Source organism: Paraburkholderia hiiakae, assembly GCF_904848665.1.
Lineage (GTDB): Bacteria > Pseudomonadota > Gammaproteobacteria > Burkholderiales > Burkholderiaceae > Paraburkholderia > Paraburkholderia hiiakae.
In genome coordinates this window covers 57,672-173,014 of the sequence record NZ_CAJHCQ010000017.1, presented here as the reverse complement: position 1 = coordinate 173,014, position 115,343 = coordinate 57,672, and the positions used below count along the sequence as shown (strand labels likewise).

The window sequence follows — 115,343 nt, the reverse complement described above, 5'->3', positions numbered from 1 at the left end:
GAAGCTATGGGCCGCGCTGTTCAGCGCGGAGTCGCGCGTGGCGGTGTCGTTGCGTTCCTTGAGTGCGCTATAGCCGCGTACGAGCGCCGAGCGCGTGCGCGTGGTGTCCTTGTAGGCGTCGTTGACCAGAATGATCTGACGCGCGATATCGTGCAGGCGTTGGGCGCTGGAGTTCGACTCCCGGAGCGAGACCACGCCCGCGAAGCCGCCAATCAGGATCATCACGCCAAAGATCACCAGCACTGCAAGGAGGCTGGCTCGTACCGTCGTGTTGCGCATGTTGCTTCAATCCCCGGTTTCCATGGTGTTCTTCTTTACGGCTCAAACGCCGGAGTCTTGAGGGTGCGCCCGCCATGTTGTCCAACAACTTGGCCGCATCATCCCACAATCACGTGACTATCCTGAAATTCGAGTTTACCCTTAGGCCAACTCAAGAGGCGCACGGTCCGGTTGCTTCGGCTTCCTGGGCGTTGTACGATTGGCTCTGACAACCAGCGTTGATGTCAAACAACTTGCTGACAACTGGCTGAACAAGCCGAACAGGTCCGCGAACGGAACGCGCTTGACGCGAGTCAGGCGCGTTCTTGCGTAAGGAGATGCGGCGCGCATGAGGCGCGCCGTATGGAGACAGCAGATCCGGGCCCTTCGTTACCCACGCGGCCTGTGTCTCGCGCACGATAGAGGTCGATCCACATGTCGTTGAGCCGCACCGCCACGCAGTCCGATGTCGCCAGGCGCACCAAAGTGCGCTATCTGATTCTCTCGCTGATCTTCATCATCACCACGCTCAACTACGCGGACCGCGCCACGCTCTCGGTCACGGGTTCGGCCATGCGCACCGAGTTCGGTCTCGATGCCATCCACATGGGCTACATCTTCTCGGCGTTCAGCTGGGCCTATGTGCTCGCGCAGATCCCTGCGGGCTGGGTGCTCGACCGTTTCGGCGCGCGCCGCGTGTACGCGGGCAGCATCTTCCTGTGGTCGCTCTTTACGCTGCTGCAAAGTTCGATTGGCCTCTTCGGCAGCGCGGGCGCCGCCATCGCGGGCCTTTTCGCACTGCGCTTCGCGATGGGCGCGGCCGAAGCGCCCGCCTTCCCCGCCAACGCGAAAGTGGTGGCGAGCTGGTTCCCGGCGAAGGAGCGCGGCACGGCCTCGGCCATCTTCAATTCAGCGCAGTATTTCGCGGCGGTGGTGTTCACGCCGCTGATGGCGTGGCTCACGCACGCGTATGGCTGGCATCACGTGTATATCGTGATGGGTGTGGGCGGCCTCGTGCTCGCCTTTGCGTGGATCAAGTTCATGAAGAACCCGGCCGATCATCCGGGCGTGAACCAGCAAGAGCTCGAATACATCGAGGCGGGCGGCGGCATCGTGAACGGGCATCAACGCGCGGCACGTAAAGAACGCAAGGGCGCGAACTGGGCGGTCATCCGCCAGCTGCTCGGCAACCGCATGCTGCTGGGCATCTACCTCGCGCAGTACTGCATCAACGTGCTCACGTACTTCTTCCTCACGTGGTTCCCGATCTACCTCGTGCAGGCGCGCCACATGACTATCCTGCAGGCGGGGCTCATCGCTTCGCTGCCCGCCATCTGCGGCTTCCTGGGCGGCGTGCTGGGCGGCGTGGCTTCGGACGCGCTCATCCGCTCGGGCCGCTCGCTGACCGTGGCGCGCAAGGTGCCCATCGTCGGCGGCATGGTGCTCTCGTCGTGCATCATCGGCTGCAACTATGTGAACAGCGACTGGATCGTAGTCGCGCTCATGTCGCTCGCATTCTTCGGCAAGGGTCTGGGCGCGCTCGGCTGGGCCGTGATCGCCGATACCGCGCCGCGCGAAGCCATCGGCCTCTCGGGTTCGATCTTCAACATGTTCGGCAATGTTGCCGGCATCGTCACGCCGATCGTGATCGGCTATCTTGTGGCGGAAACCGGCTCGTTCAACGGCGCGCTCGCCTTCGTCGGTGTCAACGCGCTCATCACGGTGATCAGCTATCTCGTGATCGTGAAAGACATCAAGCGCGTGGAGTTGAAGGCCGCCTGAAGCGGCGGCACGTTACGACTTCTCGTGGCCGTGCGCCCGCCGCGCGAGCGTGCGGGCCGCGACAATGGCGGCCGCGAAGCCAGAAGCCGCGCCCACCAGCAAGGCCCAGCGCGGCCCCCAGTGGTCGGCGATCCATCCCACGATCGGCGCGCCGATGGGCGTGCCGCCCAGCGCCACGGCCAGGCGGATCGCCAGCACGCGCCCGCGCATGCCAGGCTCCGTGGAAAGCTGCATGAGGCTGTTGGTTTCGGTGGTGAACGTGAGCGCCGCAATGCCGATCATCACGAGCGCGCCGCCGAACCACCAGTAGCCGGGCGCAACGGACGCCAGCACGCATCCCACCCCGAACGCCGCCGCCGCGAACAACAGCGAGACGAAACGCGGATGGCTGCGCCCCGCGCCGAAGAAGGCGCCGCTCATGGTGCCCACCGCCATCATGGAAGAAAGGAGTCCGTAGCGTCCCGCGTCGGCGTGGAAGACGTTCACGGCCATGGTCGAGATGAAGATCGGGAAGTTCAGCCCGAAGGTGCCGATCAGGAACAGCATGACGAGGATAGCCCGCAGGTCGGGACGCGCCCACACGTAGCGGAATCCCGCGGCAATGCCGCCCTTCGCGGGCTGCTTGTGCTTCGCTGAACGCAACTCGTCCACGCGCAGACGCGTCAGCGAGATCAGCACGGCGACGAACGAAAGGCCGTTGAGCAGGAAGGCCCAGCCCACACCCACCGAAGCAATGACGAGCCCCGCCACCGCCGGCCCGATCATGCGTGCGGCGTTGAACGAGGTGGAATTGAGCGCAACGGCGTTGGATAGATCGGCGTCGCCGACCAGCTCCGAGACGAAGGTTTGCCGCACCGGCGAATCGAATGCCGTCGTGCAGCCGAACAGGAAAGCGAACACGTACACGTGCCAAAGGTGCACGAGCCCCGTTGCCGTGAGCACGCCCAGTGCAATGGCAAGCGCGCCGAGCAGCGCCTGCGTGACCATCAGCAGCTTGCGCTGGTCGAAGTGGTCGGCGGCGAACCCCGACCAGGGCATGAACAGCATTTGCGGTCCGAACTGCAAGCCCATCACGATGCCCACCGCGGCCGCGCTGTGATGCGTGAGGCCGGTAAGGACGAGCCAGTCTTGCGCCGTGCGCTGCATCCACGTGCCGACGTTCGAGACGAGCGCGCCCGCCGACCACACGCGATAGTTGTAGCTCTTGAGCGAACGAAAGAACCCCGAAGCTGGAGCGCCCATGTGACCGCCTCGCCTCAGTCGGCCACGAGCCGCTTGAGCAGTTCGACTGCGGCGGCTAGCTGCTGTTGCTCGGCGCCGGAAAGACGCGTCTCTATCCTGCGCGAGAGCCAGTCCTGGCGTGCGGCCCGCCCTTCCTTGAGCCACTCGCGAAAGGCATGGGTGAGCGACCAGAGCGTTTGGCGCCCGTCATTGGGGTCCGGCGCGCCGCTGATATGGCCCGCCGCCTCGAGCGGCGCGATGAGCGTGCCCATCGACTGCGGGCGCATGCCCTCCGCGCGCGCGAGACTCGACACCGTGGCCGGCCCCTCGCGTTCCAGCCGCAGCAGCACGGCCATCTGCGACGGCGTGAAGTCGCCGAGGATCGCCTGCTCGCGAAAACGGCGGCGCAGTTGCCCGACTAGCGCTCGCAGGTCGCCGGCTAGCGACGCGGCAAGGTCGGGAGGGGGACTTTTGGCGCGGTCGGTCATCCCCGCATTCTAGAATATATGAAGGTAAACTGCAAAGACAACCTTCATATCTCGACCAGGGACACCGACACGAATTGACGCGAAGGGTGCTCAGAACCCCTGCGCGGTGGCGCCCGTGGAGTGCACGACCAGCAGCACGACACCCAATATGCAAGCGCCAATCAACGCGGCCAGCCCAACGGCCACGAACGGGAGCCAACTGAAGTTGATATTCGCCAGGTCGGCTTCGTGCGACGCGCTCTTGCGCACGCCAAAGAAGCCCCACAGCACCATGCGCACCATATGAATGAGTTCCATCATCTGCTCCATCGGGTTCGACTACGTGCATTCATCTTCGAACTTCACAGGGGGCAAAAAAAGCAGCAGTTGCGAACAATCTGAGCGATGCAGTAGCAGCAGTCCCGACTGCAGATAAAGAAACGCCCCGGTACTCGCGCACCGGGGCGAAAGGCTTGCCACGCTACAGGCAAAAAGAGCCGCAAGCGCTGCGGGTTTAGGTGATGATCCAGGCACTCGCGCAGTAATCCCGGCGCATCCCGGGAGAACAGACCCGGACTGCGATGCGCACTGGCCGCGATCATCCGCCCTCCCAGGCAGGTCGTATAGAAGCAGCCGACGCATAATTGAGCGCAGCAGATCGGAATCCCGCTCCGGCACGCCGCAAGAAAAGCACGAGTCGACCCATGACAGCATTGGAAGAGCCAGAACGTATGACACGCTATGAACGCCTCGCGCAGAGCATGGCCGCCGAGATTCGCTCCGGCAACCTGAAGCCGGGCTCTCGCATGCCGTCACTGAGGCAGATCATCGCGCAGCACGGCGTGAGCCAGTCCACGGCGGCACGTGCCTACTACGTGCTCGAACAGTGGGGCCTCGTGCGCGCCGAAGAACGTTCGGGCTACTACGTCGCGCCGCTCTCGAAACCTGCCAAGGCCGATTCACGCGCAACGCCAGGCGAAACCGCCACCGTCGATATCAGCGAACTCGTGTTTTCGGTGCTCGACGCCGCCAAGCGCCCCGGCATCGTGCCGCTCGGCTCCGCGTTCCCTTCCCCGCTGCTCTTTCCACTGTCGCGGTTGGCGAAATCGCTCGGTCAGGCCGCGCGCAGCGTGAGCCCGTGGAGCACGGTGGTCGATCTGCCGCCGGGCAACGAGAACCTGCGGCGGCAAATTGCGCTGCGCTACATGCGCGTTGGCATCTCGCAGCCGGCCGAGGACATTATCATCACGAACGGCGCGCTGGAAGCGCTCAATCTTTGTCTGATGGCGGTCACGCAGCCTGGCGATATCGTCGCGGTGGAGTCGCCGGGCTTTTATGCGGCGCTTCAGGCGATCGAGCGTCTTGGCCTGCGCGCGGTCGAAATTCCCGTGGATACCGCCACTGGGCTCGACCTCGACGCGCTGGCGCAAGCGCTGGAGAAGCACCCCATCCGCGCCTGCTGGTTCATGACGAACTTCCAGAACCCCACGGGCGTCACGTTGTCGGCGGCGAAGAAAGAAGCGCTAGTCGAACTGCTCGCGAAACACGAGGTCCCGCTCATCGAAGACGATGTGTATGGCGAGCTGCACTACGCGCCGAACTATCCGCCGCCGGCGATTGCGTTCGACCGGCGCGGCCTCGTTATGCATTGCGGCTCGTTTTCGAAGAACCTGGCGCCAGGTTATCGCGTGGGCTGGGCGAGCGCCGGGCGCTTCGCCGAGCGCGTGCAACGTCTCAAGCTCATGACGACGATCTCGGCGAGTATTCCCGCGCAGGCCGGTATCGCCGACTATCTGGAGCACGGCGGTTACGAGCGTCATCTGAAGAAGATCCGGCTGGCTATGCAAACGCAACGCGATGCGATGATCGAGGCGATCCGCCGGTGGCTGCCTGAACGCACGCAGTACACCCGGCCCGAGGGCGGATATTTTCTGTGGCTCACTTTCCGCGAGCCCATCGACGCCATGGCGCTCCATCGTCTCGCTATCGAGCGCGGGATCAGCGTCGCCCCCGGCCCGCTCTTTTCCGCGTCGCATGCTTTCGAAAATTGCATCCGGCTCAATTACGGTCATCCGTGGTCGCAGCGCATCGACGAGGCGATCCGCACGCTCGGCGAACTGCTCGTTCATCCCGATGTGTGCTCTCGATCGTGATCAATCGATGCGCGCGGCGACAACCCATAGCAACCTTAACTGCCGAAGAACAGGTTGCAGAAACTCGCCGGGCCCACACAAGTGTTGGCGTCCCTTGCCGGCGTCATCGCCCGACGGTGCGGCGCCTGATAACTATTCGCTCGCGGCGTATCTGCCTGAGCCGATTGCTGGATATCCGCATGTGCGGGCGCGAGCGGTTCTGCGTGGACAGCGAAGCTAGCCGACAGCGAACATGCAAAAAGGACAGCAGTAAGCAGTTTCATTTCAATCTCTCTCTAGCCAAGGTGAGGGAGGCGACGCCTCCGGGGAAACAACGTGGCCAGATTAATCACTTGCAGTAGATAAGAGAATCCCGCAGTCTCGGGAATGAATCTTCCATTTAACGGAAGCATCGACGGGTCGGCTTGCGCAGAGCGCTTCGGACACTCACAGCAGGCAAACGCGACTCAGATCCACCGTGCGGCGATAGACGTTCCTGTTGAGCCACGGAACGAAGGTGTATTCGTCGTAGGCAGTACTGCCAACGAATATCCAGTTGTGCAATATGTGAGACATAGCGACCTCTCAGGCTCTGGACGACTGCGCATGCGTCTCGCAGCAAGCCATCACGACATCATCACGAGACCTTCGCTTCGCTTCATCGGTTGCGGCACGCGTATCACGTCATCGGCAGCCGCCTTCGCGGGCGCCCGGAAGAACTCGGTGCAGAAGTCGACGAACATCCTGAGCCGCGCCGGGATCAGTTCCCGGTGAGAATAGAACAGGCATATTTCAACGCCGCTATCCGCTGCCGTGCACTCCGGCAGGATGTGCACGAGATGCCCGATGTCGATATCTTCGCGAACCATGGCTTCAGGCAGCGTGGCAATGCCCGTTCCATTGAGCGCTGCCGCGCGCAGCACTACCTCGTTCCCTTCCATCGACGATATGGGCGACACGCTCACTTTCCGGCCGCCCTCACGCAGATCGATGAAGTCCGCGCTCTTCTTTCTCGTTTCGGGATCGATCAGCAGAAAGTGACTGGCGAGCTTTGAAGCGGATTCCGGTGCACCGTATTGCTCGAGATACGCGGGAGAAGCCACGAGAATGCGACGCGACCGGCAAAGCGTGCGGCGAATCACGGTGGACTGCTCGACGAGTTGAGGCGGAAGAATGGCGATATCGAAGCGGCCGTCGAACAGGTTTGTTGCATGGTCCTGAACGGAAACCACCAGACTCACGTGAGGCGCGATGGCGCGATACCGCCGCACCAGCCGCGAAAACGTTCCGCTCATCAGCATCGGGTGCACGACAAGTCGCAGCTTTCCACCATTGACCTCATGCTCCAGCGCGATTCGCCGGTTCGCTTCGTCGAGTTCTTCGAGCAAACGGCAACAGATCAGGTAGTACGATTGCGCGGCTTCTGTCAAAGAGACGGACCTCGTTGTTCTGAGCAAGACTCGGGTCTGAACGCATTCCTCGAGCTTGGCGATCGCTTTCGACACGGACCCAGTGGTCACATTCAACGATTCCGCGGCCTTGCTAAAGCTCTGATATCGCGCAGCGGCGACGAATGCACGCAACATGTAAAGCTGATCCATCTCGCACCTCACAAGTGTTTTGCCCTGGCCGACGATTCAAGCGTAAGCGCGTAAGCCGTGCGATGGTATCGTCCGATATGGTGTGATGCCTTATGCAGGCGCGTGCGCGTCTAATACATTCGGATGGCTTGAGCGAGTGACCTGGATAGCGGCGGAGCATGAATTCCGAACACTCAGCCGTGTTACTTCGTCAACAGTTCGCTAACCAGTGCGAGAAGTCGTGCGTCGTCCACGGGCTTCGAAAGGAAGCCGGCGGCGCCGTTGGTTTTCGCGCGCGCGAGCATAGCCTCGGTCGCGTACGCGGTAATGAAAATGACAGGAATTGGGCGCTTCCATAGCTTGATCGATTCGAGCAACGCAAACCCGTCCATGCCCGGCATCTGGATATCGGCAACGACGAGCTTCAGTTTCGATCGGCGCGTATCGTCCAGAAGATGATTGGCGGACGCGTACGCAATGACATTCCAGCTTGCCGAACGCAGCGAACTGGATAGCGCCATCCGGACGGATTCATCGTCGTCCACCATTGCGATCGTCGCCGACGAGCGCGCTGGTTTTATGTGGGGTCCGGTGGACATCGAAATGTTGCAGAAAGGTAGAATCTTTCTGCAAAATACAGGCCCGCTGAAGGGGTAGCAATCACACCTTCGGATGATTCTTGTGACAGTTCGTATGTGCAGAGCGAGATCCGCGCGCTGAGGAACGCGGCCGTCGCTCAGCGAAGGGTAAATGCCTACCTGGCGCTCTGATAAGCCGGTTGCACCTGCTGCAACTTCTTGATGAGTTCGGCCACGGATCGCGCATTGAGCTTGTGCATGGCTTGCGCCCGATGGATCTTGACTGTGACCTCGCTCAGGCACAGGAGGTCGGCAATCTGTTTGTTCAACAGGCCTTCCGACACGTGGCCGATCACTTCGCGCTCGCGCGCCGTCAGCGAATCGTACGCTTGGCGAATGCTCGCAACGAGCCTCGCCTGGCGCCTCAGTTCGCCATCGCGTTTCAGCGCTGCAGCGATCGTATCGAGCAAATCCTGATCCTTGAATGGCTTGGTCATGAAATCGAAAGCGCCGGCTTTCATTGCCTTGACGGTCATGCCGATATCGCCGTGTCCCGTTAGAAAGACGATGGGAAATCGAATGCTTTCTTTGAAGGCTTCCTGTTGAAGCGTAAGACCGCTTGCGCCTCGCAATCGAATGTCGAGAATGAGACAGCTCGGCACATCCGGCATTTTCTCGGCAAGAAATTCGTCAGCCGATTCGAACGCACGAACCTCGATGCCGACTGACATGAGCAGACTGGTTAGCGCGCCTCGAATAGACTCGTCGTCGTCAATCACGTACACCAGCGAGTCCGGTGGTTGTTCACTTCGCGTCCCAACGCTATCGTGGTTCATCGCTCGATCTTCGAAAAGTTCGTGATGGCGAAAAAGTGCCGATGCTCGTCATATAGTAAGCAATAGCAAGACTTATAGCTACCGCTTGCGGGTTGCCCTTTATTTGAACCAGGCGCCCACATAATTCATCTTCTTTAGTACGGCGCCTTCGGCGCACACGCCTCTCGAACTACACGAGTCATACCGGCGTATGAGGGACCACATGCCGGCAAGCTGTAGCTTCAGCCATACGGAGAATAGTCAGCCTGGCGCTGCACGCATAATCTTTTCCCAGCGGATCGTCGCGCAATCGGGATCATTGCTCAGGTTGGGTGCGCAAAATGAAAGTCGCTATCGTCGTGCTTGATGGTGTGCAGGCCCTGGATATTGCCGGCCTGCTCGACGTGTTCGCCGAAGCGAACCATTTCCTCGGCGAGACGCGCCAGTATCAGGTGCCCCTCATTGGAGAGCACGTGGGCGAGGTCGCATGTTCGAACGCAATGCAGCTCTGCGTGCCGTGGGGCTACGCGGACTTCCGTGCGAACGTCGATGTTCTGCTCGTGACGAGCGGCTCGCGCAACGCGAGCGTTCGCCCGAAACAGGATTTTCTGGACTGGCTGCGGCGACGCGCACTTGAGTCGAAGCGATACGGCTGCGTTTGCAACGGCGCGTGGCTGCTCGGGCGCGCAGGTATGCTCGATGGGAAAGAGGTCGCCACGCGCTGGACCGACGCGAGCCAGATGGCCAGCGAATTCCCGCGTGCCCGGATACGCCCCGACAAAAACCTGATCCGCGATGGACGTCTGATTTCATCTGCCGGCGCGACCGCCGGACTCGACCTTGGTCTCTCTCTCGTTGCCGAAGACTGGGGCCAGAATGTCGCCGAACACGTTGCAAGACGTCTTGGCGCCACTCTGCAGAGCGAGCCATACGACCGTGACCCCTACGTCGCGACGCTTGCCGACGAAAGTTCGATCATCGCAAAGGTACAACGTCATATCGGCGACCACCTTTCCGACGTGCTTTCGATAGAGCAACTCGCCGACGCTGTCTACGTGAGCCGGCGCACCTTATCGAGGATCTTTGCGAAGTATCTCCACACTACACCTTCCGCATTCGTCGACCAGGTCCGTGTCGGTGCTGCAAAAAGGCTACTGGAGGAACGCAACATGCCGATGAAAACGATTGCGTTCAACTGTGGCTTTCATAACGCTGCGCACATGCGCATGGTGTTTCAAAGACGCCTCAACGTCACCCCCCGGCAATACCGCCAACAGTCCCGCAATACCGAGGTCGCCACAGTCGCACTCTCCCCGCCCGCGTTTGCGAGCGGCCTTCACGCGAATCCTTCGTATGCCCCCATGGAGGCCACCGCGTGAGCGCGCGCCGCCTGCGCAGGCTCGCCGCGCCACTGCGATTTGTTCTTGCGACGCAAGACTCTTTGTCCATGGCGGGTGTTCGAATTCGCGCCAGATGCGCCTAGAGTGCTGCTTCATCGGATCCGTCGATTCGATCGGCCAGGTGGCCGGCTTACCCCTACTGCGAGAGACACAATGAGCACTTCCAAGGTCGTCATCGTTACCGGAGCATCGCAGGGCATTGGCGCTGAAACCGTCAAGGCCTTCCGCGCGCAAGGTCATCGCGTGGTCGCTACGGCCCGCTCCATCACACCGGCCGTTGAAGCGGACTATGTTGCCGTGGCTGGCGACATCGGCGACGCCGCCACGGCTCGCCGTGTGGTGAACGCCGCCATCGAGCACTTCGGTCGTGTCGATACGCTCGTCAACAACGCAGGCATTTTCATTGCGAAGCCGTTCACGAAGTACACTGCCGAAGACTACGCGGCGATCCTGAACGTCAACCTGAACGGCTTTTTCTACATCACGCAATACGCGATCGAAGCGATGCAGAAGCACGGCAGCGGCCACGTGGTAAGCATCACCACCACGCTTGCCGACAAGGCAAACAGCAAAGTGCCCTCCGTTCTCGCTTCGCTTACCAAGGGTGGCCTGAACGCGGCGACGAGGTCGCTCGCAATCGAATATGCGCGCGCGGGAATCCGTGCCAACGCGGTCTCGCCTGGCGTAATCAAGTCGCCGATGCACGCTCCCGAAACGCACGCCGCGCTCGGCGCGATGCATCCGGTCGGTCGCATGGGCGAAATGAGCGACATCGTCAACGCGATTCTCTATCTCGACTCGGCGCCGTTCGTGACTGGCGAGATCCTGCACGTGGACGGCGGCCAGAGCGCAGGTCAATAAGCGCTTGAGCGCCGCCCGCGCCCCCGACATGAACGATTCATCGGGGGCGCTGCGTGCGCAAGACATTCATTGCACGTTCGTCAGCGTCTTCGTAATGACGAGCCATCTGTCGCGCTGGCGCATGATCGAAAAATAATTGTAGTAGTTGAAACCAAGCATGCGCACGTGCAGTTTGGCCGTCGCGATGTTGTGCTGAACATCCAGCATCAGCAGCTCCGTCTCGACCGGCTCACCCAATTCAGCCGGCGATTTCCTGTTTGCAACCCCCGCAAGATACTCGTCGATCGTCTTGTAGTAGGGTTGGCCATTCACCTCCCCCGCTACAATCGCACGCGGATCGAACACCGTTCTCAACTGCTCCACATCGCCACGCCAGGTGGCGTCGAAATAGCGCTGGACGAGTTCGACGACTTCGTTGCTGTCGCTCATTGCTGCACACTCCTCATGGATTTCCGCCTCTGGCCGGAAATTGGAAGCGTGCTGCGCAATCGCTTGCGCAGCACGCTCTCGAACAGCCAGGAACAAACAGGAACGACCAGGACCCAACTCGCTCACGCGAGCGGGCCTTCGATCTCGTTGAGTCTTTCCTCGAGGGCGTTGACGCTCGCATAGCCCGAATGCACGGCGTACGTCCGGCCTTGTTCTTCAAGCAGCAACGTAGGGAACGACGCAACGCCGAGCGCTCGCGAACGTGCGAAATCGCGCTGCGTCTCTTCCTTCGTTTCTGCCGCCGCCCATGCCTGGTAGAACGCGTCGACGCTCACCTCAACCCCCGCTGCACGCAGCGCTGTTGCCGCGATATCGCTCAACACGTGACCATCGGTCGTATCGCGCCCTTGCGCATAGAAGCCATTCTGAAGCGCGCGGAACACCGAGAGCAACGCCTCACCACTGGCGAACCGGCGCGCCGCCACGACGGCGCGGCATACCGGCTCGGTATCGTAGACGAACCCCTCGCGCGCCATGAACGCCTCGCGGTTGAACGGCAAGCCGCTTAGCGATTCAACGCGCTGCCAATGCTGCAGCCGGAAACGCTTGCCGGCTGCATCGAGTACATCGGTCGCGCCAGCGCGAATACCACCGACCACGATTTCCAGTTTCAGATCGGGCACGCGCGCGACGAGCGCCGAAAGTTCCTTGCCAAAGCCATAGCACCACGAACACATCGGATCGCCAACATAGATCAGTTTCATTCTTGCTCGCTTAAATGAAGGGACAACGCTGGGGTCGCGGGGCCCCATGCCCTGCGTCGCTTCCAGCCATCCAAGCCACTATATGATTCCGCGCTGCCCCGATAAACGCAGTAGCCAGAACTTCTTTTGTTACATGGCGGAAAGAAGAAGCTATTGTCACGATCGGACTGGCGCTGCCGCACCCCTAGAACATGTCAGAAGCTGTTTGATGGCCCGCGCGCGTCCCGCTCGGCTCCTGCGCATTCCTCGACGGGATGAATGGTCCGGTGATCATCTCCGAATAGCTCATGCCGGGCCCGACCATTGGAAACACATCGGCATCCTGATCAATCATGACTTCGAGGAAGGCCGGACCGTCAAAGTCGATGAAAGCCCTGAGTTTTTCCTCGACTTCGCTCAGAACCTGGACGCGCTGCGCGAACTCAAACCCGTCGGCGCGCGCCGCCATGACGAAGTCCTTTCGATGAAGCGACTTGTCGCTCACGCACAGGCGCCCGTCGTAAAAGAGACGCTGCCACTGGCGGATCATCCCGTCGCCGACATTGTTGAGCAGCAACACTTTGACCGGCACGCCATACGTGGTCGCGGTCTCCAGGTCGCCGATGTTCATGCGCATACTGCCGTCACCGTCGATGTCGATCACGAGAGCATCCGGCCGCCCCATCTGGGCGCCGATCGCAGCGGGCAAGCCGAATCCCATCGTCCCCATGCTGCCCGACGTGAGAAAGCTGCGCGGCTCGACGAAGTCGAAGAACTGCGCGGCCCACATCTGGTGCTGGCCGACGCCTGTAGTGACGATAGCCCGGCCGCCAGTCATCTCACTCAACTTTTCCACCACGAACTGCGGCTGAATGAGCGGGCTATTGCGGTCGTAGTTCATGGTGTAGCGCTGCTTCAGTTCCCTGATGTGGTCGAGCCACGCCAACGGCGCTTGCACATGCGCCTCGTGTTTCATCAGCGACAGCAACGTGTCCTTCGCGTCGCCCACATGGGTCCAGTGCGCGCGCTTCACCTTGTTGATCTCCGCTTCGTCGATATCGATGTGCGCCACAAAGCGCGCTCGCGGCGCAAATGCGTGAGGGCGGCCGCCGGCGACCCGATCGTCGAATCGAGCACCCACGGCGATCAGGAAATCGCAATCTTCTACCGCGTAGTTCGCGCAGGCCGCGCCGTGCATGCCCAGCATGCCGAGCCCCAGTTCGTGCTTCACGGATATCGTGCCGAGCCCCATCAACGTATTCACCACGGGAATCCGATAGCGCTCTGCGAACTCACGCAGTTGCGCCGTGGCGCCGGCCGTGATGACGCCACCGCCCACATACAGCAGCGGGCGCTTGCTCTGCGCCAGCAGATCGAAGAATTCGTCGCGCTTGCTCTCTTCGAGACGCGCGCCCGTCGCCACCTTGCGAAGACGGTCGGAGTAACCGCGAAACGCCAACGTACCGTGCCCCTGCCAGGTGCCGGTCCAGTTCTGGATGTCTTTGGGCACATCCACGACAACGGGGCCGGGACGACCGGTGCGAGCCACTTCGAACGCAGTGCGCAGCGTTTGTTCGAGCTTGTCCGGATCGGTAACCAGGAACACCTGCTTGGCACACGCCGACATGATGTTGAACACCGGCGCTTCCTGGAAAGCATCGCTGCCGATGGCGGCACGCGGCACCTGTCCGCAGATGAGCACCACCGGCACCGAATCGCCATTACAGTCTGCGATCGGCGTCACCGCGTTGGTCGCGCCCGGGCCCGACGTCACCATGAACACGCCCACTTTTCCGCTCGCGCGCGCATATCCCGCGGCCATGAAGCCGGCGGTCTGCTCGTTGGCGGGTACGACGAGGTTGATCTGACGCTCGGGGTCGTCGGCATGCAGTTCGTTGAAACGAAATACTGCGTCATAGGTCGGCAGGATCGCGCCGCCGCTGTAGCCGAATACGGTATCGACACCCTGTTCGCTAAGTACGCGCAAGATGATATCGGCACCTGACATCGGTGCGCCGGGAAGCGGCACTTTTTGCGCGCTCTTCGAAGCAATTTCTGGGTTTTGGGTCATAGCTGGCTCGTACGGAAACGGGCGCTGATGCGATCAGCGGCCAAACACAACGGATCATTTCCCTTCCGACTCAAGAACAGCGTATGTCCCCTACCAGCTCGTGGACGACGGCTTCAGCGGGTTCTCCGTATGAAGCACAGCCCACCCGGCACTCTTTTGACGTGCGCCTGGAAAAACCGTGAGAAAGGGTGTTAAGGATTCTGACAACGATTGAAGCGAATTGCGTCAACAAGAAGGTTCTTTATGGGCCAGGATAAGTCTCATCCGGGCCACGCGATCCCTTCCTACCATTCGGCAATGCCCACGTCGTACTCCTCGTCGTAGAAAGCGACCAGAAACTCCTCAGGCATCAGCCACGAGTCGACGCTCACGGTTTGCGCCCCAACATCGACATCGACCTTCGCGTCGGCGTCCACGGACTTCATCGCATGCACGATCGTCGAAAGATCGTCCGTGCGGATTTCGGTTTTCATCGCGAACTTCACTTTTCACCTCTCTCATTTGATAAGCACTCTAAAGCACTATACGACCAACACTCGATGCATCCAACCCGGCTGACCTCAATTCACTCTTTACATCGCGTAACCACACCAGGCAGCATGGGGCGACCATCAGACTTCGTCGAGGACGTCCACCTCTTCGGTGAACGCCAGGACCGCTTGCCGCACGCCGGCGACACCCAGGCCACTCAATCGGAGCAGTTCGGAACGCTCGCCGTGCTGGACGAACTCGTCGGGCAGTCCGAGCCGTAGCATTCGAACAGCCCAGCCTTCCGCTGCGATCCGCTCGGCGCATGCGGCACCCGCTCCGCCAATCACGGTCCCCTCTTCGATTGTCACGATTACCTCGTGCTCGTTTGCAACCGTCATCAGCAGGTCTTCGTCGAGCGGCTTGACGAAGCGCATATCGACCACGGTCGCATCGATCTCCTTTGCGACCTCCATCGCGACCGCGAGCAATGGCCCAAACGCCAGAAACGCCACCCGCTCGCCGCCCTGCTTGCCCGACACCCGGCAAACCAGCCCTCTTCCGAGCGGCAACGTTTCTGTTGTCCGCTCAATGACTTCAGATCCGGTTGTCGCTCGCGGATAGCGCACCGCGCAGGGGCCCGGCCATGCCAGCCCCGTGTTCAGCATGCGATAGCATTCCTTTTCATCGGACGGGGTCATGATCACCATATTCGGGACGCAACGCAGGGCCGCAATGTCGAACGCACCCAGATGCGTGGCACCATCGCCCCCGGCAATCCCCGCGCGATCCAACGCGAACAGAACCGGCAGGTTTTGCAGGGCGACATCGTGGATCAACTGGTCATACCCGCGCTGAAGAAACGTCGAGTAGATCGCCACAACGGGCCGCATTCCCTCGACGGCAAGTCCGGCCGCCAGCGTGACCGCGTGCTGTTCCGCGATACCCACGTCGATATAGCGATCTGGATAACGACGCTCGAATTCGGTCAAACAGGAACCTTCGCTCATCGCGGGCGTGATGCCGAAGATTCGTTCATCCGTCGCCGCTGAGTCACACAGCCATTGGCCAAATACCTGGCTGTAGGTCAACTTGCCGCCTCTCTGCCGCACCAGACCCGTCTCGGGCCGGAACGGACTGGGTCCGTGGTAAGCAACGGGATCGAGTTCTGCAGGCCGATAACCGTTGCCTTTTTTCGTCACCACGTGAATGACGTGCGGGCGTGTGCGTGTCCTCGCGTCCCCCAACGCGGCGAGCAACGTCGGAATATCGTGACCATCGACGGGACCGACGTAATCCAGACCCAGTGTTTCGAATAGCGTGGAAACAGGGACCTTCGTTTCATGCCGCCAACGCCTGACCAGCGACTCGAGATGATCGTTCAGCCCCCCGACTGCCGGCGAAATCGACATGCGGTTGTCATTCAGAACAATCGTGAGCGGCAACGTCTCGCAGGACCCCGCGTGATTCAAGGCTTCAAACGCCATACCCGCAGACAGTGCACCGTCGCCGATGACCGCAACGACGCGAGTGTCTCGGCCGCGCAGCCCCAAGGCCATGCCGACTGCCGCCGATAGGGAAGTGCCAGCGTGTCCGACACCGAACGTGTCATACGGCGACTCGTCGCGAGTCGGAAAGCCGGCCATCCCGCCCACTTTCCTCACGCTTTGCATTCCTGATTTTCGACCAGTCAGTATCTTGTGCGGGTAGGACTGATGCCCCACGTCCCAGACCAGGCGGTCGTTCGGCGTATCGAACACATAGTGAAGCGCGACGGTCAACTCCACCACACCGAGACTCGATGCCAGATGACCACCGGTACTCGACACACTGTCGATCACGAATTCTCGAACCTCGTCGACCAGGCGCTCAAGCTCACTCTCCTTTAGATCGCGCAAATTGTTCGGGAAATCGATCATGTCAATCAAGTTCATGACGTTTCAATCCTTAATGTATTGAATTCAACCCGCTTTCAGGTCATCCGTGGTCCAGCCACCGCCGAGCGCGTGAATGAGATCGACGTTGGCATCCAGTTGCTGCGTACGCAGCGCGATTACGCTGCGTTGTGCTTCGAGCTCGGCGGATTGCGCCTCGACCACGTCCAGATAGCTCACCGCGCCGCGCTGATAGCGCGCGAGCGCCAGGTTGAGCGCGGTTTGGGCGGCATTGGCGGCATCCTGTTGCTGATTCGTCGCGGTGCCCAGGTCGTCGAGCAACGTGAGGTTGTCTTCCACCTGTCTGAACGACGTCAGCACCACGCTGCGGTAGCGTGCGCCGGCCTCCGCTGTGGCCTCCTTCGCGGAATCCAGCTGCGCCCGGCGCTTGCCGCCGTCCAGCAGATAGACCGCCAGAGACGGTCCGATCGCCCAATACGAACTGGAAAGGCTGAGCAGATTGCCGAGCACCGAACTCTGCACGCCACCTTGCGCGCTAAGCGTGAGCGTTGGGAAGTACGCCGCGCGGGCAACGCCGATTTTCGAATTTGCCGCCGCAATGCGCCGCTCGGCGGCGGCGACATCCGGCCGCCGTTGCAGCAGCGTCGACGGCACGCCGACCGGAATGACGGGCAGCGCGATGGAATCGGTACCCGGCGCGAGCTGGAACTCCGAGGGCGAAGCGCCGACCAGCACCGCCACCGCGTGCTCCAGCAATGCGCGTCTCGCCCTGATCTGCGTGAGTTCGGACTGGACAGACGACAACTGGTTGCTGGCACGCGCGACGTCGAGACCCGACACGATTCCCGCGCCATGCCGATTGCGGGTCAAGTCGAGCGCCTTCTGGTACGCCTCCTGGGTAGCCTCGATAAGCTGGATTTGCTGATCGAGGCCGCGCAGGTCGATGTAGCTTCGCGCCAGCTCGATTTCAAGGCTCAACTGCGTCGAAGCCAGATCCGCTTTCGACGCCTGGCCTTCGTCCTTGCTTGCGGCAACGGAATCGCGCACGCGTCCCCAGAGATCGACTTCGTAGTCGACTTCGACGCCCAGCGTGGCCGAGTTGTAATCGGTCGGCCCAGTCGGGCTGCGCAACGGCCGCGTGTCCGACTCGCGCTCGCGCTGAAGATTGCCAGCAGCGGACACCTGCGGATACATCTGCGACTTCACCTGCCGGATATACGCCTGGGACTGCTCATAGTGGAACAGCGCCGCGCTCAGATCGGGATTATTCGCGATCAGCCGTTGTTCGAGGTCGTCGAGTTCGGGCTCCTTGTACAGCTTCCACCATCCCGCACGGTCGAGCTGGTCAGCGGGGCTCGCCACGGTCCACGGTCCCTGCGTCTGGTACTGCGCCGCAACGGGCGCTTCGGGAGCCTCGTAGTGCGGCGCGAGCGAGCACGCAGCAAGCGCCACGGCACTCACCAGCGCGGCCAATTTCAGATACCTGGTCATGCTACTCACCTTTAGCCTTTGGCGCGCTCACCTGCACATGATCGCCTTCAACGAGTCCATCGGGCGGCGCGTCGACCACGCGGTCGCTTTGCGCCAATCCCGAGCCGATATCGACCGCGTTACCCAGGTCCTGCACGATCGAAACGGGTTTGAAGTGAACGGTGTCGTTGCGATCGACGGTGGCGAGCCGCAGTCCCCGGTTGTCGAATATCAGCGCGCTGGCCGGCACCCGCAATGCGTCGGCGCGTGCCGGCAGCGCAAAGTGCAGATTCACGAAGTCGCCCGGCAACAGCAAATGACCCGGGTTGTCGACCATCAACTGGACGAGCGACGTGCCCGATGCGGCGTTGACCGAGTCCGCCAGACCCACCACGGTGGCCGTGAAGGTCTTGCCGGGATACTCCGGCACGGTGAAGGTGCCCGTGCCGCCCGGCTTGACCGCCGGCACGTATTCCTGCGGCACGCGCACGTACACACGCAGCTTGTCAACACTCGATACGGAGAAGAGTTGCGGCTCCGCACCCCCGCCGGCATTGATCAACGCGCCGACATCGGTGTTACGCGCGGTGATCACACCGTCGAACGGGGCGACGATCCGCGCGAAGCTCCTGGTCGCGACGAGCCGGTCCAGATTTGCCTGCGCCGCCGCTACGCGGGCCTCTTTCGCCACATAGTCCTGCGTGCGGTCATCGACCTCCTGGCGCGAGACTGAATCGGAGTCCAAAAGACTTTGCCAGCGTGCCGCGGTCGTTTTCGCGAGCGCGGCGTCGGCTTGGGCGCTTGCGAGATCGGCCTTCGCCTGGATCAACTGCTGATCGAGTTCAGGCGTCTCGATCTCGGCGAGCGTTTGACCTGCCTTCACAGGCGTGCCGATATCGACACTCCATGATTTCAGGTATCCGCTCACCCGTGCATAGATGGGCGCGCTTTCGAAGGCCTCCAGCCTGCCAGGGAGATCCAGCGACCCGCCCGGCGCCTCCGGCGCGGGCACGACGACAGTCACGGACGGAACGGCTTGTGCCTCAGTCCAGTCCTTCAGCTGATGTTCGTGCTTCATGCGAAGCGAGACGCCTCCTGCCACGATGAGAACGGCGAGCGCACCGCCGACAAGACCTGTAAAAGAGAGCTGACGTTGCGCGCGTGCGGCGCGGGTTGTGGGTTCAGACGACATGGATCGAATCTCCGGGAATCTGCGCGGCCGTCGATGTGCGACCCCGACGCGAGTGGATCATGCAAAAAATAGCGGGCACGAGAAAAAGCGTTGCGGCAGTGGCGAACAGCAGTCCGCCAATCACCGCGCGGCCCAACGGCGCGTTTTGCTCTCCGCCCTCGCCAAGACTCAACGCCATCGGCGCCATGCCGATAATCATCGAGAGCGCCGTCATGAGGACCGGCCGGAAGCGGGTCGTGCCGGCTTCCAATGCGGCTTTGAACGCGTCGCCGTGCTCGGCCAGACGTTCGCGGCTGAAACTCACCACCAGAATGGAATTGGCCGTGGCCACCCCCATGCACATGATTGCGCCAGTCAGTGCGGGCACCGAGAGCGTGGTATCCGTTGCGAACAACATCCATACGATGCCGGCCAGTGCGCCAGGCAATGCCGCCACGATCACGAGCGGATCGGACCACGACTGGAAATTCACCACGATGAGCAGGTAAATCAGCACCACCGCGCCCAGAATCCCGAATGACAAGCCCCCGAAGGCGTTGTTCATCGTCTGCGCCTGGCCAAGCAGAACGACCTTCGCCCCCTTGGGCGCACCTTTGGCATTGGCCGAAACGATGTGGCGAATGTCGGCCGCAACCGCACCGAGATCGCGGCCCTGGGTCGTGGCGAACACCTCGACCATGGGCTGGACGTTGTAGTTGCTCACCACTTCGTTGCTCGCCGTGCGGTGAATACTCGCCACGCCGCCAAGGATTTGCCCGTCGTTCGCCTCAGCGCCGCCGCTCACGGGCAGATTCACCAGCGACGCGAGCGAATCCACGCTGTACTGCGGCGTCTGGAGAACGATCGAATACTCCACGCCATTGGCTGCATTGAGCCAGTACGTCGGGTTGATCTGGCTCGATCCCGCCATGTGCACCACGAGGCTATTGGTCACATCGCGTTCGGTCAGGCCCTGCAGCGACGCACGGTCGCGATCGACGTCGATATTGAATTGCGGATTGGCCTGCGATTGCTCGATGCGCGCGTCGACAACGCCGGGCACATGCCGGATCTGACGCAGCAGTGAATTTGCGTAGGCGAAGTCGGCCGGCAGATTGTTGCCTCGAATCTGCAAATCAATCGGTGCAGGCGAGCCGAAGTTCAGGATCTGGCTCACGATGTCCGCAGGCGGGAACGAGAACGTCACGCCGGGGAACGCGCGCGGCAACGATTCGCGCAACTTGCGCACGTAGGCAGCGGTGGGTCCGTGACCTTCGTTCAGCGTGATCTGAATGTCGCCGTCCTGCGGGCCAATCGTGCCCGTGTTGTTGTAGGCCGTATTGATGGAACTGGTGGAGAGTCCAATGTTGTCCACCACGGTGCCCAGTTCGGACGGCGGAATCGTCGCGCGAACCTGAGCTTCCACTTCGGCGAATATCTCGGAGGTTCTCTCCACACGCGTACCCACCGGCGCACGCACGTGCAACAGGATCTGGCCCGCGTCGACGTCCGGGAAGAAGTTGCGCCCAAGGAGCGGCAACAACGCGAACGACGCCACAACGAAAGCAAAGAAGCCGATCACGAACGCGCGGCGACGCACCAGCACCCATTCGAGCATCGCAACGTAGTTCGAGCGCACGCGCTCGAAGCGCTGCTCGAATCCGCGGTGAAAGCGCGCCCACACGCTGGAAGAGTCGCGATGTCCCTGTTCATGCGCGTGCGACTTCAGCATGTACTTCGCCATCGTCGGCACGAGCGTGCGCGACAGAATGAACGACGAAATCATCGCGAAGATCACCGACTCGGCCATCGGCACGAACAGGAACCTCGCCACGCCATTCAGGAAGAACATCGGCACGAACACGATGCAGATGCAGAGCAACGAGACGAACGCCGGCGTCACGATCTGCGCGGCGCCATCGAGAATCGCGCTTTCGACGTCCTTGCCTTGCTCCAGGTGCCAGTTGATGTTCTCGATGGTCACGGTCGCGTCGTCCACGAGAATGCCCACCGCTAACGCCAGGCCGCCGAGCGTCATGATATTGAGCGTCTCGCCGAGCACCGAAAGCGCTGAGATCGACCCGAGAATCGCAAGCGGAATGGAGGTCGCGATAATGATCGTCGAGCGCCAACTGCCCAGGAACAGCAGAATCATCACGCTCGTGAGCAACGCGGCAATCAAGCCCTCACGCGCAACGCCCTTGATTGCCGAACGCACGAAGATCGACTGATCGCCAATCGCATCGATCTGCAGCGCGTCGGGCAAGGAGGCCTTCGCGTCGGCAACCTTCTGGCGAATGCCGCCGATAATCGACAATGTCGAAGCCGAGCCGTTCTTGAACACCGTGAGCAGTACCGAACGCTTGCCTTCCACGTGAACGATATTGGGCTGCGGTGGGCTGCCGTCGGTCACGTCGGCGACGTCATGCATATGCACAACCGTACCGTTGGCGGACTTGACCGGCAGATTCGCAATGGCCGCGATCGTCGCCGGCGCATCGTTCAATTGCAGCGTGTACTCGTAGTTGCCGATCTTTTCGGTGCCAACCGGCGTCACGAGGTTCTGCGCCGTCAATGCATTGAGCACATCCTCGGCCGACAATGAGCGCGCCTCGAGTTCCGAGGGCTTGATGTTGATTTGTACCTGCCGGTCTTTGCCGCCAAACGGAAACGGGATAGCGGCGCCATTCACCGTCGCCAGAATCGGGCGCAACTGGTTCTTGCCGAGGTCGGCCAGATTCTGTTCCGAAAGCCCCTTGCCCGAAAGCGCGAGCTGAATGATCGGAACCGTCGAAGCGTTGTAATTGATGATGAACGGCGGCGTCGCCGAAGGCGGCAACTGCTTCAAAATCTGCTGCGAAATTGCCGTCACCTGCGCATTCGCCGTGGCGATATTGGTGCCCGGCTGAAAGAAGATCTTGACGATACCGTAGCCGGTGAGTGAAGTGCCTTCGATGTGTTGAACGCCATTCACGGTGGTCGTCAACACCCGCTCGTACGGAGCCATCACACGACCTTCCATCTGGTCGGGCGAAAGCCCCGTGTACTGCCATACCACGCTAATCACCGGGATATTGATCGAAGGAAAAATATCCGTAGGGGTACGAAACGCCGACAGAACGCCGACGATCAGGATAAACACGGCCAGAACGACGAAGGTATAAGGCCGTTTCAGCGCAATGCGCACGATGCCAATCATGATTATTCCATTATTCGAAGCTGGCATCGACCTGAAACGCGGCGGATTCCAGCAAGCAGATTCTCGATTCCTTGAATCAGTCTGCGTTTGATGGGACCTGGCCCGCGGTTGCACGAGGCGCACCGATCCAGTGGACGGCGAAAGCAACGATCCCGAGCGCGACACCGAACGCCACGATGCCCGACCAGCCAAAGCGGCTCATGAGCCAGCCACTGACCGTCGCACCGAACGCGCCGCCGAAAAAGGTGGCCGTCATATAGAGACTGTTGATTCGACCTTGGGCTTTCGGATCGACTGAGAAAGCGCGAGTCTGGTTAGAAACGAGACCCGACTGCACACCGATATCGAGCACGATCACGCCCACAATCAGCATCGTGAGCGACGTGGCAGCGCCGGAAAGAATCAGGTAGGCAAGTGTCGCGATGCCGATACTGGCGCCGATGACCTTGCGGAACCCCACCCGGTCGGTGGCATTGCCCCCCAGCGATGCGGCAAACGCGCCGGCCGCGCCGATGATGCCGAAGCCGCCCGCCCACGCACTGCCGAGATGCCACGGTCCGCTCTTGAGCAGCGCGGCAAGATTGACCCAGAAGGCGTTGAAACAGGCCCACAGCAACGACTGGATAATCATCGATTCACGAATCGGACGATTGTCGCGAACGAGCGGCCACAGCGAAGCGAGCAGGCGTCCATACGAAAGATTCGTGGAGGGCACACCCTTCGGCAGAAGCACAGCGGCGGCGATGAAGACCGGCACCATGAACGCGGCTTCCGCGCCGTACACCGCACGCCAGCCCCACGCCGCGCCGATCACGCCGGCGATCGTTCGGCCGACCAGAATGCCGACCATGATGCCGCTCACGACGGTGCCGACGTTACGCCCCCGCTCGCTCGGCAACGACATGACGGCCGCAAAGGGCACGAGTTGCTGCGGAACGCAACTCACGATGCCAAGCGCAAACGAAGCCGCGATCAGTGCCCAAATGCCGGGCGCAACCGCCGACGTCGCCGCAAAAACGAGTGCGAGCGCGATTTGGGTGAGCACGAGCTTGCGCCGGTCGAAGCGATCGCCAAGCGGCAACAGCAATGCGAGCCCGGTCGAAAAGCCGAGCAGCGCCGCGCCGGCGACGAGATCGACCGCGGTGATGTTGACCCGCAGGCCCGCTGCGATCAACGGCAGAATCGGCTGCGTGCAATAGATGTTGGTGATCACGGCTCCTGCGATGATCGCCATCATGACAATCTTGCCGCGCGATGCGACGGCGGGTGTAGCTGGACTTGCGGGTGAGTTGGGTGCACCGCTCACGAGAACCTCCTTATTCGTTGAATTTCTCCGGGGTTTGCAGCGAATTGCCGCGATCCAGATTGAGGTCGAACGTTACGCGCTTGCAATTACGAAGAGAATCCCTCACGATCAAGATTCATCCTTCCACTATTTGATAGGGTCCATGAATCGCCTCGAAGCCATGGCCATCCTCGTTTCGGTCGCCGACGCGGGCAGTCTCTCGGCTGCCGCACGGCGCCTCGACATGCCGCTCGCAACGGTCAGCCGCAAGGTTGGAGAACTGGAATCGCACCTGAAGACGCGTCTGTTTCACCGCACGACGCGAAAGCTTTCATTGACGGAAGCGGGCAGCGCCTACGTGGCCGCGTGCCGGCGCATCCTAGAAGACATCGGCGAAGCCGAGCGCGCCGCAACGGGGGAATACGCCGCGCCCAAAGGCGAGCTCGTGGTCACCGCGCCCGTTGCGTTTGGCCGCTTGCACGTGGTGCCGGTCGTGGCGGAGTTTCTCGCGCACTATCCGGAGATCGATATCGATCTCCAGCTCACGGATCGCGTGGTTCATCTGATGGATGAACACGCGGATGTCGCGGTCCGCATTGGCGAGTTGCCCGATAGCACGTTGGTCGCGACGCGAGTCGGCACGGTGCGCCGGGTCATTTGCGCAAGCCCCGCCTATCTCGCGAAGCACGGTGTGCCCGCTGAACCCGTGGACCTCTCCGGCCACCAGTGCATTACCTTCGAGGCACTCGCGTCGCTGCGCGCGTGGGCTTTCGGCTCCGGCAAGCCGGAGCAGTCCGTGCCGGTTCATTCGCGGCTTGCCGTGAATACGGCGGACGCCGCAATCGAAGCCGCGATCCTCGGCGTGGGGCTGATACGCGTGCTGTCCTACCAGGTTGCGCATGCCGTACGCACCAACGCGCTTCGCGTCGTGCTCGACGCGTTTGAAACGGCGCCGCTGCCCATCAATCTCGTGCACGCAGGCCAAGCCCCCCTGCCGCTCAAGCTGCGCGCTTTTCTCGACTTCGCGTCGCCGCGCCTGCGCGAGCGCACCGCGGGCGAACTCGCCAACGCCGTTTCGGCGTGATCGCCTGAACCACCGGCGCAAAGGCGCTGCGCGCTCGCACCGGAAGAGAATCCGTTAACATCGGGAATCTCTCTTCCAGTAATCGAGAAGACCATGGACCGTCTCGAAGGGATGTCCATCCTGGTCGCAGTCGTCGATGCAGGCAGTTTGTCAGCGGCGGCCCGGCAGCTCGGCCAGCCGCTGGCGACAGTCAGCCGCAAGGTCGGCGATCTCGAAGCGCACCTGAAGACCCGTCTGCTCCATCGCACCACGCGGCACCTGTCGCTGACCGAGGCCGGTGAGTCCTATGTCGCGTCGTGCCGGCGCATTCTCGAGGACATCGGCGAAATCGAACGCGCCGTGACCGGCGAATACGCGGCGCCGAAAGGCTCTCTCGTGGCCACGGCGCCCGTGGTGTTCGGACGGTTGCACGTCGTCCCTGTCATGGCCGCATTTCTCGCGGCCTATCCGGAGATCGACGCCCGCCTCGTGCTAACCGATCGCAACGTCAATTTTCTCGAAGACCATGTGGACGTCGCCGTGCGTATCGGCGAATTGCCGGACAGCAGCCTCGTGGCGATACGTCTTGGCGAAACGCGCCCGGTGGTGTGCGCGAGCCCCGCGTATCTGGCCGAGCGCGGCACGCCGCATAACCCGGCTGAGCTTGCCAGTCACGCATGCATTGGTTTCGAGGGAATCAATTCGTCGCGCGCGTGGACGTTTGCCGACGGAAAATCGGAACAGAACGTACCCATCCGCGCGCGGCTCGTGACGAACACGGCGGAATCGGCCATCGACGCCGCGACGCTCGGGACCGGTTTGACGCGGGTTCTGTCTTATCAGGTCGCGAGTGCCGTAGCAGATGGACGGTTACAGCTCGTTCTGGAAACCTTCGCGCTGGCACCCGTGCCGATCCATCTCGTCCATGCCGGCCAAACGCCGCTGCCGCTCAAGCTGCGCGCGTTTCTCGACTTCATGTCGCCGCGCCTCAAGGCGCGCATGTCCGCCGTTTGAATTCCCCGCGTTATTGAGCGCGAGTATCAACTGTTATTCATCGCAGGTGGTTTCTGGCAGCCTCGTTCGTGCGTAACCTTGGGTCGCAACAGAGCAAAGACACGGCGAAACGCAATGGACATGTCAGCAATCACCGCAATAAAGGCTTCCGCACCCGTCGAACATGCGCTTTCGGAGCAGCCCGCGTGGCGCCGCGTGTTTCGCGAAGACGCGCTCTCGGTCGGACTGATCCTGCCGCTCGAAACGCATCCGGACTCGGCCATTCCGACCATGCGCGATCATGTCGCCATGGCGCAGCGCGCCGAGGCGATGGGCGTAGCCGCGCTGTGGATGCGCGACATTCCGTTCTACGACCCTGCGTACGGCGATGCGGGCCAGATCTTCGAACCTCTGGTGTATATCGCCAGCCTCGCGGCAGTGACGAAGGAGATCGCGCTCGGCACGACAGGCATCGTCTTGCCGATGCGCGAGCCGCTTCTGCTGGCCAAGCAGGTGAATTCGCTCGACCAGTTGACGAACGGAAGGCTGCTGCTAGGGATGTCCTCGGGAGATAGGCCTTCCGAGTACCCCGTCTTCGGCATCGACTTCGATACGCGTGGCGAGCGGTTCCGCGACGCGTTTCAGACTTACCGGACGGTGAGCGAGCAGCCCTTTCCGGTGTTCTCCTCGCCACGCTTCGGCCAATCGGGCGGCTCGCTCGACATGCTGCCCAAGCCGCCTTACGGTCGCACGCCGGCCATTGCCGTTGGCCGGGCGCAGCAGAGCCTCGAATGGATTGCAGCGCACATGGACGGTTACCTCGGCTTCGTGCCTGGCCCCGCCGCGCTCGAAACATTCGTGGGCAGTTGGAAAGACCAGGTCGCTCAGTCGACGGGCAGCGAAACCTTCAAGCCCATCGCGTTTGGCGGCTTCCTGTATTTGCATCCGAGGCCCGACTACCCGTTCCGTTCAATCAAGGGGGGATTTGCGATCGGCAGCCGCTCGCTCAGGCATTTCCTCGAGCAGGCGCGCGAAGCGGGCGTGAGCCACGTCGCCTTGAATCCGAAAGTCACGCCGCGCCCGTATGGCGACGTGCTGGATGAATTGCACAGCGAAGTGCTGCCGTATTTTTGAAGTCCACGTCGCCGGCTCTGTGCGATGTCACGTATCCCGGAGGTTTTTTCATGCAAGACGCGAATATAAGTGAAGCGCTGAACGCGCACTGGCAAGCTTCGGCGGCTGGCAATCTCGAAGCCGAGCACGACATCTACGCCGACGACGCCATCTGTGACTATCCCCAATCGGGCGAACGCATTCTCGGGCGGCGCAATTTGCAGGCGCTTCGCGGGCATCATCCCGGCAAGCCGGCCGGTTTCAAAATCAGTCGAATGCAGGGCGAAGGCAATCTTTGGGTGACTGAATACACCATCGAATATCAGGGGCAATCCGCTTTCACCGTCAGCATTATGGAATTCCGTGACGGCAAGGTCATTCACGAGACCCAGTATTTTACGGACTCCTTCGAAGCGCCAGGTTGGCGCAGCCAATGGGTTCAGAAGATTGCGTCCAGTTAGCCAATGGGGAAACCGCACGCCGACGATGACAACGCCACCTGGCAACAGGCGCTTTCGGCGGTTCACGCCATGATCTCTGGACGCAAACGCAAGCTGACAAACGAGGAAGAAGCCGGCCATACCCCCGCCGGCTATCGTCGAGCGCGCGGCGTAGTCACGCCGCGCTTCGCTTATTTGGCCGCGGCCATTGCGAATTCCGCGCCCTTGTCGATGCTGTCTGGCCAACGCTGCGTCACGCTCTTGTAGCGCGTATAGAAGCGCACGGCTTCCTCGCCATAGGTATGATGATCGCCAAACAGCGAACGCTTCCAGCCGCCGAATGAATGCCACGCCGAAGGCACCGGACTCGGCACGTTAATGCCCACCATGCCGATTTGAATCTGCCGGGTAAACGTGCGTGCTGCAGCGCCATCGGCCGTGAACAGCGTGACGCAATTTCCAAATTCATGTGCGTTGACAAGAGCAATTGCGCTGGCGAGATCCGGCACGCGCACCACCGAAAGCACCGGCCCGAAAATTTCTTCCCGATAGATTTTCATCTCGGGCTTCACGTCGTCGAAGAGCGAGCCGCCGAGGAAGAATCCCTCTTCATGGCCGGACACGGTATGGCCGCGCCCATCGACAACGAGCTTCGCACCGGCTTCGACGCCGGCATCGATATAGCCCAGCACCTTGGTACGATGCGCGGCGCTGATGAGCGGCCCCATGTCCAGATCGGGCTCCAGGCCCGAACCGATGCGCAGTGTCCGCACGCGCGGCGCAAGACGCTCGATCAACTCGTCGGCAACGCTCCCCACCGCCACCGCCACCGAAGTCGCCATGCAGCGCTCGCCGGCCGAGCCATATGCCGAATTGATCAGCGCATCAACGGCTTGATCGAGATTCGCGTCGGGCATGACGACTAGGTGATTCTTCGCACTGCCAAGCGCCTGAACGCGCTTGCCACGTTTGGCGCCTTCCGCGTAGATATATTCGGCCACCGGCGTGGAGGCGACGACCGACATCGCCACCACGTCGGGATGCTGGATCAGCGCATCGACCGTGCCCTTGTCGCCGTTCACCACGTTGAAAACACCCTTGGGAAAGCCCGCCTCCACAAAGAGTTCCGCCAGCCGGATCGATGACGACGGCGTGCGCTCAGAAGGCTTGAGGATGAACGTGTTGCCAGTCGCGGCCGCCATGACGAACATCCAGCACGGCACCACCACCGGGAAATTGAACGGTGTGACGCCGGCGATCACGCCCAGCGGCTGACGCAAATTCCAGCTGTCGACGCCGCTGCTGCTTTGATCGGTGAAATCGCTCTTGAGCAGATTTGGAATACCGCATGCAAATTCGACGATTTCGATGCCGCGCATCACCTCGCCCCTGGCGTCCGAAAGCAGCTTGCCATGGTCGCGCGTAATGAGTTCGGCGACTTCGTCCAGGTGCGCCTCCAGCACTTCCTTGAACTTGAACATCAAACGCGCACGCTTGAGCGGCGGCGTTTCGCTCCAGGCCGCGAACGCGGTTTTCGCGGCAGCGACAGCGGCGGCAACCTCGGCGGTGTTCGCAACCGGCACGCGCGCCGAAATCCTGCCCTGCGCCGGATCGTATACGTCGTTGAAACGCCCGCTCACGCCCGCAGTACTTTGACCGTCGATGAAATGATTCAGTTGGCGCACCGCGCCCTGGTTTGCTTCGCTCATACGTCCTTCCTTTAGGGGTCTGGGCGCTGCCCGGGAACAAGGAAGGTCCGCATTGCAGCGCGCATCAAGTCAAGTGGCTGGGCATCTCCATGACTCCCCGCCAGGATCGGAAGTCATTGGCCGCCGACGAAAACAGTCTACGTTTTACGGCTCTCGTCTGATGCGCTAGCTGCGACGGTTTGGGGACATTCCCGGCTCGTTTCCGGCCATCGCGATGCGACCGGCGCGTCAAGCACTCACCGGCAGCGAAGCGTTGCCTTGTGCGGGAAGCGTGAAATGAAAACTGACGCCTGCGGATATATTTGGCGTTACCCATAACCGCCCTCCGTGGCTTTGCACGATCGAGCGGCAGATAGGCAGTCCCATACCGAGGCCTTCGGGTTTGGTCGTGAAAAACGCCTCGAAAACGCCCTCCAGGTTGCCGGCAGCGAGGCCCGGCCCGGAATCCTGGACGGTAATGCAAAGTTCGTTTTCATCGGCCCTTCCGGTTCGGATCAGAAGCATTCGCTCGCCGGCTTTCATTTCGCCCATTGCTTCGATGGCGTTGATGATCAGATTGAGCATCACCTGCTGCAATTGCACCCGGTCTCCTTGAATGCGTGGCAATCCCTCTGCGAGTTCCACCGTAAGTTCGACCCCGGACTTGCTGGCTTCGCCGCGCATGAGCGCGATCAGTTCGCGAATCATGTCGTTGACGTCGAGTCCGTCCGTGCGCAGCGGTTCTTTCTTGAAGTAGGCGCGGGTCCTGTCGACAATGCCATTGGCGCGCTCGCTGTCCGCGACGATCCGGGTGAGCGCGAGACGCGCTTCGTCGAAATTCGGCGGGCGGGCTGCGAGCCAGCGCAAGGCCGCACTCGCATAAGCCGCGATTGCGGTGATCGGCTGCTTCACTTCATGCGCGATCGACGCCGATAGCTGCCCCATCGTCGCCACGCGGTTCGAATGCGCCAGCACGTTCTGAAGTTCGCGGTAGCGTCGTTCGCTGTCGTGCACATCCTGCTGTGCGCGCTTCTGGTCGGTCAGGTCGAGTATGAAAGCAACGCCCTGCTCCTCGCGCTCGCCAAACGCCGCCGCGCCAACCATGACCGACACCCGGCTGCCATCTTTGCGAAAGTATTCCTTCTCGAAGGGCTTGGCGCTTCCCGTGGCTCTCAATTCGGCCCTCGCGCGTTCGTCGCGCTCATGCCATTCGGGCGGAGTGAGATCGGGCCAACGAATCTGGCCGGAGCGGAGATCTGCCGCGGTGTAACCCACGATGCGCAGAAATGCGTCGTTCGCTTCGGTGACATTCCCTTCGAAATCCCAAATGTGGATGCCGATGATATTGGAGTCCACGAGGCGCCGGACCTTTGCTTCGCGCTCCTGAAGATCGGCATATAGCCGCGTATTCTCCAGAGAAATGGCGGCCTGCGACGCGAGCAAGTCGAGCAGTGCGGAGCGGCGCGCGGTGAAGACATGCGAAGTCTCGGTGTTCTCCAGATACAGCAGGCCGCCGAGCTTTCCCTGCCTGACGAGCGGCAGGCAGAATACGGAGCGCGTTGCGCCGCTCGCCAGATACACATCTTCTGGAAAGAGACTGGATGCCAGCGCATCGTCGATGATGACGCGCTTGCCCGTGTGCATGACGTAACGCAGCAGCGCGGCGGCCGTGGCAGTGCCGGTATCCGGCAAGCGCTTCACTTCGATTCCATTGCCGTTGATACGCGCTTCCGCCTCTATGCGGTAGCCGTCTGGCTGCTCCGGCACGATCAGCAGCCCGCGGTCCGCGCCTGCGGTCTCCAGCGCTATCGTCATCAGGCGTTCGACCAGGCTCGTCAGTTCGATCTCGCTGGAAAGCGCGTGCGACGCCTTGAGCAGCGTGGCGGCGTCGAACTGGCGCCAATCGAAGCTGAGCGTCGACGTCAGCGTGCTCCCCTCCAGATCGGCGAGGCGCGGAAACTCGCTGTCGAGCTGGATGATCTTGCTTTGCGCGCCCCACGCGTCGAAGCACCGGCGCGCGTTGCGCAAATGGGCTTCGGCGCTCGTCGCAAGGCCAATGCGCAAACAGAAGCGGCCGGCAAGTTCGCTGGCAATGGCTTCGTGATGCGAAAAGCCATTCTCGCGAGCGGAGCGAATGGCCTCCTCGTACAGACGCATGGCGTCGATATCGCGGCCTTCCAGACGCGCGAGTTCCGCGCTGAGCAATGCAAAGCGGTTCTGATAGTTCTCCGGACAATGTGCGGCCCACATTTCGAACTTCCCGAGTGTCCCGGCAAGCATGCGTTCGTAGATTTGCCGCTGCTCGGAAGAGGCCTCGGGATAAAGCGCCGTCAAGGTGAGCATATGAAAGAAGTGAAAGGTCGGTTCGATCGCCAGCGCCATCACCGAACTCAGAACCGCCTGTGCCCGCTGCGCGCCCTCCAGCGCGTCGACATAGCGGCCATCGAGATACGCGAGAATGACCTTGACGATTCGATAGACGCCAATGGCACAACCGAAATTCGACTTGACGATTACCTCGAAACAAGCGGTTTCGTCGAATGTCTCGTCATTCAGATCGAACGGTTTGGCCGTCTTGCCCCGCAAACTGATCACGCACTGCCGCTCAACCCGAATCAATTCGTAGACCGCGTCGTTGTGGCTCTGCCGCATGAGTGCCGCGTACTTTTCGGCTATCGCCTGCACATCTTCGAGCGTGGCCCCGCTTTCCAGCGACTGCCAGACCGCATTGAACGCGACGTTGCCCGCAAAGACCAGGTCGCCCACTTCCATGCATTCGGCAGTCGCCCGTTCCAGCACCGGAAGATTCGCGGCAATGTGGCGGCGCCAGAAATTGACGTGGGCGCCATACAGGTGAAGCAGCTTGCCATTCAGGTGCCGATTACCGAATCTCTCGTTCAGCTTCAGTGACATCTCCGAAACCTCAACCGCTGTGGGAATATCGCCGATCAGTGAAACCAGCATGAGCGCGTAATTGCCGAACGCAAAACTGGAGTGATCGGTATTGCCGTGTTGCAAGGAGAGATTGACCGCCTTGAGCGTGATGAGCGGATAAAACGCGGGCCGCGCGGCAAAGGCACAGTTCATCGCCTGAAGGAGAAGATTGACGATCGCATGGATCGCGGGGTCCGTCGCCACCGGCGCGTCAACGAGTTCGCCGATGGACCGCCCCGCCCGGTTGACACGAACGTCCTGCAACGCGGTATGAAAAGCCGCCTGGATATCCTCATCGTTTTCAGGAAAACGGATATCAAAGCCGCGAAGCGCAAGCAGCGCGACCGCGAAGCTTTCGTCGTATCTTCCCGCAAGCTGATACAACTCGATGCGCAGGCTGTACACCTTTGCGCGATCGAGACTGGAGCGCGCCGTGGCGAGCATCATGTCCGCCAGGGCATCTGCTTTCGCAAAATCGCCCACCAGATATTCGCACTCGGAAAACGCGAGATAGAGCTCGAATGTGCTCTCGTAGCGCTGCGTCCACGCGTGCGGCGACAGCAGCGCCACGCCCTGCGCCAGATAGCCGCGCGCGGCCACGTACGCCGTCGAATTCATGGCGCGCCTGCCTGCGATGAAGTTCAACGCGACAGCCTGCTCACGCTCCGTTTCCTGCGCGATCAGCGCCGCGCCGCGATTGAGATGGTTGACGATGTCGAAAATCGCATCTTCGAGCGCGTCTGGCGGCGTGCGCGATACGAGCACACGCCCGATGCGCAGATGCGCGGCGGCGCGCTCGCTGGCAGGAATGAGCGCATACGCGGCCTCCTGCACGCGATCGTGCGCGAATTCATACACATTGGCCTCGCGAAACACTAACCCTGCTCGCACAGCTTCCCATAGGTCCGCGTGCATCCGCTCTTCGGAGCCGCCCTGAACCCAGGTCAGCGCAGCGACTTCGGCGACGTTACCCAGGCACGCCAGTTGGCCAAGTGCGTCACGCGCCGCGCTCGGCAACCGGCTCAATTTCGCCGCCATCAAATCGGCGACGTTTTCGGTGTAGCCCTTCGCGCGAATGCGCGGTAGTTCCCAGCCCCACTTCGCGGCTCGCGGGTCGAATGTGAGCAGGCCTTCATCGGCGAGCGCGGTGAGAAACTGGATCGTGAAGAAGGGATTGCCGCCGCTTTTCTCATGCGCGAGTTGAGCCAACGGTGCGGCGCGCGCGCTGTCACAGTGAAGCGATTCCGCCACGAGTTGCGTCACACTGTCTCGTGTGAGCGGCGCAAGCTCGATCTGCTGCACATTGCCTTCGGCGCGGGCAATCGACTCGAGCGTGCGCGCAAACGGGTGAGCCGCGTCGACCTCGTTGTCCCGATACGCGCCCACCAGCAGGACATGTTTCACTTCCGGATGCGTGGCGAGATGCGCGAGCAGATCGAGCGTCGCCGTATCCACCCATTGCAGATCGTCGATAAACAGTGCGAGCGGATGCTCGGGCCGCGCAAATACGCCGAGAAACCTTCGAAATACGATCTGGAAGCGATTTTGGGCGTCTTGAGGCGGTAGCGTCGGCGCGGCCGGCTGTTCGCCGATGATGAGCGCAAGCTCGGGAATCAGATTGACAATAAGCTGACCGTTGGGCCCGAGCGCCTCCATCAGCGCGCACCGCCACGGCTCGACTTCCGTTTCGCGCTTGCTCAGCAGGTTGCGCACGAGTGTCTGGAAGGCTTGTGCGAATGGCACGTACGGAATGCCGCGGCGGTACTGGTCGAACTTGCCGGAAGCGAATAGACCGCGCGGCGGGACCAACACCCTGTGCAACTCGTTCACGACCGACGACTTGCCGATGCCTGGATAGCCCGAGATCAGCACCAGTTCGACCGACCCGCTCTCCACCACGCGGTCGAACGCGGTAGTCAACGCTTCGATTTGAGCCTGGCGCCCGTACAGCTTTTCGGGAATCAGCAACTGGTCGGACGCGTCGTGCTGCCCTAGCGGGAAGGGTTCGATGCGATGGTGCGATTCCCACGCCGCGAGGCATGAGCGCAAATCGGCCTCCAGTCCCGCCGCAGTTTGATAGCGGTCCTCGGCGGCCTTCGCGAGCAGTTTCAGCACAATGCCCTCGAGCACCTGTGGAATCGCATCGCGGCGCGAGCGTGGCGGCGTGGGCTTGCGCGCGATATGGCAATGAATCCACTCCATCGCGTCCGTTGCCTTGAACGGCAGCGACCCGGTCAGCATCTCGTACAGCGTGACGCCGAACGAATAGAGATCGCTGCGTGTGTCGATCGAACGGTTCATGCGACCGGTCTGCTCCGGCGCCATATAGGCAAAGCTTCCGGCGACGATCTCGGGCGGTGCGGGCGGCTGATGTTCGTGCGGCAGTTGCGAAGCGATACCGAAGCCGGTGAGCCGCACGTTGCCGCTGCTGTCGACGAGCACATTCGCTGGCTTGATGTCTTTGTGAACGAGCCCGCATCGATGCACGTGGCCGACCACTTTCGCCAGATTGACCGCAATGCGCAGCAGGCGCGCGAGTTCGAATGGGCCAGCAAGCGAGCGACCGAGAGGCTCGCCGCCGTCGTCGTCGAGCACCAGCATGGGCGGCTCTCTGTGCCGGTAGAACGCGAGAGGCCGTGCCGCCCAGCTGGAATCGAGCAACGCGGCGAGTCCGTACTCTCGCTCGAGGCGCTTCACGCCCACGGAGTCCGCGCGCGTCGCGACCAGCGCGAGCACCGAGACGGGATCGCTGCGCTTGCGGGCGCGATACAGTGAAAAATCACCGTCGTCGCGCAGCGGCTCCAGCTCGTATCCGACGAGATCCACGACGCGCGCTCCTGTCATGATGCGATTTTCTTCCGCCAATGATTTTGCACGCGTGCTCGTCTTTGCGCCATTGCCAGCGCCGCAAAGTCATCGATTGTCCTGAACAATGATGATGGTGCGCTGAGCCTGCAATGCATCGACGTAAAGCAACATAGGCATCGTACCGGGTCGACACTCCGGTCGCGGGAAAACACTCTTCGAAGAAAAGCGTGCCTTCCGCTGTCAATGTCATCTTTCGATTCGAGCGCTCCAGCAAGCGCACATTCAACCGGGATTCAAGCCGCGCGATGCGCTTGCTCAACGATGGCGAGGAAACGCCCAACTGGCGTGAAGCCTCGGCAAGACTGCCAGTGAGCGCGACGTTGACGAATCCAATGACGCCGGGGAAGTTCCGCGCAATCCCCGGGCGGCGTCGTGAGGTCGATTCCCATACAGGGTCGTGTTCGGACATACGCGTCGTTTTTATCGTTTGAAACCCCTAGCCTGGCGGTTTGACAAGCGGGCATTCGTGCCAGGCACTACCCGCCATATGTCGACTCCCATCCCCCTCCCAGCGCTTTACAGAGCGTGATGAGATTCGTGGCAGCGGCGGCTCTGCTTTGTTCGAGATTGCTTTGTGCTTCGAGCAACTGCCTCTGCACATTCAACACGTCGAGATAGTCGAGCGCGCCGGCCTTGTACCGCTGCTGCGCAACCTGGAGCCCACGCTGGTTCATGGTCACGGCCTGGGTCAGCCGGTCGCGGCGACGCTGTTCGGCGTCGTAGGTGACCAGCGCGTCGTCCACTTCCTGCCACGCGCGCAGCACCGTCTCCTTATAGGCAATCGCGGCCTCCTGTTGTTGCGCCTCACGCAGCTGGAGCGTCCCCTTCAGGCGTCCGCCTTCGAAAATGGGAAACGTAATGGATGGGCCAGCGACAAATTGCCCCGACGCCCAGGTGCCCAGCGTCGAGAGTTGAAGACTCTGAAAGCCCGCACTTCCATTGAGCATGATGCGCGGATAGAAATCGGCCTTCGCCACGCCAATCGACGCCGTTGCCGCGTGCAATTGCGCCTCCGCCTTGCGGATATCCGGCCGGCGCTGCACGATTTCGGAAGGAAAGCCGATAGGGACCTGCGCGGGAAGCACGGGCACTTCCTGCGTTGCGGCGAGCGTCTGCCGCAGCGCGCCGGGCTCTTCGCCGAGCAGCAGGCCAATCGCATTGATCGTCGCTTCGGAGTGCGACTCAAGTGTGGGAATCAGGCTTTCGATATTCTCCACCTGAGCCGAAGCATTCGAGACATCGAGATCCGTCGTGACGCCTTCATGCGCGCGCACCTGCGTAAGCTTCAGTGAGTCGTTGGCGATGTCCAGGTTTTGCTTGGCGATTTGCAGGAGTTCCTGCGTTTCGCGCAGTTCGATATAGTCGCGGGCAAGCTCCGCGCGTGCGCTCAGCAAGACCGCGTTGCGTTCCTCATACGAGGCTTCGGTAAGCGCCGTCGCCTCTTCCACGCTGCGGCGCACGTGGCCCCAGATATCGACTTCCCATGAAGCGTCGAAGCCAAACTGGTAAAGGTTGTAGGCCGGCGAGCCCTTGGAGCCCGGCATCGCCGACACGCCGAGCGGTGCGTTGCCGGAGGCCGACAGCGGTTGACTTTGCGACGGCGTGACGCCAAGCAGCGAAAGAATGCCGTTTTCACTGCCGCGTTCGCGGTTATACGATGCGGCGGTGTCGAGCGTCGGATATTCGGCTGCGCCCGCCACGCGGCGCTCGGCCCGGCTCTGCAGCAAGCGCGCGGAGGCCGCCGCCACGTCCAGGTTCGCGTCGGCCAGTTGCTTTTCCAGGCCGTTCAATACCGGATCGTTGAAAAGCGTCCACCATTCCGGGCCAAATTGCGCTTCCACTGCTTTGCTCGGCGCTTGCGCCGCCTGCGTGCGGTTGAAGACCTCGGGTGTAGCCGACTTTGGCGGTTCGAAGTTGGGGCCGACCATGCAACCCGCTATTGCGACGCATGCGGGAACCGTGAGGAGGATCGCGCGAATGGGGTATTGGCTCGCGTTCATTTTCTTTCCGCTCCCTCGGCCGTCGCTTCTGAACCCCGGCCAACGGCCACTTCCGCTTCCACCGAAAGCCCGACGCTCAATGCCGCTGCAGCCGGTTGGCCGGGATCGATCGTGATCTTGACGGGCATGCGCTGCACGATCTTCGTAAAGTTGCCCGTCGCGTTGTCGGGCGCAATCGGCGCGAAACTCACACCGGTCGCTGGTGCCAGGCTATCGATGCGGCCACGAATCACTACGCCGGGAAGGCTGTCGACCGTCACGCGCACGCTTTCACCGGGCCGCATGTTTGTGATCTGGCTCTCCTGGAAGTTGGCGACCACATACGCCTCCGCAAGCGGCACGATTGCCAGCACCGGCGCGCCGGGCGTGACGAACGCGCCGACCCGCGCCGACCGGCGTCCCACTTTGCCGTCAACAGGTGCGACGATCTCCGTATAGGAAAGGTTGAGCCTTGCCTGTTCGAGCGCCGCTTCGGCGTGTTCCAGTGCGCCCGCGGCCTTGTCACGCTCGGTGCGCAGGACTTGCAGATTCTGATCGGTGGCCGTCAGCACCGCCTGATCGTGCGACTGCTGCGCAAGCTGCTCGGCGAGCGTGCTCGACGCTTGTTGTTGCTCCTGTGCGGCCCCCGCTCCCGCCACGGCAAGATTCTGGTAGCGCGCGGCGTTGGCCCGCGCAAAGCTGATAGACGCAGCGTCGGAGCGCAGCGTGGCGCGCGCCTGGTCGACCAGCGAGGGCTGGCGTGCGATCTGCGCGTCCAGGTTCGCAACCGCTGCCTTGGCTCCCACTACCTCCGCCTCCGCGCTCATCAACGCGGCGCGATAATCGCGGTCGTCGATGCGCACGAGCAGCTGGCCCGCTTTCACGTTCTCGTTATCGTTCGCCAATACTTCCGTGATCTGCCCCGGGATGCGGGGCGCGACGAGCGTGAAGTCCGCGGTGACGTAGGCGTCGTTCGTGGATTCCGAGCTGGGGCGGGACAACAGCTTAATGGCGGCCCACGCAACAATGACGACGACGACGATCACTGCTGCAATACGAAGCCATTTCCGCCTGGACGGTGCGGGGGTGGGTTGGGTCGATGACATGGAAAACGTACCTCAATTCGAAGCCGGTGGCGTCGTGCTCCACGGCGGATAGATGCGCACCGGCAGCACAGGAACAAGAAGAAGCAGAGCGAGCGCAATGCACGCCATCACGCGATAGAGATCGGCCGAAGTCAGAACGACGGCCTGTTCGTGAATACGGTGTGCGAGTTGCCCCAGCGCGAAGGATGTGTCGAGGCCTGCGCTTGCCACCAGCGCGTGGTTGCCCAACTGGTCGACGAGCATGCTGGAATGGAAATGTTCGCGCGCCGTTCCCACGCCCTCTATCAGACCCGTCGCAATCGCGGCGGCGAACGTCTTGACGGTATTGAACATTGCCGAAGCAAACGGGCCTTCCGTTGGCGGCAATCCTGTCGTGACCCCCATCAGGATCGACATGATCACCATGGGCTGCGCAATGATCTGCAGCGACTGCATCAGGTAGAAGTTGTCGCGAATCCACTCGGACGTCATGAAGCTTCCGATTGCAAACGTCGCGAACATCAGGGACAGACCTATCGCGATCACCCAGCGATGATCGGCGCGCCGCGTATTCAGCAAGGCGGCCGTCAAAGGGAGCGTAATCAGCAACGGCATGGCCAGAAGCATCGAGAGCGGCGTTGTCTGCAGCGGTCTGTACGTGTGAATCTGGGCGAGAAATTGTCCAGGGATTGCCGCCACGCCCACCAGCAGGATCACGGTGCCGAGCAGCGTCGAGATTCCATGCGTGAAATTTCTGCGCTTGAGTAACTGGAGCTTGAAAAACGGCACGGGCTGAAACCACTCGTTGACGAGGAACACCACGAGCAACAGCCCACCTGCGCAGAACATGAATCCGATGAACGCCGAATTGAACCAGTCGAGCCGATCGCCTTGCAAAAGCCCCATCACGAGCATGGCAAATGCGGGGTAGCCTGTGATGAACCCAATCCAGTTGAACGTGCGAAAGCGCTCGAGCTTGACCGGATCAGCGGGAAGCCCCTGCGCAATCGCGATACAGCACAGCACGCCGAGCGGAATGATTTGCCAGAACGCCATGCGCCAACTCACGAACTCGGTCCACAACGCGGCGAGCGGTGTGCCGAGCGCCGGCCCGAAAGTCGCCGTCATGGCATAGCCAGCGAGCCCGTACAGCTTGAATTTGGGCGGCAGATAACGCAGCGCCACGATGATCAGCATGGGGGGCAGACAGCCGCCCGAGATTCCCTGGAGGATACGCAAGACGTAGAGCGACGCCAGATTCGGCGCAAACGGGCAGAGCAATCCGAAGAACATCGTGGCGAGCACGGCGCCGATCGTGAACCGCTTGAGCGTAAAGGTGATGCCGAACCACGGAGCAAACACCATTGTGGCGACGTTGGCGGCTTCGAAGAGCGCGGTCAGCCAGGTCCCGTCGTCATGCCCGATGAGGAATGCGCCCTGGATATCGGCCATCGCCGCCGCCGTGACCTGCTCATTCAGGATAGCCATCAACGAAGCGAACAACATGCCGAGCAGGCCCACGATAATGCGCCCGGTAAACGCCACCGGTGCGGGAGCAGGCTGCGCGGGCGCCGCTGCTTCGCGCACAGGGCCCTGATCCGGCGAGCGCGGGGTCGTTGCCGCTTCCGTTCCAGTCGTCGAAGGGTTCGCAGTCGTCATGGCGATCAGTAACTTCTCTCTTTTTCGTTAGCTGTACTGTTTGATGCGGCTATTTCACTCTGGCGTGATTCAGTGCCCCGTTTCCTCGCGCGATGCAATGATCCCGCCATGGGCTCGCCGCGCATTGTTGCTGTTCACCGAGTGCTTTATTGTCAGAGATGAACCCAATTTCATAAAGTCTCGCCTGGCCTGATTTTGGGCCATCTAGTACGAGAATTTTGCCAGGTTGTCCGTTCATGCCTCTGCCGCGTAAGTGCGCTGCGTCAATGCCAGCCTCACTGATTACGCATGGGTCATTTCTGCTCGCTTTTGAGCCAATCCTGGATGCGAAGCGCTACCGGATGGCACACGATGCCTAGAATCGCGGCGTATGCGTTCAGGCCGAGGGTCAATCGCGGTAGACGCGATTGACGAAGGTTTGAAAACGAATCAGCAACGGTAGGCGCCGAAGGGCTTCTACTTTTTGTTTTCCGTTTGCAAGAGACCTGGATTGGGACGTCAAGATGGACAGATTACGCGAGATGGAGGTGTTTGTAGCCATCATCGAACGCGGCAGCTTTAGCGCCGCATCCGAAAAATTCGGCTTGTCACGAGCAGCCGTTTCGCGAGCGGTCAACTCGCTCGAAGCTCGCCTGGGCGCTCAATTGCTGGCGCGCACGACGCGCTCGGTCCGGCCCACTGACGCGGGTATGGCTTACGTCGAAGCCTGCCGCAAGCTGCTGGACGGTATCACCGACGCGGAATCGCATATCGCAGCAGACCCCGCGAACCCTGTGGGCACGCTCACGATTTCGGCGCCGGTCCAGTTGGGCCAGCGCTTCATCGCCCCGCTCGTCAACGCCTACACGCTGCGCTATCCCGACGTCAGCGTGAACGCCGTATACCTCGATCGTCCCACGCGCCTGCTCGAGGAAGGCGTGGATATCGCCATACGCATTGGTCATCTCGAAGATTCGTCCACATTCGCGGTGGGCCTGGGATCCGTGCGGCGTCAAACCTTCGCGTCCCCCGCTTATCTCGCCGAGCACGGAGAACCCATGCATCCGAGAGACCTGGCCGCCCACCATTGCGTTTCCTTTACGGGCGTTTCCCAACCGCACGAGTGGATGTTTTACGAGAATAATTCAAAGATCCCCGTACGGCTTCAGCCACGATTGATCGTCAATCTGGCGCCCGCCGCCGTTTCGGCGGCGCAAGACGGCGTGGGCATCACACAGCTGCTGTCCTATCAGGCCGCAGCCGAAGTGTCCTCCGGAAATCTGGTGCCAATCTTGAGGGCATATGAGCCCGAATCCACGCCGGTCAACCTGCTTCATGTCGAACGACGCGGCACGAGTGGAAAGATTCGGTCCTTCGTGGAGTTCGTGACTGAAACGCTGCGAAACAATGCACACCTTCAATGTCCGAGCGGCGTGACAACCGAGGGGGAGTGCATAGAGAGTCAAGGCAATCGCGAATCCGCGCGGGATTCCGGGACACACGCGCAATACCTGGCGCCACTCAATCATTCATCCGATGACTCAGCGGAGATACGAAGTTCGCGATAGGCACTCACGAGTGCGTCGAGGCTGAATGAGCGGTTCAGGCCGCTCGGGTTTGGCAAGACCCATGCGCGCGCACCGCCGAATCGACTGGATTGCAAGCCCCACTCGATATCTCGCTTGCCCGACATTTCCGCAAGCGCCATCTTGCCAAGAAAGGCGACGAATCTGGGCGCGTAGTGTTCAATCTTCAGTTCGAACTGCGCCGCAGCGGCTTGAATCTCCACTCTCGACAATTCGTCCGCGCGCGCCGTCGCGCGCGAGACTGCCGTAGTCAGACCAAAGCCATGCCGCAGCAACTCACGGTCGTTCTCAGGGCGAAACTCTTCCTTCGTAAAGCCAGCGCGATGGAGAACTCGCCAGAACCGATTCCCTCGGCCATCGAAGTGGTGCCCCACAGCTGCCGCGCGCATACCCGGATTGATTCCGCAAAAGAGTACCGACAACCCGGGCTCGATGATATCGGGAAGGCATTGCGCCGAACTGGCGCTCGCAAACGCCAACAGGGAATCGTTGCTACGCACTCGCCTCCCCGCGAAATCGCAAGCGATACTGTTTCGGCGTGACGTTCAGACGCCGCGAGAACGTCGTGCGCATATGCGTGGCGCTATGAAACCCGCATTTGAATGCGACCGTCTTGAGCGGCGCATCCGTGTCCTCCAGGAGTTTCCTCGCCGTGTCGACACGCACCTGCTCGACGAATACGGAGGGCGTGACCTTTGCGTTCTTCGCGAAGATGCGCGACAAGGTACGGCGGCTCACGGCAGCCGCGCTCGCAAGCGCCTCGATCGACAGCGTATCGGTGATATGTTCGCTCACGTAGCGATACACCTTGCTGAGTATCGGGTCTTCGTCCTTGCCAGCGCCAATATAAGGGCTGTACTGAGACTGGCCGCCTTCGCGCTGGATATACACCACGAGCCGCTTCGCAACGCGCACCGCCAGTTCGTGTCCCCAGTCTTCCGTAACCAGCGCCAGACACAAATCGATGCCCGCGGTCACGCCCGCCGACGTGAATAGCCGTCCGTCGCGAACGAAAATCCGGTCGGGCTGCACATTGGCGTGCGGAAATTCATTGGACAAGCGTCCGGCATCCGACCAGTGGGTCGTCACTTCCTTGCCATCGAGAAGTCCCGCATGAGCCAGCACGAATGCGCCGTTGCACACCGAACCAAAGCGGCTCGCGCTGCGCGCCTGGCTTTGCAGCCACGCCACAAACTCATTAGACGGATGGACGTCGGGCAACTGCGGGCCGCCGGCTACGAGGAGCAGGTCCCATTGAACGTCGCGATCGGCATAGCCAAGCGAGACCGCCAATTGCATGCCGTTCGAGCAGGTCACGGTGCCCGCCTCGCGTCCTACGAGCGTCACCTCATAGCGCTGATGCTCTGAGAGAAACGTGTTCGCCTCGGCAAACACGTCGAGTGGGCCTGCAACATCTAGCGCCTGCACACCATCGAATACAACAATGGCGACTTTCATGCCGTGACCTTCACTGGTGGTAGCGATGTTTGCGTCGTAGAACTGGCCAGCGCGAGATCGATGCATGCCAACTCAACGCGCCGTGTCCCAACGAGGAGCGTGGCGCAGCTTAACGCATCGTCGGTATTTGATGCAGCCTGCCCCCGGAAAAAGTATTTTGCTCCGGTGTAACAAATCTTCCGCCAAACCCGGAGCGTCGTGGGTTGTCGGCCAACGGCCAGGCGTGGCCCAAAACGTCCACTAATTGGCAGGTGGCGGCACCACGCGCGCATATCCCCCGCTGCCCCGCTTAACTAGACTGTGTTCATGAATACGGCTGGGCAGCTAACCCGGGCGTACCGGGTAGCAGGCGTTATCGCCGTCGCTCCATGTGTTGCGGTCGACGTTGGACCGCGCAACGACCAAGGGCAGATTGATCATGTTAAAGCAACGTCAAACCTCTTTCCTGTTCGGGGGCAATGCCCCTTACGTTGAAGAACAGTATGAAACTTACCTGGCTGACCCAGATGCGGTCACCACCGAATGGCGCGAGTGGTTCGATGCGCTGCGCGAAACACCCGCTATCGATGGCAGCGATCGCGACGACCAGCCGCACTCGCCTGTTATCTCGAGCTTTGTCGAACTTGCGAAGCGGCCGCCGCGCGCGATCGTTCAGGCCGATACCACGCTCGCCAATGACTCCGGCCTTGGGCTCGCACGCAAGCAGGTCGCGGTACAGTCGCTCATCGCCGCGTACCGCATGATCGGCACGCGTACGGCCGATCTCGATCCGCTGGCATGGACGCCACCACGCGCCTACGCTGAGTTGACCCCGGCTTACTATGGCCTGAACGCCGCGGACATGTCGACGAAATTCAGCACTGCCGACACGTTCCTGTTCGATGACGACGCCACGCTGCAAGACCTCGTGACAGCGCTCGGGCAAACCTACACGGGCACGCTTGGCGCCGAGTTCATGCATCTCACCGACGCGGAGCAACGACGGTGGTGGCAGATGCAGCTCGAATCCACGCGAGCCAGGCCGTCGCTGAAGGCCGCGGAGAAACGCAGACTGCTGGAACGCTTGACTGCGGCAGAAGGCCTCGAAAAGTACCTTCACGCGCGTTATATCGGACAAACGCGCTTCTCGCTCGAAGGCGGAGAGTCGTTGATCGCGCTGCTCGACGAAGTCGTCCACTACAGCGCCTCGAAAAAGGTGCGCTCGGTGGTGATGGGCATGGCGCACCGCGGACGCCTGAACGTTCTGGTGAATATCGTGGGCAAACCGCTGCGCGCGCTGTTCGACGAGTTTGAAGGAAAGGATCCCGAAGGGCTTCCCGCAGGCGACGTCAAATATCACAAGGGCTTCACGAGTTCGGTCGATACGCCCGAGGGGCCGGTTGAAGTGACGCTCGCATTCAATCCGTCGCATCTGGAAATCGTGAACCCGGTTGTGCAAGGCATGGCGCGCGCCAAGGGCGAGGTATTCGGCAGCGCAGACGGCGTCGAGGTCCTGCCGGTGGAGATTCACGGCGACGCGGCAATGTCCGGCCAGGGTGTCGTGATGGAAACCTTGAGCCTGTCCTATACGCGCGGACACGGCACGGGCGGCACCGTTCATATCGTCGTCAACAATCAGATCGGGTTTACGACTTCCGATCCGCGCGACACGCGTTCGTCGTTCTACACCACGGACATCGCGAAGATGATCGAGGCGCCCATCCTGCATGTGAACGGCGACGACCCCGAAGCGGTCGCGATGGCGGTGCGCCTTGCCCTCGACTATCGCACCGCGTTCAAACGGAGCGTGGTCATCGATCTCGTGTGCTTCCGCAGATACGGGCACCAGGAACAGGACACGCCGGGCATCACGCAACCCCTGATGTATCGCGCGATCGCCAGTCATCCCGGCGTGAGGACGCTGTACGCCCAGAAGCTGATTCAACAAGGTGTGGTGACAGCCGAAGAAGCCGAGGGCTATCTCAACGCGCGCCGCGAGCTTCTGAAGCGCGCGAATGAAACCGACGGCTCCGATGCTGCCGCTGAGCACCCGGAAGCCGGCGAGCGTTCCTCACCGGCCGAAACGGCAAACCCTTCTCCTTCGGCCGAGACGCTGCGTGGTCTCGCGCAGCGGATTTCGACCGTTCCTGAAGGCCTTTCGCTTCATCCGCTCGTCAAGAAGATGATCAACTCACGCCAGGACATGGCCTCTGGAAAGCGGCCCCTCGATTGGGGCATGGGCGAGCATCTGGCATTCGCTACGCTGCTCGGTGCTGGCGTCAACGTTCGACTGAGCGGCCAGGATAGCGCGCGCGGCACGTTCAATCATCGTCACGCCGTGCTGCACGATCAAACGCGGATGAATCGTCCCGATGGTGTGTATATTCCGCTCGATCATGTCGGTGAGGCCAGTAACAACGCGCAAGGCCGGTTTAGCGTGACGAATTCCATCCTCTCCGAGGCCGCTGTGCTCGCGTTCGAATATGGCTACACAACAGTGAACCGCGATGCATTGGTGATCTGGGAAGCGCAATTCGGTGACTTCGCCAACGGCGCGCAGGTGGTGATCGACCAGTTCATCGCTGCGGGCGCCGCCAAGTGGGGGCAACGCAGCGGCCTCACGCTGTTCCTTCCTCACGGGCAGGAAGGCGCGGGACCTGAGCACGCATCGGCGAGGCTCGAACGCTATCTGCAACTGAGCGCGCAGGACAATATGCGCGTCGCCCAGCCGACTACGCCCGCGCAGCTGTTCCATTTGCTGCGCAGGCAGGCGCTCGCTGCCGATCGCCGCCCGCTCGTCGTCATGACACCCAAGTCGCTGTTGCGGCACCCTGAAGCCGTCAGCACGTTCGAGGAATTGAGCGAAGGCGAATTCCGCGAAGTGCTGCCGGACACTCAGATCGAAGCGTCGCGGGCGTCCAGCGTCGAGCGCGTGATCGTGGCCACGGGCAAGGTGTACTTCGAGTTGCTCGAGCATCGCCGCGCGAACGCGACCGACACGCCGATCATCCGCGTCGAACAGCTTTATCCGTTTCCCGCAAAGCAGTTGGCCGCCGAACTCGCGCGCTATCCCCACCTCAAGACCGTGGTCTGGTGCCAGGAGGAATCGCGCAACCAGGGCGCATGGAGTTTCGTCGAGCCGCAGTTGCGCGACCTTCTGCCTTCGGGCGCCACGCTCAGCTACGCCGGTCCTGATGCCGGCGCATCGACAGCGCCGGGCTACCATTCGGCGCATGTGGCAAGGCAATCTGCGCTGGTCGGGCAGGCGTTCGCGGGGTAACGGCGCATGCGTGTCGCGATGATGCTCTACGCGGGGTTTCAATTGCTCGAGGTGAGCGGCCCGATGGATGTGTTTCATGAAGCGAATCGCCTGTATGGCAGAGCGTTTTATGAACCGCATCTCGTCGGGACCTCGCCGGGTCCCGTCCTGTGTTCCAACGGCACCGCAGTGGGCACGACGGAATGTCTGTTCGAAACGAGCACGCCGTTCGACGTCGTCGTGGTGCCTGGGTCGCCCGCCATCAGTCCGGCACCCAGGCATCGCGAACTCGTAGCGTGGCTCAGCGACGCCGGGCCCACTACGCGCAGGCTGGCCTGCATTTCCAACGGGGCGTTTCTGCTGGCGCGCGCCGGCCTTGCCGACCGCCGCTGGCTGACTACGCACTGGCGCGATGCTCACCGCCTCGCAGCCGAATATCCGCTGGTGCACGTCATGTCCAATCCTGGCTGCCTGAAGGACGGCAACCTCTATTCATCGGGCGGTGCGAGTGCCGGTATTCATTTGGCGCTCTCTATCGTGCGGGAAGACCTTGGAGAAAGCGCCGTGGGCACGATCGCCAAAACGTTGTTGATGCAGCCGCATTGATGCACTGGGAGAGCGCAGGGACCGCCATGATAGACGCGAATCTGATTCATAAGGCACTCGCCAATCCACTGCGGCGCGACATTCTGGCGTGGCTGAAGGTCCCGGTCGATGCTTTTCCCGAGGGCTACGTCGATCTGGGTCGCGGCGTGCCCGCACACGCCATCCAGGCACGCAGCGGGCTCTCGCAGTCCACCGTATCCGCACACCTTGCCGTCCTCGTCGAAGCGGGACTTCTCGTTTCGACGCGCATCGGACAATGGATGTTTCTTTCACGCAATGAAGAAGTGATACGGACATTTGCCGAACAGATTAGCCTGCATTTATAGGAGAATCTGGCGTGGCGCGAACCTGTGTGCGCGGCAGAGCCATACCTGGAAAACTCGCAATGGACAAGCTGGACATGATGCGGATATTTGTCCGCATAGCGGAAGAAGGGAGCTTTACGGGCGCGGCCTTGCGCCTGAATATTCAGACCGCCAATGCGTCGCGGGCGGTCACGCAACTCGAGTCGCAATTGCGCACGCGTTTGCTGCATCGGAGTACCCGGCGGCTCGCGCTGACCGAGGCGGGCCAGCGTTATCTCGAGCGATGTGAACGGATCCTCGCCTATGTCGATGAAGCCGAGGCCGAAGCGGCCAATGCGCAGGTCAATCCTTCGGGGCGGCTGCGCGTTCATGCTTCGCCGAGCTTCGGCCAGGCCTATGTGGTCCCGGCGCTCGTGCGCTATCGCGAGCGCTATCCCGCGGTGTCGGTGGAATTGACACTGTCGCAGCACACGCCGGACATCATCGAGGCCGGCTACGACGTGATGATTCAATTGAGTACGACGGAGCTACCGGACTCGCGACTCGTGTCGCACCGGCTAGGCGATGTGCATAATGTGTTGTGTGCGGCACCCGCCTATCTCGACGCACACGGCGTGCCGCGCACGGTGCAGGACCTCGAGGCTCACACGTGTCTGCAGTTTGTCACGTCGTTTTTTCCGCGCGATAGGTGGCATCTGAATGGCCCCAGCGGCCGGGAAACGGTGGAGTTCCCGAGGTCGCCCGTCGAAATCAATCTTCCCGATGCGCTCAGTGTCGCCCTTCGCGAAGGCGTGGGCATTGGGGCGCTGCCGATGTCGACGGCTCTCGCCATGCTGGGGAGCGGCGCGCTGGTTCGTGTATTGCCGGAGTATCGTCTGCAGAGACTCACCGCTTATGCGGTGCACGCCTCGCGCAAGTACCTCGACGCCAAGATCAAGACGTTCATGGATTACCTGCGCGAAGCGGTGCCCAAGGCGCTGGCCGCGGATGCGGAAGCGCTGAGCCGGGCCGCTAGCCAAGCCTAGCCCGCGTTACCCTTGTGATCGCGCGCCGCCACGCGTTGCGGCGAGGCTTGTGACGCCGTCGCGGGCGTTGCTATTTCGTTCTGCTTGATGATCTTTTCGATCTCGCCGTCGGCTTTCGCATCGTACTGCGCGAAGACATCGGTGCGGTAGCGCGTATTTTGCGCCGCGCCGAGCTGCGCGCCGGAGTCGTCGCGCGTATCGGCATCCACCGTCATCGAGAGGCCGATGCGCAACGGACGCGCCGCGAGTTCGCGCGGATCGAGCTCGATGCGCACCGGCAGGCGCTGGACGATCTTGATCCAGTTGCCCGTTGCGTTCTGCGCCGGCAACGTCGCGAATGCACTACCCGTACCCGCCGAAAAACCTTCAATCCGGCCGTGATACTTCACGCCCGAACCATAGACATCCGCAGTGAGCGTCACCGGCTGGCCAATGCGCATGTGCTTGAGTTGCACTTCCTTGAAGTTCGCGTCGACCCACACGCCATTGAGCGGCACGATCGCCATGAGCGGCGTGCCGGGTGACACGCGCTCGCCAACCTGCACCTGACGCTGCGCCACATAGCCTGTCACCGGCGCCGGCAAGGTATCGCGCGCATACGCGAGCCACGCAGCGCGCACCTTCGAGGCGGCCGCCAGCACATCCGGATGCTGTTCGACCGACGTGCGATCGGTCAGCGCATGATTGGCCGCACCTTGCTGGCGTGCGGCGTCGAGCGCGGCCTGCGCGGCCTGCACGGCGTCGCGGGCGTGAGCGATATCCTCGGCGGAAACGGCGCCCGAGTCCGCGACGGCCACGCGCCGGCGCAGATCGTCATTGGCGCGCGCAAGGTCCGATTCGCGTTGCGCCACGTTCGCCGCATAGAAGTCGTTGTTGACATAGAGGCCGCTCACACGGCGCACGGTCTGGCCGAGCAACGCTTCGGCATCGGACAGCGCGATTCTTGCGTCCGCCGGATCCAGCGTCACGACAGGGTCGCCCTCCTTCACGATCTGCGTGTCGTCGGCATTGACGGCGACCACCGTGCCCGTGACCTGGGGCGTGAGCTGCACGAGATTGCCGCTCACATAGGCGTCGTCGGTCGATTCGTGAAAGCGGCCTTCCGTGAAGTAGTACGCGCCATACGCCGCGCCCGCGATCATGGTGACGGCGCCGAGCAACGCGATCAGGCGCTTGCGCCGGCCTGGGGGCGTGGGCTGCTTGTCGCCGTGCGCCGGGGCCGCTTGCGCGCCGCCTTTCTCTTTCTTCTCGTCGAGTTGATCCACCGGCTCGCGGTCGGTCGTGATCGTATCGCTCATTTCAGTTCTCCTGACGGGTTTGCAAACATGCCGTTCAACGTGCGGCGGCAATGACGGAATGGGTTTGGGGGGTGACTTGAGCGGCAACGTCCGCGCGGTGGCCGGTATCGGCTGAGGTGTCGACGTAGCCGCCACCCAGATCCGAAGCCAGCGCGATCTGCTGGTCGCGGCGATCCATCTTCAGGTTGGCGATGGCTTCGTCGGCGTTCAGTGCCGTGACATCGGCGTTGAGCACCGTGAGCTGATTGGTCAGTCCGCCCTTGTATTGCGTGATCGCGAGCTGGTCGGCGTCGCGCGCCGCCTGCTGCGCGGTTTGTGCATCGACGAGCTGTGCGTCGCTCGAATGGATCTGCGCGAGCTGCGTGGCCACGCCGCTCAGCGCACCAATGAGCGTCTGGTCGTAGGCGGCCACCGCGTAGTCGAACTCGGCGTAGCGGCCCTTCAACTGCGCGCGCAGCTCGCCACCGTCGAAGATCGGCAGGTGAATCGCGGGGCCCACCGATGCCGTGCGGCTCGCTGCGGTCAGGAATTTGCCGAAACCGAACGCGTCGAGACCGAGTGCCGCGCTCAGGTTGATGTCCGGATAGAACTCGGCCTTCGCCTCCTTCACCTCGTGCGTGATCGCGTCCACACGCCAGCGCGCCGCGACGATATCGGGGCGACGGCTCACGAGGTCGGCGGGCAGGTTGTCCGGCAAGCGCACCTCGTCGCCCACGCCAAGCGTTGGCCGCGTGATCGCGAGTCCCCGGTCGGGGCCTTTGCCCATCAGCGCGGCCAACTGGTAGCGCGTGGTCAGAATGCTGCCGTCGAGCGCGCTCACCCGCGAGCGGCTCGTTGCCAGGTTCGCCTGCGCTGTCTTGCGTTCCACTTGCGTGTCGAGGCCCGTGGCAATGCGGGCCGCCGTGATGCTGTCGATCTGCGCGCGGCGCGTGACTTCGTCCTGCGCGATGTCGCGCAACGCGTAGAGCCGCGCCAGCTCGTTGTAGGTACGCGCGATCGAGGTATCCAGCGTGAGCTTGACCACCTCCTCGTCGGCCTCGCTCGCGGCCGTCTCCGAAACGGCTGCCCGCAGCGCCTCGCGGTTCTTGCCCCACAGATCGAGATCGTAGGAAGCGGTGAGCAGACCCTTGTTTTCGGTCTGCCACGAGCCGGCGTACGGCGGCGGAATCAGCGCCGTGCTGCTGAACTGCTGGCGCGTAAGCGTGTAGCTGGCGTCGACGCGCGGCAGCGTGCCCGCCTTCGCGGTTTCGCTATAGGCTTGCGCCTGCGCCACCCGAGCCTTGGCCTGCTCGACCGTCGGGCTGCCCTGCAGCGCTTCGGCGATCAGCGCCTTCAACTGCGCGTCGCCGAACTGGTCCACCCAATCGGCGGACGGCCAATGGCCCTGCTCTTGCGGCAGACTCTGCGTCGTCTCGTACTGTTGCGGCTGGGCCATCCGCGCGTCGCTGTGGATGCCCGCATAGTTTGCGCACGCCGACAGCGCGGCCATTGCGATTGCCGATACACCCAGCTTCAGCGTACGGGCACCGATGCTTGATTTAGAAGTCTGCTGTTTCATTTTCTGACAAATCAGATTAATGGTCGAAAAAAAGCGCGGCGCCACGGCCGCACTGTTCAGTCGTCTGTGAATTTGCGAAGCAGGCGGTTCAACTCGGCGAACTCCGCCTTCGTGAATTTGCGCAGGCGTGCGTTCAACACATGCGGCGCGACTTCCGGAATCTGCGCCGCCGTTTCCAGCCCCTTTGCCGTGAGGTGCAGATTGACCACACGGCGGTCCTCCGCGTCGCGGGAACGCTCCAGCAGACCCTTGGTTTCCAGCTTGTCCAGCATTCGCGTCATGAGGCCCGTGTCGATGCCGAGCAGCTTCGACAGTTCGAACGGCGTGGTCGCCACACCTTGCTTCAGCGAAAGCAGAATACCCATTTGCTGGCCCGTGATGTCGAGGTCCTTGAGCGCCGCGTCCATTTCCGCGACGACCAGATTGCGCGCCTTGACGATCCTGAAACCGACACTTTCCGTGAGCATGAAATTTCTCGTGGTGTAGTGGTCCATCGCGACATCCTCCGTGTTAAACATCACAATATCTGCATTATCAGATACTGTCAAGAAAACACGCGAGGCGGGTTTGCCCGCTGAACCGGGTTCAACTGCAGTATTCAGTGGCCGCCCGCGCCTGCCGCGCCCGCGCCACCGCCCTTGACCGGCCTCGTCACCCAGATCAGCGGGATGATGACGATGAAGATCACCGCCGATATCCAGAAGATGTCGTTCAACCCCAGCATAGTGGCCTGGGCGTTGAGCGAATTTTCGTAAAAGGCCGTGGCCTTCGGAAGCCCGCCACCCAGCGTTGCCTGCAGGTGCGCAATCGCGCCGGTGAAAGCGGGATTCTCCACGCTCGTTTGCTCGGCGAGCCGCGCGTGATGGAGGATCGTGCGGTCGTTCCAGGCGTTGCTCATGAGCGACGTGCCCACGGCGCCGGCGAAAATGCGCGCGAAGTTGGACAGACCCGCGGCCGCCGGAATCTCGTCGGGCCGCAGACCCGAGAGGATGATGCCGGTGAGCGGCGTAAAGAACAGCGCCGTTGGTATGCCTTGCAGCAGCGTCGGCAAAATCAGCGTCCAGGCATCGACGCCGGTCGTATAGTTCGAGCGCATGAAGAACACGGCAGCGAAGCCAACGAACGCCAGGGTGGCGAGCACCCGCAGGTCGGAGCGCGGCATGACCTTGCCCATCACCGGGGCCAGGATCACGGCAAAAATACCCAGCGGCGCGGTAACGAGCCCCGCATCCACCGCGCGGTAGCCGAGAAAGCCCTGGATCCACTGCGGCAGGATCACGAGGTTTGCAAAGAAGATCGCATACGCGACCGAGATCGCAATCGTGCCACCGAGGAAGTTGCGTTTGGCGAACAGCCGCAAGTTGACGATCGGTCTTTCCTCAGTCAATTCCCAGATGAGGAAGAACACGAAGCTGACCGCGGCGACGACGGTGAGCCCCCAGATCACCGGCGAGCTGAACCAGTCGAGATCCTTGCCCTTGTCGAGCATGATCTGCAACGGCGCCACCCAGGCAATGAGCGAGATCAGCCCGACTTTGTCGATCGGCAGTTTGCGTGCCGGCGTCTCGCGGTCGCGGTAGACCGCCCAGATCACGCCGGCGGCGAAGAGGCCGACGGGCACATTAATGTAGAAGATCCATGACCAGCTGTAGCTGTCGGTGATCCAGCCGCCCAGCGCCGGGCCCGCGATCGGCCCCACGGTTGCTGTCATCGCCCACAGCGCCAGCGCGCTCGAGCTTTTTTCCTTGGGAAACGATGCGAGCAGCAACGCCTGCGACAGCGGCACCAGCGGCCCCGCCACCGCGCCTTGAATGATACGGGCCACCAGCAGCGTCAGCAGGTTCGGGGCCAGACCGCAGGCTGCCGACGAGAGCACGAACAGCAGGATTGCCCACACAAACAGCTTGACCTGGCCTACGCGCTGCGTGAGCCATCCGGTCAACGGAATCGACACCGCATTGGCCGCGGCAAAGAGCGTGATGACCCACGTGCCTTCGTCGATCGACACGCCGAGGTTGCCGGAGAGCGTGGGAATCGCAACGTTTGCGATCGACGAATCCAGCACGTTCATAAAGGTGGCGAGCGCCACGGCGAAGGTGCCGAGTGCGAACTTCACGCCTGTCAGCTGGCCGGCCGCGCCTGAGGTGGTCGATGGATTCATGTTACGTTCTCTCGTCTGGATGCGAATGTCCCGTCAAGCACGGGCCGTTATCTGACATGTCTGATAATTGGGTAAAAAAATGCCGCCTCAGCCATGGAGCAATCTGGAAAGCAGCGTGCTCAAGGCGTCGAAGTCAGACTGCGAGAAGTGCGAAAGCCGCTCGCTCCAGGCGCCCGGCGCAACGTCCGCGTTTCGCGCCGCGACCGAGTGGCCCTCCCGCGTCAACGAAACGTCCACGAGGCGCCGGTCCGTGCCATTGCGCGAGCGCTCGACGAGCCCGCTGGTTTCGAGCTTGTCCAGCACGCGGGTCATGCGGGCTGGGTGGACGCCAAGCCACTTCGCCAGTGCCGCCGGCGTTTTTGCGCTGCCGCAGGCGAGCGTCAACAGAATGCCGCGCTCCTGCAGATTCAGCCCGGCGTCCTTGAGCCCTGCCCTGAGTTCGGTGGCCATGAGGTGATACGCCTGGCCCAGCACGAACACCAGTTTCTGCGTCCGCTCGAAATCTTCATTGACGGGATCGTTCATCGATTGCCCTCCTCGATATCTGATGCGGAATATATCTGACATTGCAGATGTGTGCAAGCGCGTTTCCGAGGGTCGCGCGCGACGAATCCGCGATCGCGATACACCGTGTAAAAAGTGATGTGAGCGGCAAGCGATTATCGACGCCGTTCTTCGCAGCTATATTGTTTCTGCAGAGATTTGCTCCGTACGGATCGCCGCACTCTTTTCTCAGGAGAATCGAAGCATGACTGACAAACCGCTTACGCTGGGCATCGATCATGTCGGGTTGACCGTCCGCGATCTGAACCTCACCCGCGACTTTTTCGTGAATTGTCTGGGCTGGAAACAGGTTGGCGAAAGGCCCAGCTATCCGGCCGCGTTCGTTTCGGACGGGCACGTCATGTTGACCCTCTGGCAAGTGACCGAGCCGGACCGCCTCGTCGAATTCGACCGCAAGACCCACGTGGGCCTGCATCATCTCGCGTTGCGCGTAGGCAGCGAAGAAGCGCTCAACGATATCTTCTCGCGCGTGTCCGCCTGGCCGGGCGTGAATATTGAATTTGCGCCGGAAAACCTCGGGCCGGGGCCGAAACGCCACACCATGGTCTACGAACCGGGCGGCATCAGGCTTGAATTCGACCACGATCCGCGCACGCAGGCCTCCTGAACCCCGCATCCACTCGCCAGCGGCCAGGCCGATGCGCCACGGCCACGGCTGTAACCCGCCTCTCTCCCCATTTCCAGCTTGACCCGCGCGTGAGCACTCGCGCGGTGAGGCCGATTCTATTTAATCAGTTATCCGAAACTATGGAAGCGTCATTCCTATGACCTTGTTCGCGGGATGTCATCGCGCTCAACGTGTTCCCATTTGTTCCTGTGACTCACAACTGTTTGTCCGCGTCCTGTATTCAAAACGGGAGCGTGCGTGCGTAAATTGATCGTCATCGGAGCGGTCAGCCCGATCAGATAGAGAGTCCAACTTACTTCGAGGTTTATATGAGTCAATCCCCCAAAGTCGTCGTGGTCACTGGTGCATCACAAGGCATCGGCTTCGAGACGGCCAAGGCATTCCGCGCACTCGGCTACAACGTGGTCGCGACGTCGCGAAACATCAAACAGACTGACGATAGCAATCTCGTCGCAGTAGCCGGCGACATCGCTGACCCGGCCACGGCTCGCCGCGTGATCGAAACGGCCGTGTCGCGCTTTGGCCGTGTCGATACGCTCATCAACAACGCGGGCATTTTCGTGGCGAAGCCGTTCACGCAATACACGGCGGAAGACTATGCCGCGATCACGGGCATCAACCTCGGCGGCTTCTTCCATATCGCGCAGCTCGCGATTGCTGAGATGGAAAAGCACGAGAGCGGCCACGTCCTCAGCGTCACGACGACGCTCGTCGATCACGCGATCGACGGCGTGCCGTCGGTGCTGGCCTCGCTGACCAAGGGCGGTCTCGCCGCCGCAACGCGCTCACTGGCTATCGAGTATGCAAAGCGCGGCATTCGTGCGAACGCCGTGTCGCCCGGCATCATCAAGTCGCCGATGCACGCGCCCGAATCCCACGGGGCGCTTGGCGCGCTGCACCCGATGGGTCGCATGGGCGAGATGAGCGACATCGTGAACGCCATCCTCTATCTCGACTCGGCTCCCTTCGTGACGGGTGAAATCCTGCACGTAGACGGCGGCCAGATCGCCGGCCACTAAGCCGCGCGACGCACCACCGAGCCAAACAGGAGCGCCGTGCGCCGGCGCTCCTTCCCACGATCTTCAGCGAGGAAAGCGAAATGCCGATCGTCACCATTCAGGTTACACGCGAGGGCACCAAGCCCGGCACAGATTCCGTCACGTCGGACGAAAAGGCCCAGCTCATCAAGGGCGTGAGCCAACTATTGCTCGACGTGTTGAACAAACCGCTGGAGGCGACCTTCGTCGTCATCGAAGAGGTGCCAACGGAAAACTGGGGATGGGGCGGCCTGCCTACCGATGTCTATCGGAGACAGAAGGGACTCATCAAGTAAATGCGCGCGGCCTGCTCGATAGCGGGCTTCGCGCGCAAATGCACCGGACGCATCGTGGCGCTGTCAATTTTCATCTGAGGCCTCGCATGAACACGGATGACGGACTTCGAACACGCTCGAGCAACAGCGGCGCTAGCGCGAGTGAAATGACGGGCGATAAACTCGCTTTGCGCCGGGACCCATGGGAGCAGACGCTCCTGCTACTCGACAGGCTTTGCGCGAGGGAGCCCTGCGGGCAGACCCTGAGTCGCGCCGATCTCGCACCCGGCCCACGCATCGCCGCGCCGCGCGGCAACGACGGAAGGTGCAGAAAAAGCCGCAAAGAGCGCGATGCGACAGGCGACGCGCCCTGCGCTGCTGTCATCACGCTCCTCGAACGCCTTTCCCCCAGAACCATTGCGTTGCGCTGGTGTTCCGCCTCATGCCACTACGGCTATCAAATCTGGGTCTGCGCAAAGGCACGCCGGGCCGGTGTGTGCGCAGTGAGCGGCAAGGCAATCCGCCGCGGCGATATCATCTACCGGCCTTATACCCGCACGCCTGTCCTTCCCGTGAACGTGAACGCCATGATTCATCTTTCTGCTTTGGCCTGATGCAAGCCGTTCGGTAGTCCGATTCGGCCAAGGGCGCAGGCGAAAATTCTCTGCAATCGGAAGCTGTGAAAACGTATTCAAGGAGAGCGTCATGAAGATTCTGATGGTTTTGACTTCGCACGACGAACTGGGCAATACCGGTCGCAAGACCGGTTTCTGGCTCGAGGAACTCGCCGCGCCGTATTACGTGTTCAAGGACGCCGGCGTGCAGATCGTACTCGCGTCGCCCAAGGGCGGGAAACCTCCGCTAGATCCCAAGAGCAACGAGCCGGACTTTCAGACTGACCTGACGCGTCGCTTCGAGGCCGACCCTGCTGCGTTAGCGGATCTAGCCAACACTGCGAAGCTCAAGGATGTCGCCAATGGCGAATACGATGCCGTCTTCTACCCGGGCGGCCACGGTCCGATGTGGGATCTCGCTGAAGACCGCGATTCCATTGGCCTGATCGAGCGCACGATCGCAGCCGGGAAGCCCGTTGATCTCGTATGCCACGCGCCCGGGGTTCTGAGGCACGTCAAAGGTCCTGACGGCAAGCCGCTCGTCAATGGCAAGTCGGTCACGGGCTTTACGAATAGCGAAGAGGAAGCGGTTGGCCTGACCAAAGTGGTGCCGTTCCTCGTTGAAGACGAGCTCAAGGCGAAGGGCGCAAACTATTCGAAGGGTCCCGACTGGCAACCGTATGTGCTCGAAGACGGGCTGCTGCTCACCGGGCAGAATCCCGCGTCGTCGGGGCCGGCTGCCAAAGCGTTACTGGAGAAGTTGGGCAAGCTTCACTGAGCCCAGCCCTCACGCCGGCATCTTGCCGAACGCAATGCGCCCCGCGGGCAGAAAAGTGAGCGAGATGACGGCGCCTCCCTTGACCTCCGGGAAATGGCGGCTGCCCGGCGCGGGCGCCGTCCAACCGCCATCACACCAGCCGTTTGGCCCCGCGAGCGCCGCGCCAGCACTCACCGGCACCACGAGATTGATCTCGCCGTAAGGGTGAAAATGGAAGTCGGCGCGAAAGCTGCCTTCCGGGTTGTGCTGGGCGTTATCCGTGCTGTCCAGCAGCACCGCTGTGGCGCTGAAGAAGAACGTCTCGGCGCTCGGCGCGACGACAAGTGATCGACGGTAACGCGGGCCGGCGACCTCGATGTCGGCCGCCCAGCCCTCCTTGACGCCCAGCGTAATCAGTCGCGCCAGTTCCTGGTACAACTCACTTTCAAGACCGTATTTCTCATTCAGCCATTGCTCGGTCTCAATGCCCGCGGTCATGTCCTTGACCTCTTGCAGAAAGGGGATGAGACGGGCGATTAGCTCGTCTTTACTATTGGCGTATTGGGTCTGCGGCATCGTTGACATGGCACTTGTGAGCGTCGAGAACGGAATGCTCGACGGGAGTGAGGCAGGAGCACGCGGCACTGACCGCGTGCAAGCATTCTTCCTCAGGCCGTCCGCTCGATCCATCGTCAATTGGCCAGATTTCCTATCGCATCGTCCATATCTTTCATGGCAGCAGGTCAACGTCGTCGTTGGAGCGTTGCAAAACCGGGTCGCGAAATGCCCGGTACACCACGAATGCCATCCACAGCGCCAGCACGCCGAAGCTCCACCACCGCAGAAATATGCCCCAGCCCCAAATGAGCGTGCCAAACGCGGAAAGCGTCAGTCCGCGCCTCGCTGCGAGGACCTCGCTCAACGCATGATGGGGCTTGAATCCGGCGTCCCCGTTTGCGCGGGCGACCACCAGATCCGTCACGGTGTGCTCGAGATAGCGGCGCGACGCCAGCAAAAGGCCCGTGATCGTGATGACTGAACCAGACCGCTCAAACAGGTCCCACCGTGCCGTAGCGTGCGCCAGGTAGGCGCATATGAGCGCCGGAGAAACCGCTAGCGCGATCATGGCGATACTGCGAAAAATATAGCCCCACGGCGTCCGCAAGGCTCGCTCGCACAGGCAGTCCACAGCGCAGCGATAGGGCTCTTTAGTCACGATATGCTCTCTCCAGCCGGTTCGCGGGTCTCGTTCGCCAGCGCGCCATCGGCGGCTTTTCGTTCTTCCGCGAGGGGCAAGATGAGCGCATCGCGATCGCACTGCGGCACGGAGCCCGGCAAGCGATGCACATCATGCGTGACGAAACCCTGCTCGCGGCTCGGCACGTCGAACCACTCGCGATGGGAAAACGAATCGCGAATATCTTCGAGACCGCTTTCCCAATGCTCCCGCATTGTGTCGCTGCTGAATTCGTAGTCCTTATAGTGACCCTCATAGGGCTTGTTCTTGTAGATGAGGTGAACCACGTTGATCGCGCTGCCGTCTGCCGCCTCTTCAGCAAGTCGAAACAGCGGATCGCTCCTGCGCAGCTCGACGGGAATGTGCGCGAGCAACTCCTTGATAAACCGGGCGTGCTTCTGACGATCCGCCAGCATGCTGGTCACCGCGCGCGTGCGGCTCGAATACTGAATGTCCTTGGCGCGCGCTGAGATGTCGAAGAAGTCTCCGGGCGCATTGCCACTCGCGCTCCAGAGATCGACCTGAAACACCAGCGCGTTCTTGTGGTCCGCATCGCGCAGCACTTCGGTCAATGGCGTGTTCGACACGAGGCCGCCGTCCCAGTAATACTCGCCGTCGATCTCGACCGCCGGAAACCCTGGCGGCAGTGCCCCCGAAGCCATGAAATGCTCGGGCTTCAGACGCATTTTCGTGTTGTCGAAGTACACCAGGTTACCAGTGCGCACGTTCACCGCGCCGACCGATACACGGGTGTCGCCGTCGTTGATCCGGTCGAAATCGGCAAACTCCAGCAGCGTTTGCCTCAACGCGGCCGTGTCGTAGTAGCTGACCACGTTGGGGTTTTGTTTGCCGAAACCCGCCATCGGCAACGGCACGCGCGGCGAGAAAAACCCCGGCTGGCCCTCGGTCAAGGCACGCCCGGCCGCCCATACACTGGCCCACTTGCGCGAGAGATCGTGCATACCGAACATGGGCGGCATCCATGCACCCAGACCACCGACCCAGTCGCGCGGATGGCAAATGCGGTTCCAGAAACCGCGTAGGGCTGCCACGCGATTTTCCGGTGCATTGCCGGCGATGATGGCGGTGTTGAGTGCGCCGATCGAAATGCCGGAGATCGTGCGCGGGTGCACACCGATCTCGGCCAGGCCTTCGTACACGCCGGCCTGGTACGACCCGAGCGCACCACCGCCCTGAAGCACCAGAGCGACTTCGTCGTAGTGCGGCAGCACGAACGCATCCGGCTGCCGATTGGTTTGACTTGTGCGGCTACGCATCACGGCTCCCCGGTGCAGGGTCCGCGGCAGGGTCCGCGGCGAGATAGTCGAAAGCAACCTCGCCGATATCCAGCGTGAGATTGGCAATCAAGTGCCGCGCGCTTACTACCCGCTTCACCGGCAAATCGGCCACGGGCGCCAACGCGTGCGGATGAAATTCAAGTGCCGCCGGGCCTGTCCAAGCCCCTAGCACGCTCACGTCGCGCAAATAGAAACGCACGAGTTCGCATACGCGCGCCGAACCGTCGACGTGCGGGATCACCTTCAGCAAATAATTCGGCGTCTCTGCAAGCTTCTTGCGTTCGGCCTCGATATCGAGCGGCACATGCTTGTAGCCCATCGTGCCGGTTGCGATCCGTTGGGTGCCGTAATCGAGTGTGCCGAGCAACGTGTCGTTGCCATCGATGCTCAAGGTCGGTCTCGCCAGCTTCTTCGGAAAGCCCCAGAGTTCCCGGCCACCGGCAATCGGGCCTTCGTCGTCGAGGTACATCGAGTGCGTATAGTTGCCGAGGCGCCCTTCCTGGTCGCGCACCGTGATGACCTGACCGGTTTCGGTGTAGTTGCCGAAGCCCGACGAATCCGGCATACGAATAAATTCGTAGTGCACAAGATTGTTTTCCGCACGCAATGGCTCCGGCACGGTGGCTCGCAGCGCATCGAAATCAGTCTCGTAGGTGATGATGAAATATTCCCGGTTGATAAAGCGGTACGGCGGCCGGGGATAGGCAGGATTGTGGACAGGCATCGCAAAGGCGTTTTCGCGAATCGAAGCCAGATTCAGGCGGCTCATGACGTTCTCTCCTTGAGATCGAGTTGCACTGCAGCAGATGCTACTCACTCGCGACTGACGAGAGAATCCGTCGATATCAGGAATCTATCTCCCAGTTACCGGGAAGATCCTGGGGCGCACATGGCGCTCAAACCTTGCTTCGTGCGGCCGAGCGATACCGGCCGGGACTCTGACCAAACATCTTTTTAAAAGCCGAGCTGAACGTGGTTTCAGACGTGTAGCCGACGGCGGCGGCGATACGCGAGAGACTGTCATTGCCTGTCTTCAGGGCATCTCTCGCCATCGTCATGCGCCAGCGGATCAGATATTCCAGCGGAGGCAGGCCCACGCGTTCCTTGAAGCGCTCGATGAACGCCGTGCGCGACATGCCGACCTTCGAAGCCAACTCGTCTACCTTCCAGCGCCGCGCGATTTCCTCGTGCACCATCTTTAGCGCGGCGCCAATCCTTGGGTCCGAGAGCGCGCCTAGCCAGCCGGCCGACTGAGGGCTCGCGGCAAGATGAGCGCGCAGGACATTCACGAGCACAATATTCGCAATGCCGCCCGCCATGGCTCCCGCGCCTGGCCGAAATACCGCTGTCTCCGCCTTGATCAGTTCAAGGGCCGCGCTCAACGAACTGACGCCCGGGGAATTCGCGCGAATGTGAACAAGGGGTGGCAGGAAATTGAGCAGCAAGCCGCTCATGTCGTCGTCGAATTCGAACAGTCCTCCGACGCTAATCGTGCGCATGGCGCCAGATCCATAGCGAACAACGCCATCCGCCTCCAGGTGACTGGCAAACACCTGCTCTCCGTCTTGCAGCGCCACGCCCGGATCGCTCGCGAAACAGTAAGGCGAGCCGTCGGTGAGGAGACAGAAGTCTCCCTCCTCCATTTTCACGGGCGTGGTCGCGCCTTCAATCCATACCCATCGCGCGCCCTTGACCACGCCACCGAATTTGACATGACGATAGGCGGCAAATCGCAGCGCCCAAGGACCCGCCGCCTCAAAGCGCGCCGAAAGCACGCTTTTGACCTTCAGCAGGGAAAGCACATCGGAAAGCGGGTCCATTGCGGCGTGATACTCAGGTTCCGCACGCCGTAATCGCGCTGTAAACGAGCGTGCGCAACTGCCGGCGAATCGGATACGCGGTCGAGGGCAGCAGTTGGGTGAGAAACAGCACGATCATGTCCTCGCGCGGATCGGCCCAGAAGAAGGTGCTAGCCGCGCCACCCCAGAAGAAGTCGCCCGCGCTGCCCGGAATCAGCGTGGATGCAGGCGCAATCGTCGTGGCGAAGCCGAGCCCGAAACCCACGCCTTCGTAGGCCGCTTCGGTGAACATCGAGCGCGAGAGGCGCGGCAGGTCGACGCCGCCCGGCAGATGGTTGGCCGTCATCAGTTCGACGGTCTTCGGCCCGAGCAAGCGCACGCCGTCCAGTTCACCGCCGCGCAGCAGCATGCGCGAGAACCGCATGTAGTCCGCCGCCGTGGAAACCAGGCCGCCGCCGCCCGAAACAAACGAGGGCGGCTCGCGATAAGGACTCGTCTGGGGATCGTCCTGCAGCGTCGGTCCTTTTTCGGAGACGAGCTTCGAGCCGAGCGCGCCGATCGCATAGCAGGCGCAGAAGCGGGACACCTTCTCTTGCGGCACGTAAAAGGCCGTGTCGACCATACCGAGCGGGTCGAAGATGCGCGCTTTCAGAAAGTCCTCGAAGGCCATGCCGCTGACCTTGCCGACGAGATAGCCGAGCACGTCCGTGGACACCGAATAGTTCCACGCTTCGCCCGGCGAAAATTCCAGCGGCAGCGTGGCCAGCTTCTCGATCATTTCGTCGAGCGTGCCCGCGGTCGTAAGCTCACCCACCTTCAGCTTGCGATACGCCGCATCGACATTGGTGTTTGACTGAAAGCCGTAGGTCAGCCCTGAGGTATGCCGCAACAGGTCGACCACGCGCATCGGGCGTGCGCTCGCGCGCGTCTGGAAACTCTCCATGAAACCGCCCGCGTACACGCCCAGCTTTTCCCATGACGGGATGTACTTGCTGACCGGGTCGTCGAGCGCGATCTTGCATTCCTCGACCAGCATCATGATCGCCACCGACGTAATGGGCTTGGTCATCGAGTAGATGCGGAAGATCGAGTCCTCGGCCATTCGCGTCTGCCGCTCGCGGTCGGCGAAGCCCAGCACCGAGTTCAGCGCGAGTTCGCCACGCCGCCACACCTGGGTGACGGTGCCGGCGAGCGTGCCGGTGCCGACATAGTTCTCGTCGAGAAAACGTTCGATCCGCGCGAGCCGTTCATACGACATACCCTGCTTTTCCAGACCTTCCCTACCCATGACGCCTCCTTTACCGGGTTGACCGAGCCAATTCGGAATTGATGGATTACACGCGATGCGCGCCACAGTATCGGTCATTCCGCGCGAAATTGCGCCGCGTTGCATTGCGTTGTCCAGTGCAACGCCATAACGTTGACGCTCACCGCACATGCCACTCGCATCGACACCGGAGGCGGTTGAATTTCGTTTTTTTAGCGCCTCGACACGCAATATGTGTGGGGTACACTACGCGGCTACAAAATACAGAATGACATCGGGGGTGGCAGCCATGGGCGAGACGGAAACACATTCCTGGCCCGGGAAGGCGTTGTTTCGCGCATTTCCGAAGGACCCTGAAAAAGAGCAGGCCGTACTGCGCATGACGCTCGGTTCCGTCGTGCTTCTTGCCTACCTCGTTGCCTGCTCGATCTATCGCGCGACGCATGTCTACGCAACGCTTCTTGCGGTCACCGCTTATGTGGCGTTCGGCGTGCTCACTTATGTGGCGGTAACCGTCGCGCCAGCGCGCTCGCTCGTGCGCCTCGCGCTCTCCACGTTCGCCGATCAGGCAATCGTCACCGCCGCGCTGGCCGTGGGCGGCACGGCCGCGCTGCCGCTTCTGTGGGTAGCCTTCTGGTTTCTGGTCGGCGCGGGCTGCCGCCATGGCCAGCGCATGCTAGGTCTTTCGTGTGTCGTGGCGCTCGTCGGCATCATGGGCCTGATGCACTGGCAGCCGTGGTGGCGCGCCAACATCACGGCCGCGCTCGGCATCGCGTTCAGCATCGTGGCGACTTCCGTCTATCTGGCGGTGCTCGTCTGCCGCCTGGAACGCCAGGCGTCGACCGATCCGCTCACTGGGCTCTACAACCGCGTGCGGCTCGAGCAGGCCATTGGGCGCACGCTCTTTACGCGCGCCGGCGAAGTCGATCGCACCGCCATGCTGCTCGTCGATCTCGACGGCTTCAAGGAAGTGAACGACTCCTTCGGGCACGCGGTGGGCGACGAACTGCTGCGCAGCTTCGCCGCGGCGCTCGTGCGCCGCATGCGGCGCGGCGACACGCTCGCACGCCTGGGCGGCGACGAATTCGTCGTGCTGGCCCGTCACGTCTACGACAAGAACGACGCGCTCACGATCGCCAACAGCATCCACGCGATTCTCGCCAACATGCGCACCGTGGGCGGCTATCCGGTAACCGTATCGTGCAGCATTGGTGTGTGCCTGCTCACGGAAGGCACCGGCAGCCGCTCGCTCGACGCGCGAACCCTGATGCGCGCCGTAGACAGCGCCATGTACCGGGCCAAGTCGCGCGGCATGGGGAAGACAGAGTTCGTCGATACGGTCGGCGTGACGCCCAGTATGGTCTGACCCCGATCACTCCCGCCACGTTCGGTAATCGCCGGCCTGCGCGACGCCCATGTCCGGATTGTTCTCCCGGCGGAAACAGTGAATTCGTTTCTTAGGTATTTACCCTAGTCCCTGACCCTCCTAAACTGACTTCATTGCTGCAAACAACCCTGTAGGCAGCTAAAGAAGAAAGTAAATCTGGAGGTTATGTCATGAAATCGCTCGTCCAAGCCGTTGTTATCGCTGCCGCCCTCGCCGCTCCCGTCGCCGTGTTCGCCCAGTCGAACCAGCCCGTGACGCGCGCGCAAGTCCGTGCAGACATGGTCCAGGTCGAAAAGGCCGGCTTCAATCCGGCGCGTTCGAACCCCAATGAATATCCGGCGAACGTTCAAGCTGCTGAAGCTCGTGTCGCTGCGCAGAACAGCGCAGTGGGCGGCGTGAACAACGGTTCGTCGCAAGCAGGTCAAGCCGCGCAGTAAGCTGTCAGGCTGAATAAGCCGCGCTTTGTCGTTGTTGCCTGGCTGTTGTGTAGCTGTTGCCCTCTAGCCCGCCATTGCAGTGTGTTGCGATGGCGGGCTAGTTGTATTTCTGGCGTTCGCGATCCTGGCTTTACGCCTGGATGCGCAAAACCACTTCTCCCTCGCCTGCCGGCAACTGCACCACCACGCCTGATTCTCCGGCGTGCGCCCTCAATCCTCCAGCTCCTCCAGCGTCACGCAGCTCGGGCCATTGCCGCAGTGTCAGCGGCAACGATCCCTTCACGCCGTCGTATCGCACATTCAGCGTATCGCCGCGCCGGGTCACGCTGACGTGCGTCACGCACGCGCCGCGCTCGCGCCATCGGCCAGCTCGAACAGATGTAGCTCGCTGCGCGATGCGTAGTCGTAATCGGGACGCTGGTCCTCGGTCCCGATCGCGAGCAGCGTATTCGGCCGCACGTAGATCGTGTCGAGCCGCCCCCGGCGCAGGCTCGCGGCCGACTTGCCAGGCGCGTAGCCATGCTCGAGCGCGGCGGCGCGCACGCGCTCGCGCGTTTCGGCGCCCACCCCATCGCTGTCGTTCAAGGCGCGCGACACGGTGGAAACGGACAGCTTCAGTACTTTGGCGAGTTCCCGAATACCCATGCGCTGGTTTAATGATGATTGGAATCAGTCCGCGCTCGCGGAGCCGGCACGGTGCGAAACACCATAACCATAAGTGACCGAAGGGCCGAAGAAGCCAGGGAAACAAAAAAACCAGCGGACGATTTTCTCATCCGCTGGCTTTTTATCGTGGCGACCCGCGCTGTTTTGACGGGGCAAGCGCTCAACGCCTCAAAGCGGCACATCCTCGATCAAGCGCGCTTTCAACGCACGGATGCGCTGATCGACGAAATAGCCGCCGCCTTCCGTGTAGCGAAGGTAAAGGCGTCCGCACAGCGTGCATTTCCAGACACCACAACGGTTATAGGGAAAGTGCCGGGGCGCGATCGGCGCATTCTCCGACCAGTAGCCTGCTCCCCCCGGCAGATGTTCGGCAAAGGTCGCCTCGGCTTCGTCCGCGCATACGAGCGTGCCGATCTGTTCCAGTTGCCGCTCGTCGAGCGAAAGCGGTTGCGATTGCCAGCCATCGAGTGGCGTTTTCGTGCAGGTGCACGGCGGCGGCTCGGTTCGCTCCGCAAGTACGGCGAGTGCGCGCAGCGCGGCAGCGTCAAGGTATCGGGTCATGGAGCAAGAATGGGTCTGCGGTTGAGCCAGGGAGCGTAACGGCTCCAGCGCGCATCTTAACGCCTGGCGCCGCGTGAGATCATCAAGCCCCGCCTCTCATGCGTTCGATATGCGGCACCACCCATGCGCGGTCGAAGCGGCCTTCGGCTATCGCCTGCAATGCGGCGGCCTCCTTTTCGCCTTGCTTGCGCGCGCCCGCAATGACGGTTTCCACATCTTCGGGTGCAATGGCGAGCAAGCCGTCCTCGTCGCCGACGATGATGTCGCCGGGATTGACGACCATCCTGCCGATGGTCACGGGCACATTGATTTCGCCAGGCCCGTTCTTGTAGGGTCCGCGATGCGTCACGCCGCGCGCATAAACGGGAAAGTCGCGCTCGCGAATCGCGCCAACGTCGCGAATCGCGCCGTCGATCACGAGTCCCCGCACGCCGAGGCTCTCCGCGTAGCTCGACATGATGTCGCCCATCAACGCCTGGCTCACTTCACCTGCGCCATCGATCACGAGCACGTCTCCGGGCCGGCAGAAGTCGAAGGCGCGATGAATGGCAAGATTGTCGCCGGGGCGCGTGCGCACCGTCACGGCCGTGCCCGCCATCGGCTTCGCCTTGTGGAACGGCTGCAGGCCGAGAATACCGCTCGAGCGGGCCATGTTGTCGCTCAGGAGCGACACGGCCAGTTCGCGCAACGCGGCGAGCGTCGCTTCGCTGGCCTGCGAAGCGGATGCGTTTTCGCGCCAGCCGATCGGGTTTGAACTCTGATTCATTTCGTCATCCCTTCCAGTGCGGTTTGTCGTTCGATCTGCGCGGAAAGGCGGTTGTACACCGCACGCGCGTTGCCTTCGTAAATGCGTTGCCGATCGGCGTCGCTGAGCCATTCGTTCGCGTCGATGTAGCGGCGCGTGTCGTCGTAGTAGTGCCCGGTTTCCGGGTCGATGCCCTGCACCGCGCCGATCGTCTCCGAGGCGAACAGGATGTTCTCGACCGGAATCACCTTGGCGAGCAGGTCGGAACCCGGCTGGTGGTACACGCAGGTATCGAAGAACACATTCTTGAGGAGATAGTCCTTCAGAAGCGGCCGTTTCATGTCCTGCGCCAGGCCGCGATAACGCCCCCAGTGATAGGGCACCGCGCCGCCGCCATGCGGAATGATGAAGCGCAACGTCGGGAAGTCGGCGAAGAGGTCGCCCTGCAGCAACTGCATGAACACCGAGGTGTCGCCGTTGAGGTAGTGCGCGCCCGTCGCATGAAAGTTAGGATTGCACGACGATGAAACGTGAATCATCGCGGGCACGTCGAGCTCCACCATGGCCTCGTAAAGCGGATACCACGAGCGGTCCGTGACCGGCGGCCCCGACCAGTGCCCGCCCGAGGGATCGGGATTCAGGTTGCAGCCAACGAATCCCAACTCCTCCACGCAGCGTTGCAACTCGGGAATGCAGTTTTCCGGCGACACGCCCGGCGCCTGCGGCAACTGGCAAACGCCCACGAAATACTGCGGAAAAAGCGAGCACACGCGATGCACCAGGTCATTGCATGCGCCGGACCAAAGCGCATTCGCCGCTTCGCCCGCCTGGTGGTGCCCCATGCCGGCGGCGCGCGGGGAGAAAATCGTCAGGTCCGTGCCGCGCTCGCGCTGAATGCTGCGTTGGCCGCTTTCGATACTCTCGCGAATCTCGTCGTCGGTAATCGTTGGGCGCGGTGGCACCGGCGTGCCGTCCTTGAGCGCGGCAATCTGTTTAGCGCGCCAGGCTTCGTGCTGGGGCGGCGAGGTCGTGTAGTGGCCGTGGCAATCAATGATCATGTAACAATTCCATCAGGTGTACGGACGATAACAATCAGCTTTCCGTCGCTTCATTGCGGCCAACGAGCGCCGGGGTCGAGGCGCCGTTCCCGGCGGGCTTCACGCGCATCACGATGGCAATGAGCGTGGCGACCACGAGGAAAGCGGCGATGGTAAGCAGCGCGAACTTGAAACTGCCGGTGGCGTGGCGCACGAGACCAATGCTCCACGGCCCTACTACGCCGCCGAACTGCGCGATCGTATTGATGAGCGCAATCGTTGCCGCGCCCGCAGCGCCGGTTCTGAACGAAGCGGCCAGACTCCAGAACAGCGGGTTGCCCGCGTAGATGAAGAGGCCCGTCACGCAAAGCAGCGCATACGCCAGCAGCGGATTCGGCGCATACGCGCTGCCCGCAATCGCGAGTGCGCTCATGCCGTAGACGAACGCGAGGTGATATTTGCGGTCGCCGGTGCGATCCGAGCTGCGGCTCACGAGGTACGTGCCCAGCACGCCCAAGAGCGGCGGCGCGGCGGAGAGGAAGCCCACTTCGATGTTGTTGAGATGTCCCAGGCTCTTCACGATCTGCGGCAGCCACAGGAAGAGCCCGTAAATGCCGACCAGCGCGCAGCCGAACAGACACGCGAGGCTCCAGACGCGAATATCGCTAGCCACCTTCAGCAGCGAAAAATGCCGATGGCCGCCAAGCGCCTCGCGTTCCGTGGCGAGCGTGGACTCGAGCCATTGCTTCTCTTCCACGGAAAGCCAGTCGGCGTCGGCGGGACGCTCGGTCATGATGCGCAGCGTAATGAGGCCGAGCAGCATGGCGGGCACGCCTTCGAGAATGAACATCCACTGCCAGCCGTGCATGCCGAGCACACCGTTCGCGTAGGTCATTAGCGTGGTCGAGAGCGGACCGCCGAGCACGGCCGAGAACGACCCCGCGATGATGTACCCGCCCACGGCGCGGGCGCGGTAGCGCTCCGGAAACCAGTAGGTCAGATAGACCGCAATGCCCGGCAGAAAGCCCGCTTCCATCACGCCCAGCAAAAAGCGCAGCACGTAGAAGCTCGAGGCGTTGAACACGAAGGCCGTTGCGGCCGCAACGGCGCCCCACGTGAGCAGAATGCGCGCGATCCAGCGGCGCGCGCCCACGCGGTGCAACAACAGATTGCTGGGCACTTCCAGCAGCATGTAGCCGACAAAGAAAATGCTGCCCGCGAAGCCGAACACGGCTGGGTCGAAGCCCATGTCCGAATTCATGTCGAGCGCGGCGAAACCGATATTGATACGGTCCAGATAATTGAAAAACATCATGCAGAAAAGCAGCGGCACAAGCCGCTTGTAAACCTTTCGCATGGTTGCTGCTTCGTCGAAGTGACTCATGCTGTCTCCGCCTCATGGCGACGGGCGGTGCCGTCGCTGCATCGTTATCGGCCCGCAGCGATGACCGCCGCCGGCGGCACCCCACGAGACGGGACGCCTGAGTTTCGATAATAAGAAGCGGGGAGCGTCGAGTCCAAGACGCGATACTTATGCTTCTATAAGCGTGCGCTTATAGTGTGCTGGCAAGCGGCGGCGGCAGGCACTCGAGAAACGCGCGCAGATGCGGCGAGGCATCGTCGCTGCGGAATGTCGCCGCCAACACGGTGCGCTGCGCGGCGCCGGGGCCGTCGAGGTGGCGCGCGACGACGTCGGCGCGGCCATGCCGCGCCACCGATTCGCCCACCACCGTCACACCAAGCCCCGCCGCCACGAGTGCAATGGCAGTCTGGATCTCGTAAGCCTGGTGCGCGACGAATGGCGTCACGCCCGCGTCGCGGTAGAGCGCCTGCACCGTGCGCTTGAACTGCGCATTTTGATGCTTCGGATAGAGGATCAACGGCGTATCGGCGAGCTCGTCGATGCGCACCTTCTTTCGTTTGGCGAGCGGATGATCGGACGCCATCAACACCACGAGCCGCTCGCGCAACAGCGGCAAGGTCGTGTAACCGGGCTCCGCAAGCGGCTGCCGCCCAATGCCGATATGGATGCGCATGTCGCGCAACGCGTCGGTCTGCTCGTCGGTCAGCATTTCGAACAGCTTGAGTTCGACCTGCGGATACGCCTGATGAAACGCCTTGAGCGCGGGCGGCAGGACGCTGTACATCGACGAGCGCGTGAAGCCGATACTGAGCCAGCCGCGCCGGCCAACGCCGATCTCCAGCGCGCCCTGCGTCACCTCGGCGAGCGAACCGAGAATCTGCCGCGCTTCGGTGGCCAGATACTGGCCCGCTTCCGTCAGGCGCAACGGGCGGCGCGTGCGATCGATCAGTTGCGTGCCCACGCGGTCCTCCAGAGCGCGTATCTGCTGGCTCAGCGCCGGCTGCGCGATGTGCAGACGTTCCGCGGCGCGGCTGAAGTTCAGTTCTTCGGCGAGTGTCACGAAACACTGCAGGCCCCGAAGCTCATTCATCCCATCATCTCCGTATCGATTTGCCCTGCATCGTAATACAGCGAGCTTGGGCCAACTTCGCGGAATGCGCTCAAGGCCTGGTGCAACCGCCGCTCATGTCACGGCTGCTTTTTTGGCGGCAAAGGCTGATCGAGGCCCGGCTCGACCGGCGTGGGCACCGCGTCGCCTAGTGGCCTGGAAATATCGTTGTTCGGCGCTCGATCTGACTCTCCCGGGCTCTCGCCCGCCTCCTCCGTTGGCAAATCGTGCGTCTTCGGCGGCAACGGCTGATCGAGACCCGGCTCGGCAGGTGCGGGCACAGCGTCCCCAAACGGCTTGGGCAGATCGGTGCCGCGCGGATCCGGTGCATCTTCGGGCTGTTCGGACTTGTCGGACTGGTTGTTCATCGTTTCGACCTCCCTTTGCGATGGATATCGCATGGTCCAACCAGGTCACGCAGGGAACGTGCCTGCAAACGGAGTGAGCCAACTTCAGTAGAATGAGGGACACTCCGCGCCGAATCTGGCCGCGGACGATGAATCACGTCCTGGAACACGCCTGATGCTGCACGCTCTCGATCGCCGCACCGCCGTCGCATTCCTTGTGGCCGCAACGTTCTTCATGGAGAACCTCGACGCCACGGTCATCACCACTTCGCTGCCCATCATCGCGCGCGACTTTCACACCGCGCCCGCGTATCTCTCGATCGGCGTCTCCGCCTATCTCGTCGCGCTGACGATGTTCATTCCCGTGAGCGGCTGGTTCGCCGAGCGCTTTGGCGCGCGCCGCGTGTTCGCCACGGCCATCACGGTGTTCAGCGTGGCCTCGCTGCTCTGCGCGATGAGCACCGGCCTCTTTGCGTTCACCGCCGCGCGCGTGCTGCAGGGGCTAGGCGGCGCGATGATGGTGCCGGTGGGCCGGCTCGTCGTGCTGCGCGACACGCCGAAGCACGAGATCGTGCGCGCCATTGCGATCCTCACCTGGCCCGCGCTGGTCGCGCCTATTCTCGGGCCGCCGCTCGGCGGCTGGATCAGCACGCACTGGAGCTGGCACTGGATCTTCCTGCTCAACCTGCCGCTCGGCGTGGCCGCGCTCGTCGCCGCACTGATGCTCCTGCGCGACGAGCACACGCAACCCAGGCGCTTCGACACCTTCGGGTTCGTGCTGAGCGGCCTGGGCTTCGCGTGCGTCATGAGCGGCATCGAGATGGCGAGCCGCTCGGACGTCACCGCTTTCGTGTCGATCGGTACGTGTGTGGCGGGCGTTGCGCTATTGGCGGCTGCCGTCGTGCATTTGCGCCGCGTGCCGCATCCGCTGTTCGACCTCGCGCCCGTGAAGATCAACACGTTTCGCGTGACCGTGTTCGGCGGCTCGCTCTTTCGCACGGCCATCGGCACCGCGCCGTTTCTGTTGCCGCTGATGTTCCAGGTGGCGTTCGGGTGGAGCGCCGTGGCTTCGGGCGCGCTGCTGCTGTGGCTGTTCGCCGGCAATTTGTGCATGAAGCCGGGCACCACGTGGATCATGAACCGCTTCGGCTTTCGCACTGTGCTGATTGCCAACGGCACACTGGTCGCGCTCGGCTTCGCGGGCTTCACGCTGCTCGGGGCCGACACGCCGCGCGTGATCGTGGCGGCGCTGCTGTTCTTCAGCGGCCTCGTGCGCTCGATGCAGTTCACCGCGCTGAACACCATCGGTTTCGCCGACGTGCCTCAGGCGCAAATGCGCGATGCGACGACACTGTTCTCCGTGCTGCAGCAGATGAACGCCGGCATGGGGATCGCCGTAGGCGCGCTGGCGCTGTCGGTTGCCGAGGCGCTGCGCGGCACGCACGCCGGCACGGCTGCCGCCGCCGACTTCCACCTGGCGTTCTGGTTCATCACTGCGCTCGCGGCGTTAGGCGTGGCGGACAGTGTGCTGCTGCCGCGCAGCGCGGGCGCGCATATTCTCGCGCGACGCTAGCGAGACTCCGACCCCTGACTACGCTCCTCGTCCAAACCGATGCTTACCGTTGCGCTTCTTGTCTTTCCAGGCGTCCAGGCCCTCGACGTGTTCGGGCCCACCGACGTTTTCTCGGAGGCCAATCGGCTGCTCGCACCCGAGGCGCAATACCAGCTAGAGCTGATCGCAACGGAGCGCGACACCGTACGCTGCTCGAGCGGCGTGCGCATCGGCGCGGACCGGTACTTCGAGGAGGCACGCGGCCACTACGATTTGCTGCTTGTTGCAGGTGGACCCTCGCTCGTGGAGCAACCGCTTGCCGATGCGGCGCACGCATGGCTGCGCGAAGCCAGCGCACGCGCCCGGCGCTTCGGATCCATCTGCAACGGCGCGCTGACGCTCGCGCGCGCGGGCTTGCTCGACGAGCGCACCGTCACAACGCACTGGAACGACGCCGCCACCCTCGCCGCGATGTGCCCCACTGCGAACGTCGAATTCGACCGGATCTTCATTCAGGACGGCAATCTCTATACCTCGGCGGGCGTGACGGCGGGCATCGATCTTTCGTTGTACCTGCTGGCTCAGGACCACGGTCCGGAAATCGCGCTGAACGTGGCGCGGCGGTTGGTGGTGTTCGTGCAGCGCGCGGGCGGCCAGTCGCAGTTCAGCCCGTACCTCACGCCCTACGCGGAGGCGTCGTCGCCCATTGCCCAGGTGCAGCAGTACGTGCTCGGACATCTGAATGAGGATCTGGGCGTGGAAGTGCTCGCCGCCGTTGCGAAGATGAGCAAGCGCACCTTCGCGAGAATCTTCGTGCGCGATACCAACGTGACGCCCGCCGAATTTGTCGAGAGCGCACGCATCGACGCGGCGCGCGTCATGCTCGAAAACAGCACGGCGCCATTGAAAACCGTGGCCTTCCGATGCGGCATGCGCGACGCCGATCATTTGCGCGTGGCATTCAAGCGCAAGCTGGGCACCACACCGCAGCAATATCGCGCGCACTTCGGCGCGGTCACTGCGAAGGCCAAACTGAAGGGCGAACGCAGCGTAAAAGCGGATTCGTAGTCGCGCTTTCGCCTACGCCCCCGCGCGCATCTCGCGCCGCACCGCTTGTGGCGGCACGCCAAAGCCACGCACGAACGCCTCCCGCATGTGCCGCCGGTCACGAAAGCCGGTCTCGCGTGCGATGACATCGAGCGGATGCGTGCTCTGCTCGATCATGAGCCGCGCCGCCTCCAGGCGCAGCCCCTCCACAGCGCGCGCGGGCGACTGGCCCGTTTCCGCCGTGAATACGCGGCTGAACTGGCGCGGGCTCAGATGCACGGCTTCGGCGAGTTCCTCTACCGTCAGCGCGCGGCTCAGGTTGCGGCGCGCGTAGTCGAGCGCGTTCTGGATGCGGTCGGATTTTGGCGCGAGCGCGAGCATTTCGGAATGCTGCGACTGGCCGCCTGAGCGCCGTTGATGCATGACGAGTTTGTGCGCAACCGAGCGCGCCACTTCCGCGCCGAGGTCGCGCTCGACCATGGCGAGCGCGAGATCGAGCCCCGCTGTCATGCCCGCAGAAGTCCAGACCGGACCGTCGACGATATAGATGCGGTCGTCTTCCACGCGAACCTCGGGAAAGCGTTGCTGCAAATCGCGCGCGTAGAACCAGTGCATGGTGGCGCGGCGGCCGTCGAGCAGGCCCGCCTCGGCCAGCACGAAGCCGCCCGTGCAGATGCCCGCCACCCGGCGCGCGCGACCGCTCGCGCGGCGCAGGAACGCCAGCACCGCGGGCGGTGCGGCCTCGGCAAGCGGATCGTTCACGCCCGCCACGATCCAGGTGTCCACTCGGCTGCGCGTGGGCGCGGGCGTGCGCTGCGTGTCCACACTCATGCCGAGCGACGAACGCACCGCGCCGCCCGCCACCGAATAGTTCTCGATTGCGTAAAACGGCGTGCCCGCCACCACATTCGCGTATTCGAAAACGCTTTGGGTCGCGAGCGCCATCACCTGGAACCCGTCGCTCAGCAGGTAGCCGATGCGGTGCATGTCCTACTCCTGTCGCTGCATGTCCTAAAACGCGACCATATACGTCATTTGCGCCACGGTCAATCGCGGCCAGAATGCATTCACAGCAGCGCCACTCGTACGTTACCTAACCACGCGCGCCGCTACGCAAAGGAGTGCAATCATGACCCAACCATCTCATCGCGGCACCGCGCTCGTCACCGGCGCGTCTTCCGGCATCGGCGCCGTGTACGCCGCAGAACTCGCGCGCCAGGGCTACGACCTCGTGCTCGTCGCGCGCAATCGCGACCGGCTCGCCGCGCTCGCGGACCGCATCACCAGCGAAACCGAGCGCGACGTGGAAGTGCTCGCCGCCGACCTCAACGACCGTGACGATCTCGCCGCCGTGGAAGCACGCCTGCGTGACGACGCCAGCCTCACGCTGCTCGTGAACAACGCGGGCATCGGCACGCACACGCCGCTCGTGGAGAGCGATGTCGATTACATGACGCGCATGATCGAGTTGAATGTCACCGCGCTCACACGGCTCACCTATGCGGCCGTGCCGGGGTTCGTCGCGCGCGGCAACGGCGCGATCATCAACATCGCCTCCATCGTGAGCATCGCGCCCGAGATCCTCAACGGCGTGTATGGCGGCACCAAGGCGTTCGTGCTCGCCTTCAGCCAGTCGCTGCATCACGAACTGGCGGACAAGGGCATCCGCGTGCAGGCGGTGCTGCCCGGCGCCACGGCTACGGAGTTCTGGGAGACGGGTGGACTGCCGCTCGAACATCTCGACAGTGCGATCGTCATGTCCGCGCAAGACATGGTGAGCGCCGCCCTCACCGGCTTCGAGCGAGGCGAAACCGTGACGATTCCTTCGCTGCACGACGTGGAGCAATGGAACACGTTCGAGACGGCTCGCCGCGCGATGTCCACGCGACTGTCGAGTAACACGCCCGCGCCGCGCTATCGGGCTGTGCAGTGACGTTCTCGTTCGATCGGACGGGTTGACTGAAACGGGGCGAGTCAAGCGGTAGGCTCGCCCCCGTAACTTACGCTTCCCGCTTGCTGCGCCCGTACAGGAGCAGCATCGAGGCAATCACCACGCCGTAGATGATCTGGCGTCCCGCCTCCGGCATCTGCGCGACCGAGAGGATCGATTGCAGCAGCGTGATGAGGATTGCACCGGCCACGGTGCCGAGGTACGAGCCTCGGCCACCCAGAATGGACGTGCCGCCGAGCACCACCGCCGCGATCGCGGGCAGCAGGTAGGCGTCGCCCATCGACTGCGCCGCCTTCGACGCGTAACCCGCGAGCAGCACGCCGCCGAACGCGGCGAATGCGCTGCACACGGCGAACGCGGCCACGGTCACGAGCCGCGTATCGATGCCCGAGAGATATGCGGCGCGCTCGGTGTTGCCGATCGCGTATAGCGTGCGGCCGAAGGTCGTGCGCGAGAGCAGGAATATCGTCGCGGCCCCGATCACCACCCACAGCGCGACAGCATTGGGCACGCCGGGGACGAGCCAGCCCGCGGCAAGCCATCGCATGACGGGCGGCGCGGAATCCTGCGGCGACGATCCGCCCGTGTAGACAATCATGATGCCCTGCGCGACCGCGTTGGTCGCGAGCGTCGCGATCATCGAAGGAATGCGCAGGAGTGCGACGAGAATGCCGTTGACGATGCCGATCAGCACGCCGCAACCAATGCCGACCGGAATCGCGAGAATTTGCCCGAGTTCGCCATGACCCGACACGGCGCACGCCATCATTGCGCCGACCGTGATCGTCCACGGCAGAGACAGATCGATGTGGCCGAGCAGAATCACCATCATCAGCCCGGTCGCGATAATCCCGAGAAATGCGCCGACCTTCAGTTGCAGCAGGATGTACTCCGGCGACGTGAAGTTGCGCGAATACATCCCGCCGACGAGCAGCAGCGCAATGATGCACCCGAACGCGATCACGATCGGCTTGTCGATCCTGCGCGTGAGCCTCGACACGAACGTGGTCCGGGTGCTTGCAGAAACGCCGCTCATTGGAACCACTCCAGACGGTTGCGTACGCTGAAGAGCCCGCATGCGCCGATCGCGACAGCAAGCAGAAGAATCACGCCCTGGAATAGCGGCTGCCACAGCGCGTCGACGTTGAACACGAACAGCAGGTCGCCGATCGAGCGGAACGCGAACGCGCCGAAGACCGCGCCAATCGCACTGCCCTTGCCGCCGAGCAGCGACACGCCGCCGATCACCACGGCGGCAATTGAAAAGAGCGTGTACGAGTTGGCGCTGCCAAGGCTCGCTTCGCCGGTGTCGGTGAAGAAGGTCAGGAAGAGGCCGCCTATCGCGGCGAGCAGCCCCGCCAGCGTGTAGCTTGCGAACTTCGCGCGGCGGATCGGCATGCCGGAGAGAAAGGCCGCGGGTTCGGACGAACCGGTCGCATACGCCGCACGCCCCACAGCCGAGCGTTTGAAAGGAATCCAGACGATCACCACCGCCGCAATGAGAATCAGCAGGCTCGCCGGCACGATGCCCGCGACCTTGCCGGTCAGGGCGTCGGCGAGATCGTCGTTGATCGTTCCGCCGGGCACGGGGCGCAGCAGCAGCGCGATTCCGTAGTAGACGGCGCCCGTCGCGATCGTCGTCACGATCGGTTGCAGACGGCCGAAAATGATGATCACGCCATTGAGCGCGCCACACAACGCGCCCGCTGCAAGCACACCAACAATGCCGAGCGCGCTATGCAGCGCGTCGCCCGTGACGATCCACGAGCCAATGCAATTCGTCAGCACGAGCATCATGCCGATAGAGAGATCGATGCCGGCCGTGAGCACGACGAGCGCCTGGCCCATCGACACCAGCGCGAGCAGCACCGCCTTGTTCGCCGCGGTCTGAAACACATTCGCCGACAAACTCGACGGATAGTTGAAGAGATAGATCGCGAACATCAGGACGAACAGGCCGAACGCGAACGCCGTCCCGCGATTTTCCGCATACCAGTAACGCAGAGCGCTCATGGCGCGACTCCTGTGGAAGGCGAAGCTTGCGCAACCTGCGCGATTTGTCCAACCGGCAGGTCCAGTGCGCTCGCGATCAGGTTCTGTTCGGTGATCGCCGGCCCGACGAGTTCCTTCTTGATCCTGCCTTCGTAAAGCACGAGCACGCGGTCGCAGCAGCCGATCAACTCGTCGTAGTCGGTCGAATAGAACAGGATCGCGGCGCCCTCGTCGGCAAGACGCCTGAGCAACTGATAAAGCTCCTGCTTGGTGCCCACATCGATGCCGCGCGTCGGGTCGCTCAGGAGCAGGATTCTGGGCTTGCGGATCAGCCACTTCGCGATGACCACCTTCTGCTGGTTGCCGCCCGACAGCGAGCCCACTGGCGCGTCGACGCCGTGCGATTTGATCGCGAGGAGTTCCATCATTCGGTCTACGAACGACTGCTGACGGTCGCGATCGATGACGCCGGCGGTGGACATGCGATCGAGGGCGGCAAACGAGAGGTTTTCTCGCACCGACATCGGCAGCATCAGGCCTTCGGTCTTGCGGTCCTCCGGGATCAGTGCCATGCCGATTCCCTTGGCGCGCGCGGCAACCGGGCTGCCGATCGACACGGCCTTCCCGTCGATCTCGATCTTGCCCGCGCAACCACGCAGCACGCCGAACAGCGCGAGCAGGAGTTCGCGCTGCCCTTGCCCGTCGAGGCCGCCGAGACCGAGAATTTCACCGGGCTTCAGCGAAAAGCTGATGCCTCGCAGCGTGTCGCTCCACGCAAGGTCGTGACAGGCGAGAACCGGAGCGGCGACGCTCAACTGCTCGGGCTTTTGCGCGGGTTTGTCCGGGAAAGCATGCTGGTACTTCCGGCCGATCATCATTTCGATGACCTCATTATCCGAGCGCGCGCCCGCCTCGAAGCTCATCACATGACGGCCATTGCGGTAGACGGTGCATTCGTCCGCGAGCGCCTTCACCTCGTGCATGCGGTGCGAAATGAAGAGGATAGCCAGCCCCTCTTGCCGCAGGCGCTTGAGCACCTCGATCACGCGCGCCACGTCGGCCGCGGTGAGCGCCGAGGTGGCCTCGTCGAGGATCAGAATGCGCGGTTCGTGCGCGAGCCCCTTGGCAAGCTCGACCATCTGCTGGCGCGACAGCGGCAGGTCGCGGACTTTCGCGAGCGGATTGATATCGGCCGCACCCGCACGCGCGAGCGCTTCCTCGGCCTGGCGGCGCTGCGCCCGGCGGTCGATCATGCCAAAGCGGCGCGGCGGATTCGAAGCGAAGATGTTGTCGGCCACGCTCAGGTCGGGAATCAGCGACAGTTCCTGATACACGCAGACAATGCCGGCCGCGTTCGCCTCGGCGGGCGAAGCAAACGAGACTTCGCGGCCATCGAGATGCATCACGCCCTCGTCCGGCTGTACGACGCCGGACATCACCTTCAGCAGCGTGGACTTGCCTGCGCCGTTCTCACCCAGGATCGCGTGAATGCGGCCCCTTCGTACTGCCAGGTCCGCGTGATCGAGCGCCACGGCGCCGCCGTAGCTTTTCGACACGCCGGACATCTGAAAGAACGGCTGCTCTGCATCCTGCTGCATGCTTCGTCTCCCGTCACGTCGCCCGTCTTCACGCGTTCACTGGTTGCCCTGGCTCTGCGTCATGATCTCCTGCGCGGAGAAGTTGATGCCGCAAGTGGGAAACGAATTGCCCACGAAGAAGTTGTCCGACTCGTTCGGGAAGTAGTTCGCGCCCGCCTTCAGCTTCGAGTCGTCGGTGACGTCGAGCGGCAGCTTGATCGCCACGGGAACCGTCTGGCCGTCGAGCGCGGCAAGCGCCGTCTTGATCGCCACGGCCACCTGCGCAGGTCCGCTGCCCGCCGACGTGCACTTCAGGCCCTGGGCTCCGTACTGCGCGCAGAACTTGCGAAAGCCATTCTCCGTCTCGCCGCCGAACGGCACGAACGGATGTTTCGCATCGATCATCGCGCGCACGACACCCGTGTCGCCGCCCTGCGCCGAAATGCCGTCGAAATGGCCCTGCACGGCAATCGCGTCGGCCGTGGCCTTCTGCGCGACGGCGTCGTCCCACTTGCCGTAGACCTGCACGACGTTCCACTTCTTGCCGGTCTCGTCCAGGGTCTTCGTGAAACCATTGTGCCGGTCGGTGTCGACCGACGTGCCCGCCACGCCGCGCACTTCCAGCACCTTGCCGCCGCTCGGCAGATGGCTCGCGAGCCACTTGGCCCACAGCACGCCAAGCCCGTACTGGTCGACGTCCACGTTGATCGCGTCTTCACTGTCGAGCGTATTGTCGAACGCGACCAGCACGACGCCGGCTTTCTTCGCGCGGCGGATCGCGGGACCGAACGAGGCGGGATTCTGCGCGTCGACGATGATCGCGTCGTAGCCGGCGTCGATGAAGTTATTGACGGCTGAGATCTGCGCCGGGACATCCTCGCCGGTCGAGACGACCTTGAATTCCTTGAGCTTGGCGGCCACAGCCGGTTGCGCCGTATAGGCCTTGGCCGTCTTGATCATCTGGATACGCCAGGTGTTCGCGATATAGCCGTTCACGAGCGCAATGCGGTACGGCCCGCTCTTCTTCGGATACTTGATGAACTTCGTGTCGGTCTTCCAGGGGACCATACACGTGGGGTCGCTGGGCGGCCCGGAAACGATCGATGCCTGCGCGAAAGCCGCGCTTGCGCACAGCGCCATTGCCGCGGTCGCCGCCGCTCGAAGCACCTGGATTCCTGAAAGCATGTTGTCTCCTTTTTGTCGGATAGAACTTACTGATAGCCGGCGCACCGGGCGGGTCGGGAATGGCCGACACCGTGTGCGTGAAGCGGGGAATCTTGCTGGATGTGCTGCAGCGGGACTGGATCGGACGCGCCGAACCAGCGAAATGACATCTTCAAAGGCGTCCCCTCGAAGCAAAACGACGGGCATGCGTGAACGCCACCCCGTCTGACAGTACTGGCATACCAATCGGTGCGCGATAGTGGTTTACCAGTGGACCCGGCGCAGGGCCAGTCTGGGCATAAATCGGGCATAAATCGGACGGAAACCCACGTCGCCTCTATGCGTGATGGCGTGGCAACTGGTGTACCATTTTGCCGAACCTCAGCCGCCGCCTGGCGGCTTCGACGCTTTCGAGAATCCTGGATGGCCGATCTTTCGCACACGCCAACCGGTCGCGCCGCCGATGCGGACGCGGCCGACCGCTCCTACGTCGGCCTCGCGAAACAGATCTACGACCTGATCGCGGCGGGCGAAGTCGGGCGCACGCCGGCCGGGCCCCGCGCCCGCCTGCCTTCCGAGCGCACGCTCGCTGAGCGTTTCGGCGTGAGCCGCACGCAGGTGAGAGAGGCGATCATCGCGCTGGAAGTGCAAGGCGTGGTCGAGGTGCGCGTAGGCTCGGGTATCTATGTGGCCGAAGCGCAAGAGGCGCGCACTATCGCGTTCGAACTGCCGCGCGGGCCGGGCCCGATCGAGACGCTGCGCGCGCGGGACGTGATCGAAAGCGGGATCGCGGCGCTCGCCGCGACCGAACGCAAGGATTCGGACCTCGACCGCCTCTTCGCCGCGTTGCGCGCGATGCGCGAAAACATGGACGACAAGGCCGCGAACGAGGCTGCTGACCGCGAGTTCCACCTGGCCATTGCGAGCGCGACGGGAAACGACATGCTGCGGCAGGTGGTGAGCGCGATGTGGGACAACTCACGCGCCGACCCGCTGTGGAAGAAGATCGAGGAGCACTTCCATACGCCCGCTTTGCGCGCCGCGTCGCAGGAAGACCACCAGCGCATCTTCTCGGCCATCATGGCGCGCGACGCGTGCGCCGCGCGGGCGGCGATGCAGGCGCATCTCGCACGCGTGATCGGCGAGTTCACGCAGGCCTGGCGTTAGCGTCTTATGCGGCCGCAGGCAGTGCATGCGCGGGCGGCGCGCCTTCCTCGTGCCCAATGGCCGACTGAGTAACCAGCGGCGCCCCCTCCGGCGTGTCCGCCGTCTCGTTCACGCGGAACGTCGCCACCGCTTCGGCCATCTGGCTTGCCTGCTGCTCGAGCGACTCCGCGGCAGCCGCCGCCTCTTCCACGAGCGCCGCGTTCTGCTGCGTGACCTGATCCATCTGGCTCACCGCCGTCTCGACCTGCTCGATGCCCGCGCTCTGCTCCACGGTGGCCGAGGCGATCTCCTTCATGAGGCCCGACACCTTATCCACCGATGCGACGATCTCGGCCATCGTCGCACCCGCTTCGCCCACGAGCGAGCGGCCATTGCGCACGTCATGCACCGAGGCGTCGATCAGCGACTTGATCTCGCGCGCCGCTGCGGCGCTGCGCTGCGCGAGCATGCGCACCTCGCCCGCGACGACCGCGAAGCCGCGCCCCTGCTCGCCCGCGCGCGCGGCCTCGACCGAAGCGTTGAGCGCGAGGATATTGGTCTGAAACGCAATGCCGTCGATGATGCCAATGATGTCCGCGATCTTGCCCGAGCTGCGGCTGATCTCCTCCATCGTTTCGATCACGTGCTCGACCACGCGTCCACCACGCTGTGCGACATCCGCCGCCCCAGCGGCGAGCGCGCTCGCGGCGTTCGCGTGCTGCGCGTTCTGACGCACGCTCGACGTGAGCTGCTCCATGCTCGACGCCGTCTGCTCCAGCGACGCCGACTGCTGCTCCGTGCGGCTCGACAGATCGAGGTTGCCCGCCGCGATTTCGCGGGCGCCCGTATTGATCGCATCGCAACTCGTGCGCACGCTGCGCACCGTATGGCTCAGACCGCCTTGCATGCGCCGCATCGCGCCGAGCAACTGCCCGATTTCGTTGCGCCCGCCACCGGCTATGTGGACCGAGAGATCGTTCGCGGCGATCTGGTTCAGCACTTCCACCGCCTCCTTAAGCGGCGCCGTAACGAGGCGGCGCAGCGCCATATGGGTCGCGACGACGAGCGCCAACGCGCCTGACAAACCCACCGCCACCATCGCCATCACCCAGTCGTGCTCGCGCTCGCCCTGGTCGAGCGTCGCGCGCATGGCGGCGTCCGCGTTCGCGCGCAAAGCGCTCACGCTTGCCGAAAACTGCGCATTCGCGCTGGTGACATCTCCGGCGGCAAGCGTGGCATACGTTGCCGTGTCGCCAGCTTCGAGCGCCGTGGCCGCGCGCCGCAGCGCATCCGCGAGCGTGCCCCACGTGGCGAGCAAGGCGTCGCGCTGCTGGACCGCAGCCGTGTCGAACGGTGCGCTCGTGCGCAGCGCGGTGCCGTGCTTCGCGGCCTGATCGAAGAGATCGCGTGCGTCCTGCTGCGCCCGCTTTTGCGCTTCGGCGCTCGCCGCTGCATCGCTCGTTTCCTTCGCAGCCTGGTACGCGCGCGCCAGTGCCGTTTGCGCAAGCGCCGCGTCCTCGCGCAAGGCGAGCGCGAGCGCGTCCTGGCGCGCGACTTCGTGGATGAAACGCGCCGAATCGTCGGCGCGGCCGATCATCAGGACACCTACCGCAGCGCCCACCACCAGCATCGCCGCGAACGTGCAGAGCACGAGCAACAGCCCTTTTCGAATCGTCAGATTACGCATTGCCTTCTTCCCGCTTCAGGGCCTCGACGTGGTTGGGACGGCGTCGCTGCCCATTCGGGCCAGCAGCATATTCGCCTGTTCGATCAGCGTGGTGCGGTATTCGCCGGGCAACAGCACGTCGTCGGCCACGACCATCGCTTCGCCGAGCTGCGCGCGAAACGCGAGGATCGTGCGCTCGATCTGCGCAGTAGACAGCTGCGGCAACACCGCCTCCACGAACTTCGTCATCACCACCACGCTCGCACCGAAGCGCGAGATGGCCTTGCCATGCGCGCTCACTAGCGCGGTCATCGAGTTCAACAGCATCTCGTCACTGGTGCTCACGGAATTCTCCAGATACAACGGCCAAAGGAAAAACGAAAAGGCAGCCTTCAACCGGCCACGTACGCCTCGAGCGCGCGCGGCATCGACTCGGCGGGCGCGGGGCGTGCAAGCAGGAAACCTTGCGCGCGGTCGCAGCCGATCTCGCGCAGGAACTCGAGTTGCCGCGGCGTCTCGACGCCCTCGGCCACCACCGTGACACCGAGCGAGCGCGCCATCGCGACGATCGCGCGCACGATCGAGCGGTCGCGCGCGGCGCTGTTCTTCACACGCGGCGTCACGTCCGGCCCCGGCTCGGACATGTCCGCGAGGAATGAGCGGTCCACCTTGAGCGTGTCAACCGGTAAGGACTGCAGATACTTGAAAGACGAATAGCCCGTGCCGAAGTCGTCGATCGCGAGACTGATGCCGCGCGCGGCGAGTTCTTGCAGCAACGCTTCGATACCGCCCCGGCCCGACGTCATCGCCATGCTCTCCACGAGTTCGAGCTGCAGGCGCGTGGCTGGCAAGCCTGTTTCGCTGAGTGTGGTCGTGAGCTGATGCAGGAAACCATCGTGCAGACATTGCCGAGCCGAAAGATTCACGCTGATGCGGCCGAAATCGAAGCCTTCGTCCAGCCACTCGCGCGCCTGGCGACAGGCCTCGCGCAACACCCACGCGCCAAGCGGCACGATCAATGAGGATTCCTCCGCAATCGGTATGAACTGATCAGGCGGCACGAGGCCGCGACGCGGGTGCTGCCAGCGCACCAGCGCCTCGATATTGACGAGCGCCCCGCTCGCCACATCGAATTCCGGCTGATAGTGGAGCACGAGTTCGCCGGCCTCCAGCGCATGGTGAAGCTCGCTTTCGAGCACGATGCGCTCCATGGCCGAAGACGTCATCGGCGCGGCGAAGAAGCGGAAGTTGTTCTTGCCCGCGTCCTTGGCCTCGTACATCGCGCGGTCGGCCTGCATGAGCAGTTGCCGCGGTTCGCGCGCGTCGTCCGGATACATGCTGATGCCGATGCTCGGCGTGACGAACAGCAGTTGCTCGCCAATGTGCATCGCGGCGCCCACGCGTGCGAGCAGTGCCTGGGCGATCTGCCCGACGTGGCGAATGTCTTCGATATCCTCGATCAGCAGCGTGAATTCGTCGCCGCCAAGGCGCGCCACCGTGTCGGTCTCGCGCACCGCTTCGCGCAGACGCGTGGCGATCACGGTGAGCGCCTCGTCGCCCACGCCATGGCCCATCGTGTCGTTGATGAGCTTGAAGCGGTCGAGGTCGAGGAACATCACGGCGACGCGCTTGCCCGAACGGCGTGCGCGGGCGAGCGAGAGCGTGAGGCGCTCGGTGAAAAGCGTGCGATTGGGCAGGCCCGTCAAGGCGTCGTGGGTCGCGAGGTAGCTCAGGCGCTCCTCGGTCTCGCGGCGCTGCGTGATGTCCGCGAAGATCGCGGCGTAGTGCGTGCAGCGGCCGCCGGGGTCGCAGATGCTGGAAATAGTCAGGTATTCCAGGTAAAGCGCGCCGTCCTTGCGGCGGTTCCAGATTTCGCCTTTCCAGTGGCCGTTTTGCTGAAGGCTGCGCCAGAGCGCGCTGTAGAACGCCGGACCCTGGCGCCCCGAGTTGAGCAGGCTCGCATTGCGCCCTAGCGCCTCGTGCTCCGTATAGCCCGTGAGCCGCGTAAAAGCGGGATTCACGCGCTCGATGGTGCCGTCGAGGTCAGTGATCATCACGCCATCGAGCGTCGATTCCACCACCTGGTCGGCGAGGCGCAGGTTCGCGCGCGACGCGAGCAGCGCGTCGTCGCGCTCGCGCAGCGCCATCTGCAATTCGCGCACGAAACCGTCTTCGATGTCGTGCAGGATATGCGAGAGGTCGAGCAGGCCAGCGAGACTCCCGTCTTCGCCGATCACACCCACGTGGCGCATGCGGTGCTCGACGAGATACTGACGCGCAGCGTAGAGGCTTTGCGAATGCGCGAGCGAGCGCAGCGGCCGGCTCGCGCGCGCGCCCACCAGGCCGTCGAGCGCGCCTGCGGCCGCGAAGCGCACCACGTCGCGCTCAGTCACGATGCCGTAGTCGCCTTCGGGATAGCTCACGACAAGTGCGCTCAGACGCCGCGCACGCATGCGCTGCATGGCCTCGTGCATGGACATGCGTGCGTCGACCACCAGCGGCATCGCGGCGTCGACCGACCCGACAGTCTTCAGCCGCAAAAAGCATTCGAGCCCCTGGTTCATGACCAGGTCGGTTTGCGTGACGATGCCGAGCGAGCGGCCCGACTGATCCACCACGAGACAATGGCGGATGCCCTCGCGCTTGAAGCGCAGCGCGGCGTCGCGCAGGCGAGTGTTCGCAGGCAGCGCGCGCACCGGATGGCTCATCGCGTGGCGGATGGGCAGCGCAAGCGCGGCGGCGTCTTCGCCCAGTGCGAGCGCGTCGTGCTCGGTCCAGATGCCGACGGGCCGACCCATTTCCGTAATCACAATGGCGCTATAGCGCCGTTCGCTCATCATGCGCGCCGCTTCGCGAATCGGCACGTCGGGCCCGCAGGCAAGCGGCGGCCCAGAAAGAAGCTGCCCGATTTCCAGGTCCAGCGTGTGGTGTTGCATGTTGCGCCCCGAACCGCACTGCGATGTCTTTGTGAGATAGCGGGAAGCTAACAGTGGGCAGACGACCTTCAATTGACGGAAATCAAGGTTTTGATTGTCCGAGACGGCGCAAACGTTTGCGTGTCGGCTAGCGGGAATAACAGGGCAGCATCGTCTGTCGCGCTCCTGCGACAAACTTGATGCGCATAAACTTTTATACGTAGAATCGCACAATCCAGTTTACTGGACAACAAAATCCATTAAACTGGAAGTTATGGATATCCACACCAACATCGCCCGCCGCTTGCGCGAACTGCGCGACGCCAAAGGCTGGTCGCTCGAAGCACTGGCCGAGCGCAGTTCGGTCAGTCGTTCGAACATCTCGCTCATCGAACGCGGTGAGAGCAGCCCCACGGCCGTCGTGCTCGACAAGCTCGCCACGGCGCTTGGCGTCTCGCTTGCGTCGCTCTTCGAGGCGGCGGGCGACGACGCAGGGCAGGCTCCTTCCCCGCACGCGGCGGCCCGCGATCAAGCGGTCTGGACCGATCCCGAATCAGGCTACGTGCGCCGCAATCTCTCGCCGCCCGCATGGTCGCCCATCCAGCTCGTGGAAGTGCACTTTCCGCCCGGCCAGCGCGTGGCCTACGACACGAGCCTGCGCGACGCGGAAATCTACCAACAGGTTTGGGTCCTGGAAGGCACGATGGAGATGACGGTTGGCGAGCGCGTGTGGCGGCTCGAAACTGGCGACTGTCTCGCCATGCGCCTCGACTGTCCTATCGTCTATCGCAATCCCACGAGTGAACCGGCGCGCTATGTCGTCGCGCTATGCAGGACCACTAACTGACCGGGAGCGAATTCACATGAACGAAGCCATCAAGGTACACAGCCTCACCGGAGAACAGGCGCAATCCTGCGCGCCCGCGCTGGCGGACGTGCTCATCGACTGCGTGGAGGGCGGCGCCTCGGTGAGCTTCATGTTGCCGATCTCGCGCGAAACGGCGCTAGCGTTCTGGCGCGGGGTGGCGCAAGACGTGGCGCGCGGCGAACGCATTCTGCTCGCGGCCGAAGACGCGCAGCAGCGCATTGTGGGGACGGCGCAGCTCGTGACGGCCCAACCGGAAAACCAACCGCATCGCGCCGATGTCGCCAAAGTGCTGGTGCATCGCGCTGCGCGCGGGCGCGGTGTGGGCCTGCGCCTCATGCAGGCAATCGAGGAGGCGGCACGAGAAGCCGGAAAATCGGTGCTCGTGCTCGATACCGTCACGGGCGGCGCGGCCGAACGGCTCTATGCGCGCGCGGGATGGGAACGTGTGGGCACCGTACCGAATTACGCGCTGATGCCGGACGGTGCATTTTGCGGCACGACGTTCTATCACAAGCAACTGGTTAGCAACTAGTCCGGCAGGGCGTGGAGACGCAGCCGGTTCGTCAAGCGCCCAGTTCGAGGATATTGCCGATGGCGAGCGCCAGGCCATCCGGATTGTCGTACGCCATCATATGCTCGGTGTCGGCAACGAGTTCAACGGTGCAACCCCGCTCCCATGAGATCGATGAGGAGCGATCGGCTTTTCGAGTATGAATCTGAGCCCACTACCGGCGGATAGTCGCTGCTCGAGGCACATCCCAAACCATGAACAAACACGAGCGGATCGAAGTCACGCCTGCCGGAATATGAATCGATGTACCGAAGAACGTTCCCGCTGTCGTCCAGGGTGAATGGATTCATATTTTCATCCGGGAATTCAAGGCGTTGCCATCGCGCGCAATGCCTCAGAAGGCCGCATGCCGAACATGCGCCGGTAGTCGGTGGCGAACTGGCTTAAGTGCCAGAAGCCCCAGGCGGTGGCAACGTCCTGTACCGAACCCGCCGCGCGCCCGCACAAGTCGCGCCGAGCGCCGTTCAGGCGCAGCGCGCGCAGGTAGGTTGCGGGCGCCATGCCGAGCACGTCCTGAAAGCAGTACTGGAGCGTGCGCCGGCTCACATGCAACTGCTCGCAAAGCTCCGGCACACCGACCGGCCGCGCGCGATGCGCGAGCACGTAGTCGCGCGCTTGCGCAACGATCCAGCGGCGCCGCGATGCGGGTTCGACAACCGCCTCCCCGCTGCCCGCACAGGCGTCGAACAGCGCGGCTAGCACTTCCGCTTGCACTTCATTGCGCTCGCTATCAGGAATCGGTGCGCCCGGCGACTGTGCGTGCGCGTCGCCTTCATCGTCGAGACATCTCGCGAGCAATCTGCAAAGACGCTCGATGCGCGCCGCGCCGGCCTGCACGATCGGCGCACCCGGTATACGCTCTTCGAGCGCCGTGCGCTCGACCGAGGCCGCATAGTGGCGCAGCACGTCGCCGCGCACGACCACACCGTAGATCGAAAATTGCGCTGGCGTGAGCAACTCGAATTCGATGTTGCCAGGGCGCAGCGCCAACGCCTGTGCGCCGATGGGCTGCGCGTCGATACGCGCTTCGCCTTCGCGCGCGACCGGTATGCCGAACCACCAGGCGTCGCCGCGCACCTCGCACGCCTGGCGCAGCGTGTGGCTCGTGGTCTCGCGAAACACCTTCATGGTGTCGAGCGGCAGTTCCGTGAGGGTGCCGACAAAACGGCCTGCCGCAAGCTGGTCGTAGGTCTGCCGCCAGCCCACGAGGTTGCGCGCCTGCTCGTCGGCATCGTGCGCTACGCTGACCACGGCGCGGGCGCCTGGCGCGTTGCGTTGTGCTTGCCCGGCCGCCGTGACTTCGGTTCGTTCTGCCGCTTCGTTCATGGTTGCCTCCCAACACCCGCTTGCTTCGATCGATCGTCGAATGATGCAAGAGTCGCGCCAGCAAGAACAGTATGCCGAACGGCCAGGCAGGACGCCGCGCTGCTCCAACGCGGCGCAATGGGGGTGGGACGAGTGCTCAATCCCTGCACAGGCGGCCGCACCGCTGCGGTGCGGCCGACGGACGCAGCCGCCGCTCGCGCGTCTGGCCCCGCGTGTGGCCCCTCAAGCAGACGTGATCTGCCCTGCCGCCCCAACGCCAGGCAGCGTCGCGTCGCTATCGTCTTTCAGTCCGACGCCGGTCAGCCCAAGTCGCCGCGCGTGCGTAAGGAGGTAATGGAGCTTGTGCGCGGCCCCTTCATAAGGCAGCCCCTCGGGCCGCACGTTCGAGATGCAGTTGCGCTGCGCGTCATGGCAGCCCACCTTCGGCGCGTAGGTGAGATAGACGCCGAGGCTATCTGGCGAGCTAAGCCCCGGCCGCTCGCCAATCAACATCGCCACGAGTTTCGCGCCTAGCAGTTCGCCAATTTCGTCGCCGAGCGCCACGCGTGCCTGGCGCGCGACCACCACCGGGCCGATGCGCCAGTCCGCCAGGCGCTCGCGCACGGCAAGGAGTAGCGGCACGGCCTGCTTCGCGGCGGCGATCGCCGAAAGGCCGTCGCCGATCACGAACACGACTTCGGGCGGTTCGCCATGCTCAGCCGTGGCCGAGCGCGCCGCTTCGGCCAGCGCAGCCCGGCTCGCCTCCGACAAACGCCGTCCCAAATCAGGCCGGCGCAAATAGTGCTGCCTGTCCGGCGCCGCGCTGTCCACGCCGAGCGTTGCGAACCCCTCGGCTTCGAGCGCATGCCGCAAGGCTTCGGCGTCGAGCGGGTGATGCACGGCGTCGCGCGCCTGAGCGTGCGACAGATTGAACGCGAGCAGCGGCGCTGTGGGCAAGCCATTGCCCGCGCGACCGAGCGCAATGCGCGCGTTCGTGAACGCCTTGAGGCCGCCCCACGGGTTCTTTTCGACGGCGTCGCTCATGCGTCGATCCCCATCCATTCGTGCGCGCCCGCCAGCAGCGGCACGCGCGCGGAACCTGGCAGGAGCGCGCCTTTTGCGTCGACGATCTCCATGGTCTCCAGCCACTCCTCGAACTCCGGCGCGCGGCGTAGGCCGAGCAGGTCACGCACGTACAGCGCGTCGTGAAACGAGGTGCTCTGGTAGTTGAGCATCACGTCGTCAGCGCCAGGAATGCCCATGATGAAGTTGATGCCAGCGGCGCCCAGCAGCGTGAGCAGCGTGTCCATGTCGTCCTGGTCGGCCTCGGCGTGATTCGTATAGCAGATGTCGCAACCCATCGGCACGCCGAGCAGCTTGCCGCAGAAGTGATCTTCGAGACCCGCGCGAATGATCTGTTTTCCATCGTACAAATATTCAGGGCCAATGAAACCGACCACCGTATTGACGAGAAACGGCTCGAACTTGCGCGCGACCGCATAGGCGCGCACCTCGCAGGTTTGCTGGTCCACGCCGTAATGCGCGTTCGCCGAGAGCGCGCTGCCCTGCCCCGTCTCGAAGTACATGAGGTTGTTGCCGACCGTACCGCGCTGGAGCGAGAGCGCCGCCTCGCGCGCCTCTTTCAAAAGCGCGAGCGAAATGCCGAAGCTCGCGTTTGCTTTTTCCGTGCCCGCAATCGACTGGAACACGAGATCGACAGGCGCGCCCTTTTCGATTGCCGCGATCGTGTTGGTGACGTGCGTGAGCACGCAGGACTGTGTGGGCACGCGGTAGCGCTCGCGAAACCCGTCGATCATCGCGAGCAGCTTCACGATGGCCGCCAGGCTGTCTGTTGCCGGATTGATGCCGATCATCGCGTCACCGCAACCGTACATCAGGCCGTCGAGCATCGAAGCGGCGATGCCCTTCACGTCGTCGGTGGGATGGTTCGGCTGCAAGCGCACCGACATGCGGCCCGGCAGCCCCACCGTGTTGCGAAAGCGCGTGACCACAGGGCGCTTTCTCGCCACGGCGATCAGGTCCTGATTGCGCATGATCTTCGACACCGCAGCGACCATCTCGGGCGTGAGGCCTGGCGCCAGGCGCTCGAGCGTTTCGGTATTGGCCGCGCTGGAAAGCAGCCAGTCGCGAAAGTCGCCCACGGTCAGGTGCGCAACGGTCGCGAACGCCGCCACGTCGTGATCGTCGACGATCAGGCGCGTGACCTCGTCGTCTTCATAAGGCACGAGCGCTTCCGAAAGAAACGCCTTGAGCGGCACTGCGGCGAGCGCCATCTTCGCGGCCACGCGTTCCTCTTCGCTCGCCGCCGCCACGCCCGCGAGCTGGTCGCCGGAACGCAACGGGCTGGCCTTGGCAAGCAACGTCTTGAGGTCCGCGAAGCGGTAGGTGCGCGCGCCGATTCTCTCCGTATAGGTCATGTGTTGGACTCCTGCAAATCTCCGGGCTCACTCTTCGAGCAGTCCCTCGGCGGGCACCATTTCACGCTGCGTGCGCGTGGCGAGGAAATACGCGTAGCCTAGCGCGAGAAACACCACGAACACCCCCGCGACGAGTGCATTGAAATACACCATCGTGCCGAGGCAAACGAGCGCGGCCACGAGCGCGAACGCCGGGAAAAACGGGTACAGCGGCGCACGGAACGGCCGGTCCATGGCCGGCTGCACGCGGCGCAGCTTGAAGAGCGCCGCCATGCTGACAATGTACATCACGATCGCGCCGAACACCGACATCGTGACGATATTGGCTGTGAGCGTCTGGCCGCCGAACTGGATCAACTCGTCGCTGTAGATCGCGGCGATACCGACCGCGCCGCCCGCGAGAATCGCGCGATACGGCGTCTTGAAGCGCGGATGGATCTTTGCGAGCCAACCGGGCAGATAGCCTTCACGCGCCAGCGCGAAGATCTGCCGCGAATAGCCGAGGATGATGCCGTGAAACGAGGCCACGAGCCCGAACAGGCCGAGCCAGACGAGCATATGCATCCAGCCGCTATGCTCGCCCACGATGAACTTCATGGCCTGCGGCAGCGGGTCGTTGATATTGGCAAGCTTGGTCCAGTCGCCCGCGCCGCCCGCGAACACCATCACGCCCACGGCAAGCACGACGAGCGTGAGAATGCCGGCCACGTAGGCGATGGGAATGGAGCGGCGCGGGTTCTTCGCTTCCTCCGCGGCCATGGCGACGCCTTCGATCGCCAGGAAAAACCAGATGGCGAACGGAATCGCGGCGAACATGCCGTGAAACGAACCCAGCGAAAAGTGATCGTTACCCGACCAGCCGCCTTTCATGAAGTTAGTCCATGCGAAACCCGGCGACACCACGCCCATGAACACGAGCAACTCGAAGATGGCGAACAGCGTGACGATCAACTCGAAGGTTGCGGCGATCTGCACGCCCACGATATTGAGCGCCATGAACACGAGATACGCGCCCATGGCCGCGTGTTTGGGTTCGAGCCCGGGGAACTGCACGTGCAGGTACGCGCCGATGGCGAGCGCGATGGCGGGCGGCGCGAACACGAATTCCACGAGCGTGGCCGCGCCCGCCAGATAACCGCCGGTCGGGCCGAACGCACGGCGGGCATAGGCGAAAGGGCCGCCTGCATGGGGAATGGAAGTGGTGAGTTCGGTGAAGCTGAAGATGAACGTGGTGTACATCGCCGCGACGAACAGCGCCGTGACGACGAAGCCGAGCGTGCCGGCGCTGGCCCAGCCGTAGCTCCAGCCGAAGTACTCGCCCGAAATCACGAGGCCGACTGCGATGCCCCACAACTGCCACGTGCCGAGCGTCTGATTGAGCGCCGGCGCGCCTGCGCCGCCTGGCTTGCCAACTGATGTGCCAACTGACGCGCCAACTGCAGCGGGGCGTGCGTTCGACTCGCTTTGCATGGTTTTCTCCCTCTGGGTGGCCCGGGTGGCCGGCCCTGGCCACCGCGGTTGAGTGGAACCATGCTATTGAGTCATTAATCGACGTGTTATCGAAAATCGGCAAATCGTGTCTGCGGCGCGGCGCACGTCCGCAGCGCACTTCGTTACGCGCTGCCTTGCGGCGACCTTTCGCGCGTTGCGTCTAAAGCAACGGATCCATGAGCGCGACCTGCTGCGCGAAGCGCTGCTTGTCCTCGCCCTGCAAGGGGTCACGATGCGGCAGGTCGACGGTGAGCGGATCCTGCGCGACCTGATCCACGTGCACCTCGTAGTGAAGATGCGGACCGGTCGCCCAGCCCGTCGCGCCCACATAGCCGATCACCTGCCCTTTGCTCACCGTCTGCCCGACCTTCAAATGCTTCGCAAAGCGCGAGAGATGCGCGAAGGTCGTGGAGTAAGGGCCGAAGTTCTCGAGTTTCACGACCTTGCCGTAGCCCGTTTGCCAGCCGGCGAAGCTCACGGTGCCGCGCGCGGTCGCGTGAACCGGCGTGCCCACCGGCGCCGCGAGATCGACGCCCTCGTGTGGCTGAATGCGGTGCGTGACCGGATCGAGACGTCGCCGCGAGAAATGCGAAGACACGCGCGTAAACGTCACGGGGTAACGCAAGAACGACGGCGTGGCCGCGTGACCATCGGCGGAATAATAGAACGCCTTGCCCGCGAGATTCCGGTAGAGAAAGAGATCGTGCGAGACATTGCCGTTCGAGATGCGGATTGCAATGGGCGTGTCGAGGGACGACTTTGCGTCTCGTGTCCCGCCGGCCTTCGAAGCGCTCACGTCGTTTGAATCTTTTGCCTCGCTCGCACTGTTCGCGTCATTGCGAAACACGAAGCGGATTTCGCTGCCACGTTGCAGATCGCGCTGAAAATCGAGCCGGCCCGAAAATGCGCGCGCGAGCCGCGCCGTCGTCGCCGCATCCACCCCGAGACGCTGCGCCGCTTCCGAAAAGCTGTGCTCGACCACGGCGGTCTCCACGCGAAACGCTGGTGCGCTTTCGCTAGCCGGCACCGCGCTGGCCGCCTGCGCCGCCACATCATGCGGCGGCGCCTCGGACGTCATCGCCGCCGCGCCTGATAGGGGGTCGTCGGCCGCAACGTCCGCGTGTCTATGTGCGAGCCACGCGGTGCTCGTCAAACCGATTGCGGACACAACGATAAGTTTCCCCGCGAAGCCCGGGGAGGCCGCTATTGCACGAAAAGACATGGATCGAGTGACGGATTGCAGAGCAGAGAAACGCGAGCGAGCGCAGCGCTTCTCGTAGTGAAATCGGAAGTGAGATCGATGGCCGCGTCGTTCAAACGGCGAGCATCGATGATGCGAAGCGGTTCAAAATAAATGGCCTTTCTTAAACGAAACTTAAGATAGGTCAAAGCGTGGAACATTCTCCCGATTCGTCATGCATTGACTATCGGGAACGACACTTGCTACATGCCATGTTGCAGAAAATGCGTACCTGTACGTGATTTTTCTGTCACTTTTAGAAAACGGGAAATGCTACCGAAATATTTTCATACGGATACCTGATTAATTTCCCGAAATGACATATCAAACGCAATCACGTCTGCAATGCGTCAACCCGCGATCCTTCCCCAAGGTAGACGCACCTAATCGGATGCTCTATACTGATCTCGTTTCGATCACAACGAAGTCGTTCTCGTGCGGATTGAGACACAAGGTCCACACCAAGGGACTGTTGTGTCGCAAGCGCCATTCAAACGGGCCTCCGGCCCTCGCGTAGCGGCTCAAAGCCCTCGCATCCATGCCGCCCTTCAGGCGGTTTCCAGTTCCAGCGCGCATCGACCTGCTCGACGCCGTTGAGCTGAACATGACAACCAGAAGAACGCGAAAAAGCGCGTTCATGCGACTGCCGCCACGTGGCCATCGTGCGCGGGCGCACTGGCACGTCCGCATTTTTGTCTTTATTTCGTCGGTTCCAATCGCGGCCATGCCGGGATCACGAACTTCCTTCGCGGCGCCTTGAGCATCCTCATGGGCGTCCCCGCTGCGCAGCGTTGCGCCGCGCGGCACAAAACAAGGAGGCGTACCTTCATGACTCGACGCTCTGCCCTGCTCGCGGGCAGCCTGATCGCCCTTGCCGTCATTGCGTGGGCACTCTCGCGCGCCATCGGCGCCGATACCTGGCACAGCCACGCAGGCGACCTCGCCTACTACACCGGGCGGCACCTGCTGCTAGTCGGCTATTCGATGGCGCTCGCCATCGTGGTCGGCGTGCCTGCCGGCGTGCTGCTCAGCCGGCCACGCTTCGTGCGCCAGGCCGAACGCTTCATGCAGATCTTCAACGTGGGGAACACCATTCCGTCGCTCGCGGTACTGGCCATTGCACTCGGCGTGTTTGGCATCGGCGACATTCCCGCGATCGTCGCCCTCTTTCTCGCGTCGCTTCTGCCCATCACGCGCAATACCTATGAAGGCGTGAAAAACGTGCCGGGCGCGCTGCGCGAAGCCGCGCGCGGCATCGGCATGACGGGCTGGCAGTCGCTCACGCGCGTGGAATTGCCCAATGCGCTGCCCATTATCGTGGGCGGTGTGCGCACCGCGCTCGCCATCAACGTGGGCACCGCGCCGCTCGCTTACCTGATCGGCGCGGACAGCCTCGGCTCGCTCATTTTCCCCGGCATCTATCTGAACGATCAGCCCTTGCTGCTGCTCGGCGCCGCGTTCACCGCCGCGCTCGCGCTCGTGCTTGACGGCGTGGTCGCCGCGGGCAGCCATCAGTGGCTCTCGCGTCACGGAGGGCTCGCATGATGCTCACTTCACCCTTCAAATACCTGCGCCGCTTCGTTCAAGCCTGCCTGATCGGCACGGCGCTCGTTGCCGCCGCCACGCCCGCATTCGCACAACCCAAGCTCGTATTGGGCGCGAAGAACTTCACCGAGCAATACGTGCTTGCCGAAGTCACGGCGCAGTACTTGCGTTCGCGCGGTTATACCGTGGAGGTGCGCTCGGGCCTCGGCAGCACGCTCATGCGCAGCGCGCTCGAGAACGGCCAGTTCGACCTCGTGTGGGACTACACAGGCACGGCGGCACTCGTCTACGACAAGCTAACGGAAAAGCTCTCGCCCGAAGCGATGTACGAACGCGTGAAGGCGCTCGATGCGCCGCGCGGACTCGTCTGGCTTAACGCCTCGCCGCTCAACGACACCTATGCATTAGGTCTGCCAAGCAAATTCGCCGACGAAACGGGTATCACGACGGTCTCGCAGCTTGCGCAAAGGTTGAAGACCGACCCCGATGCAAAGCGCTACGTGTTCGGCATGGACGCCGAGTTCGCGAATCGCCCGGATGGCCTCAAGCCCCTGCTCGCCACCTACGACATGAGCTTTCGCCGCTCGCAGATGAAGCAGATGGACCCCGGCCTCGTCTACACCGCGCTGCACAACAACCAGCTGAAGATCGGCCTCGTCTACACCACGGATGGCCGCGTGAAAGGCTTCGGCATCGTACCGCTCGAAGACGACAAGCACTTCTTCCCGCCGTACAACGCCACGCCCGTGGTGCGCAAGGAAGTGCTGGAGCGCAACCCCAGGCTGGCCGCGCAGCTCAACGCGCTTTCCGCCGCCCTCAACAACGACGTGATGCAAGACATGAACAAGGCCGTGGATCTCGACGGCAAGTCCGCCCACGACGTGGCGGCGGATTTCCTGCGCACGCATTCGCTCCCTTGAAGGAGGCCGCATGAACGTATTCGACTATCTCGCTTCGAGCTGGCCCGAGCTGCTGCAACTCACGCTGCAGCATCTCTACCTCGTGGGCATTGCCGTGGGCTGCGCGATTCTTGCAGGCGTGCCGCTCGGCGTGCTGATCAACCGCCACGACTGGCTCGCCGCGCCGTTGCTAGGACTCGCGACCATCATCCTCACGCTGCCCTCCATCGCGCTGTTCGGCCTCATGATTCCTGTGTTCTCGCGTTTCGGGCAGGGCATTGGCGCGGTGCCGGCCATTACGGCCGTCTTCCTCTATTCGCTACTGCCCATCATGCGCAACACCTACCTCGCGCTGCGCAACGTGGACGCGGGCATCAAGGAAGCGGGCACCGGCATTGGCATGACGTCGTGGCAGCGCCTGCGTCTCGTCGATTTGCCGCTGGCCGTACCCGTGATTCTCGCGGGCGTGCGCACGGCGGTCGTGATGAACATTGGCGTGATGACCATTGCCGCCGTGATCGGCGCGGGCGGACTGGGCACGCTGATCATTCGCGCCATTGGCCAGAGCAGCATGATGAAGCTGCTCGTGGGCGCGGTGCTCGTGAGCGTGCTCGCGATCGTCGCCGACTTGCTGTTGCAGATGCTTCAGCGCGCATTGACACCGAAAGGAGTACAGAAGACATGATCGAACTCGACCAACTCACAAAGACCTTCACGCAGAAAGACGGCCAGACCGTGCGCGCCGTCGATTCGGTGAGCCTTTCGGTGGCCGAAGGCGAGATCTGCGTGTTCCTCGGCCCCTCGGGTTGCGGCAAGACCACCACGCTCAAGATGATCAACCGGCTGATCGAGCCGACCTCGGGCCGCGTGCTCATCAACGGCGAGGACACGACGGGCCTGAACGAAGTGGATTTGCGCCGCCGCATTGGCTACGTGATCCAGCAGATCGGCCTCTTTCCGAACATGACGATCGAAGAGAACATCACGGTCGTGCCACGCCTGCTCGGCTGGGACAAGAAGCGCTGCGCCGAGCGCGCGGCGGAGCTGATGTCGATGGTCGCGCTCGACCCGAAGCTGTATTTGAAGCGCTATCCGCGCGAGCTTTCGGGCGGCCAGCAGCAACGGATCGGCGTGATTCGCGCGCTGGCCGCCGACCCGCCCGTCCTGCTCATGGACGAACCCTTCGGCGCGGTCGATCCGATCAATCGCGAAGCCATCCAGAACGAGTTCTTCCAGATGCAGCGGCAACTGAAGAAGACCGTCATCATGGTGAGCCACGATATCGACGAGGCGATCAAGCTGGGCGACCGCATCGCCGTGTTCCGGCGTGGCAAGCTCGTGCAATACGACCATCCCGATACCCTGCTCGCGCGCCCCCATGACGACTTCGTTGCACAGTTCGTGGGCCAGGACAGCACGCTCAAGCGCCTGTTGCTCGTAAAGGCCGGCGATGCGGCCACGCAACCGGAAACCGCACGCATGAACACGCAGCTCGCGCACGCGTTCGCCATGATGGACGAAGCCGATTGCCGCTACCTCACCGTGCTCGATGGCGCGCAGCATGCGCTCGGTTTCGTGGCGCGGCGTGCCGCGCGCGGTGCCGAAGGCGTGTGCGGCGATCGCATCACGCCGTTCCCCGCGACAGTATCCGTCGACGACAACCTGCGCATCGTGCTCTCGAAGATGTACCAGTTCCGCGCCTCGTGGATGCCGGTGCTCGACGCCGACGGCGCCTACGTGGGCGAGATCACGCAGGATTCGATCGCCGACTATCTGAGTTCGGGCCGCTCGCGGCAACAGACCGGACAGCCGCCGAGCGTGGCGTTGCGGCCGGTGGCCGCCACCGTGTGAGCGGCATGACGCGCTAGAACGTGGTGCGCGATCCGGCTATGACATTGCGCCCACCCTCGGGCGCGATGTCGCGCACCACGGAGCTTCCATAGCGAACGTCCGGGGCTCAGGGTGGGCACATGCCTCACAGGAGTTGCGGCAAACGTCGCCCATCACACCGGTAAATCACACGAACTCTCGCGCTAATCGCAAGGGACTTGCGCGAGACACCGCCTGCTTCACGCATAACCCGCCATCGAAAGGCCGAGGAATATTCTGTAGTTTCTTAAAAATATTCGGGTTCACCCTAAATCCCGACCTCTAGCTGTCGATATGTAAGGTGACGCCCGTTGGCGGCAGCCTGCACAGATTGGCCGCCCCGCTTGCGTTGCCCTTGGTCAAAAACGGTACAGACGCATGACACTCACCATTCGAGCGCGCATCGCCCTCACGTTCGCGCTCCTCGCCCTCCTGCTCACGGTTTCCGGCGTTCTCGGCTTCATCAGCACCGAAAAGACCAATAGCGCCAACCGCGACACCTATCGCAACAAGCTCGCCGAATCCACGGCCATCGACAACGCGGAAATCTACATCGCGCGCACGCGCCTCGTGCTCGACCGCGTGGCGCTGCACCCCGACGCGCCCTCGGTGCCCGATCAGTTGCAGCGCGCCGCGGGCTTCTTCAAGAACTCCGACGAGTGGTGGACGAAGTTCACGCAAATGCCGCACGAGAGCGACGAGTTGCCGCTCATCGCCGCGACCACCGAGCGGCGCACGGCTATGCGCAATGCGGTCTCGGACTTCACGAAGGCGCTCGAATCGGGCGACAAGGCCAGCGCCGACAACATCGCGATGACGCAGCTCTCCGACCTCTACAGCGCCATGAGCGCCGCGAACAACGAGGTCAAGAAGCACCTCTACAACAACGCGAAGATGCGTTATGAGGAAGCCGAAGCAAATTTTCATCTGTTCTCGGGCGTGAGCGCCGCGATGGTCGCGCTCGGCCTGCTCGGCGCGGGCCTCGGTTGGGTGACGCTGCGCCGTGCGATCATGGAGCCGCTCAATTACGCGCTCACGAGCCTCAATGAAATCTCCTCGGGCAACCTGAGCCAGACCGTGCGCGCGCAGCGCCGCGACGAAATGGGCCTGCTGCTCGAAAACATCGAGAAGACCCGCAAGGAACTGGGGTCCGTGACGGGCGCGGTGCGCTCGGGCAGCGAGTCGGTTTCGGTGGCCACGCGCCAGATCGCGGCGGGCATGATCGACCTCTCGGCGCGCACCGAGGAACAGGCGGCGTCGCTCCAGGAAACGGCCGCGAGCATGAACGAACTCACCTCGGCGGTGAAGCAGAACACCGACAATGCGCGCCAGGGCAGCACGCTCGCGCAAACGGCGGCGAACGTGGCGTCGCGCGGGAGCGACGTCGTGCAGGATGTGGTGAGCACGATGAGCGAGATCGAAGGGAGCTCGCACAAGATCTCCGACATCACGGCCATCATCGAAGGCATTGCGTTTCAGACCAATATTCTCGCGCTCAACGCGGCGGTCGAGGCAGCGCGCGCGGGCGAGCAGGGGCGCGGCTTCGCCGTGGTCGCGAGCGAGGTCCGCTCGCTCGCGCAACGCTCGGCCGCGGCGGCCAAGGAGATCAAGGACCTCATTGCGAATTCGGTGGCAACCGTTTCGCACGGCACGGAACTCGTTTCCACCGCAGGCGCGACGATGGCCGAGCTGCACACGTCCGTGCAGCGCGTGACCGCGATCATGAACGAGATCGCCTCGGCCTCGGAGCAGCAGCAAAGCGGTATCGAGCAGGTCGACACAGCCGTCACGCAGATGGACGAAGTCACGCAGCAGAACGCGGCGCTCGTCGAGCAGGTGACGGCTGCCGCCCAGGCGCTCGACACGCAATCCACGAGGCTTGCCGGCACCGTGCAGGTGTTTCGCGTCGGCTGAGGTCGACGTACGTACGTACGTACGTACGCGGCGCGAGCGCCTTCGCGGCCTCTTATAATCGGAGATCGAAGCGGCGGCGGGGAAGATCACATGTTCTGGCCCGCCGCCGCGCTTATCGAATTTCCGTACGCGAAGAGGAACGCCGCATGTATATCGCCATGAATCGCTTCAAGGTCGCATTGGGCTCCGAGGCCGCATTCGAGGAAGTCTGGGCCACGCGCGACACGCACTTGAAGCAAGTGCCCGGCTTCATCGAATTTCATCTGCTCAAAGGCCCGCAGCGCGAAGACCACGTACTTTACGCAAGCCACACGATCTGGGCGAGTCACGCGCACTTCGAAGACTGGACGCGCTCCGATGCATTTCGCGCGGCGCACAGAAACGCGGGCAATGCGGGCGGCGCAAACCGTCCGGTCTACCTGAGCCATCCCGAGTTCGAAGGCTTCGAAGTGGTGCAGACCGTGAAGTAAGCGGCGCACGCGAAGTCACGCGAACGTATCGGTAAATCTGTGCACGCGCTGCGCCAAAGCTACACGCTCGCAGCGTGTGCCGCCGCTTGGCGCAGCGACTCGCGGCACGATTCACGCGGCGATCGACAGCTGTAAAAACTGCCGCTGCGCGCCGCGCTTCCCACCCTTCCCTCCTTCCCTCCCCCTGTAGCGCGTCGGCAGCGCGCGCTTAGGCCCAAACCTTGCTTGATAGAAACCCCCGCCTTCGCGCGCAACGGCGTTGGAAGCGCGCACCACCGCGTCCCCAACCGACGAGCCCATGAAGAAAAAAACCGCTACCCGCATCGTAGAAGGACAGCCGTTTCCGCTCGGCGCCACCTGGAACGGCCGCGGCGTGAACTTCGCGCTTTTCTCCGCGAACGCAACGAAGGTCGAGTTGTGTCTCTTCGACAAGAACGGCCTGCGCGAACTCGAGCGCGTCGAGTTGCCCGAATACACCGACGAGGTGTGGCACGTGTACCTGCCCGACCTCGAACCGGGCGCTATCTACGGGTATCGCGTGCATGGGCCGTACGAGCCGCAGGCGGGCCATCGTTTCAATCCGAACAAGCTGCTGCTCGATCCCTATGCGAAGGCGCACGTGGGTGCGCTGCGCTGGCATCCCGCCGTGTTCGGCTACACGATCGGCAGTCCCGACGGCGATCTCTCGTTCGACACGCGAGACAGCGCGCGCTATGTGCCGCGCTGCCGCGTGGTCGATCAGGGCTTCACCTGGCATCACCCGATGCGCGAGCGCGTACCGCGCGAGCGCACGATCATCTACGAAACGCACGTGCGCGGCTACACGATCCGCCATCCCGACGTGCCGCCTGAAGAGCGCGGCACCTTCGCGGGTCTCGCGCAAACGCCGGTGCTCGAATATATCCGCGGGCTTGGCGTGACATCCGTCGAGCTGCTGCCCATCCATACCTTCGTGAACGATTCGCACCTGCTCGAACGCGGCCTCACGAACTACTGGGGCTACAACACGATCGGCTTCTTCGCGCCGGACCCGCGCTACTCGGTGGGCGCGCATGGCTCGATCGACGAATTCAAGAACATGGTGGACCGCCTGCACCAGGCGGGTCTCGAAGTGATACTCGACGTGGTGTACAACCACACGGCCGAAGGCAGCGAACTCGGACCCACGCTCTCGTTTCGGGGCATCGACAATGCTTCGTACTACCGGCTACCTGAAGACAAACGCTACTACATCAACGACACCGGCACGGGCAATACGCTCAACCTCTCGCACCCGCGCGTGCTACAGATGGTCACGGACAGCCTGCGCTACTGGGTGCTCGAAATGGGCGTGGACGGTTTCCGCTTCGACCTGGCGACGATCCTCGGGCGCGAGCCCTACGGCTTCGACGAAGGCGGCGGCTTTCTCGACAGCTGCCGCCAGGACCCGATCCTCTCGAGCGTCAAGCTGATTGCCGAGCCATGGGACTGCGGGCCGGGCGGCTACCAGGTGGGTGGCTTCCCGCCCAGCTGGATGGAATGGAACGACCGCTTTCGCGACACCACGCGCGCCTGGTGGAAGGGCGACGAAGGCAAGGCACCCGAGCTCGCCACGCGCCTGTGCGCCTCGGGCGACAGCTTCAACCGGCGCGGCCGGCGGCCATGGTCGAGCGTCAATTTCGTCACCGCGCACGACGGCTTCACGCTGAACGATCTGGTTTCGTACAACGATCGCCACAACGAAGCCAATGGCGAAGATAACCGCGACGGCCACGGCGACAATCTGTCGTGGAACTGTGGAGCCGAAGGCCCGACCGACGACCCCGAAATCCGCGCGCTGCGCGAGCGCCAGAAGCGCAACTTTCTCGCCACACTGCTGCTCTCACAGGGCACGCCCATGCTGCTCGCTGGCGACGAATTTGGCCGCACGCAGCGCGGCAACAACAATGCGTACTGCCAGGACAACGAGGTGAGCTGGGTGGACTGGGAAGGCATTGACGACACGGGCCGCGCGCTCGCCGACTTCGTGCGCAAGCTCACTGCCCTGCGCCATGCGCTACCGGTACTGCGTCGCAACCGCTTTCTCATCGGCGAGCACAACGCCACGCTCGACGTCACCGACGTCGAATGGCTCTCGCCCGCGGGCGTGCCGCTCGCCCAGGAGCAGTGGGACGATCCGGCCATGCGTTGTTTCGGCATGCTTATCGATGGACGATCGCAAACGAGCGGCATCATGCGCCTCGCTTCGGATGCGACCATGCTCATCGTGCTCAACGCCTATCACGACGTGGTGGAATTCACGTTGCCTTCCGTGCCGGGCAAGGATCAGTGGAACTGCCTCATCGATACGAACATGCCCGTGCGCGACGAACTGCCCGAATTCGAAGCCGGCGATATGTACCAGGTAACGGGACGCTCGCTGCTGTTGTTCGCGCTCCATGCGCGGGGCGCGACACAACGCGTGTTCGACCGGCTGGAGGAAAATCTCACGGGATGAATGGCATGCTTTTTTGCGGACTGGCGGCACAGCCGCCAGTTCGTTGCGCTATGCGTGCCGGGGCTGACAGTTAGTTGCACAACGCAGCGAACAACGCCGTTTCACCGCAAGACGGCCGACATCGCCGACAAGCTATTGAGCGTGCGCACGAGGTACTCGGCAGTTGGCGCCACAAACCGGATCACGCAGGCCGCCAAGCGCTCGACACTCGGCCACTGCGAAAAGAGGTCCGCAAGTGCAGGGGTCTGCGTATGCAGTTCGCACGTGCGCACACGCGGCGCCGCACAAGCGCGGTCCCACCACGCGCCGTCGCGCGCCACTTGCCCCACGGCTTCGCGTGCGGCGTCGCGAATCCGTTCGCGGCTCGCGGCGGGCGTCAGCATATCGCCGCTCGCGTGGCCATCTGAGCGCTTCACCACCATGAACTTCGCATCGGGAAAAGCGGGCTGCGTTTCGCGTTCGAACACGTCGTCGCCGCTCAGGAGCGCCACCCGTGCGCCGTATTCCTGCGCCAGCGCGCCATACAGCCCCGCCTCGCCTGTTGCCACGCCATCCACGAGCACGCGCGCAAACGCAAAGCTATTGATGGTGTGCGCAAGCATGCCGCGGCTTTGCGCCATGGCGTGATAGCCGATCATGAAAACGAGCGCGGGCCTGTGCTCGAGCCCCGCCATCATGCCGAGCGTGCGCGGCTTGCCGAGTATGACGCGTGCGCGCGCATCGATCTCGTCGAGCAGCAGGTTGTTGAAGCCGCCATGCGAGTCGTTGACCCACACTTCGCTTGCGCCGCCCGAGAACGCGCCTTCCACGGCCGCGTTCGCTTCGAGCGTCATCCAGCGGCGGGCCCGCTCGTACTCGGGGTTGCCGGCGCGCGTTTGCTGAACGTTGAAGACACCGCCTAAGCCTTCGATATCGACGGAAATGAGAACTTTCACGTTCGCGCGCCGCCTTCGAGCAGATTGGCGAAATCGGGCGCGGCTTCGCGCAGCGCCTGTCGCACATGGCCGTCGCGGCCCTGCACGGTGCTGGCGCGCCACAATGCGTCGAGAATCGCCTGTTCTACGCAATCCGCGCTTGCCTGAAACAGCGGGTCGAGTTGCGAGTCCGCGAGCAAAGGCGGCAACGCGTGGATCGGCGCGTCGTGGGCCATCGTGTATGCGGTGCTGAACGCCATGGAGATATCGCCGCTGCCGTGTCCGTAAACGGAGCCCGTGCGCGCGAGACCCGCTGCCGCGCGCATCGACACACGCCGAAGCTGCCGCGAGTCGAGCGGCGCATCCGTGGCGATCAGCATGATGATCGAGCCCTTCTCGGGCTCCTGCGTCGCGCGACTCGACGCCGCGCGCGCCGCAAGCTCGCGACCCAGGGACACGCCGTCGATCGTCAGCATGGGCAAGCGACCGAAGTTCGCCAGCACGAGTGCACCCACTGTGTACTGTGTGCCCGCCGTCCGTACCGCGCGCGACGCCGTGCCAATGCCGCCTTTCAGGTCGAAGCTCGACATGCCACGACCCGCGCCGATGCTGCCGCGAGCAAAGTCGGCGCTCACAGCGGAGCAGGCGGCGAGATAGTGCTCCTCAGTCACCGCCAGCGCCTGAATATCGTTCAGATAACCGTCATTGCACTCGAACACGAGCGGATTGACAGTCGGCAGGCCGCGCCCGATCTGCGGATTCGCTGCGATTGCCGCACGAATCTGCGCTTGTGCAAGCGCGCCCACGCCGAACGTGTTGGTCAGCGCAATCGGCGTTTCGAGCACACCCAGCTCCTCGAGCTGCATGAGCCCGATGCTCTTGCCAAAACCGTTGATCACGCAAGCGCTCGCTGGCACCTTCTCGCGAAAGAGGTCGCGTGCGTGGGGCATCACCACGGTCACGCCCGTTTGCACATCGCCCGCGTCGAGCGTGCAGTGACCCACGCGCACGCCGCTCACATCGGCAATCGTTCCCGTCGCGCCGCTCGCCAGTGTGCCGATATGCGGCGCGGCATCTCCGCGATGGGTGCTCATGCGCGGTCCAGTTTGGGGTCGAGCGCGTCGCGCAGGCCGTCACCCAGCAGATTGAATGCGAGCACCGTGAGGAAAATGGCGAGGCTCGGGAACAGCGCGATATGCGGCGCCGTGACCATATCCGCGCGCGCCTCGTTGAGCATGGCGCCCCACTCCGGCGTGGGCGGCTGCGCACCCAGGCCGATGAACGACAGGCTCGCCGCCGTGATGATCGACGTGCCGATACGCATGGTCAGATACACGATCACGGACGACACCGTGCCTGGCAGAATGTGCCGCATGATGATCGTCCAGTCCGAGGCGCCAATGCTGCGCGCGGCTTCGACATACGTGAGGTGCTTGAGCATGAGCGTATTGCCGCGCACGAGACGCGCGAACGCCGGAATGCTGAACACGGCCACCGCGCAAACCACGTTGATCATGCCGTTGCCGAGGATCGCCACCACGCCGATGGCGAGCAAAATGCCTGGGAATGCGAACAACACGTCGGCCACACGCATGGTGATGCGGTCCCACCAGCCTTCGTAGTAGCCCGCGAGCAAGCCGAAGAACGTGCCGATCACGGCGCCCAGCGCCACCGAAAGAAAGCCCGCGGCAAGCGAAATACGCGTGCCCGCGAGAATGCGGCTGAAAATATCGCGGCCCAGCGCGTCCACGCCGAACCAGTGGGCCGCCGAGGGACCGGCGTTGAGCGAGTCGTAGTCGAAGTAATTTTCCGGGTCGTAAGGCACCAGATGCGGCGCGAACACCGCGATCACCACCAGCAGCAGCACGAAAGCGCCCGCGCCGAGCGCGACATGCTGCTTGCGGAACTTGCGCCAGAACTCGCGCCACGGCGTGCGGATCGCTTCGTCCTGTGCGTGTACGGCAACGTTTTGGGTCGTGCTCATGGCGTGCTCACCTGAACCGAATGGTCGGATTGATGACCGCGTACAGCACGTCCACGATCAGATTGATGACGATAAATTCGAGTGAGAACAACAACACCTCGGCCTGGATCACGGGATAGTCGCGCATCGTCACCGAATCGATCAGCAGGCGTCCGAGGCCCGGCCAGTTGAACACCACTTCTACTACGATCGAGCCGCCCAGCAGAAAGCCGAATTGCAGGCCCATCATCGTGACCACGGGAATCATCGCGTTGCGCAGGCAATGCTTGATCACCACCCACTGCTCGGCCACGCCCTTCGCACGCGCCGTGCGCACGAAGTCCTCGTTGAGCACTTCGACGAACGAAGCTCGCGTGAAGCGCGCCATCACCGCGGCCACGGCCGCGCCGAGCGTGATCGACGGCAGCACGTAGCTGCGCCAGGAACCGTCGCTCACCACGGGCAGCCAGCCCAGACGCACCGAAAACAACTCCATGAGCGCCATGCCGAGTGCGAAGGCGGGAAACGATATGCCCGACACCGCGAGCGCCATGCCGATGCGATCGGGCCAGCGATTGCGCCACACGGCCGAGACGATGCCGATCGCCATGCCGAACACCACGGCCCAGACCATGCTGGTGAGCGTGAGCAGCAGCGTGGGCATGAAACGCTCGTTAATTTCGGTGATGACCGGGCGCTTGCTGCGCATCGAAACACCGAAGTCGCCGTGGGCGATGCGCACGAAGAAGTGGAGGAACTGCTGCGGCAACGGCTGGTCGAGGCCGAGGTCGGCGCGCACGAGCGCGACCGTGGCATCGTCCGCTTCGGGACCGGCCGCGAGGCGCGCCGGGTCGCCCGGCAGCAGATGCACGAACAGAAACACCAGGATCGCGACGATCAGGAGCGTCGGCAAAAGACCCAGCGAGCGTTTGACAATGAAATTCAGCATGAGCGCGTTACTGCATCGGGGCGTGCGCGCCGCGCCGGACTCGAACGTCCCGGCGCGGCGCGCAACGCATTAGCGAATCGAGATCTCGTCGAAGTTGAACGAGCCGTCCGGCGCCACATACGCGCCGGCCAGGCGCTTGCTGCGGGCGTACACGACCTTTTCCTTCACGAGGAACACCCACGGCGCGTCGGCCCAGATGCGCTTTTGCGCATCGGTGTAGAGCGCCGTTTTTTGCGCGCGGTCCGTCGTTTCGAGCGCCTTCGCGAGGTCCTGATCGACGGCGGGGTTCTTGTAGTACGCCGTGTTCATGAGCTTGGGCGGCCACGATGCCGAAGCGAGCAGCGGCGAGATGCCCCAGTCCGCTTCACCCGTGGACGACGACCAGCCGATGTAATACATGCGCACGCCCGCCGATGCCGGGTCTTGTGCGCTTTCCACACGCGCGACGGCGGTGCCCGTTTCCAGCGCTTCGACGTTCGCCTTCACCCCCACTTGCGCGAGTTGCTGCTGCACGAACTGAATGGCCTTTTGCGCGGTCGAGTTGTTATACGCCGACCACAGCGTCGTTTCGAAACCATTCGGGTAGCCAGCCTGCTTGAGCAGTTCGCGCGCCTTGGCCGGATCGTACGGCCAGGGGCCGAGCTTGACCGAGTAGTCCACGCCCTGGGGCAGCACGCCGTCCGAAGGCAGCGCGTAACCCGAGAACGCCACCTTCGCGAGCGCGTCCTTGTTGATCGCGTAGTTCAGCGCCTGGCGCACGAGCGGGTTGTCGAACGGCTTCTTCGCGGTGTTCAGGCTGATGTAGCGCTGGATGATCGAGGGCGTGGCGATCAGGTCCACCTTCGGGTTCGACTGGAACGCGCTCGCCTGTTCAAACGGAATGCGGAAGGCGAAGTCCGCTTCGCCCGTGCGCATGAGCGCCGCGCGCGTATTGTTGTCGGCCACCGGCTTCCAGTCGATCTCGTCGATCTTCGGATAGCCCTTCTTCCAGTAGCCGTCGAACCTGTGCACGACGAGGTCGCCAGCCGGGTCCCACTTCACGAATGCGAACGGGCCCGTGCCCACCGGATGCAGGCCGATATCCTTGCCCCACTTATCCATGGCCGCAGGCGAGATCATCACCGCCGACGGGTGCGCAAGCACGTTCACGAACGCCGAGAACGGCGCATTCAGCGTGACCTTCACCGTGTACGGATCGACCACTTCAGTCTTCGCAATGCGGCGGAACATGTTATAGCGCTTCAGGTGATTCGCCGGGTCCGTCACGCGGTCGAAGTTCGCCTTCACCGCCGCCGCATTGAAGTCGGTGCCGTCCTGGAACTTCACGCCCTGGCGCAGTTTGAAGGTGTAGACGAGGCCGTCACCGCTCACCTCGTAGCTCGTCGCCAGCACGTTGGTGAGCTTCAGGTCCTTATCGAAACCGAACAGCCCCTGGTAGAACGACTTCGAAACAGCCTGCGAGAGCGTGTCGTTGGCGTCGTACGGATCGAGCGTCGAAAACGTCGAATCGACGGCCATCACGGCGCGCTGTTCGGCGGCTTGCGCGGCGCTCGCGCCGGCGATCAGCGCGAGTGCGAGCGCGCTGCCCTTCATCCATGTTTTGACTTCTTGCATCAATCAGGTCTCCATACCCATGAATCTTGACGACTCAGCGAAATGATCCAGCTAGAAAGCGAACGTTTGCGTGGCACTACGGCAAGTTCAGTAAGCGCCGCCCACCCGATGCTTCGCAACGAAGTGACCAGGACCGACTGGCACGAGCGGCAAGACCTGGGGCTCGTCGCCGGGTGCGCGAATCGGGCTCGGCAATTCGTCGGCGGCGAGCACGCGCTTGGTGTGGCGGCGCGCCGGATCGGCGACAGGCACCGCGCCCATGAGCTTCTTCGTATAGGCGTGCTGCGGGTTCTCGAACACGGCGCGGCGCGGGCCGATCTCGACGATCTGCCCCAGATACATCACCGCGACGCGATGGCTCACGCGTTCCACCACGGCCATGTCGTGCGAGATGAAGAGATAGGCCACGCCAAGTTCCTGCTGCAGATCGAGCATGAGGTTGACGATCTGCGCCTGCACGGAAACGTCGAGCGCCGACACCGATTCGTCGGCGATCACGACTTTCGGGTTCATCGACAGCGCGCGCGCAATGGCGATGCGCTGACGCTGGCCGCCCGAGAATTCGTGCGGATAGCGCCCGGCCGCCGACTTCGGCAAGCCCACGCGGTCGAGCAGCCATTCCACGCGCGCCTGCGCCTCGGTGCCCTTCGAGATGCCGTGCACGAGCAGCGGCTCCATGATCGAGAAACCCACCGTGAGGCGCGGGTTGAGCGAGGCGAACGGGTCCTGGAAAATGAACTGGATATCGCGGCGCAACGTCTGCAACGCGGACCCGGTGAGCGTGCTGATATTCTGGCCGCCGAATTCGATCGTGCCACTCTGGCTCTGAACGAGGCGCAGCAGCGAGCGGCCCGTGGTCGATTTTCCGCAACCGGACTCGCCCACCAGCGCGAGCGTTTCGCCCGCGTGAAGATCGAAGCTGACCTGTTCGACCGCATGCACGCGACCCGTGACCTTGCCGAACAGACCGCTGCGCACGGGAAAACGCGTGACGAGGTCGCGCACGCGCAGAACCGGTGCGGCGTGCGTTTTCGCCGCGTTTGCCTGGAGGTCCGGAGCGACGGCCGGGCGCGCCGCTTCGTTCATCGAAAGCAGCGGGAACTTCTCGGGCAGGTCGGTGCCCTGCATCGCGCCGAGCTTCGGCACGGCAGCGAGCAACGCCTGCGTGTAACGATGCGACGGCGCTGCAAAAAGCGCATCGGAGGCGCCCTCTTCCACTTTCTCGCCGCGGTACATCACGAGAATGCGGTCCGCCACTTCGGCCACCACGCCCATGTCGTGCGTGATGAAGACGACGCCCATATCCATCTCGTCCTGCAGGCCGCGAATGAGCTGCAGGATCTGCGCCTGAATCGTTACGTCGAGCGCCGTGGTCGGTTCGTCGGCGATCAGGAGCGCGGGCTTGCACGAGAGCGCCATCGCGATCATCACGCGCTGGCGCATGCCGCCCGAAAGCTGATGCGGGAAGCGCTCCATCACGCGGCGCGCCTCGGGAATGCGCACCAGATCGAGCAGGCGCAACGTTTCGGCGCGCGCCTGCGAGGCGTTCATCCGCTGATGCAGCGCGATCGCTTCGCTAATCTGGTTGCCCACGGTGAACACGGGGTTCAGCGAGGTCATCGGCTCCTGGAAGATCATCGCGATGTCCGCGCCGCGCACCGAGCGCATGGTCGATGCACTCGCACGCGTGAGATCGAGCACGCTGCCGCTGCGCCGGCGCAGTTCGATGCTGCCGCCCGTAATGCGGCCGCCGCCGTGCTCGACCAGGCGCATCAGCGAAAGCGACGTGACCGACTTGCCCGAGCCCGATTCGCCGACGATAGCGAGCGTCTCGCCGCGATCGACGTGCAACGACAGATTGCGCACGGCTTCGAACGTGCCCGCGCCGCGCTTGAACGACACGCAAAGATCGCGAACATCGATCACGCGGTTCGGCGGCAGCGCGGCCTTTTCCGCGGCCCGCGCGGTATCAGGAGGGTGCGAGGACATCTGCACGATGAGGATTCCTTCGTTTGATGCGCAAAGCGATGCGCCGCTTAAGCGTAGATCGACGCAACGGGCGCTTCGCCCACGCGCGCGTAGCCGCGATACATGCCTTCGGTGTTGAACGGCAGGACCACGTTGCCTTGTGCGTCCACGGCGATCAGGCCGCCACGGCCGTCGATGCGCGGCAATTGCTCCATCACGACATTCGTTGCTGCTTCGGAGAGCGAAACACCGCGATATTTCATTTGCGCCGCCACGTCGTAGGCCGCGACCATGCGCATGAACATTTCGCCCGATCCCGTGGTGGACACCGCGCAAGTGGCGTCATCGGCATAGCAGCCCGCGCCGATCAGCGGTGCGTCGCCCACGCGGCCCACCTGCTTGTTCGTGATGCCGCCCGTCGAAGTCGCCGCCGCGAGGTGGCCTTGCGCGTCGAGCGCCACCGCGCCCACCGTGCCGTACTTGCGGTTCGGGTCGATCGGCTCGTGCGGCAGGCTTTCTTCCGATGCCTTTGCAGCGGCCTGGGCTTCGAGCGTTGCCCCATCGTGATCGAGCATCGCGCGCGCTTGCCCGCGTGCGAGCTGCCACTGGCGGTAGCGCGCATCGGTGTGGAAATAGCCGGGATCGACGAATTCGAGGCCGTGTGCCGCCGCAAATGCTTCCGCGCCTTCGCCCGTGAAGAGCACGTGCTCGCTCTTCTCCAGCACGCGGCGCGCCGCCAGCACCGGATTGCGCACGCGCTTCACGCAGCACACGGCGCCCGCTTCGAGCGTGCGGCCGTCCATGATCGAGGCATCGAGTTCATGCGTGCCTGCGGACGTGAAAACCGCGCCATGACCCGCGTTGAAAAACGGGCAGTCTTCGAGCAGACGTACCGCTTCCTCGACTGCGTCGAGCGCGCTCCCGCCAACGGCCAGGATGCGCTGGCCAGCCGCGAGAATGCGGCTCAGCGCGTCGAGATACTGAGCTTCGACTTCGGGCGCCATCGAAGCGCGCAGGATCGTGCCGGCGCCGCCGTGAATGGCAATGACTGCGTTCGATTTCATGACTTCTTTTTCGTTGGGGAAGACGGGGCGGAAGGCGCGGCATGCGCCTGCGCCGAGGTGAGCCACGGCAGCACCGATTCGGTGATGGCCGCCGCGGCGACGACGGAATCCTTCGCGCGCAACGCCACGGCGTCGCAAAGCGCTTCGATGACGGCCAGCACCGCGGCTTCCGAGTTCGCCGCGAGGCGCCGCTCGGAGCGGATCAGCAGCATGAGATCGGCAAAGCGCGCGAGCGGCGAGTCGATGCTGTCGGTGAGCGCGAGGACGCGCGCGCCCAGCTTCGCGGCGTGGCGCGAGAGCTTGATCGTGTCGTCCACGTAGCGCGGAAACGCGATGCCGATCACCAGATCGTCCTTGTTCGCGCCGAGCAGCCTGCGCGCGGAATGCGTGGGACCGCCGACCGTGGAGAGCGCCTGCACGTTGTCCAGATAAGGCAGCAGCGCGTTCTCCATGATCCCGGCGAGAAACGCGCTCGTGCCCGAGCCGATGATGTACACGCGGCGCGCCGAGAGAATCGCGTCCACGGCGGCTGCGGCCGCTTCGCTGTCGATCGACTGGCGCGACAAGCGCAGGTTCGACTCGGCCTGCTCCAGCGAGGCGCCGAATAGCTCGGCGCCGCTGGTGGGCGATTCCTGCGCGCTGCGCAGCCGCTCGACCGGCGCGAGCGTGGCCTCGAAGCCGCGCACGAGCGCCTCGCGAAACTGCGGATAGCCGTCGAACCCGAGCGAGCGCGCAAAGCGGTTGGCCGTCGCGACCGACGCCCCCACCGCGCCCGCCAGTTCGTCGATACGCATGGTCGCGGCGTGGAACAGGTTCGCGAGCACGTACTCGGCCATGCGCCGGTGGCCCGGCGTGAGAACGGGCATCGCGGCGGTGATGCGCGCGACGATCTCGGCTTCGGGCGTGTCGGGAGTTGACGGTCGGGTTGGCATACGTGGGCCGGAGTGGGGACGGCGAGTCCGTAAATGAAATTACATGAACGGATCTTAGTGAAAATGAATTTTCATCGCGCCCGGGGTTTACCCTATTCGAGCAATAGCAAGGGGAAATTAGCTTGATCGGGCGCAACGAGGCGCGAACTTGCGCGCCTCGAACACGTTGCACGATTTTGGAAGGAGAACCCGGCAGAAGCCGGAAAGACAGGTCGCGCCGGCGCGAGGGGGAGCCGCACTTGCCGCCAGCCTGGCGCCAGCGGCAATCGAAGCAGTCAGATGAAAACGAAGTGCGCTACGTCAGGCATCCAATGCCGCCATCACCTCGGGGTTCGGCGCCAAACGCCAGGTATTGCGCCCCGCGCGCTTGGCTTCATACATGGCTGCATCGGCAAGACAAAGCGGATCGTCGGCGCACGCCTTGTTCTCGACCTCGGCCGAGAGCACCGCATGGGTTGCGTCCACAACACCCGCAGCACCCGCGGCGCCGGTCAGCACGACACCCACACTCGCGCTCGTCTCGATCACGCGTCCCGCAACGACGAAGGCCTTCGACACCTCGCGGCAAATGGCCGCCGCGATGCGCTCGCCGGTGCGCGCGTCGCTCACGCCGCGGCTCGCTACTACGAATTCGTCGCCGCCCAGGCGGCACACCACGTCGCCCGCGCGCACGGTGGCGACGAGCCTGCGCGCGACCTCCTTGAGTAAAGCGTCGCCCACGTCGTGGCCAAAGCGGTCGTTGATGGACTTGAATCCGTCCATGTCCATGAAGAACAGCGCGAGCGGCTCGCCGCTCGCGCGCAGTTCGCACAGCGCCTCGTGCAGCGCGCGCCGGTTCGCGAGGCCCGTGAGCGGGTCGATCAGCGCGCCCTCGCGCAGGCGTTGCTCGGTTCGGCGCTGCTCGGTCACGTCGTGCGCCATGACGTAGAAGCCTGTCACCTTGCCCTCGCGCTTGGCCGGAATGTAGGTCGCCGACCATACGCGATCGGCGTCGGCCCGGTAACGCACCTCGTCGCAGGTCACGCGTTCTCCGGCCAGCGCGCGCGCAAAGAGCGGCTGCAACTGCTGGAACACTTCCGGGCGCAGCGTTTCGCCCAGGCTGCGCCCGCGCAGCGCCGCCGGCTCCGCGCCGAACACGCGCTTGAACGTCTCGTTGTTGAACTGATAGCAAAGATCGCGATCGACCACGGCGATCAGCGCCGGCACGTTGTCGGTGATGGTCTGCAGCGCATCGCGGCTGCGCCGCAGCTCCGCCGTGCGCTCACGCACGCGCGCTTCGAGTTCGACGTGATAGTTGCGCAGCGCCTCTTCGCTCTTCTTGCGGCTTGTGATGTCTTGCACCGCAGCGATGAAATGCAGCGGCGCGCCCGACACGTCGCGCACGAGCGACACCGCGAGATTGACCCACACGGCCTGGCCATCGGGCCGCAGATAGCGCTTTTCCATCGCATACGTGGCCTGGCGGCCTGCGAGCAGTTCGGCCACTTGCGCGAGATCGGCAGCGATATCGGCCGGATGCGTGACCGAAGCGAACGTGCGCCGGCGCAGTTCGCTCTCCTCATAGCCGATGATGGCGGAGAACTTCTGGTTCACGTCGAGAAAGCGGCCGTCGAGATCGACCACGGCCTTGCCGATCGGCGTTTGCTGGAACACGGTCCGAAAGCGCGCCTCGCTGATGGCGAGCGAGCGGCGGTCGCGCTCGTGCGCCGCGCGCGAGCGGTTCAGCTGCCGGCGTAACTCCAGTTCGCGTTCGACGAGGTGCGCGAAGTCCGCGAGCATCGCGCCCTGCGCTGCGTCGAACGTGCGCGGCTTTGCGTCGATGAGGCAAAGCGTGCCGACCACCTGGCCGTCGGCGAGGCGCAGCGGCGAGCCCGCATAGAAGCGAATGTTCGGCGCGCCCGTGACGAGCGGATTGTCCAGAAAGCGCTCGTCGTCCAGCGCGTCTTCCACCACGAGCATGCGTTTGCTCAGCACGGCGTGCGCACAGAACGACACGCTGCGCGGCGTTTCGCACGCGGCCAGCCCGTGGTGCGACTTGAACCACTGGCGGTCTTCGTCCACGAGCGAGATCAGCACGATCGGCATGTCGAAAGCGAAGGCGGCGAGCCGCGAGATGCGGTCGAACGCCTCTTCGGGATCAGTGTCGAGTATGTCGAGTTGCCGCAGTGCCCGAAGGCGAACGTCCTCGTCCAGAGGAAGCGGAGCAGTGATCATCGTGGGGGGCCCGGCAGGGCGGATAAGGTTGCCTGGCGCTTTCCGCACCGGCGCGCCTTACCAGGGTTTACGGCCGGATCAAGCAAAAACTGAAGCGCGCGAATGCCCAAAGCACGCACGTGGCGCAAGCCTTCCGCGCCAGGCATTTCCCTTATGCAGGAACCCCAAGTTAAGCGCACGAACGTTCGGTATACGCGTGGTTGCGCAATCATCGTCCCCCACCACTTTCCTGCCCGTGGTGCCCACGCGGTTCGGCCGACGGGCGTTGCGCATCTCTCCACCGGAATATCATCACGCCCGAATTGATTCGATATCCGAATTACATGCCATTTTTAACCGGTTGGTTACCGTGTTGCGAAATCGATCAAGCCCTCAAAAAAAACATGTCTGGCGACTTCAGCAACGCTTTTTCACCGCCGTAAAAAGGGCAAAGCCCCACCCTTCCGGTGTCACCATGAGAACCCTCGCGCAAACACTGCGACTGAAACAGACCACTGGCATCGCCACCGCGGCGCGTATTGCCGCTGGCCGCGGCGCCGGCACGCGCATGAGCGCGTCGCCCCGTGCGCGTCGCGCACCTTCGCGCCGCGCTCATACGCAAACCGGCACGTCGCGTCACTACGCCGTGCGCCGCCTCGCGGCGCAAGCGCGCACGCGCAGAATCTAACGCCACACGGACATCGAGACATGAGTCAGGAAACCGCGGCGGCCCTGCCCGATCCCACCGCTGCCCTGGAACCCGCGGCGGCGCTTCCCTGGATGGTCCGTGCGCGCGCTACGCTGCGCGCCTCTATCCGCGCGCGCACGAAGCTCTTCATTGGACTGTTTTTTGCCTTGTTCGCCACGCAAACCACGCTGCTTGCAAGCCAGCTGATCGCGTTTGGCCACGCCTTCGAACGCGTGGACACGACCTGGCACGACGAAAGCGCCGCACGGGAAGCCGAAGCGCCGCCTACGCAGGCCGTCTCCGCTTCGCCTCGTGAGCTTGCCGTCGAGAGACTGCACAGTCAGGTCCAGCGTGGCATTCTGCGCGTGCATCACACGCTCGAAGCGGCCTCTGCGATCGCGCTCGCCACGCTAGCCTTTGGCCTCGTGCTGCTGCACTACCTCGAACGCACGCTGCTGCGCCCGCTCCATACCTTGACCGATTCGCTCGTGCGCCTCGCGCACGGCGAAGACATGCGCGCATTGCCCGACATGAACCGCACCGACGAGATCGGCGCGATGGCGCATGCCTTCGATACGTTGTGCGAAAAGTCTCGCGAACTGCATATCGCCCACGAAGCCACGCGCGCCGCCGAGGCACACGCCCAGGCGCTCGCGCGTCACGATCCGCTCACGGGCCTGCCCAACCGGCGTCTGCTCGCGGCGGAAATGAGCGCGGCGCTGGCGCGCACGCAGCGTCGCTCGCCCGATTACCTCGTGTTCGTGATCGACCTCGACCGCTTCAAGCCTGTGAATGACTTTCACGGCCACGCCGCGGGCGACACGGTGCTGTGCGAGATCGCGGCACGCCTGCGCCGCGTGGTGCGCGACGGCGACACGGTCGCGCGTCTGGGCGGCGACGAGTTCGCCGTGCTCGCCCGCGTGCATCGCGATGACCACATCGAGGCCGCGAGCGAGCTCGCGCAGCGCCTGCTG

Annotated in this window: 100 protein-coding genes and 1 pseudogene (2 of these 101 cut by a window edge); 36 read left to right on the top strand and 65 right to left on the bottom strand. The window is 63.2% G+C overall.

All coding sequences use genetic code 11. The annotated features are described in order from the left end of the window. Positions 1–279: the 5' end (the start) of a methyl-accepting chemotaxis protein gene (locus JMY28_RS27970; protein ID WP_201699142.1), read on the bottom strand. The gene continues 1,281 nt to the left of window position 1, outside the view; only the first 279 of its 1,560 coding nucleotides appear in the window; its start codon is at positions 277–279; its stop codon lies beyond the left edge, outside the window. A gap of 414 nt (positions 280–693) precedes the next feature. On the opposite strand from JMY28_RS27970, the gene JMY28_RS27965 reads away from it, so the two are divergent. After that, on the top strand, positions 694–2,040 hold the full coding sequence (locus JMY28_RS27965; protein ID WP_201699141.1) for an MFS transporter: 1,347 nt from the start codon (positions 694–696) through the stop codon (positions 2,038–2,040). 12 nt (positions 2,041–2,052) lie between these two features. Here JMY28_RS27965 and JMY28_RS27960 read toward each other — a convergent pair whose 3' ends face one another. From JMY28_RS27960 to JMY28_RS27950, 3 genes are all read right to left on the bottom strand, one after another. Next, positions 2,053–3,282, bottom strand: a complete 1,230-nt coding sequence (locus JMY28_RS27960) for an MFS transporter (protein WP_201699140.1) — start codon at positions 3,280–3,282, stop codon at positions 2,053–2,055. A gap of 14 nt (positions 3,283–3,296) precedes the next feature. Then, positions 3,297–3,749 carry a MarR family winged helix-turn-helix transcriptional regulator gene (locus JMY28_RS27955; protein WP_201699139.1) on the bottom strand — a complete coding sequence of 151 codons (453 nt, stop codon included), beginning with the start codon at positions 3,747–3,749 and terminating at the stop codon, positions 3,297–3,299. 90 nt (positions 3,750–3,839) lie between these two features. Then, positions 3,840–4,046, bottom strand: coding sequence for a DUF2970 domain-containing protein (locus JMY28_RS27950; RefSeq protein WP_201699138.1), 207 nt, complete (start codon positions 4,044–4,046; stop codon positions 3,840–3,842). Between the two features lie 413 nt (positions 4,047–4,459). Here JMY28_RS27950 and JMY28_RS27945 point away from each other — a divergent pair, with 413 nt between their 5' ends. Continuing rightward, on the top strand, positions 4,460–5,881 hold the full coding sequence (locus tag JMY28_RS27945) for an aminotransferase-like domain-containing protein (protein WP_201699137.1): 1,422 nt from the start codon (positions 4,460–4,462) through the stop codon (positions 5,879–5,881). 426 nt (positions 5,882–6,307) lie between these two features. Here JMY28_RS27945 and JMY28_RS39375 read toward each other — a convergent pair whose 3' ends face one another. The 4 genes from JMY28_RS39375 to JMY28_RS27930 all read right to left on the bottom strand — a co-directional run bounded on the left by JMY28_RS39375 (position 6,308) and on the right by JMY28_RS27930 (position 8,854). Continuing rightward, a complete protein-coding gene (locus tag JMY28_RS39375) occupies positions 6,308–6,436 on the bottom strand; it encodes a hypothetical protein (RefSeq protein WP_268960666.1) in 129 nt (42 codons plus the stop codon). Between the two features lie 50 nt (positions 6,437–6,486). Next, positions 6,487–7,446 (bottom strand): LysR family transcriptional regulator, encoded by a 960-nt coding sequence (locus tag JMY28_RS27940; protein WP_236597079.1) that lies wholly within the window; start codon positions 7,444–7,446, stop codon positions 6,487–6,489. Between the two features lie 197 nt (positions 7,447–7,643). Beyond that, positions 7,644–8,039, bottom strand: coding sequence for a response regulator (locus tag JMY28_RS27935; protein ID WP_201699135.1), 396 nt, complete (start codon positions 8,037–8,039; stop codon positions 7,644–7,646). Between the two features lie 155 nt (positions 8,040–8,194). Further along, complete coding sequence (locus tag JMY28_RS27930; RefSeq protein WP_201699134.1) at positions 8,195–8,854, bottom strand: response regulator transcription factor; 660 nt, start codon at positions 8,852–8,854, stop codon at positions 8,195–8,197. 320 nt (positions 8,855–9,174) lie between these two features. On the opposite strand from JMY28_RS27930, the gene JMY28_RS27925 reads away from it, so the two are divergent. Next, a complete protein-coding gene (locus JMY28_RS27925; RefSeq protein ID WP_201699133.1) occupies positions 9,175–10,212 on the top strand; it encodes a GlxA family transcriptional regulator in 1,038 nt (345 codons plus the stop codon). A 174-nt stretch (positions 10,213–10,386) separates the two neighbouring features. After that, positions 10,387–11,094: an SDR family NAD(P)-dependent oxidoreductase gene (locus tag JMY28_RS27920; RefSeq protein ID WP_201699132.1), complete on the top strand. Its 708-nt coding sequence runs from the start codon at positions 10,387–10,389 to the stop codon at positions 11,092–11,094. Positions 11,095–11,160: 66 nt separating this feature from the next. Here the strand turns inward: JMY28_RS27920 and JMY28_RS27915 are convergent, their stop codons facing one another. From JMY28_RS27915 to JMY28_RS27875, 9 genes are all read right to left on the bottom strand, one after another. Next, positions 11,161–11,523 carry a nuclear transport factor 2 family protein gene (locus tag JMY28_RS27915; protein ID WP_201699131.1) on the bottom strand — a complete coding sequence of 121 codons (363 nt, stop codon included), beginning with the start codon at positions 11,521–11,523 and terminating at the stop codon, positions 11,161–11,163. Between the two features lie 122 nt (positions 11,524–11,645). Then, positions 11,646–12,287 carry a DsbA family protein gene (locus tag JMY28_RS27910; RefSeq protein WP_201699130.1) on the bottom strand — a complete coding sequence of 214 codons (642 nt, stop codon included), beginning with the start codon at positions 12,285–12,287 and terminating at the stop codon, positions 11,646–11,648. A 184-nt stretch (positions 12,288–12,471) separates the two neighbouring features. Beyond that, positions 12,472–14,337: a biosynthetic-type acetolactate synthase large subunit gene (ilvB, locus tag JMY28_RS27905; protein ID WP_201699129.1), complete on the bottom strand. Its 1,866-nt coding sequence runs from the start codon at positions 14,335–14,337 to the stop codon at positions 12,472–12,474. 284 nt (positions 14,338–14,621) lie between these two features. Then, positions 14,622–14,810 (bottom strand): copper chaperone, encoded by a 189-nt coding sequence (locus JMY28_RS27900; protein WP_407945549.1) that lies wholly within the window; start codon positions 14,808–14,810, stop codon positions 14,622–14,624. Between the two features lie 138 nt (positions 14,811–14,948). After that, positions 14,949–16,739: a 1-deoxy-D-xylulose-5-phosphate synthase gene (gene dxs / locus JMY28_RS27895; protein WP_201699127.1), complete on the bottom strand. Its 1,791-nt coding sequence runs from the start codon at positions 16,737–16,739 to the stop codon at positions 14,949–14,951. A gap of 27 nt (positions 16,740–16,766) precedes the next feature. Next, positions 16,767–18,191 (bottom strand): efflux transporter outer membrane subunit, encoded by a 1,425-nt coding sequence (locus tag JMY28_RS27890; RefSeq protein WP_201699126.1) that lies wholly within the window; start codon positions 18,189–18,191, stop codon positions 16,767–16,769. Position 18,192: 1 nt separating this feature from the next. Then, a complete protein-coding gene (locus JMY28_RS27885; protein WP_201699125.1) occupies positions 18,193–19,362 on the bottom strand; it encodes an efflux RND transporter periplasmic adaptor subunit in 1,170 nt (389 codons plus the stop codon). Further along, entirely contained in the window at positions 19,352–22,540 is a 3,189-nt protein-coding gene (locus JMY28_RS27880) for an efflux RND transporter permease subunit (RefSeq protein WP_201699124.1), read from the bottom strand. Before JMY28_RS27880 ends, JMY28_RS27885 begins: the two co-directional genes overlap by 11 nt. A gap of 76 nt (positions 22,541–22,616) precedes the next feature. Further along, on the bottom strand, positions 22,617–23,846 hold the full coding sequence (locus tag JMY28_RS27875; RefSeq protein WP_201699123.1) for an MFS transporter: 1,230 nt from the start codon (positions 23,844–23,846) through the stop codon (positions 22,617–22,619). Positions 23,847–23,988: 142 nt separating this feature from the next. Here JMY28_RS27875 and JMY28_RS27870 point away from each other — a divergent pair, with 142 nt between their 5' ends. The 4 genes from JMY28_RS27870 to JMY28_RS27855 all read left to right on the top strand — a co-directional run bounded on the left by JMY28_RS27870 (position 23,989) and on the right by JMY28_RS27855 (position 27,455). Continuing rightward, on the top strand, positions 23,989–24,909 hold the full coding sequence (locus tag JMY28_RS27870; RefSeq protein WP_201699122.1) for a LysR family transcriptional regulator: 921 nt from the start codon (positions 23,989–23,991) through the stop codon (positions 24,907–24,909). A gap of 93 nt (positions 24,910–25,002) precedes the next feature. Next, positions 25,003–25,902, top strand: a complete 900-nt coding sequence (locus JMY28_RS27865; protein WP_201699121.1) for a LysR family transcriptional regulator — start codon at positions 25,003–25,005, stop codon at positions 25,900–25,902. Between the two features lie 114 nt (positions 25,903–26,016). Next, positions 26,017–27,015 carry an LLM class oxidoreductase gene (locus tag JMY28_RS27860; RefSeq protein WP_201699120.1) on the top strand — a complete coding sequence of 333 codons (999 nt, stop codon included), beginning with the start codon at positions 26,017–26,019 and terminating at the stop codon, positions 27,013–27,015. Between the two features lie 50 nt (positions 27,016–27,065). Further along, the gene (locus tag JMY28_RS27855; protein ID WP_201699119.1) at positions 27,066–27,455 is read left to right on the top strand and encodes a nuclear transport factor 2 family protein; all 390 of its coding nucleotides are present in this window, start codon (positions 27,066–27,068) and stop codon (positions 27,453–27,455) included. Between the two features lie 170 nt (positions 27,456–27,625). Here the strand turns inward: JMY28_RS27855 and JMY28_RS27850 are convergent, their stop codons facing one another. The 6 genes from JMY28_RS27850 to JMY28_RS27825 all read right to left on the bottom strand — a co-directional run bounded on the left by JMY28_RS27850 (position 27,626) and on the right by JMY28_RS27825 (position 39,647). Further along, complete coding sequence (locus JMY28_RS27850) at positions 27,626–29,143, bottom strand: CoA-acylating methylmalonate-semialdehyde dehydrogenase (RefSeq protein WP_201699118.1); 1,518 nt, start codon at positions 29,141–29,143, stop codon at positions 27,626–27,628. 228 nt (positions 29,144–29,371) lie between these two features. Next, on the bottom strand, positions 29,372–34,882 hold the full coding sequence (locus JMY28_RS27845; RefSeq protein ID WP_201699117.1) for a trifunctional serine/threonine-protein kinase/ATP-binding protein/sensor histidine kinase: 5,511 nt from the start codon (positions 34,880–34,882) through the stop codon (positions 29,372–29,374). Further along, on the bottom strand, positions 34,836–35,333 hold the full coding sequence (locus JMY28_RS27840) for a LysR family transcriptional regulator (RefSeq protein ID WP_201699116.1): 498 nt from the start codon (positions 35,331–35,333) through the stop codon (positions 34,836–34,838). Before JMY28_RS27840 ends, JMY28_RS27845 begins: the two co-directional genes overlap by 47 nt. Before the next feature lie 67 nt (positions 35,334–35,400). Continuing rightward, entirely contained in the window at positions 35,401–36,924 is a 1,524-nt protein-coding gene (locus tag JMY28_RS27835) for an efflux transporter outer membrane subunit (protein WP_201699115.1), read from the bottom strand. Beyond that, positions 36,921–38,009 carry an HlyD family secretion protein gene (locus JMY28_RS27830; RefSeq protein WP_201699114.1) on the bottom strand — a complete coding sequence of 363 codons (1,089 nt, stop codon included), beginning with the start codon at positions 38,007–38,009 and terminating at the stop codon, positions 36,921–36,923. Before JMY28_RS27830 ends, JMY28_RS27835 begins: the two co-directional genes overlap by 4 nt. Positions 38,010–38,021: 12 nt before the next feature. Further along, positions 38,022–39,647 (bottom strand): MFS transporter, encoded by a 1,626-nt coding sequence (locus tag JMY28_RS27825; RefSeq protein ID WP_201699113.1) that lies wholly within the window; start codon positions 39,645–39,647, stop codon positions 38,022–38,024. A 503-nt stretch (positions 39,648–40,150) separates the two neighbouring features. Here JMY28_RS27825 and JMY28_RS39460 point away from each other — a divergent pair. Together JMY28_RS39460 and JMY28_RS27820 are read left to right on the top strand one after the other, a co-directional pair. Then, positions 40,151–40,324: pseudogene (locus JMY28_RS39460) on the top strand (helix-turn-helix domain-containing protein); the annotation flags it as partial. Between the two features lie 96 nt (positions 40,325–40,420). After that, the gene (locus tag JMY28_RS27820) at positions 40,421–41,194 is read left to right on the top strand and encodes a LysR substrate-binding domain-containing protein (RefSeq protein WP_328809471.1); all 774 of its coding nucleotides are present in this window, start codon (positions 40,421–40,423) and stop codon (positions 41,192–41,194) included. Here the strand turns inward: JMY28_RS27820 and mug are convergent. Together mug and JMY28_RS27810 are read right to left on the bottom strand one after the other, a co-directional pair. After that, complete coding sequence (gene mug / locus JMY28_RS27815) at positions 41,152–41,712, bottom strand: G/U mismatch-specific DNA glycosylase (RefSeq protein ID WP_201699111.1); 561 nt, start codon at positions 41,710–41,712, stop codon at positions 41,152–41,154. The genes JMY28_RS27820 and mug overlap by 43 nt on opposite strands. After that, complete coding sequence (locus tag JMY28_RS27810; RefSeq protein WP_201699172.1) at positions 41,705–42,670, bottom strand: GlxA family transcriptional regulator; 966 nt, start codon at positions 42,668–42,670, stop codon at positions 41,705–41,707. Before JMY28_RS27810 ends, mug begins: the two co-directional genes overlap by 8 nt. A gap of 418 nt (positions 42,671–43,088) precedes the next feature. Between JMY28_RS27810 and JMY28_RS27805 the strand changes: the two genes are divergently transcribed. The 4 genes from JMY28_RS27805 to JMY28_RS27790 are packed head-to-tail and all read left to right on the top strand — an operon-like array spanning position 43,089 to position 47,844. Next, positions 43,089–45,929: a 2-oxoglutarate dehydrogenase E1 component gene (locus JMY28_RS27805; protein ID WP_201699110.1), complete on the top strand. Its 2,841-nt coding sequence runs from the start codon at positions 43,089–43,091 to the stop codon at positions 45,927–45,929. 6 nt (positions 45,930–45,935) lie between these two features. Continuing rightward, positions 45,936–46,514, top strand: coding sequence for a GlxA family transcriptional regulator (locus JMY28_RS27800; RefSeq protein ID WP_201699109.1), 579 nt, complete (start codon positions 45,936–45,938; stop codon positions 46,512–46,514). Between the two features lie 26 nt (positions 46,515–46,540). Then, positions 46,541–46,840: an ArsR/SmtB family transcription factor gene (locus tag JMY28_RS27795; protein ID WP_201699171.1), complete on the top strand. Its 300-nt coding sequence runs from the start codon at positions 46,541–46,543 to the stop codon at positions 46,838–46,840. A gap of 59 nt (positions 46,841–46,899) precedes the next feature. Further along, positions 46,900–47,844: a LysR family transcriptional regulator gene (locus JMY28_RS27790; RefSeq protein ID WP_201699108.1), complete on the top strand. Its 945-nt coding sequence runs from the start codon at positions 46,900–46,902 to the stop codon at positions 47,842–47,844. Here JMY28_RS27790 and JMY28_RS27785 read toward each other — a convergent pair. From JMY28_RS27785 to JMY28_RS27765, 5 genes are all read right to left on the bottom strand, one after another. Then, entirely contained in the window at positions 47,841–49,142 is a 1,302-nt protein-coding gene (locus JMY28_RS27785) for an HlyD family efflux transporter periplasmic adaptor subunit (protein WP_201699107.1), read from the bottom strand. The two genes, JMY28_RS27790 and JMY28_RS27785, sit on opposite strands and share 4 nt — an antisense overlap. 34 nt (positions 49,143–49,176) lie before the next feature. After that, positions 49,177–50,700 (bottom strand): efflux transporter outer membrane subunit, encoded by a 1,524-nt coding sequence (locus tag JMY28_RS27780; protein ID WP_201699106.1) that lies wholly within the window; start codon positions 50,698–50,700, stop codon positions 49,177–49,179. 56 nt (positions 50,701–50,756) lie between these two features. Next, the gene (locus JMY28_RS27775) at positions 50,757–51,194 is read right to left on the bottom strand and encodes a MarR family winged helix-turn-helix transcriptional regulator (RefSeq protein WP_201699105.1); all 438 of its coding nucleotides are present in this window, start codon (positions 51,192–51,194) and stop codon (positions 50,757–50,759) included. Between the two features lie 104 nt (positions 51,195–51,298). Beyond that, the gene (locus JMY28_RS27770) at positions 51,299–52,861 is read right to left on the bottom strand and encodes a DHA2 family efflux MFS transporter permease subunit (protein ID WP_201699104.1); all 1,563 of its coding nucleotides are present in this window, start codon (positions 52,859–52,861) and stop codon (positions 51,299–51,301) included. 87 nt (positions 52,862–52,948) lie between these two features. Then, positions 52,949–53,386, bottom strand: coding sequence for a MarR family winged helix-turn-helix transcriptional regulator (locus tag JMY28_RS27765; RefSeq protein WP_201699103.1), 438 nt, complete (start codon positions 53,384–53,386; stop codon positions 52,949–52,951). Positions 53,387–53,609: 223 nt separating this feature from the next. Here JMY28_RS27765 and JMY28_RS27760 point away from each other — a divergent pair, with 223 nt between their 5' ends. The 5 genes from JMY28_RS27760 (at position 53,610) to JMY28_RS27740 (ending at position 56,757) form a co-directional block, all read left to right on the top strand. Beyond that, positions 53,610–54,032, top strand: coding sequence for a VOC family protein (locus JMY28_RS27760; protein ID WP_201699102.1), 423 nt, complete (start codon positions 53,610–53,612; stop codon positions 54,030–54,032). 329 nt (positions 54,033–54,361) lie between these two features. Beyond that, positions 54,362–55,072 (top strand): SDR family NAD(P)-dependent oxidoreductase, encoded by a 711-nt coding sequence (locus JMY28_RS27755; protein ID WP_201699101.1) that lies wholly within the window; start codon positions 54,362–54,364, stop codon positions 55,070–55,072. Between the two features lie 80 nt (positions 55,073–55,152). Then, positions 55,153–55,386, top strand: coding sequence for a tautomerase family protein (locus JMY28_RS27750; RefSeq protein WP_201699100.1), 234 nt, complete (start codon positions 55,153–55,155; stop codon positions 55,384–55,386). An 86-nt stretch (positions 55,387–55,472) separates the two neighbouring features. Next, on the top strand, positions 55,473–55,979 hold the full coding sequence (locus JMY28_RS27745) for a DUF3331 domain-containing protein (protein ID WP_201699099.1): 507 nt from the start codon (positions 55,473–55,475) through the stop codon (positions 55,977–55,979). A gap of 91 nt (positions 55,980–56,070) precedes the next feature. After that, complete coding sequence (locus tag JMY28_RS27740) at positions 56,071–56,757, top strand: type 1 glutamine amidotransferase domain-containing protein (RefSeq protein WP_201699098.1); 687 nt, start codon at positions 56,071–56,073, stop codon at positions 56,755–56,757. Positions 56,758–56,766: 9 nt separating this feature from the next. On the opposite strand, the gene JMY28_RS27735 is transcribed toward JMY28_RS27740, so the two are convergent. From JMY28_RS27735 to JMY28_RS27710, 6 genes are all read right to left on the bottom strand, one after another. Continuing rightward, a complete protein-coding gene (locus JMY28_RS27735; RefSeq protein WP_201699170.1) occupies positions 56,767–57,312 on the bottom strand; it encodes a 4-hydroxylaminobenzoate lyase in 546 nt (181 codons plus the stop codon). A gap of 154 nt (positions 57,313–57,466) precedes the next feature. Next, positions 57,467–57,952, bottom strand: coding sequence for a hypothetical protein (locus tag JMY28_RS27730; RefSeq protein ID WP_201699097.1), 486 nt, complete (start codon positions 57,950–57,952; stop codon positions 57,467–57,469). Next, the gene (locus tag JMY28_RS27725; RefSeq protein ID WP_201699096.1) at positions 57,949–59,250 is read right to left on the bottom strand and encodes a DUF3734 domain-containing protein; all 1,302 of its coding nucleotides are present in this window, start codon (positions 59,248–59,250) and stop codon (positions 57,949–57,951) included. Before JMY28_RS27725 ends, JMY28_RS27730 begins: the two co-directional genes overlap by 4 nt. Then, the gene (locus JMY28_RS27720) at positions 59,243–60,040 is read right to left on the bottom strand and encodes an acetoacetate decarboxylase (RefSeq protein WP_407945548.1); all 798 of its coding nucleotides are present in this window, start codon (positions 60,038–60,040) and stop codon (positions 59,243–59,245) included. The genes JMY28_RS27725 and JMY28_RS27720 overlap by 8 nt, the downstream gene beginning before the upstream one ends. Before the next feature lie 127 nt (positions 60,041–60,167). Then, positions 60,168–61,091, bottom strand: a complete 924-nt coding sequence (locus JMY28_RS27715) for an AraC family transcriptional regulator (RefSeq protein ID WP_201699095.1) — start codon at positions 61,089–61,091, stop codon at positions 60,168–60,170. A 13-nt stretch (positions 61,092–61,104) separates the two neighbouring features. After that, complete coding sequence (locus tag JMY28_RS27710; RefSeq protein WP_201699094.1) at positions 61,105–62,358, bottom strand: serine hydrolase domain-containing protein; 1,254 nt, start codon at positions 62,356–62,358, stop codon at positions 61,105–61,107. A gap of 358 nt (positions 62,359–62,716) precedes the next feature. Between JMY28_RS27710 and JMY28_RS27705 the strand changes: the two genes are divergently transcribed. Both JMY28_RS27705 and JMY28_RS27700 read left to right on the top strand, forming a co-directional pair. After that, positions 62,717–63,703, top strand: a complete 987-nt coding sequence (locus tag JMY28_RS27705) for a GGDEF domain-containing protein (protein ID WP_236597070.1) — start codon at positions 62,717–62,719, stop codon at positions 63,701–63,703. Positions 63,704–63,894: 191 nt separating this feature from the next. Continuing rightward, a complete protein-coding gene (locus tag JMY28_RS27700) occupies positions 63,895–64,161 on the top strand; it encodes a DUF4148 domain-containing protein (protein ID WP_069265932.1) in 267 nt (88 codons plus the stop codon). Between the two features lie 336 nt (positions 64,162–64,497). Here JMY28_RS27700 and JMY28_RS27695 read toward each other — a convergent pair whose 3' ends face one another. The 7 genes from JMY28_RS27695 to JMY28_RS27665 form a co-directional block, all read right to left on the bottom strand. Next, on the bottom strand, positions 64,498–64,806 hold the full coding sequence (locus tag JMY28_RS27695) for a LacI family DNA-binding transcriptional regulator (RefSeq protein ID WP_201699092.1): 309 nt from the start codon (positions 64,804–64,806) through the stop codon (positions 64,498–64,500). Positions 64,807–64,995: 189 nt separating this feature from the next. Beyond that, on the bottom strand, positions 64,996–65,388 hold the full coding sequence (locus tag JMY28_RS27690) for a hypothetical protein (protein WP_201699091.1): 393 nt from the start codon (positions 65,386–65,388) through the stop codon (positions 64,996–64,998). Positions 65,389–65,470: 82 nt separating this feature from the next. Further along, complete coding sequence (locus JMY28_RS27685) at positions 65,471–66,154, bottom strand: RraA family protein (RefSeq protein WP_201699090.1); 684 nt, start codon at positions 66,152–66,154, stop codon at positions 65,471–65,473. Continuing rightward, positions 66,151–67,191, bottom strand: a complete 1,041-nt coding sequence (locus JMY28_RS27680; protein ID WP_201699089.1) for an amidohydrolase family protein — start codon at positions 67,189–67,191, stop codon at positions 66,151–66,153. The genes JMY28_RS27685 and JMY28_RS27680 overlap by 4 nt, the downstream gene beginning before the upstream one ends. A gap of 34 nt (positions 67,192–67,225) precedes the next feature. After that, positions 67,226–68,554, bottom strand: coding sequence for an MFS transporter (locus JMY28_RS27675; protein WP_201699088.1), 1,329 nt, complete (start codon positions 68,552–68,554; stop codon positions 67,226–67,228). 169 nt (positions 68,555–68,723) lie between these two features. Continuing rightward, complete coding sequence (locus JMY28_RS27670) at positions 68,724–69,623, bottom strand: LysR family transcriptional regulator (RefSeq protein WP_201699087.1); 900 nt, start codon at positions 69,621–69,623, stop codon at positions 68,724–68,726. 98 nt (positions 69,624–69,721) lie between these two features. Beyond that, a complete protein-coding gene (locus JMY28_RS27665; RefSeq protein WP_201699174.1) occupies positions 69,722–70,009 on the bottom strand; it encodes a hypothetical protein in 288 nt (95 codons plus the stop codon). Positions 70,010–70,163: 154 nt separating this feature from the next. On the opposite strand from JMY28_RS27665, the gene JMY28_RS27660 reads away from it, so the two are divergent. Further along, on the top strand, positions 70,164–71,561 hold the full coding sequence (locus tag JMY28_RS27660; RefSeq protein ID WP_201699086.1) for an MFS transporter: 1,398 nt from the start codon (positions 70,164–70,166) through the stop codon (positions 71,559–71,561). Between the two features lie 39 nt (positions 71,562–71,600). After that, positions 71,601–72,608: a GlxA family transcriptional regulator gene (locus tag JMY28_RS27655; protein ID WP_201699085.1), complete on the top strand. Its 1,008-nt coding sequence runs from the start codon at positions 71,601–71,603 to the stop codon at positions 72,606–72,608. 12 nt (positions 72,609–72,620) lie between these two features. Here JMY28_RS27655 and JMY28_RS27650 read toward each other — a convergent pair whose 3' ends face one another. Then, complete coding sequence (locus JMY28_RS27650; RefSeq protein ID WP_201699084.1) at positions 72,621–73,574, bottom strand: GlxA family transcriptional regulator; 954 nt, start codon at positions 73,572–73,574, stop codon at positions 72,621–72,623. Positions 73,575–73,716: 142 nt separating this feature from the next. On the opposite strand from JMY28_RS27650, the gene JMY28_RS27645 reads away from it, so the two are divergent. Beyond that, positions 73,717–74,520 (top strand): SDR family NAD(P)-dependent oxidoreductase, encoded by an 804-nt coding sequence (locus tag JMY28_RS27645; RefSeq protein WP_201699083.1) that lies wholly within the window; start codon positions 73,717–73,719, stop codon positions 74,518–74,520. A 67-nt stretch (positions 74,521–74,587) separates the two neighbouring features. Here JMY28_RS27645 and JMY28_RS27640 read toward each other — a convergent pair whose 3' ends face one another. The 4 genes from JMY28_RS27640 to JMY28_RS27625 are packed head-to-tail and all read right to left on the bottom strand — an operon-like array spanning position 74,588 to position 79,292. Then, positions 74,588–75,574, bottom strand: a complete 987-nt coding sequence (locus JMY28_RS27640) for an ABC transporter permease (protein WP_201699082.1) — start codon at positions 75,572–75,574, stop codon at positions 74,588–74,590. Beyond that, on the bottom strand, positions 75,571–76,551 hold the full coding sequence (locus JMY28_RS27635) for an ABC transporter permease (protein WP_201699081.1): 981 nt from the start codon (positions 76,549–76,551) through the stop codon (positions 75,571–75,573). Before JMY28_RS27635 ends, JMY28_RS27640 begins: the two co-directional genes overlap by 4 nt. Next, a complete protein-coding gene (locus JMY28_RS27630) occupies positions 76,548–78,128 on the bottom strand; it encodes a sugar ABC transporter ATP-binding protein (RefSeq protein ID WP_201699080.1) in 1,581 nt (526 codons plus the stop codon). Before JMY28_RS27630 ends, JMY28_RS27635 begins: the two co-directional genes overlap by 4 nt. A 36-nt stretch (positions 78,129–78,164) precedes the next feature. Then, the gene (locus JMY28_RS27625; protein WP_201699079.1) at positions 78,165–79,292 is read right to left on the bottom strand and encodes a sugar ABC transporter substrate-binding protein; all 1,128 of its coding nucleotides are present in this window, start codon (positions 79,290–79,292) and stop codon (positions 78,165–78,167) included. A 402-nt stretch (positions 79,293–79,694) separates the two neighbouring features. On the opposite strand from JMY28_RS27625, the gene JMY28_RS27620 reads away from it, so the two are divergent. Further along, positions 79,695–80,438, top strand: a complete 744-nt coding sequence (locus JMY28_RS27620; protein ID WP_201699078.1) for a FadR/GntR family transcriptional regulator — start codon at positions 79,695–79,697, stop codon at positions 80,436–80,438. Between the two features lie 4 nt (positions 80,439–80,442). Here JMY28_RS27620 and JMY28_RS27615 read toward each other — a convergent pair whose 3' ends face one another. Genes JMY28_RS27615 through JMY28_RS27605 form a run of 3 tightly spaced genes read right to left on the bottom strand, consistent with a single transcriptional unit; the run spans position 80,443 to position 85,019 of the window. Continuing rightward, on the bottom strand, positions 80,443–82,104 hold the full coding sequence (locus JMY28_RS27615; protein ID WP_201699077.1) for a methyl-accepting chemotaxis protein: 1,662 nt from the start codon (positions 82,102–82,104) through the stop codon (positions 80,443–80,445). Between the two features lie 15 nt (positions 82,105–82,119). Next, entirely contained in the window at positions 82,120–82,428 is a 309-nt protein-coding gene (locus JMY28_RS27610; RefSeq protein ID WP_201699076.1) for a hypothetical protein, read from the bottom strand. Between the two features lie 47 nt (positions 82,429–82,475). Further along, complete coding sequence (locus tag JMY28_RS27605) at positions 82,476–85,019, bottom strand: EAL domain-containing protein (protein ID WP_201699075.1); 2,544 nt, start codon at positions 85,017–85,019, stop codon at positions 82,476–82,478. Positions 85,020–85,272: 253 nt separating this feature from the next. Between JMY28_RS27605 and JMY28_RS27600 the strand changes: the two genes are divergently transcribed. Next, positions 85,273–85,845: a helix-turn-helix domain-containing protein gene (locus JMY28_RS27600; RefSeq protein WP_201699074.1), complete on the top strand. Its 573-nt coding sequence runs from the start codon at positions 85,273–85,275 to the stop codon at positions 85,843–85,845. A gap of 16 nt (positions 85,846–85,861) precedes the next feature. Beyond that, positions 85,862–86,398 (top strand): GNAT family N-acetyltransferase, encoded by a 537-nt coding sequence (locus JMY28_RS27595; protein WP_201699073.1) that lies wholly within the window; start codon positions 85,862–85,864, stop codon positions 86,396–86,398. A gap of 345 nt (positions 86,399–86,743) precedes the next feature. Here the strand turns inward: JMY28_RS27595 and JMY28_RS27590 are convergent, their stop codons facing one another. From JMY28_RS27590 to JMY28_RS27570, 5 genes are all read right to left on the bottom strand, one after another. Then, the gene (locus JMY28_RS27590) at positions 86,744–87,763 is read right to left on the bottom strand and encodes a helix-turn-helix domain-containing protein (protein ID WP_201699072.1); all 1,020 of its coding nucleotides are present in this window, start codon (positions 87,761–87,763) and stop codon (positions 86,744–86,746) included. 222 nt (positions 87,764–87,985) lie between these two features. Next, a complete protein-coding gene (eutC, locus tag JMY28_RS27585) occupies positions 87,986–88,786 on the bottom strand; it encodes an ethanolamine ammonia-lyase subunit EutC (RefSeq protein WP_201699071.1) in 801 nt (266 codons plus the stop codon). Then, entirely contained in the window at positions 88,783–90,180 is a 1,398-nt protein-coding gene (locus JMY28_RS27580; RefSeq protein ID WP_201699070.1) for an ethanolamine ammonia-lyase subunit EutB, read from the bottom strand. The genes eutC and JMY28_RS27580 overlap by 4 nt, the downstream gene beginning before the upstream one ends. A 27-nt stretch (positions 90,181–90,207) precedes the next feature. After that, complete coding sequence (eat, locus tag JMY28_RS27575; protein ID WP_201699069.1) at positions 90,208–91,650, bottom strand: ethanolamine permease; 1,443 nt, start codon at positions 91,648–91,650, stop codon at positions 90,208–90,210. A 181-nt stretch (positions 91,651–91,831) separates the two neighbouring features. Beyond that, positions 91,832–92,749 carry a M23 family metallopeptidase gene (locus JMY28_RS27570; RefSeq protein WP_236597069.1) on the bottom strand — a complete coding sequence of 306 codons (918 nt, stop codon included), beginning with the start codon at positions 92,747–92,749 and terminating at the stop codon, positions 91,832–91,834. A 990-nt stretch (positions 92,750–93,739) separates the two neighbouring features. Between JMY28_RS27570 and JMY28_RS27565 the strand changes: the two genes are divergently transcribed. The 7 genes from JMY28_RS27565 (at position 93,740) to glgX (ending at position 102,084) form a co-directional block, all read left to right on the top strand. Then, positions 93,740–94,456: an ABC transporter permease gene (locus tag JMY28_RS27565; RefSeq protein WP_201699067.1), complete on the top strand. Its 717-nt coding sequence runs from the start codon at positions 93,740–93,742 to the stop codon at positions 94,454–94,456. Continuing rightward, a complete protein-coding gene (locus tag JMY28_RS27560; protein WP_201699168.1) occupies positions 94,456–95,376 on the top strand; it encodes a glycine betaine ABC transporter substrate-binding protein in 921 nt (306 codons plus the stop codon). Before JMY28_RS27565 ends, JMY28_RS27560 begins: the two co-directional genes overlap by 1 nt. A gap of 10 nt (positions 95,377–95,386) precedes the next feature. Continuing rightward, entirely contained in the window at positions 95,387–96,040 is a 654-nt protein-coding gene (locus tag JMY28_RS27555; protein WP_201699066.1) for an ABC transporter permease, read from the top strand. Continuing rightward, on the top strand, positions 96,037–97,206 hold the full coding sequence (locus JMY28_RS27550; RefSeq protein WP_201699065.1) for an osmoprotectant ABC transporter ATP-binding protein OsmV: 1,170 nt from the start codon (positions 96,037–96,039) through the stop codon (positions 97,204–97,206). The genes JMY28_RS27555 and JMY28_RS27550 overlap by 4 nt, the downstream gene beginning before the upstream one ends. A gap of 396 nt (positions 97,207–97,602) precedes the next feature. Then, complete coding sequence (locus JMY28_RS39455) at positions 97,603–99,138, top strand: methyl-accepting chemotaxis protein (RefSeq protein ID WP_328809466.1); 1,536 nt, start codon at positions 97,603–97,605, stop codon at positions 99,136–99,138. A gap of 146 nt (positions 99,139–99,284) precedes the next feature. Next, positions 99,285–99,608 (top strand): antibiotic biosynthesis monooxygenase family protein, encoded by a 324-nt coding sequence (locus tag JMY28_RS27540; protein ID WP_201699064.1) that lies wholly within the window; start codon positions 99,285–99,287, stop codon positions 99,606–99,608. Positions 99,609–99,906: 298 nt separating this feature from the next. Beyond that, the gene (gene glgX / locus JMY28_RS27535; protein WP_201699063.1) at positions 99,907–102,084 is read left to right on the top strand and encodes a glycogen debranching protein GlgX; all 2,178 of its coding nucleotides are present in this window, start codon (positions 99,907–99,909) and stop codon (positions 102,082–102,084) included. A 101-nt stretch (positions 102,085–102,185) separates the two neighbouring features. Here the strand turns inward: glgX and JMY28_RS27530 are convergent, their stop codons facing one another. The 9 genes from JMY28_RS27530 to JMY28_RS27490 form a co-directional block, all read right to left on the bottom strand. Continuing rightward, on the bottom strand, positions 102,186–103,019 hold the full coding sequence (locus JMY28_RS27530) for a M55 family metallopeptidase (protein ID WP_201699062.1): 834 nt from the start codon (positions 103,017–103,019) through the stop codon (positions 102,186–102,188). Further along, complete coding sequence (locus tag JMY28_RS27525; protein WP_201699061.1) at positions 103,016–104,092, bottom strand: DmpA family aminopeptidase; 1,077 nt, start codon at positions 104,090–104,092, stop codon at positions 103,016–103,018. The genes JMY28_RS27530 and JMY28_RS27525 overlap by 4 nt, the downstream gene beginning before the upstream one ends. After that, on the bottom strand, positions 104,089–104,982 hold the full coding sequence (gsiD, locus tag JMY28_RS27520; protein WP_201699060.1) for a glutathione ABC transporter permease GsiD: 894 nt from the start codon (positions 104,980–104,982) through the stop codon (positions 104,089–104,091). Before gsiD ends, JMY28_RS27525 begins: the two co-directional genes overlap by 4 nt. A 7-nt stretch (positions 104,983–104,989) precedes the next feature. After that, positions 104,990–105,910: a glutathione ABC transporter permease GsiC gene (gsiC, locus tag JMY28_RS27515; protein ID WP_201699059.1), complete on the bottom strand. Its 921-nt coding sequence runs from the start codon at positions 105,908–105,910 to the stop codon at positions 104,990–104,992. A gap of 69 nt (positions 105,911–105,979) precedes the next feature. Continuing rightward, entirely contained in the window at positions 105,980–107,524 is a 1,545-nt protein-coding gene (gsiB, locus tag JMY28_RS27510; protein ID WP_201699058.1) for a glutathione ABC transporter substrate-binding protein GsiB, read from the bottom strand. A gap of 87 nt (positions 107,525–107,611) precedes the next feature. Next, on the bottom strand, positions 107,612–109,513 hold the full coding sequence (locus JMY28_RS27505; protein ID WP_201699166.1) for a dipeptide ABC transporter ATP-binding protein: 1,902 nt from the start codon (positions 109,511–109,513) through the stop codon (positions 107,612–107,614). Between the two features lie 47 nt (positions 109,514–109,560). After that, positions 109,561–110,556, bottom strand: a complete 996-nt coding sequence (locus JMY28_RS27500; protein ID WP_201699057.1) for an isoaspartyl peptidase/L-asparaginase family protein — start codon at positions 110,554–110,556, stop codon at positions 109,561–109,563. Next, complete coding sequence (locus JMY28_RS27495) at positions 110,553–111,488, bottom strand: MurR/RpiR family transcriptional regulator (protein WP_201699056.1); 936 nt, start codon at positions 111,486–111,488, stop codon at positions 110,553–110,555. The genes JMY28_RS27500 and JMY28_RS27495 overlap by 4 nt, the downstream gene beginning before the upstream one ends. 300 nt (positions 111,489–111,788) lie before the next feature. Next, entirely contained in the window at positions 111,789–113,702 is a 1,914-nt protein-coding gene (locus JMY28_RS27490) for a PAS domain S-box protein (RefSeq protein ID WP_201699055.1), read from the bottom strand. A 454-nt stretch (positions 113,703–114,156) separates the two neighbouring features. Between JMY28_RS27490 and JMY28_RS27485 the strand changes: the two genes are divergently transcribed. Next, a complete protein-coding gene (locus JMY28_RS27485) occupies positions 114,157–114,369 on the top strand; it encodes a hypothetical protein (RefSeq protein WP_201699054.1) in 213 nt (70 codons plus the stop codon). A gap of 20 nt (positions 114,370–114,389) precedes the next feature. After that, positions 114,390–115,343: the beginning of a putative bifunctional diguanylate cyclase/phosphodiesterase gene (locus JMY28_RS27480; protein ID WP_201699053.1), read on the top strand. 999 nt of this gene lie beyond the right edge of the window; only the first 954 of its 1,953 coding nucleotides appear in the window; it begins with the start codon at positions 114,390–114,392; its stop codon lies beyond the right edge, outside the window.

Excerpts from the sequence above, each read along its gene's own strand:
- JMY28_RS27965 (WP_201699141.1), top strand. The coding sequence starts at position 694 with ATGTCGTTGAGCCGCACCGCCACGCAGTCCGATGTCGCCAGGCGCACC.
- JMY28_RS27960 (WP_201699140.1), bottom strand. The coding sequence starts at position 3,282 with ATGGGCGCTCCAGCTTCGGGGTTCTTTCGTTCGCTCAAGAGCTACAAC.
- JMY28_RS27955 (WP_201699139.1), bottom strand. The coding sequence starts at position 3,749 with ATGACCGACCGCGCCAAAAGTCCCCCTCCCGACCTTGCCGCGTCGCTA.
- JMY28_RS27950 (WP_201699138.1), bottom strand. The coding sequence starts at position 4,046 with ATGGAACTCATTCATATGGTGCGCATGGTGCTGTGGGGCTTCTTTGGC.
- JMY28_RS27945 (WP_201699137.1), top strand. The coding sequence starts at position 4,460 with ATGACACGCTATGAACGCCTCGCGCAGAGCATGGCCGCCGAGATTCGC.
- JMY28_RS39375 (WP_268960666.1), bottom strand. The coding sequence starts at position 6,436 with ATGTCTCACATATTGCACAACTGGATATTCGTTGGCAGTACTGCCTAC.
- JMY28_RS27940 (WP_236597079.1), bottom strand. The coding sequence starts at position 7,446 with ATGTTGCGTGCATTCGTCGCCGCTGCGCGATATCAGAGCTTTAGCAAG.
- JMY28_RS27935 (WP_201699135.1), bottom strand. The coding sequence starts at position 8,039 with ATGTCCACCGGACCCCACATAAAACCAGCGCGCTCGTCGGCGACGATC.
- JMY28_RS27930 (WP_201699134.1), bottom strand. The coding sequence starts at position 8,854 with ATGAACCACGATAGCGTTGGGACGCGAAGTGAACAACCACCGGACTCG.
- JMY28_RS27925 (WP_201699133.1), top strand. The coding sequence starts at position 9,175 with ATGAAAGTCGCTATCGTCGTGCTTGATGGTGTGCAGGCCCTGGATATT.
- JMY28_RS27920 (WP_201699132.1), top strand. The coding sequence starts at position 10,387 with ATGAGCACTTCCAAGGTCGTCATCGTTACCGGAGCATCGCAGGGCATT.
- JMY28_RS27915 (WP_201699131.1), bottom strand. The coding sequence starts at position 11,523 with ATGAGCGACAGCAACGAAGTCGTCGAACTCGTCCAGCGCTATTTCGAC.
- JMY28_RS27910 (WP_201699130.1), bottom strand. The coding sequence starts at position 12,287 with ATGAAACTGATCTATGTTGGCGATCCGATGTGTTCGTGGTGCTATGGC.
- ilvB (WP_201699129.1), bottom strand. The coding sequence starts at position 14,337 with ATGACCCAAAACCCAGAAATTGCTTCGAAGAGCGCGCAAAAAGTGCCG.
- JMY28_RS27900 (WP_407945549.1), bottom strand. The coding sequence starts at position 14,810 with ATGAAAACCGAAATCCGCACGGACGATCTTTCGACGATCGTGCATGCG.
- dxs (WP_201699127.1), bottom strand. The coding sequence starts at position 16,739 with ATGAACTTGATTGACATGATCGATTTCCCGAACAATTTGCGCGATCTA.
- JMY28_RS27890 (WP_201699126.1), bottom strand. The coding sequence starts at position 18,191 with ATGACCAGGTATCTGAAATTGGCCGCGCTGGTGAGTGCCGTGGCGCTT.
- JMY28_RS27885 (WP_201699125.1), bottom strand. The coding sequence starts at position 19,362 with ATGTCGTCTGAACCCACAACCCGCGCCGCACGCGCGCAACGTCAGCTC.
- JMY28_RS27880 (WP_201699124.1), bottom strand. The coding sequence starts at position 22,540 with ATGATTGGCATCGTGCGCATTGCGCTGAAACGGCCTTATACCTTCGTC.
- JMY28_RS27870 (WP_201699122.1), top strand. The coding sequence starts at position 23,989 with ATGAATCGCCTCGAAGCCATGGCCATCCTCGTTTCGGTCGCCGACGCG.
- JMY28_RS27865 (WP_201699121.1), top strand. The coding sequence starts at position 25,003 with ATGGACCGTCTCGAAGGGATGTCCATCCTGGTCGCAGTCGTCGATGCA.
- JMY28_RS27860 (WP_201699120.1), top strand. The coding sequence starts at position 26,017 with ATGGACATGTCAGCAATCACCGCAATAAAGGCTTCCGCACCCGTCGAA.
- JMY28_RS27855 (WP_201699119.1), top strand. The coding sequence starts at position 27,066 with ATGCAAGACGCGAATATAAGTGAAGCGCTGAACGCGCACTGGCAAGCT.
- JMY28_RS27850 (WP_201699118.1), bottom strand. The coding sequence starts at position 29,143 with ATGAGCGAAGCAAACCAGGGCGCGGTGCGCCAACTGAATCATTTCATC.
- JMY28_RS27840 (WP_201699116.1), bottom strand. The coding sequence starts at position 35,333 with ATGTCCGAACACGACCCTGTATGGGAATCGACCTCACGACGCCGCCCG.
- JMY28_RS27835 (WP_201699115.1), bottom strand. The coding sequence starts at position 36,924 with ATGAACGCGAGCCAATACCCCATTCGCGCGATCCTCCTCACGGTTCCC.
- JMY28_RS27830 (WP_201699114.1), bottom strand. The coding sequence starts at position 38,009 with ATGTCATCGACCCAACCCACCCCCGCACCGTCCAGGCGGAAATGGCTT.
- JMY28_RS27825 (WP_201699113.1), bottom strand. The coding sequence starts at position 39,647 with ATGACGACTGCGAACCCTTCGACGACTGGAACGGAAGCGGCAACGACC.
- JMY28_RS27810 (WP_201699172.1), bottom strand. The coding sequence starts at position 42,670 with ATGAAAGTCGCCATTGTTGTATTCGATGGTGTGCAGGCGCTAGATGTT.
- JMY28_RS27805 (WP_201699110.1), top strand. The coding sequence starts at position 43,089 with ATGTTAAAGCAACGTCAAACCTCTTTCCTGTTCGGGGGCAATGCCCCT.
- JMY28_RS27800 (WP_201699109.1), top strand. The coding sequence starts at position 45,936 with ATGCGTGTCGCGATGATGCTCTACGCGGGGTTTCAATTGCTCGAGGTG.
- JMY28_RS27795 (WP_201699171.1), top strand. The coding sequence starts at position 46,541 with ATGATAGACGCGAATCTGATTCATAAGGCACTCGCCAATCCACTGCGG.
- JMY28_RS27790 (WP_201699108.1), top strand. The coding sequence starts at position 46,900 with ATGGACAAGCTGGACATGATGCGGATATTTGTCCGCATAGCGGAAGAA.
- JMY28_RS27785 (WP_201699107.1), bottom strand. The coding sequence starts at position 49,142 with ATGAGCGATACGATCACGACCGACCGCGAGCCGGTGGATCAACTCGAC.
- JMY28_RS27780 (WP_201699106.1), bottom strand. The coding sequence starts at position 50,700 with ATGAAACAGCAGACTTCTAAATCAAGCATCGGTGCCCGTACGCTGAAG.
- JMY28_RS27775 (WP_201699105.1), bottom strand. The coding sequence starts at position 51,194 with ATGGACCACTACACCACGAGAAATTTCATGCTCACGGAAAGTGTCGGT.
- JMY28_RS27770 (WP_201699104.1), bottom strand. The coding sequence starts at position 52,861 with ATGAATCCATCGACCACCTCAGGCGCGGCCGGCCAGCTGACAGGCGTG.
- JMY28_RS27765 (WP_201699103.1), bottom strand. The coding sequence starts at position 53,386 with ATGAACGATCCCGTCAATGAAGATTTCGAGCGGACGCAGAAACTGGTG.
- JMY28_RS27760 (WP_201699102.1), top strand. The coding sequence starts at position 53,610 with ATGACTGACAAACCGCTTACGCTGGGCATCGATCATGTCGGGTTGACC.
- JMY28_RS27755 (WP_201699101.1), top strand. The coding sequence starts at position 54,362 with ATGAGTCAATCCCCCAAAGTCGTCGTGGTCACTGGTGCATCACAAGGC.
- JMY28_RS27750 (WP_201699100.1), top strand. The coding sequence starts at position 55,153 with ATGCCGATCGTCACCATTCAGGTTACACGCGAGGGCACCAAGCCCGGC.
- JMY28_RS27745 (WP_201699099.1), top strand. The coding sequence starts at position 55,473 with ATGAACACGGATGACGGACTTCGAACACGCTCGAGCAACAGCGGCGCT.
- JMY28_RS27740 (WP_201699098.1), top strand. The coding sequence starts at position 56,071 with ATGAAGATTCTGATGGTTTTGACTTCGCACGACGAACTGGGCAATACC.
- JMY28_RS27735 (WP_201699170.1), bottom strand. The coding sequence starts at position 57,312 with ATGCCGCAGACCCAATACGCCAATAGTAAAGACGAGCTAATCGCCCGT.
- JMY28_RS27725 (WP_201699096.1), bottom strand. The coding sequence starts at position 59,250 with ATGCGTAGCCGCACAAGTCAAACCAATCGGCAGCCGGATGCGTTCGTG.
- JMY28_RS27720 (WP_407945548.1), bottom strand. The coding sequence starts at position 60,040 with ATGAGCCGCCTGAATCTGGCTTCGATTCGCGAAAACGCCTTTGCGATG.
- JMY28_RS27715 (WP_201699095.1), bottom strand. The coding sequence starts at position 61,091 with ATGGACCCGCTTTCCGATGTGCTTTCCCTGCTGAAGGTCAAAAGCGTG.
- JMY28_RS27710 (WP_201699094.1), bottom strand. The coding sequence starts at position 62,358 with ATGGGTAGGGAAGGTCTGGAAAAGCAGGGTATGTCGTATGAACGGCTC.
- JMY28_RS27705 (WP_236597070.1), top strand. The coding sequence starts at position 62,717 with ATGACGCTCGGTTCCGTCGTGCTTCTTGCCTACCTCGTTGCCTGCTCG.
- JMY28_RS27700 (WP_069265932.1), top strand. The coding sequence starts at position 63,895 with ATGAAATCGCTCGTCCAAGCCGTTGTTATCGCTGCCGCCCTCGCCGCT.
- JMY28_RS27695 (WP_201699092.1), bottom strand. The coding sequence starts at position 64,806 with ATGGGTATTCGGGAACTCGCCAAAGTACTGAAGCTGTCCGTTTCCACC.
- JMY28_RS27690 (WP_201699091.1), bottom strand. The coding sequence starts at position 65,388 with ATGACCCGATACCTTGACGCTGCCGCGCTGCGCGCACTCGCCGTACTT.
- JMY28_RS27685 (WP_201699090.1), bottom strand. The coding sequence starts at position 66,154 with ATGAATCAGAGTTCAAACCCGATCGGCTGGCGCGAAAACGCATCCGCT.
- JMY28_RS27680 (WP_201699089.1), bottom strand. The coding sequence starts at position 67,191 with ATGATCATTGATTGCCACGGCCACTACACGACCTCGCCGCCCCAGCAC.
- JMY28_RS27675 (WP_201699088.1), bottom strand. The coding sequence starts at position 68,554 with ATGAGTCACTTCGACGAAGCAGCAACCATGCGAAAGGTTTACAAGCGG.
- JMY28_RS27670 (WP_201699087.1), bottom strand. The coding sequence starts at position 69,623 with ATGAATGAGCTTCGGGGCCTGCAGTGTTTCGTGACACTCGCCGAAGAA.
- JMY28_RS27665 (WP_201699174.1), bottom strand. The coding sequence starts at position 70,009 with ATGAACAACCAGTCCGACAAGTCCGAACAGCCCGAAGATGCACCGGAT.
- JMY28_RS27660 (WP_201699086.1), top strand. The coding sequence starts at position 70,164 with ATGCTGCACGCTCTCGATCGCCGCACCGCCGTCGCATTCCTTGTGGCC.
- JMY28_RS27655 (WP_201699085.1), top strand. The coding sequence starts at position 71,601 with ATGCTTACCGTTGCGCTTCTTGTCTTTCCAGGCGTCCAGGCCCTCGAC.
- JMY28_RS27650 (WP_201699084.1), bottom strand. The coding sequence starts at position 73,574 with ATGCACCGCATCGGCTACCTGCTGAGCGACGGGTTCCAGGTGATGGCG.
- JMY28_RS27645 (WP_201699083.1), top strand. The coding sequence starts at position 73,717 with ATGACCCAACCATCTCATCGCGGCACCGCGCTCGTCACCGGCGCGTCT.
- JMY28_RS27640 (WP_201699082.1), bottom strand. The coding sequence starts at position 75,574 with ATGAGCGGCGTTTCTGCAAGCACCCGGACCACGTTCGTGTCGAGGCTC.
- JMY28_RS27635 (WP_201699081.1), bottom strand. The coding sequence starts at position 76,551 with ATGAGCGCTCTGCGTTACTGGTATGCGGAAAATCGCGGGACGGCGTTC.
- JMY28_RS27630 (WP_201699080.1), bottom strand. The coding sequence starts at position 78,128 with ATGCAGCAGGATGCAGAGCAGCCGTTCTTTCAGATGTCCGGCGTGTCG.
- JMY28_RS27625 (WP_201699079.1), bottom strand. The coding sequence starts at position 79,292 with ATGCTTTCAGGAATCCAGGTGCTTCGAGCGGCGGCGACCGCGGCAATG.
- JMY28_RS27620 (WP_201699078.1), top strand. The coding sequence starts at position 79,695 with ATGGCCGATCTTTCGCACACGCCAACCGGTCGCGCCGCCGATGCGGAC.
- JMY28_RS27615 (WP_201699077.1), bottom strand. The coding sequence starts at position 82,104 with ATGCGTAATCTGACGATTCGAAAAGGGCTGTTGCTCGTGCTCTGCACG.
- JMY28_RS27605 (WP_201699075.1), bottom strand. The coding sequence starts at position 85,019 with ATGCAACACCACACGCTGGACCTGGAAATCGGGCAGCTTCTTTCTGGG.
- JMY28_RS27600 (WP_201699074.1), top strand. The coding sequence starts at position 85,273 with ATGGATATCCACACCAACATCGCCCGCCGCTTGCGCGAACTGCGCGAC.
- JMY28_RS27595 (WP_201699073.1), top strand. The coding sequence starts at position 85,862 with ATGAACGAAGCCATCAAGGTACACAGCCTCACCGGAGAACAGGCGCAA.
- JMY28_RS27590 (WP_201699072.1), bottom strand. The coding sequence starts at position 87,763 with ATGAACGAAGCGGCAGAACGAACCGAAGTCACGGCGGCCGGGCAAGCA.
- eutC (WP_201699071.1), bottom strand. The coding sequence starts at position 88,786 with ATGAGCGACGCCGTCGAAAAGAACCCGTGGGGCGGCCTCAAGGCGTTC.
- JMY28_RS27580 (WP_201699070.1), bottom strand. The coding sequence starts at position 90,180 with ATGACCTATACGGAGAGAATCGGCGCGCGCACCTACCGCTTCGCGGAC.
- eat (WP_201699069.1), bottom strand. The coding sequence starts at position 91,650 with ATGCAAAGCGAGTCGAACGCACGCCCCGCTGCAGTTGGCGCGTCAGTT.
- JMY28_RS27570 (WP_236597069.1), bottom strand. The coding sequence starts at position 92,749 with ATGACGTCCGAGGCGCCGCCGCATGATGTGGCGGCGCAGGCGGCCAGC.
- JMY28_RS27565 (WP_201699067.1), top strand. The coding sequence starts at position 93,740 with ATGACTCGACGCTCTGCCCTGCTCGCGGGCAGCCTGATCGCCCTTGCC.
- JMY28_RS27560 (WP_201699168.1), top strand. The coding sequence starts at position 94,456 with ATGCTCACTTCACCCTTCAAATACCTGCGCCGCTTCGTTCAAGCCTGC.
- JMY28_RS27555 (WP_201699066.1), top strand. The coding sequence starts at position 95,387 with ATGAACGTATTCGACTATCTCGCTTCGAGCTGGCCCGAGCTGCTGCAA.
- JMY28_RS27550 (WP_201699065.1), top strand. The coding sequence starts at position 96,037 with ATGATCGAACTCGACCAACTCACAAAGACCTTCACGCAGAAAGACGGC.
- JMY28_RS39455 (WP_328809466.1), top strand. The coding sequence starts at position 97,603 with ATGACACTCACCATTCGAGCGCGCATCGCCCTCACGTTCGCGCTCCTC.
- JMY28_RS27540 (WP_201699064.1), top strand. The coding sequence starts at position 99,285 with ATGTATATCGCCATGAATCGCTTCAAGGTCGCATTGGGCTCCGAGGCC.
- glgX (WP_201699063.1), top strand. The coding sequence starts at position 99,907 with ATGAAGAAAAAAACCGCTACCCGCATCGTAGAAGGACAGCCGTTTCCG.
- JMY28_RS27525 (WP_201699061.1), bottom strand. The coding sequence starts at position 104,092 with ATGAGCACCCATCGCGGAGATGCCGCGCCGCATATCGGCACACTGGCG.
- gsiD (WP_201699060.1), bottom strand. The coding sequence starts at position 104,982 with ATGAGCACGACCCAAAACGTTGCCGTACACGCACAGGACGAAGCGATC.
- gsiC (WP_201699059.1), bottom strand. The coding sequence starts at position 105,910 with ATGCTGAATTTCATTGTCAAACGCTCGCTGGGTCTTTTGCCGACGCTC.
- gsiB (WP_201699058.1), bottom strand. The coding sequence starts at position 107,524 with ATGCAAGAAGTCAAAACATGGATGAAGGGCAGCGCGCTCGCACTCGCG.
- JMY28_RS27505 (WP_201699166.1), bottom strand. The coding sequence starts at position 109,513 with ATGTCCTCGCACCCTCCTGATACCGCGCGGGCCGCGGAAAAGGCCGCG.
- JMY28_RS27500 (WP_201699057.1), bottom strand. The coding sequence starts at position 110,556 with ATGAAATCGAACGCAGTCATTGCCATTCACGGCGGCGCCGGCACGATC.
- JMY28_RS27495 (WP_201699056.1), bottom strand. The coding sequence starts at position 111,488 with ATGCCAACCCGACCGTCAACTCCCGACACGCCCGAAGCCGAGATCGTC.
- JMY28_RS27490 (WP_201699055.1), bottom strand. The coding sequence starts at position 113,702 with ATGATCACTGCTCCGCTTCCTCTGGACGAGGACGTTCGCCTTCGGGCA.
- JMY28_RS27485 (WP_201699054.1), top strand. The coding sequence starts at position 114,157 with ATGAGAACCCTCGCGCAAACACTGCGACTGAAACAGACCACTGGCATC.